The sequence below is a fragment of the Serratia sp. CY27727 genome, assembly GCF_052169275.1.
GTDB classification, from domain to species: Bacteria; Pseudomonadota; Gammaproteobacteria; order Enterobacterales; family Enterobacteriaceae; genus Serratia; species Serratia sarumanii.
The window spans coordinates 563,212-674,130 of the sequence record NZ_JBJNLB010000002.1; the positions used below are offsets into that span (position 1 = coordinate 563,212).

At 60.4% G+C, this 110,919-nt stretch carries 115 protein-coding genes and 1 pseudogene (2 of these 116 cut by a window edge); 46 read left to right on the forward strand and 70 right to left on the reverse strand.

Annotation, left to right across the window (positions count from 1 at the left end; translation table 11 throughout):
* From ACJ8HB_RS07505 to umuC, 8 genes and pseudogenes are all read left to right on the forward strand, one after another.
* On the forward strand, positions 1-197 hold the 3' portion of the coding sequence (locus ACJ8HB_RS07505) for a hypothetical protein (RefSeq protein ID WP_126171699.1). The gene continues 175 nt to the left of window position 1, outside the view; 197 of the gene's 372 nt are visible here — the last part of the coding sequence; its start codon lies beyond the left edge, outside the window; its stop codon occupies positions 195-197.
* Between the two features lie 302 nt (positions 198-499).
* Positions 500-679, forward strand: a pseudogene (locus ACJ8HB_RS07510) (SOS response-associated peptidase family protein); the annotation flags it as partial.
* A gap of 188 nt (positions 680-867) precedes the next feature.
* The gene (gene umuD, locus ACJ8HB_RS07515) at positions 868-1,302 is read left to right on the forward strand and encodes a translesion error-prone DNA polymerase V autoproteolytic subunit (protein ID WP_033635060.1); all 435 of its coding nucleotides are present in this window, start codon (positions 868-870) and stop codon (positions 1,300-1,302) included.
* Positions 1,303-1,397: 95 nt separating this feature from the next.
* On the forward strand, positions 1,398-3,935 hold the full coding sequence (locus ACJ8HB_RS07520; protein WP_049234747.1) for a TonB-dependent receptor: 2,538 nt from the start codon (positions 1,398-1,400) through the stop codon (positions 3,933-3,935).
* Between the two features lie 167 nt (positions 3,936-4,102).
* Positions 4,103-4,615: a sigma-70 family RNA polymerase sigma factor gene (locus ACJ8HB_RS07525; RefSeq protein ID WP_025303329.1), complete on the forward strand. Its 513-nt coding sequence runs from the start codon at positions 4,103-4,105 to the stop codon at positions 4,613-4,615.
* 17 nt (positions 4,616-4,632) lie between these two features.
* Positions 4,633-5,550, forward strand: coding sequence for a FecR domain-containing protein (locus ACJ8HB_RS07530; protein ID WP_033647829.1), 918 nt, complete (start codon positions 4,633-4,635; stop codon positions 5,548-5,550).
* Between the two features lie 271 nt (positions 5,551-5,821).
* Positions 5,822-6,532, forward strand: a complete 711-nt coding sequence (locus ACJ8HB_RS07535; protein ID WP_160207992.1) for an energy transducer TonB — start codon at positions 5,822-5,824, stop codon at positions 6,530-6,532.
* 180 nt (positions 6,533-6,712) lie between these two features.
* Positions 6,713-7,999: a translesion error-prone DNA polymerase V subunit UmuC gene (gene umuC / locus ACJ8HB_RS07540; RefSeq protein ID WP_094859952.1), complete on the forward strand. Its 1,287-nt coding sequence runs from the start codon at positions 6,713-6,715 to the stop codon at positions 7,997-7,999.
* Positions 8,000-8,007: 8 nt separating this feature from the next.
* Here umuC and ACJ8HB_RS07545 read toward each other — a convergent pair whose 3' ends face one another.
* The 5 genes from ACJ8HB_RS07545 to ACJ8HB_RS07565 form a co-directional block, all read right to left on the reverse strand.
* Positions 8,008-8,424 carry an RbsD/FucU domain-containing protein gene (locus ACJ8HB_RS07545; RefSeq protein WP_047571523.1) on the reverse strand — a complete coding sequence of 139 codons (417 nt, stop codon included), beginning with the start codon at positions 8,422-8,424 and terminating at the stop codon, positions 8,008-8,010.
* A 48-nt stretch (positions 8,425-8,472) separates the two neighbouring features.
* A complete protein-coding gene (locus ACJ8HB_RS07550) occupies positions 8,473-9,234 on the reverse strand; it encodes an SDR family NAD(P)-dependent oxidoreductase (RefSeq protein WP_047571524.1) in 762 nt (253 codons plus the stop codon).
* A 21-nt stretch (positions 9,235-9,255) separates the two neighbouring features.
* Positions 9,256-10,491 (reverse strand): MFS transporter, encoded by a 1,236-nt coding sequence (locus tag ACJ8HB_RS07555; RefSeq protein ID WP_170943480.1) that lies wholly within the window; start codon positions 10,489-10,491, stop codon positions 9,256-9,258.
* Positions 10,492-10,762: 271 nt separating this feature from the next.
* Positions 10,763-11,800, reverse strand: coding sequence for a LacI family DNA-binding transcriptional regulator (locus tag ACJ8HB_RS07560; protein ID WP_047571525.1), 1,038 nt, complete (start codon positions 11,798-11,800; stop codon positions 10,763-10,765).
* Between the two features lie 159 nt (positions 11,801-11,959).
* Positions 11,960-12,835 carry a cupin domain-containing protein gene (locus tag ACJ8HB_RS07565; protein ID WP_049196304.1) on the reverse strand — a complete coding sequence of 292 codons (876 nt, stop codon included), beginning with the start codon at positions 12,833-12,835 and terminating at the stop codon, positions 11,960-11,962.
* Positions 12,836-12,972: 137 nt separating this feature from the next.
* On the opposite strand from ACJ8HB_RS07565, the gene rclC reads away from it, so the two are divergent.
* The 5 genes from rclC (at position 12,973) to sbmC (ending at position 16,852) form a co-directional block, all read left to right on the forward strand.
* Positions 12,973-13,545 (forward strand): reactive chlorine resistance membrane protein RclC, encoded by a 573-nt coding sequence (gene rclC, locus ACJ8HB_RS07570; protein ID WP_086556934.1) that lies wholly within the window; start codon positions 12,973-12,975, stop codon positions 13,543-13,545.
* 35 nt (positions 13,546-13,580) lie between these two features.
* A complete protein-coding gene (locus ACJ8HB_RS07575; protein ID WP_049211955.1) occupies positions 13,581-13,997 on the forward strand; it encodes a DUF302 domain-containing protein in 417 nt (138 codons plus the stop codon).
* A gap of 37 nt (positions 13,998-14,034) precedes the next feature.
* Complete coding sequence (gene rclA / locus ACJ8HB_RS07580) at positions 14,035-15,372, forward strand: reactive chlorine resistance oxidoreductase RclA (RefSeq protein ID WP_094859951.1); 1,338 nt, start codon at positions 14,035-14,037, stop codon at positions 15,370-15,372.
* 147 nt (positions 15,373-15,519) lie between these two features.
* Positions 15,520-16,362 (forward strand): tryptophan 2,3-dioxygenase, encoded by an 843-nt coding sequence (gene kynA / locus ACJ8HB_RS07585; protein WP_033635042.1) that lies wholly within the window; start codon positions 15,520-15,522, stop codon positions 16,360-16,362.
* Positions 16,363-16,384: 22 nt separating this feature from the next.
* A complete protein-coding gene (gene sbmC / locus ACJ8HB_RS07590; protein WP_047571526.1) occupies positions 16,385-16,852 on the forward strand; it encodes a DNA gyrase inhibitor SbmC in 468 nt (155 codons plus the stop codon).
* Positions 16,853-17,043: 191 nt separating this feature from the next.
* On the opposite strand, the gene ACJ8HB_RS07595 is transcribed toward sbmC, so the two are convergent.
* The 37 genes from ACJ8HB_RS07595 to ACJ8HB_RS07775 form a co-directional block, all read right to left on the reverse strand.
* A complete protein-coding gene (locus tag ACJ8HB_RS07595) occupies positions 17,044-18,972 on the reverse strand; it encodes a type VI secretion system Vgr family protein (protein WP_047571527.1) in 1,929 nt (642 codons plus the stop codon).
* Between the two features lie 142 nt (positions 18,973-19,114).
* Positions 19,115-20,560, reverse strand: coding sequence for a serine/threonine protein kinase (locus ACJ8HB_RS07600; protein WP_033653609.1), 1,446 nt, complete (start codon positions 20,558-20,560; stop codon positions 19,115-19,117).
* A 49-nt stretch (positions 20,561-20,609) separates the two neighbouring features.
* Positions 20,610-23,264 (reverse strand): type VI secretion system ATPase TssH, encoded by a 2,655-nt coding sequence (gene tssH / locus ACJ8HB_RS07605; protein ID WP_094859950.1) that lies wholly within the window; start codon positions 23,262-23,264, stop codon positions 20,610-20,612.
* A gap of 56 nt (positions 23,265-23,320) precedes the next feature.
* On the reverse strand, positions 23,321-24,391 hold the full coding sequence (gene tssG / locus ACJ8HB_RS07610; protein ID WP_094859949.1) for a type VI secretion system baseplate subunit TssG: 1,071 nt from the start codon (positions 24,389-24,391) through the stop codon (positions 23,321-23,323).
* Positions 24,388-26,274: a type VI secretion system baseplate subunit TssF gene (gene tssF / locus ACJ8HB_RS07615; protein WP_033647812.1), complete on the reverse strand. Its 1,887-nt coding sequence runs from the start codon at positions 26,272-26,274 to the stop codon at positions 24,388-24,390. Before tssF ends, tssG begins: the two co-directional genes overlap by 4 nt.
* Positions 26,275-26,278: 4 nt before the next feature.
* Positions 26,279-26,854, reverse strand: coding sequence for a type VI secretion system baseplate subunit TssE (locus tag ACJ8HB_RS07620; protein ID WP_047571529.1), 576 nt, complete (start codon positions 26,852-26,854; stop codon positions 26,279-26,281).
* Positions 26,855-26,856: 2 nt separating this feature from the next.
* Entirely contained in the window at positions 26,857-27,678 is an 822-nt protein-coding gene (locus ACJ8HB_RS07625; RefSeq protein WP_265342502.1) for a type VI secretion system accessory protein TagJ, read from the reverse strand.
* A gap of 15 nt (positions 27,679-27,693) precedes the next feature.
* Positions 27,694-28,680, reverse strand: a complete 987-nt coding sequence (locus tag ACJ8HB_RS07630; protein WP_047571531.1) for a hypothetical protein — start codon at positions 28,678-28,680, stop codon at positions 27,694-27,696.
* A gap of 28 nt (positions 28,681-28,708) precedes the next feature.
* Positions 28,709-29,482: a PP2C family protein-serine/threonine phosphatase gene (locus ACJ8HB_RS07635; protein WP_015378289.1), complete on the reverse strand. Its 774-nt coding sequence runs from the start codon at positions 29,480-29,482 to the stop codon at positions 28,709-28,711.
* Positions 29,482-31,224 (reverse strand): type VI secretion system-associated FHA domain protein TagH, encoded by a 1,743-nt coding sequence (tagH, locus tag ACJ8HB_RS07640; RefSeq protein WP_047571532.1) that lies wholly within the window; start codon positions 31,222-31,224, stop codon positions 29,482-29,484. Before tagH ends, ACJ8HB_RS07635 begins: the two co-directional genes overlap by 1 nt.
* Positions 31,225-31,457: 233 nt before the next feature.
* Complete coding sequence (locus ACJ8HB_RS07645; RefSeq protein WP_223181965.1) at positions 31,458-31,796, reverse strand: T6SS amidase immunity protein Tai4 family protein; 339 nt, start codon at positions 31,794-31,796, stop codon at positions 31,458-31,460.
* A 69-nt stretch (positions 31,797-31,865) separates the two neighbouring features.
* On the reverse strand, positions 31,866-32,219 hold the full coding sequence (locus ACJ8HB_RS07650; protein ID WP_223307189.1) for a T6SS amidase immunity protein Tai4 family protein: 354 nt from the start codon (positions 32,217-32,219) through the stop codon (positions 31,866-31,868).
* A 12-nt stretch (positions 32,220-32,231) separates the two neighbouring features.
* Complete coding sequence (locus tag ACJ8HB_RS07655) at positions 32,232-32,690, reverse strand: T6SS amidase immunity protein Tai4 family protein (RefSeq protein ID WP_033653617.1); 459 nt, start codon at positions 32,688-32,690, stop codon at positions 32,232-32,234.
* Entirely contained in the window at positions 32,687-33,190 is a 504-nt protein-coding gene (locus tag ACJ8HB_RS07660; protein WP_071883819.1) for a type VI secretion system amidase effector protein Tae4, read from the reverse strand. The genes ACJ8HB_RS07655 and ACJ8HB_RS07660 overlap by 4 nt, the downstream gene beginning before the upstream one ends.
* A gap of 49 nt (positions 33,191-33,239) precedes the next feature.
* Complete coding sequence (locus ACJ8HB_RS07665) at positions 33,240-33,722, reverse strand: Hcp family type VI secretion system effector (RefSeq protein WP_004961372.1); 483 nt, start codon at positions 33,720-33,722, stop codon at positions 33,240-33,242.
* 298 nt (positions 33,723-34,020) lie between these two features.
* Positions 34,021-34,512 (reverse strand): T6SS effector amidase Tae4 family protein, encoded by a 492-nt coding sequence (locus ACJ8HB_RS07670; RefSeq protein ID WP_047571534.1) that lies wholly within the window; start codon positions 34,510-34,512, stop codon positions 34,021-34,023.
* A complete protein-coding gene (locus ACJ8HB_RS07675; RefSeq protein ID WP_025303292.1) occupies positions 34,509-34,892 on the reverse strand; it encodes a Rap1a/Tai family immunity protein in 384 nt (127 codons plus the stop codon). The genes ACJ8HB_RS07670 and ACJ8HB_RS07675 overlap by 4 nt, the downstream gene beginning before the upstream one ends.
* 67 nt (positions 34,893-34,959) lie before the next feature.
* The gene (gene tssC, locus ACJ8HB_RS07680) at positions 34,960-36,465 is read right to left on the reverse strand and encodes a type VI secretion system contractile sheath large subunit (RefSeq protein WP_016927259.1); all 1,506 of its coding nucleotides are present in this window, start codon (positions 36,463-36,465) and stop codon (positions 34,960-34,962) included.
* A 3-nt stretch (positions 36,466-36,468) separates the two neighbouring features.
* Positions 36,469-37,005: a type VI secretion system contractile sheath small subunit gene (gene tssB / locus ACJ8HB_RS07685; RefSeq protein WP_033635026.1), complete on the reverse strand. Its 537-nt coding sequence runs from the start codon at positions 37,003-37,005 to the stop codon at positions 36,469-36,471.
* A 121-nt stretch (positions 37,006-37,126) separates the two neighbouring features.
* Positions 37,127-38,158, reverse strand: a complete 1,032-nt coding sequence (gene tssA, locus ACJ8HB_RS07690) for a type VI secretion system protein TssA (RefSeq protein WP_047571535.1) — start codon at positions 38,156-38,158, stop codon at positions 37,127-37,129.
* Positions 38,159-38,181: 23 nt separating this feature from the next.
* The gene (gene tagF, locus ACJ8HB_RS07695; protein ID WP_033647808.1) at positions 38,182-38,901 is read right to left on the reverse strand and encodes a type VI secretion system-associated protein TagF; all 720 of its coding nucleotides are present in this window, start codon (positions 38,899-38,901) and stop codon (positions 38,182-38,184) included.
* An 18-nt stretch (positions 38,902-38,919) separates the two neighbouring features.
* Complete coding sequence (gene tssM / locus ACJ8HB_RS07700) at positions 38,920-42,555, reverse strand: type VI secretion system membrane subunit TssM (protein ID WP_047571536.1); 3,636 nt, start codon at positions 42,553-42,555, stop codon at positions 38,920-38,922.
* On the reverse strand, positions 42,555-43,757 hold the full coding sequence (locus ACJ8HB_RS07705) for a DotU family type VI secretion system protein (protein ID WP_049272050.1): 1,203 nt from the start codon (positions 43,755-43,757) through the stop codon (positions 42,555-42,557). The genes tssM and ACJ8HB_RS07705 overlap by 1 nt, the downstream gene beginning before the upstream one ends.
* A 21-nt stretch (positions 43,758-43,778) precedes the next feature.
* Positions 43,779-45,125 carry a type VI secretion system baseplate subunit TssK gene (gene tssK / locus ACJ8HB_RS07710; RefSeq protein ID WP_033638522.1) on the reverse strand — a complete coding sequence of 449 codons (1,347 nt, stop codon included), beginning with the start codon at positions 45,123-45,125 and terminating at the stop codon, positions 43,779-43,781.
* Positions 45,126-45,165: 40 nt separating this feature from the next.
* On the reverse strand, positions 45,166-45,696 hold the full coding sequence (gene tssJ / locus ACJ8HB_RS07715; RefSeq protein WP_048321733.1) for a type VI secretion system lipoprotein TssJ: 531 nt from the start codon (positions 45,694-45,696) through the stop codon (positions 45,166-45,168).
* Positions 45,697-45,725: 29 nt separating this feature from the next.
* Complete coding sequence (gene tagV / locus ACJ8HB_RS07720) at positions 45,726-46,226, reverse strand: type VI secretion system accessory protein TagV (RefSeq protein ID WP_033638520.1); 501 nt, start codon at positions 46,224-46,226, stop codon at positions 45,726-45,728.
* Positions 46,227-46,270: 44 nt separating this feature from the next.
* Positions 46,271-46,663, reverse strand: a complete 393-nt coding sequence (locus ACJ8HB_RS07725) for a DUF4150 domain-containing protein (RefSeq protein WP_004934933.1) — start codon at positions 46,661-46,663, stop codon at positions 46,271-46,273.
* Positions 46,664-46,679: 16 nt separating this feature from the next.
* Complete coding sequence (locus tag ACJ8HB_RS07730; RefSeq protein WP_033635020.1) at positions 46,680-47,315, reverse strand: DUF3540 domain-containing protein; 636 nt, start codon at positions 47,313-47,315, stop codon at positions 46,680-46,682.
* A 30-nt stretch (positions 47,316-47,345) separates the two neighbouring features.
* Complete coding sequence (locus ACJ8HB_RS07735) at positions 47,346-48,413, reverse strand: pentapeptide repeat-containing protein (RefSeq protein WP_047571537.1); 1,068 nt, start codon at positions 48,411-48,413, stop codon at positions 47,346-47,348.
* Positions 48,410-50,962: a DUF2169 family type VI secretion system accessory protein gene (locus ACJ8HB_RS07740; RefSeq protein WP_094859946.1), complete on the reverse strand. Its 2,553-nt coding sequence runs from the start codon at positions 50,960-50,962 to the stop codon at positions 48,410-48,412. The genes ACJ8HB_RS07735 and ACJ8HB_RS07740 overlap by 4 nt, the downstream gene beginning before the upstream one ends.
* 170 nt (positions 50,963-51,132) lie before the next feature.
* Positions 51,133-51,633, reverse strand: coding sequence for a hypothetical protein (locus ACJ8HB_RS07745; RefSeq protein WP_047571538.1), 501 nt, complete (start codon positions 51,631-51,633; stop codon positions 51,133-51,135).
* Between the two features lie 101 nt (positions 51,634-51,734).
* Positions 51,735-52,124 (reverse strand): DUF3592 domain-containing protein, encoded by a 390-nt coding sequence (locus tag ACJ8HB_RS07750; protein WP_033647801.1) that lies wholly within the window; start codon positions 52,122-52,124, stop codon positions 51,735-51,737.
* A gap of 10 nt (positions 52,125-52,134) precedes the next feature.
* Positions 52,135-54,474, reverse strand: coding sequence for a type VI secretion system Vgr family protein (locus ACJ8HB_RS07755; protein ID WP_033647800.1), 2,340 nt, complete (start codon positions 54,472-54,474; stop codon positions 52,135-52,137).
* A gap of 809 nt (positions 54,475-55,283) precedes the next feature.
* Entirely contained in the window at positions 55,284-56,318 is a 1,035-nt protein-coding gene (locus ACJ8HB_RS07760) for an NADP-dependent oxidoreductase (RefSeq protein WP_047571539.1), read from the reverse strand.
* Between the two features lie 85 nt (positions 56,319-56,403).
* Positions 56,404-56,823 (reverse strand): universal stress protein UspC, encoded by a 420-nt coding sequence (uspC, locus tag ACJ8HB_RS07765; protein WP_033635011.1) that lies wholly within the window; start codon positions 56,821-56,823, stop codon positions 56,404-56,406.
* A gap of 197 nt (positions 56,824-57,020) precedes the next feature.
* On the reverse strand, positions 57,021-57,236 hold the full coding sequence (ydgT, locus tag ACJ8HB_RS07770) for a transcription modulator YdgT (RefSeq protein ID WP_033635010.1): 216 nt from the start codon (positions 57,234-57,236) through the stop codon (positions 57,021-57,023).
* 54 nt (positions 57,237-57,290) lie between these two features.
* A complete protein-coding gene (locus ACJ8HB_RS07775) occupies positions 57,291-57,653 on the reverse strand; it encodes a hypothetical protein (protein ID WP_047571540.1) in 363 nt (120 codons plus the stop codon).
* A gap of 928 nt (positions 57,654-58,581) precedes the next feature.
* Here ACJ8HB_RS07775 and flhD point away from each other — a divergent pair.
* From flhD to ACJ8HB_RS07865, 18 genes are all read left to right on the forward strand, one after another.
* Positions 58,582-58,932, forward strand: a complete 351-nt coding sequence (gene flhD, locus ACJ8HB_RS07780) for a flagellar transcriptional regulator FlhD (RefSeq protein WP_033647796.1) — start codon at positions 58,582-58,584, stop codon at positions 58,930-58,932.
* On the forward strand, positions 58,932-59,516 hold the full coding sequence (flhC, locus tag ACJ8HB_RS07785; protein WP_016927281.1) for a flagellar transcriptional regulator FlhC: 585 nt from the start codon (positions 58,932-58,934) through the stop codon (positions 59,514-59,516). Before flhD ends, flhC begins: the two co-directional genes overlap by 1 nt.
* Before the next feature lie 145 nt (positions 59,517-59,661).
* Positions 59,662-60,552: a flagellar motor stator protein MotA gene (gene motA, locus ACJ8HB_RS07790; protein ID WP_047025446.1), complete on the forward strand. Its 891-nt coding sequence runs from the start codon at positions 59,662-59,664 to the stop codon at positions 60,550-60,552.
* Positions 60,549-61,619, forward strand: a complete 1,071-nt coding sequence (gene motB, locus ACJ8HB_RS07795; protein WP_094859945.1) for a flagellar motor protein MotB — start codon at positions 60,549-60,551, stop codon at positions 61,617-61,619. The genes motA and motB overlap by 4 nt, the downstream gene beginning before the upstream one ends.
* Positions 61,616-63,637 carry a chemotaxis protein CheA gene (gene cheA, locus ACJ8HB_RS07800; protein WP_033653628.1) on the forward strand — a complete coding sequence of 674 codons (2,022 nt, stop codon included), beginning with the start codon at positions 61,616-61,618 and terminating at the stop codon, positions 63,635-63,637. The genes motB and cheA overlap by 4 nt, the downstream gene beginning before the upstream one ends.
* 32 nt (positions 63,638-63,669) lie before the next feature.
* Positions 63,670-64,170: a chemotaxis protein CheW gene (cheW, locus tag ACJ8HB_RS07805; protein ID WP_025303271.1), complete on the forward strand. Its 501-nt coding sequence runs from the start codon at positions 63,670-63,672 to the stop codon at positions 64,168-64,170.
* 195 nt (positions 64,171-64,365) lie between these two features.
* Positions 64,366-66,036, forward strand: coding sequence for a methyl-accepting chemotaxis protein (tsr, locus tag ACJ8HB_RS07810; protein ID WP_047571542.1), 1,671 nt, complete (start codon positions 64,366-64,368; stop codon positions 66,034-66,036).
* A gap of 76 nt (positions 66,037-66,112) precedes the next feature.
* On the forward strand, positions 66,113-67,729 hold the full coding sequence (locus tag ACJ8HB_RS07815; RefSeq protein WP_033653630.1) for a methyl-accepting chemotaxis protein: 1,617 nt from the start codon (positions 66,113-66,115) through the stop codon (positions 67,727-67,729).
* A 37-nt stretch (positions 67,730-67,766) separates the two neighbouring features.
* Positions 67,767-68,639 carry a protein-glutamate O-methyltransferase CheR gene (gene cheR / locus ACJ8HB_RS07820; protein WP_025159837.1) on the forward strand — a complete coding sequence of 291 codons (873 nt, stop codon included), beginning with the start codon at positions 67,767-67,769 and terminating at the stop codon, positions 68,637-68,639.
* Positions 68,639-69,688: a protein-glutamate methylesterase/protein-glutamine glutaminase gene (locus tag ACJ8HB_RS07825; RefSeq protein ID WP_033635003.1), complete on the forward strand. Its 1,050-nt coding sequence runs from the start codon at positions 68,639-68,641 to the stop codon at positions 69,686-69,688. Before cheR ends, ACJ8HB_RS07825 begins: the two co-directional genes overlap by 1 nt.
* Positions 69,689-69,790: 102 nt before the next feature.
* Positions 69,791-70,180: a chemotaxis response regulator CheY gene (cheY, locus tag ACJ8HB_RS07830; protein WP_004934862.1), complete on the forward strand. Its 390-nt coding sequence runs from the start codon at positions 69,791-69,793 to the stop codon at positions 70,178-70,180.
* A 10-nt stretch (positions 70,181-70,190) separates the two neighbouring features.
* Positions 70,191-70,835, forward strand: coding sequence for a protein phosphatase CheZ (gene cheZ / locus ACJ8HB_RS07835; RefSeq protein ID WP_004934858.1), 645 nt, complete (start codon positions 70,191-70,193; stop codon positions 70,833-70,835).
* Positions 70,836-70,960: 125 nt separating this feature from the next.
* Positions 70,961-71,194 carry a type II toxin-antitoxin system VapB family antitoxin gene (gene vapB, locus ACJ8HB_RS07840; protein WP_041035628.1) on the forward strand — a complete coding sequence of 78 codons (234 nt, stop codon included), beginning with the start codon at positions 70,961-70,963 and terminating at the stop codon, positions 71,192-71,194.
* The gene (gene vapC / locus ACJ8HB_RS07845; protein ID WP_033640020.1) at positions 71,194-71,592 is read left to right on the forward strand and encodes a type II toxin-antitoxin system tRNA(fMet)-specific endonuclease VapC; all 399 of its coding nucleotides are present in this window, start codon (positions 71,194-71,196) and stop codon (positions 71,590-71,592) included. The genes vapB and vapC overlap by 1 nt, the downstream gene beginning before the upstream one ends.
* 129 nt (positions 71,593-71,721) lie before the next feature.
* Positions 71,722-72,873: a flagellar biosynthesis protein FlhB gene (gene flhB, locus ACJ8HB_RS07850; protein ID WP_015378261.1), complete on the forward strand. Its 1,152-nt coding sequence runs from the start codon at positions 71,722-71,724 to the stop codon at positions 72,871-72,873.
* The gene (gene flhA / locus ACJ8HB_RS07855; protein ID WP_033635001.1) at positions 72,866-74,944 is read left to right on the forward strand and encodes a flagellar biosynthesis protein FlhA; all 2,079 of its coding nucleotides are present in this window, start codon (positions 72,866-72,868) and stop codon (positions 74,942-74,944) included. The genes flhB and flhA overlap by 8 nt, the downstream gene beginning before the upstream one ends.
* The gene (locus ACJ8HB_RS07860; protein ID WP_047571543.1) at positions 74,944-75,348 is read left to right on the forward strand and encodes a flagellar protein FlhE; all 405 of its coding nucleotides are present in this window, start codon (positions 74,944-74,946) and stop codon (positions 75,346-75,348) included. The genes flhA and ACJ8HB_RS07860 overlap by 1 nt, the downstream gene beginning before the upstream one ends.
* A 328-nt stretch (positions 75,349-75,676) precedes the next feature.
* Positions 75,677-76,492 (forward strand): 5'-nucleotidase, lipoprotein e(P4) family, encoded by an 816-nt coding sequence (locus ACJ8HB_RS07865; RefSeq protein ID WP_047571544.1) that lies wholly within the window; start codon positions 75,677-75,679, stop codon positions 76,490-76,492.
* Between the two features lie 244 nt (positions 76,493-76,736).
* On the opposite strand, the gene ACJ8HB_RS07870 is transcribed toward ACJ8HB_RS07865, so the two are convergent.
* The 5 genes from ACJ8HB_RS07870 to flgA form a co-directional block, all read right to left on the reverse strand.
* Complete coding sequence (locus tag ACJ8HB_RS07870; protein ID WP_047571545.1) at positions 76,737-77,039, reverse strand: helix-turn-helix domain-containing protein; 303 nt, start codon at positions 77,037-77,039, stop codon at positions 76,737-76,739.
* Positions 77,032-77,406, reverse strand: coding sequence for a type II toxin-antitoxin system RelE/ParE family toxin (locus tag ACJ8HB_RS07875; protein WP_047571546.1), 375 nt, complete (start codon positions 77,404-77,406; stop codon positions 77,032-77,034). The genes ACJ8HB_RS07870 and ACJ8HB_RS07875 overlap by 8 nt, the downstream gene beginning before the upstream one ends.
* A 230-nt stretch (positions 77,407-77,636) precedes the next feature.
* Complete coding sequence (locus ACJ8HB_RS07880; RefSeq protein ID WP_033634998.1) at positions 77,637-78,071, reverse strand: flagella synthesis protein FlgN; 435 nt, start codon at positions 78,069-78,071, stop codon at positions 77,637-77,639.
* Between the two features lie 40 nt (positions 78,072-78,111).
* Positions 78,112-78,423 carry a flagellar biosynthesis anti-sigma factor FlgM gene (gene flgM / locus ACJ8HB_RS07885; protein WP_033653635.1) on the reverse strand — a complete coding sequence of 104 codons (312 nt, stop codon included), beginning with the start codon at positions 78,421-78,423 and terminating at the stop codon, positions 78,112-78,114.
* Positions 78,424-78,552: 129 nt separating this feature from the next.
* A complete protein-coding gene (gene flgA, locus ACJ8HB_RS07890; RefSeq protein ID WP_033634996.1) occupies positions 78,553-79,206 on the reverse strand; it encodes a flagellar basal body P-ring formation chaperone FlgA in 654 nt (217 codons plus the stop codon).
* 160 nt (positions 79,207-79,366) lie between these two features.
* Between flgA and flgB the strand changes: the two genes are divergently transcribed.
* From flgB to flgJ, 9 genes are all read left to right on the forward strand, one after another.
* Positions 79,367-79,780 carry a flagellar basal body rod protein FlgB gene (flgB, locus tag ACJ8HB_RS07895; protein WP_033634995.1) on the forward strand — a complete coding sequence of 138 codons (414 nt, stop codon included), beginning with the start codon at positions 79,367-79,369 and terminating at the stop codon, positions 79,778-79,780.
* Positions 79,781-79,785: 5 nt separating this feature from the next.
* Positions 79,786-80,190, forward strand: coding sequence for a flagellar basal body rod protein FlgC (gene flgC, locus ACJ8HB_RS07900; protein WP_004934826.1), 405 nt, complete (start codon positions 79,786-79,788; stop codon positions 80,188-80,190).
* Between the two features lie 12 nt (positions 80,191-80,202).
* On the forward strand, positions 80,203-80,880 hold the full coding sequence (gene flgD / locus ACJ8HB_RS07905; RefSeq protein WP_033634994.1) for a flagellar hook assembly protein FlgD: 678 nt from the start codon (positions 80,203-80,205) through the stop codon (positions 80,878-80,880).
* 54 nt (positions 80,881-80,934) lie between these two features.
* Entirely contained in the window at positions 80,935-82,158 is a 1,224-nt protein-coding gene (flgE, locus tag ACJ8HB_RS07910; RefSeq protein WP_033634993.1) for a flagellar hook protein FlgE, read from the forward strand.
* A gap of 12 nt (positions 82,159-82,170) precedes the next feature.
* Positions 82,171-82,926 carry a flagellar basal body rod protein FlgF gene (locus ACJ8HB_RS07915; RefSeq protein WP_033647783.1) on the forward strand — a complete coding sequence of 252 codons (756 nt, stop codon included), beginning with the start codon at positions 82,171-82,173 and terminating at the stop codon, positions 82,924-82,926.
* An 18-nt stretch (positions 82,927-82,944) separates the two neighbouring features.
* Positions 82,945-83,727 carry a flagellar basal-body rod protein FlgG gene (gene flgG / locus ACJ8HB_RS07920; RefSeq protein WP_004934819.1) on the forward strand — a complete coding sequence of 261 codons (783 nt, stop codon included), beginning with the start codon at positions 82,945-82,947 and terminating at the stop codon, positions 83,725-83,727.
* An 83-nt stretch (positions 83,728-83,810) separates the two neighbouring features.
* Positions 83,811-84,512 (forward strand): flagellar basal body L-ring protein FlgH, encoded by a 702-nt coding sequence (gene flgH / locus ACJ8HB_RS07925; RefSeq protein ID WP_004934817.1) that lies wholly within the window; start codon positions 83,811-83,813, stop codon positions 84,510-84,512.
* Between the two features lie 10 nt (positions 84,513-84,522).
* Entirely contained in the window at positions 84,523-85,623 is a 1,101-nt protein-coding gene (locus tag ACJ8HB_RS07930) for a flagellar basal body P-ring protein FlgI (RefSeq protein WP_004934816.1), read from the forward strand.
* Entirely contained in the window at positions 85,623-86,567 is a 945-nt protein-coding gene (gene flgJ / locus ACJ8HB_RS07935) for a flagellar assembly peptidoglycan hydrolase FlgJ (RefSeq protein WP_033653638.1), read from the forward strand. The genes ACJ8HB_RS07930 and flgJ overlap by 1 nt, the downstream gene beginning before the upstream one ends.
* Here flgJ and ACJ8HB_RS07940 read toward each other — a convergent pair.
* Complete coding sequence (locus ACJ8HB_RS07940; RefSeq protein WP_033653639.1) at positions 86,564-86,782, reverse strand: hypothetical protein; 219 nt, start codon at positions 86,780-86,782, stop codon at positions 86,564-86,566. The two genes, flgJ and ACJ8HB_RS07940, sit on opposite strands and share 4 nt — an antisense overlap.
* Between ACJ8HB_RS07940 and flgK the strand changes: the two genes are divergently transcribed.
* On the forward strand, positions 86,775-88,424 hold the full coding sequence (flgK, locus tag ACJ8HB_RS07945) for a flagellar hook-associated protein FlgK (protein WP_033634988.1): 1,650 nt from the start codon (positions 86,775-86,777) through the stop codon (positions 88,422-88,424). The two genes, ACJ8HB_RS07940 and flgK, sit on opposite strands and share 8 nt — an antisense overlap.
* A 59-nt stretch (positions 88,425-88,483) precedes the next feature.
* Complete coding sequence (gene flgL, locus ACJ8HB_RS07950; protein ID WP_041035613.1) at positions 88,484-89,443, forward strand: flagellar hook-associated protein FlgL; 960 nt, start codon at positions 88,484-88,486, stop codon at positions 89,441-89,443.
* 326 nt (positions 89,444-89,769) lie between these two features.
* Here flgL and ACJ8HB_RS07955 read toward each other — a convergent pair whose 3' ends face one another.
* The 15 genes from ACJ8HB_RS07955 to fliF all read right to left on the reverse strand — a co-directional run bounded on the left by ACJ8HB_RS07955 (position 89,770) and on the right by fliF (position 101,659).
* Positions 89,770-90,036 carry a hypothetical protein gene (locus tag ACJ8HB_RS07955; protein WP_041038027.1) on the reverse strand — a complete coding sequence of 89 codons (267 nt, stop codon included), beginning with the start codon at positions 90,034-90,036 and terminating at the stop codon, positions 89,770-89,772.
* A 358-nt stretch (positions 90,037-90,394) separates the two neighbouring features.
* A complete protein-coding gene (gene sra / locus ACJ8HB_RS07960) occupies positions 90,395-90,529 on the reverse strand; it encodes a stationary-phase-induced ribosome-associated protein (protein ID WP_086556932.1) in 135 nt (44 codons plus the stop codon).
* 365 nt (positions 90,530-90,894) lie between these two features.
* Complete coding sequence (fliR, locus tag ACJ8HB_RS07965; RefSeq protein ID WP_094859942.1) at positions 90,895-91,677, reverse strand: flagellar biosynthetic protein FliR; 783 nt, start codon at positions 91,675-91,677, stop codon at positions 90,895-90,897.
* A gap of 2 nt (positions 91,678-91,679) precedes the next feature.
* Positions 91,680-91,949 (reverse strand): flagellar biosynthesis protein FliQ, encoded by a 270-nt coding sequence (fliQ, locus tag ACJ8HB_RS07970; protein WP_004934803.1) that lies wholly within the window; start codon positions 91,947-91,949, stop codon positions 91,680-91,682.
* A 21-nt stretch (positions 91,950-91,970) separates the two neighbouring features.
* A complete protein-coding gene (gene fliP / locus ACJ8HB_RS07975; RefSeq protein WP_025303257.1) occupies positions 91,971-92,732 on the reverse strand; it encodes a flagellar type III secretion system pore protein FliP in 762 nt (253 codons plus the stop codon).
* Positions 92,729-93,133 carry a flagellar biosynthetic protein FliO gene (gene fliO / locus ACJ8HB_RS07980; protein WP_033647771.1) on the reverse strand — a complete coding sequence of 135 codons (405 nt, stop codon included), beginning with the start codon at positions 93,131-93,133 and terminating at the stop codon, positions 92,729-92,731. The genes fliP and fliO overlap by 4 nt, the downstream gene beginning before the upstream one ends.
* The gene (gene fliN, locus ACJ8HB_RS07985) at positions 93,133-93,549 is read right to left on the reverse strand and encodes a flagellar motor switch protein FliN (RefSeq protein WP_004934799.1); all 417 of its coding nucleotides are present in this window, start codon (positions 93,547-93,549) and stop codon (positions 93,133-93,135) included. The genes fliO and fliN overlap by 1 nt, the downstream gene beginning before the upstream one ends.
* Positions 93,542-94,546, reverse strand: a complete 1,005-nt coding sequence (gene fliM / locus ACJ8HB_RS07990) for a flagellar motor switch protein FliM (RefSeq protein WP_033634981.1) — start codon at positions 94,544-94,546, stop codon at positions 93,542-93,544. Before fliM ends, fliN begins: the two co-directional genes overlap by 8 nt.
* A gap of 5 nt (positions 94,547-94,551) precedes the next feature.
* Complete coding sequence (gene fliL, locus ACJ8HB_RS07995; RefSeq protein ID WP_033634980.1) at positions 94,552-95,037, reverse strand: flagellar basal body-associated protein FliL; 486 nt, start codon at positions 95,035-95,037, stop codon at positions 94,552-94,554.
* Between the two features lie 165 nt (positions 95,038-95,202).
* Positions 95,203-96,447, reverse strand: coding sequence for a flagellar hook-length control protein FliK (locus ACJ8HB_RS08000; protein WP_047571549.1), 1,245 nt, complete (start codon positions 96,445-96,447; stop codon positions 95,203-95,205).
* Positions 96,444-96,890 (reverse strand): flagellar export protein FliJ, encoded by a 447-nt coding sequence (gene fliJ, locus ACJ8HB_RS08005; RefSeq protein ID WP_047571550.1) that lies wholly within the window; start codon positions 96,888-96,890, stop codon positions 96,444-96,446. Before fliJ ends, ACJ8HB_RS08000 begins: the two co-directional genes overlap by 4 nt.
* Positions 96,891-96,911: 21 nt before the next feature.
* Positions 96,912-98,273 (reverse strand): flagellar protein export ATPase FliI, encoded by a 1,362-nt coding sequence (gene fliI / locus ACJ8HB_RS08010; protein ID WP_033634977.1) that lies wholly within the window; start codon positions 98,271-98,273, stop codon positions 96,912-96,914.
* Positions 98,273-98,977 (reverse strand): flagellar assembly protein FliH, encoded by a 705-nt coding sequence (fliH, locus tag ACJ8HB_RS08015; RefSeq protein WP_033647766.1) that lies wholly within the window; start codon positions 98,975-98,977, stop codon positions 98,273-98,275. Before fliH ends, fliI begins: the two co-directional genes overlap by 1 nt.
* Positions 98,970-99,962, reverse strand: a complete 993-nt coding sequence (fliG, locus tag ACJ8HB_RS08020; protein WP_033634975.1) for a flagellar motor switch protein FliG — start codon at positions 99,960-99,962, stop codon at positions 98,970-98,972. Before fliG ends, fliH begins: the two co-directional genes overlap by 8 nt.
* Positions 99,959-101,659 carry a flagellar basal-body MS-ring/collar protein FliF gene (fliF, locus tag ACJ8HB_RS08025; RefSeq protein ID WP_047571551.1) on the reverse strand — a complete coding sequence of 567 codons (1,701 nt, stop codon included), beginning with the start codon at positions 101,657-101,659 and terminating at the stop codon, positions 99,959-99,961. Before fliF ends, fliG begins: the two co-directional genes overlap by 4 nt.
* Before the next feature lie 314 nt (positions 101,660-101,973).
* Between fliF and fliE the strand changes: the two genes are divergently transcribed.
* Positions 101,974-102,288 carry a flagellar hook-basal body complex protein FliE gene (gene fliE / locus ACJ8HB_RS08030; protein WP_025159836.1) on the forward strand — a complete coding sequence of 105 codons (315 nt, stop codon included), beginning with the start codon at positions 101,974-101,976 and terminating at the stop codon, positions 102,286-102,288.
* An 80-nt stretch (positions 102,289-102,368) separates the two neighbouring features.
* Positions 102,369-102,569, forward strand: coding sequence for a hypothetical protein (locus ACJ8HB_RS08035; protein ID WP_039565525.1), 201 nt, complete (start codon positions 102,369-102,371; stop codon positions 102,567-102,569).
* A 180-nt stretch (positions 102,570-102,749) separates the two neighbouring features.
* Here ACJ8HB_RS08035 and ACJ8HB_RS08040 read toward each other — a convergent pair whose 3' ends face one another.
* Positions 102,750-103,349: an FMN-dependent NADH-azoreductase gene (locus ACJ8HB_RS08040; RefSeq protein ID WP_047571552.1), complete on the reverse strand. Its 600-nt coding sequence runs from the start codon at positions 103,347-103,349 to the stop codon at positions 102,750-102,752.
* Between the two features lie 128 nt (positions 103,350-103,477).
* Between ACJ8HB_RS08040 and ACJ8HB_RS08045 the strand changes: the two genes are divergently transcribed.
* The gene (locus tag ACJ8HB_RS08045) at positions 103,478-104,398 is read left to right on the forward strand and encodes a LysR family transcriptional regulator (RefSeq protein ID WP_047571553.1); all 921 of its coding nucleotides are present in this window, start codon (positions 103,478-103,480) and stop codon (positions 104,396-104,398) included.
* A 481-nt stretch (positions 104,399-104,879) separates the two neighbouring features.
* Here the strand turns inward: ACJ8HB_RS08045 and ACJ8HB_RS08050 are convergent, their stop codons facing one another.
* From ACJ8HB_RS08050 to fliD, 4 genes are all read right to left on the reverse strand, one after another.
* On the reverse strand, positions 104,880-105,740 hold the full coding sequence (locus tag ACJ8HB_RS08050; RefSeq protein WP_033653647.1) for a helix-turn-helix transcriptional regulator: 861 nt from the start codon (positions 105,738-105,740) through the stop codon (positions 104,880-104,882).
* A gap of 308 nt (positions 105,741-106,048) precedes the next feature.
* Positions 106,049-106,417: a flagella biosynthesis regulatory protein FliT gene (gene fliT / locus ACJ8HB_RS08055; RefSeq protein ID WP_004934765.1), complete on the reverse strand. Its 369-nt coding sequence runs from the start codon at positions 106,415-106,417 to the stop codon at positions 106,049-106,051.
* Entirely contained in the window at positions 106,417-106,827 is a 411-nt protein-coding gene (gene fliS / locus ACJ8HB_RS08060) for a flagellar export chaperone FliS (RefSeq protein ID WP_033634970.1), read from the reverse strand. Before fliS ends, fliT begins: the two co-directional genes overlap by 1 nt.
* Before the next feature lie 33 nt (positions 106,828-106,860).
* A complete protein-coding gene (gene fliD, locus ACJ8HB_RS08065; protein ID WP_047571554.1) occupies positions 106,861-108,276 on the reverse strand; it encodes a flagellar filament capping protein FliD in 1,416 nt (471 codons plus the stop codon).
* Positions 108,277-108,556: 280 nt separating this feature from the next.
* Here fliD and ACJ8HB_RS08070 point away from each other — a divergent pair, with 280 nt between their 5' ends.
* A complete protein-coding gene (locus ACJ8HB_RS08070; RefSeq protein WP_047571555.1) occupies positions 108,557-109,792 on the forward strand; it encodes a flagellin FliC in 1,236 nt (411 codons plus the stop codon).
* Positions 109,793-109,977: 185 nt separating this feature from the next.
* Here the strand turns inward: ACJ8HB_RS08070 and ACJ8HB_RS08075 are convergent, their stop codons facing one another.
* Together ACJ8HB_RS08075 and ACJ8HB_RS08080 are read right to left on the reverse strand one after the other, a co-directional pair.
* Complete coding sequence (locus ACJ8HB_RS08075) at positions 109,978-110,226, reverse strand: ogr/Delta-like zinc finger family protein (RefSeq protein ID WP_094859941.1); 249 nt, start codon at positions 110,224-110,226, stop codon at positions 109,978-109,980.
* Positions 110,227-110,271: 45 nt separating this feature from the next.
* Positions 110,272-110,919, reverse strand: the 3' portion of a protein-coding gene (locus tag ACJ8HB_RS08080; protein WP_094859969.1) for a phage late control D family protein. Its footprint extends 507 nt past the window's final position; only the last 648 of its 1,155 coding nucleotides appear in the window; its start codon lies beyond the right edge, outside the window; its stop codon occupies positions 110,272-110,274.

Consider the following 110,919-nt stretch of genomic DNA (forward strand, 5'->3'; position numbering starts at 1 on the left):
TTGATAAATATAAAAAACAAATAAAAGACTCATTAACTAGAACATTAAAGTATGAACAGTCAGGATTCGATACGCATTGGGATAATGGTTGGAAAAATGCTGATTTTTTGGTTAAGTCATTAAGTAATGATGAAGCCTATAAAAAAGAATATTGCCGAGAGGTTTTAGATGGAATTAATAATCCTGAAATGAATTAAGGATTATTCCTTATTCGGGGTTCTACGCCGGAACCCCAGATTTTTCCGTCCGCTAAAATTATCCCCGGTTGAGCAGCTTTATACCGTCAGCTCGCAGTGGACCATCAGGGGAAATGTGGCGGTACAGCGTTTGTCGGGTTATCCCAAGCTCCTGGTATAACGTACAGACTTTCGTCTCTGGCCGTCCCATTGATGCCATTGCCAGTCGCAATTTTATTGGCGTCATTTTGTAAAGCCGTCCGCCGTTCCTCCCGTGAGGCAAGGCCTGCCGCTGTTATTTGCGGCGCTGTACGCAGCAGAGACCGACGGCCGCGCGCGACTGGCTCGACACCCGCTTAGTCCCGCCCTCTGGTCAAATGCAGGCTGACGTGTACAGCCTGCAGGCAGAGGATTTCGTCTGGCAACCGGTATCGCCCGCCGTCGGCGCCGTTCGCAATGACAATCCCTCACTCCTCCTGCCCATCGATACGCCAACGGTCTGAGTGCCGCATTATCCACAGTTTTGGTGGGTATCATGTGTGTAAACACACGCGAAGAACGCCAAAAGCTGCAGGAAAAATCACTCAGAAAATTATTATATTACGCGGGAAAGCGCGATCCGCAGGGGGATTGGGGGTTGCACGCGTTCGCGTTTTGTTTATGCTTTACTGTATAAATATACAGTTTGGTTATGATTATGCTGAGCAATTCAAGGTTGTATGCTTTTTCACCAGGTGAACCCCTAACGTTACCGCTGTTTGCCGATCGCGTGGCCTGCGGCTTTCCTTCCCCGGCGCAGGACTATGTCGAGAGCAGGCTGGACATCGGCAAGCTGCTGGTGCGGCACCCCAACGCCACTTACTTCGTGCGCGCCAGCGGCGAGTCGATGATCGACGGCAATATCCAGGATGGCGATCTGCTGATCGTCGACAGCGCCCTGACGCCGGAGCACGGCAATATCGTGATCGCCGCGGTGGACGGCGAATTCACCGTCAAAAAGCTGCAGCGCCACCCCGACGTGCGGCTGTTGCCGATGAATCCCGCCTATGCGCCGATCGTGTTCGACGACGAGGCGCAGCTGGAGATCTTCGGCGTGGTGACCTTTATCGTCTACGCGGCGCGGTAACTTCGGCCCTTTTTTTCATTTTTTTCTGCCCGATCTTTTCGTTGGCGTGACCTCTCTACTGAGTTTCCAGTTCAATACACTCAGGGGAATCCTTCATGGCCATAAAAAACAAGAACGGCGCAGGGCGTACGTTCACATCAGCCAAACGCATTACCGGGAAGCGCGTCGCTATCGGGATAGGATGCGCACTATCGGGCATGCTTACCTCCGCGATGGCGGCACCCGGTGCGTCGGCATCACCCTCGGCGGTCGAACAGCCCGCTATCCTTTCTTTCGCCATTCCCGCCGGTGATCTGGCGCCCGCCTTGCAGACGGCGGCCGCTAAGGCCGGCGTGATAGTGATTTTCACGCCCGAACAGACGCGTGGAAAAAGCACCGCGGGCCTGCAGGGACATTATCGCCTCACCGACGCGTTCAATACGCTGTTGGCGGGCAGCGGATTGCGCGCTCAGCAAACCGCACAGGGATATCGGTTGGTCGACGCCGGGCCGGTTCAGCCGTTGACGATACCGGAGCTGTCGGTGGTCGGCGGTTTGTCCGACAGCGTCGCCGCCGGCCGTTCGGTGCTGGATAAAGAAGACATCGAACGCGTGCAGGCAGACAATATCGCCAGTTTGCTTGATCGCTTGCCCGGCGTAGGGATGGCGGGATCGCCGCGCCCGGGCGGCCAAAGCCTGAATATCTGGGGCATGGGCGACATGGAAGATGTGAAGGTGGTGCTGGACGGGGCGCCGAAGGGATTTGAGAAATATCGGCAGGGTTCGGTATTCATTGAACCCGAATTGCTGAAAAAGGTTGAGGTCGATAAGGGGCCGCACAATCTGTTGAACGGCAATGGCGGCTTTGGCGGAACCATTACGCTGGAGACCAAAGATGCCGGGGATATGCTGCTGCCGGGCGAAGATTTTGGCGGCTTGCTGAAATACAGCTACCACACCAACGATCGCCAGGGCATTTACAGCGGTGCGTTGTACGGCCGTACGCCGGAAGGATTTGCCGACGGTTTGATCTACATGAGCAAGCGTGACGGCGGCAACCTGAAGCGGCCGGACGGCACGCGCTTTGCCTATTCCGCCAACGATCAGGCTTCCTACCTGTTAAAAACCAATATTTATCTGAGCGAGGCGCAAACGCTGACGCTATCGGCGATGCGCTCCGATTCCGATGGCTGGCAGCCTTTTGCCGCCAAGCGGGACGATATCGCCGCGCCCAGCCAGGCGGATATCGATAAATATGGCCGGGAAGAAGCGTGGCGCCGCATTCTGGTGTATCGCGACCAGACGGACACCAATTACTCGGTGAAATGGAATCTGGCGCCGGAAGCGCAGCCGTTGCTGAATCTGACGCTGTCTTATGCCTATTCGAAGACAGAACAGCATGACAAGCGGCCGGATTCCGCGTCAAAGTTCAGCTATCTCGGTACGTTGGGCAATGAAAGCTGGGTGAACTATACCGATCGGCAGTTTGACGTCAGCAATGAAAGCCGTTTCGCCAGCGGGCCGCTGGAACACAAGCTGTTGCTCGGCGCGCGTTGGCATAAACACCAGCGCGATACCCTGATGTATTACCCCTCGCAGGTGAAAAACGCCAGTTACAACTACGGCTATTTCCAGCCGTATTACATGCCGGCGGGCGAACAGGAAACCCGCAGCGTTTATCTACAGGATGCGGTCAGCTTCGGCAGCCTGACCGTGACGCCGGGCGTGCGTTACGATCATGTGACCAATACCGGGCAACCGAACCGGGCGCCGCGCTATAACGACAGCGATCCGCTCGTGGGCCATGATTACAGCAGCGTGACCTATACCGGCTGGTCGCCGCATTTGGGCGTGATGTGGAAAGCGACGTCGAATCTGTCCCTGTTTGCCGACGTTAGCCGCACCTGGCGCGCCCCGGTGATCGACGAACAGTACGAAGTGCAATACGCCGCTTCCAGCGTGCCCGGCACCAGCCGCGGCCTGCAGGTGGAACGCATGACGGGCGTGCGCCTTGGCGCGGTGCTGGACTTCAACGATGTGTTGATGGCGCGAGACAGCCTGCAGATCCGCACTACGCTGTTCCGCAATCGCGGCAAGGACGAGATTTTCTATCGTCGCGGCGTAGTGTGCGACGCCGCACGGCATGGGGGCCAATGTGGGCAACCGTTGTCGAACTATCGCAACTTGCCGGGCTATACCATTGAGGGCGTGGAGCTCGAATCGTTTTATGACAGCGAAAGCCTGTTCGGCAGCCTGTCGTTCTCCTCGATTCGCGGCAAACGCGACGCTTCACCGCGCGATCCGTGGGGCAACGAAACCTGGATTGCCGAAATTCCACCCGTTACGGCACACGCGATGCTGGGCATGAAAGTACCGCAGTGGGACATGGCCTTCGGCTGGACCGGCGATTTTGTGCGTAAACAGGATCGTTCACCGGCCGACGGCGATCCGATGGCCGTTGTCTGGGCGCTGCCGAAAACGTCGGGTTATGCATTGCACGGCCTGTTCGCCTCGTGGCAGCCCAGCGGTTTGCAGGGCTTCGAAGCTCGCGTCGCGGTGGACAACCTGTTCAACCGCGATTATTACCCTTACCTGGGCGAATCGGTGTCCGGCGTAGGGCGCAACATCAAGTTTAGCGTTAGCCAACGTTTCTGAATATCCTGCTAACAGGGGCCATTTTGGCCCCTTTTCACGTTTTCTCTCCCGTATTTCCCTACTTTTTCGCCGTTTATAAATCATCAGCAATCGCTTGACACAGAAGTTACAATTTTAAAATAATAATAATTATCATTTTCAATCTCATTATCAATTGGTGTCACCGAATGGCAAGGAAAGAGGCCGCGGCAGCCAACGGGTTTGCTCAACAGCTTTACCTTGAGCACCACAGTTGGCTATGCCATTGGCTGAGACAGAAGGTCGGGTGCGCGCATCACGCCGAAGACCTGGCGCAGGATACGTTCATCAGTATTTTACTGAGTCCGCAGTTGCTTGCCATTCGGCAACCACGCCCCTTCCTGGCGACCGTGGCGCGCCGGCTGGTGGCGAATTATTACCGACGTAAAACAATCGAAGAGAGCTATCTGCAGGCCTTGAGCGAGCTGCCGGCGATCGAGGCGCCCTCGCCGGAGGTCCGTCAACAAACCCTCGAAATGCTCGAACAGTTGGATCAGGCGTTGGACGGATTGCCGGCGCACGTTCGCGAGGCTTTCCTGTTGGCGCACCTGCAGGGCATGCGTTATTGCGACATCGCTGAACGTTTGCGGGTGTCGACCAGTTCGGTGAAACAATATCTGCAGCGCGCCAATTTGCACTGTTTCTTTGCATTGGCGGCGTAACGGCAGGTGCGGAACCCATGATGGAATCGGATATCGATCGGCAGAGCGCGCGTGAGGCCGCCGCCTGGTTAACCCAGCTGATGTCGGAAGAGGCAAGCGACGCGGATAGGGAAAACTGGCGGCGTTGGTATCAGGCGAAACCGGAAAATGAACGCGCCTGGCGGCATATCGCCGCGTTTTCATCCCGTTTTTCTCTGCTTAACGGGGCGGCGGCGCAGCGTAGTCTGTCGCAGTTGCCAAACCCGCAACGTCGCCGGTTGCTGAGAAGCCTGGCGGCCATCGGCGTGGTAGGGTCGGTTGGGATCGGTTCTGGCGCGCTGCCATGGCGCCCCTGGCTGGCGGATTACCGCACGGCGGTGGGGGAGCAGCAAACCGTCGCGTTGGCGGATGGCGCGCAGTTGATGCTGAACACGCAAACGGCGGTCAACGTCAGCCTTCAGCAGGCCGCATTGCTGGAAGGTGAAATGATGGTGAATCTGCCGCCGGAAAGCGGCGCGTTGACGGTGAGGCTGCCGCAGGGCGAGATCGTGGCGCAGGCTGCTCGCTTCAGCGTTCGCCTGTGGGAAACCTACAGTGATATCGCCGTTTATCTTGGCCGGGTCACAATCCTTTCGCCGGCGCATCGGAACGCGGTGCTCAACGCCGGTCAGGGCGGCAGATTAAGCCGGCAAGGCATTGGCGATCCGTACCGCGTGACGCAAGAGCCCGGTTGGCGGCAAGGCATGCTGTTGGCCGACAACATGCGGCTGGACGACTTCCTGATGGAGCTGGGGCGTTATCGTCAGGGCGTTATTCGCTGCCGGCCGGAGGTCGCCGGCCTGCGGCTATCCGGTGCGTTCCCGCTGGCTGACCCCGAGCGCGTCATTGCGGCTTTGCCCGGTGCGCTGCCGGTTAGGGTAAATATGCTGTCAAAATACTTCATTACCGTGTCCTAAAGTTTTTTACTCTGCCATTAGGGTATTTCCTTTTCGTTTGGCCTGTTCTTTCTCGTTCCCTGCCCGGTGCCGCGTGCCTAAACGACCTTTCTGACATACCCCGACCGCCGTTGACCGCTGCGTACGTTGGTCTGTTTCACGCTTAACCTGAGTATCGTTTTCCATGTTGAATCACAACGTATTACCTGCCGATTTATCTTTACCGCCTACAGGCGGGCGATTGCGCTGGGCTACCGCCAATGTGTTGGCGTTGGGTCTGCATGGTGCGTTGTTGTTTGGCCTTGGTTATCACCTGGTGCCACCGTTGCTGCCCGCGGCGCAACCTATGGTGTTGATGATGGTTGCCGAGCAGGCGGAATCGATCCCCAACGCAGAGCCGATGCCAACCGGTGTGCGCCAGGTGCAGGCGGTGGCGCAACGGCAGGCCAACCGGGAACCGGAGGCGGCGATGCCTCCGCTGATTCATGCGCCGCGTGCGACGGAGCAGCAGAGCAAGGCCAAAGGGCAACGGAACGACCCCATCAGACCGAAGACGGAACCGCCGCGCCCAAGGCAAAAGGAACAGGAAAAAATAGCGTCTGCAAGCTCAATAGCATCAAGCACCAGCGCGCCGCCGTCTCTGGATGGAAAGCGTGTTGCCGCGCCGCAAACCAGCGTGGCGTCGCAGCCGAGCCAGGATGCCTCGGTCTGGAGCGGCCTGCTGTTGGCGCATTTGAGCCGTTTCAAACGCTACCCGGCCCTGGCGGTACGCCAGCAGCGCCAGGGTATTGTTCAGGTTGCCGTGACGCTGGATCGGCAGGGGAACGTGCTGGGTGTGAAGCTATTGCGATCGAGTGGGGTTGCTTCGCTCGACCGGGAAGCGCTTCAGTTACCGCAGCGCGCTTCTCCACTGCCCGCGCCCGGCAACGAGATCGCAGCGGGGCAGGCGGAATTCAGCGTGACCATTCCGATTCGTTTCGATCTGCGGGAAGTTCGCCGTTAATGAAAAACTCGGCTCCAGGTAAACGGAGGCTGAGTTAAAAGCCAATGCGCATCAAACGGATAGCAGCGATGGGGTGGTTTCTACTTGATCGTCGCCAGAAAAATACAAATACTGTATGCATGAACAGTAATCTGGTGCCGTTATGAATAACAACCCACTGACGATGAAAGGTCGGTAACCATGTTCGCCCTGGTAGACGTCAACAGCTTCTATGCCTCCTGCGAGACCATCTTTCGGCCCGATCTGCGCGGGCGGCCGGTGATCGTGCTGTCCAACAACGACGGCTGCGTGATCGCCCGCAGCGCCGAGGCGAAGGCGCTGGGCGTGCCGATGGGCGCGCCTTATTTCAAGATCAAAGAGGAGATGCGCCGCCGCAACGTCGCGGTGTTCTCCTCTAACTACGCGTTGTACGCCGATATGTCCCGCCGGGTGATGGACACGCTGGAAGAGATGGCGCCGGCGGTGGAGATCTACTCGCTGGACGAAGCCTTTCTGCGGCTGGACGGCGTGGCGCACTGCGAAGCGCTGGAGCAGTTCGGCCAGCGGGTGCGCGATCGCATCCGGCGCGAGCTGCATTTAACGGTCGGGGTCGGCATTGCGCCGAGCAAAACGCTGGCCAAACTGGCCAATTTCGCCGCCAAGAAATGGCGCGGCACCGGCGGCGTGGTGGATTTATCCGATCCGGCGCGCCAGCGCAAGCTGCTGGCGCTGATCCCGGTGGAAGAGGTATGGGGCGTGGGGCGCCGCCTGACTCGCCAGCTGCAGGCGATGGGTATTCACACAGCGCTGCAGCTGGCGGACTGCGATACCCGACTGGCGCGTAAAACCTTCAGCGTGGTGCTGGAGCGCACGATACGCGAGCTGCGCGGCGAATCGTGCCTGCGGTGGGAAGATGAGGTGGCCGCCAAAGAGCAGATCATCTGCTCCCGCTCGTTCGGCCAGCGGTTGACGCACTACCCGCACATGCGCGAGGCCATCTGCAGCTACGCCGAACGCGCCGCCGAAAAGCTGCGGCAGGAAAAGCGCTATTGCCGCAACGTGTCGGTGTTTATCAAAACCAGCCCGCATTCGGCGGGCGAGGGGTATTACAGCAATATGGGCACCGCCCGGCTGCAAACGCCGAGCAACGACAGCCGCGACATCATCGCCATGGCGGTGCGCGCGCTGGAAAGCATCTGGCAGGAAGGGCGGCGTTATCTGAAGGGCGGCGTGGTGCTGGGGGATTTCAGCGCCGCCGCCATGGCGCAGATCGATCTGTTCGACGACTGCCCGCCGCGTCGCAACAGCGAGCGGCTGATGGCGACCCTCGATCGCCTGAATCAGGAGGGGCGCGGGCGCGTGTGGTTCGCCGGGCAGGGGATCGTCAAGCCGTGGCAAATGAAGCGCGAAATGCTGTCGCCGGCCTACACCACCCGGCTGGCAGACATACCGGTGGTGCGGCTGGGGACGTTTTCAGATGTAAAATAATTCGCGTGTCACCCCCCCGGCGCCACCGTCAGCAGCAGGTTGGCGAAGCGGCGCTGTTCGCCGGAGGCGATCACCAGCAGCGTCCGATCCGATTTGACCGCGGCGTAAAACGCCTCGCGCGGCAGATGTTCGACCGGGCACTGCGCCGGCAGCAGCTGCCGGTATTCGGCTTCGATGGTGTTGGTGAAGTCCGGCGGGCAGGCCATCATCGTGGCGCTTTCCACGTTGATGCAGGCCAGCAGCTTTTCCAGGACCGGCGGGGCGGCGAGCGTGCCGGGCGCCAGGTTCAGATAGACCACGGTGGCGTCTTTCGGCGCGTGGGTCACGCAGGCATAGTTGCCGTCGGCGATCAGCACCTGGGTCTTATGCCCGCATTGCGCCAGCGCGGCGAGCAGCGGCGGGTGGGTGATGGCGGATTTAATCATAAAGCGATACCTGAATAGGGGGCGGCAGCCTTGCCGCCCGCGGTTGAACTACATGCGGTAGATGCCGCCGTTGATGTCGAGGGTAGCGCCGGAGATGAAGCCATCGTATTCCGCCGCCAGGAAGGCGATGGCGCGCGCCACGTCGTCCGGCGTGCCTGCACGGCCCAGCGGGATGGCGCGAACGGTTTCCTCCGCCGATTCTTGGGTGGTGTGGCGATTATGGAAGCGGGTGCCGAGGATCAGGCCGGGCGCCACCGCGTTCACTCGGATGCCGTATTCGCCCAGCTCTGCCGCCAGCGAGCGCGTCCAGGTGAGCACCGCGCCCTTGGTGGCGGAATAGACCAGCGAGCCGGAGTGCCCGCCGGCGCGGCCGGCCTGCGAGGCCAGGTTGACGATGCTGGCGCCGTTTGCCGCCTTCAGGAACGGCAGTGCGCTCTGGGTCACGTTCAGCATGGTGGTCATGTTCACGTCGATCACGGTTTGCCAGAAGGCGCGATCGATCTCGCCCAGCCATTTTCGCCCGACGATGCCGCCGACGTTATTGACCAGAATATCGATGCCGCCGAGAAACTCGGCGCCGGCCGAGACGCAGCGCCGCGTTTCGTCGCTATCGATGAGATCGGCGTAGCCGTAAGCGGCCTTTTGCCCCAATGAATGGGCCAGCGCCACCAGCGCTTTGGGGCCGCTTTCGTCGCTGTGATAGTGAAAATAGATGTCGCAACCGGCCTTGATCAGCCGCTCTGCGGTGGCGCGGCCGATGCCCTGTTCCGCCCCGGTGATAAACACCTTTTTGCCCGCAAGATCGCCCATGATTGACTCCTTATTGGTTCGTTAAGTATTGATGACGCCTTCACGCTGTTTCGCGCAGTAGCAAATGCAGATCAACCCGGTGGCCAACAGGCACGAGGCCAGGAAAAACAGCCCCGGCGCGCTGCTGCCGGTCAGATCGTTCAACACGCCCACCGCATAAGGCGCGACGAAGCCGCCGATATTGCCGATGCAGCTGACCACCGCCAGCCCGGCTGCCGCGGCCGCGCCGGTGGAAATATTGGCGGGCATGGATAAAAACGGCGGTACGGCGGTGTAGATGCCGATGGCGGCGATGCACAGGAACGACAGCGCGACGAGCGGATCGTATTTAAAAAATGTCACCGCCCCCATCAGGCCGATAGCGGCGACCACCATGCTGAGGCCGGCGAATACGCCGAGCTTTTTGGTTTTGCTGGCCCACAGGCTCCACGGGTACACCAGCAGCGCAGCCAGGCCGTAGGGAATGAGCGCCAGCAGGCTGACGCGGAAGATATCGCTGCCGGAGAGGGCGGTAATGATCGACGGCAGCCAGGTGCCGAAGCCGTAAATGCCGCACACCATGCCGAAGTTGAGCAGCGCGTAGAGCAGGTATTTCTTGTTTTTCATCCCTTTCAGGAAGTCGCCCAGCGTGATTTTAGAGCCGGATTTGGAGCGGCCGGCGTTGCTCATCAGCCAGGCCTTTTCCTCCACGTTCAGATAGCCGACGTCCTTGGGCGAGTTCTTGATCAGGAACGGGATCAGCAGGCCGATGACGATCGGCGGCAACCCTTCGAGGATAAACAACAGCTGCCAGGGAGCGAACCCGAACCAGTCATGCTGAATATTGAGAATAAAGCCGGAAATCGGCGAGCCGACGGCGTTGGACAGCGGCTGGACGATGATGAACATGCCGAGGATTTTGGTGCGGTATTTTTCCGGGAAGAACACCGTAAAGTAATACACCACCGAGGGAAAGAATCCGGCTTCGCACACGCCCAGCATAAAACGGCAGATATACAGCTCCAGCGGCGTGCGCACAAAGCCGAGCAGGGTCGCGAAGATGCCCCAGGAAATTAATATTCTGGCGAACCAGATGCGCGGGCCGAATTTAATGGTGCCGGCGTTGCTGGGTATTTCAAACAGGAAATAGCCGATAAAGAAAATCCCGGAGGCGAAGCCGAAGGCCGAGGCGGTCAGGCCCAGGTTATCTTCCAGCGCTTTGGCGGCGTAGGCCATGTTATTGCGATCGAGAAACGCCAGGAAATACAATAAAATCATGAGGGGGACAATATGCAGCGTCAATTTCCTGATAGCGCTGCGTTCAATATCCTGCGGCTTGCTTATTTTCATTTTGATATTTCCAATGTGGTTAATCGGAATAATAGAGGCCCGGCCCATAATCCTGAGCTGAACGTTAAATAACGGCATGACGCTGATTCATTGAGGCGCGGGCATCCCTTAAGCGCGACGGCCTTTTCCTTTGTTTTTGGCTGACACCGATCCGGACGATGCCGCGGCGCATCGCCTGGGGAAGACGCTGTTATTTCAGTTAGCCGGCGGCTTTGACCGAGCGCCGGCTGATGACCGTCGGCGGGAAGAGAAACTCGCCGGGCGGTTGTGCATCATCGTTGATGCGGCCGATCAGGCGCTCGACCATCAGCTGCGCCATCTCCGCCAGCGGCGGCCTGACGGACGTCAGCCCCGGTTCGGCCAGGCCGGCCAGCGCGATATTGTCGATGCCGATCACCGAGATGTCTGCGGGCACCTGGACGCCGGCGGCGCGCAGCCCCACCATCAGCCCGATGCCCAGCGCATCGTTAATCGCCACGATGCCGTCCGGGCGCGGCGTCAGCGCGAGCACGCGCGGCGCCAGCGTCAGCCCTAATTCGAACATTTCCGTGTCGCCGTAGGCGCTGTTGGCTTTGCCTTCGATCACCCGTTGGCGTTCGCTCAGGCTGTGCCCCAGCGCACTTAGAAAACCGTCGATCTTGTGGCTGCGCCCGACGGTCAGCGTCGCTTCGGTGGCGAACACAATGTGTCGGCAGCCGCGTTCGAGCAGGTGCTGCGCGGCCAGGCGCCCGGCGGCGATATTGTCCATCGATACGCTGTCGAACAGCCGGGCATCGGTGGCCATCGGCTCGGCGAACGGGCTGTCGTAGCTGACGATCTTCATGCCTCTCTCGGCCGCCCGGACAAAATGGGTCTGGCGAATGTCGCTCGCCGCCACGATGATGCCGCGCACGCCGTGCAGGAACATATCGTCGATAAACGCGGCCTCTTCCTGTTCCTGGCGGTAGGCGTTGCCGAGCAAGACGCGGTAACGGTGAGCCCGCGCCGCACCGTCGACCGCATGCGCCAGCGCCGAAAAGCTCGGGTTGACGATCGACGGCAGCAGCAGACCGATGATCTTCGCCTGCGGCGCGGGTGCCGCCGCCGTTCGGGCCGGCCGGTATCCCAGGGTCGCCATCGCTTGTTCGATGCGCTCACGGGTCTGCGCGCTCATCTGGTGGCTGCGGTTATTCAGCAGGTTCGACACGCTGCTGATGGACACGCCGGCCAACCGCGCGACGTCTCGAATATTTGCCATTTGCCGATACCTTGCTGCCTGCCGTTAGCCTGCAATCTATAAGGGAAGACAGGCGCAGGCAAGCCGCAACCGGGGCGAAACCCGCATGGGATCGCGCATTTGTGAGAGTTGTCAGGCGGCGGCCGAGTTGTTTACTAAACAGTAAGGCGGGGTGGGAGGTTACGCCGGGATCGGGCAAGCGTCCGGCGGCGCATCGGCGGCCTGCTGGCGGAATTTTCCCGGCGTCAGGCCGAAGTGACGGGTGAAGGCTTTGTGCAGCGCCACCTCCGACGAATAGCCGACCTGTTCGGCGATACGGCTCAGCGGCAACGCCTGGCGCGCCAGCAGCCGGGCCGCCAGCTGCATGCGGATGGCGGTAAGGGCCTGCAGCGGCGTTTGCTGCGTGACCTGACGAAAGACGCGGGCGAAGTTGGCGCGCGACATATGGGCCTGTTTGCTCAGTTCAACCAGCGTCCAGGGATGTTGCGGGCGGCGCAGCATCTGTTCAACCACGTTGCCCAACTGCGGATGCAGCAACGCGGCGACCAGATTGCCGCTCTGATTTGGCTGGGCCAGCCAGGCGCGGATCGCCAGCGCGAACAGCAGCGCCATGGTCTGGCTGACAATGGCGTTGTGCCCCTGGCCCTGTTGGCTGAACTCATCGCTCAGCAGCTGGCCGGTCGCCTGCAGCAGCGCCAGCCGCCCCTGTTGGCGGCTGTTGAACAGCAAACATTCCGGCAGGCTCGCCAGCAGCGGCGACGCGCTGTGCGGCAAGATTTGCACGCCGCACAGCAGGTGCGTGGCGCTGTCGGCCCTCTCCGGCAGCAGGCGGTGGGCGGAGTTGTGCGGCAGGAACAGCAGGCTGCCTTGCTCCAGCGGTACCGGCCGGCCGCCGGGGATCTCCAGCCGACAGCTGCCCGCTAGCACCATGTGCCAGCGGATCTGACTCCACTCCCCGGCGGCATGCGGCGAGCGCCACTCGCCGCTGAAATGGCAATCGCGCGCCACATAACCGCGCATGTCGTTAAGCATCAACAGTTGGCTGAGCGGATCCATTTTGAGACTCCTGGCTAAGAAGCTGATTGTTTCGGCAATGGGCCGGCGTAATACGAAGCACTAAGATCGGTTCGATAGTGCAGCGATGCGGAGGGCGCCGCTGCGATGCATGAGTTATCAATGACATGGAGCCGGTAATGAAAATACTATTCTTTCTGAGCAAGGGCGACAAGCTGGGATTAACGCTGATTCGCCTCAGCATCGCCATCGTTTTCTTATGGATTGGCCTGCTCAAATTCATCCCTTACGAAGCGGACAGCATCACGCCGTTCGTCGCCAACAGCCCGCTGATGTCGTTTTTCTATGACATGCCGCAGGACTATCAGGCGCATCTGACGCACGAAGGCGAACTGAACCTCGCCGCCCGCGCCTGGCAGCAGGCCAACAATACCTATGGCTTCTCCAACGGCCTGGGCGTGGTGGAGGTGGCGATCGCGCTGCTGGTGCTGGCCAACCCGTTCTCCAAATGGCTGGGGCTATTGGGCGGCATACTCTCCTTTTGCACGCCGCTGGTGACGCTGACCTTTTTGATCACCACCCCGGAGGCCTGGGTGCCCGCGCTGGGCGATGCGCATCACGGTTTCCCTTATCTCTCCGGCGCCGGGCGCCTGGTGCTGAAGGACACCCTGATGTTGGCGGGCGCGGTGATGATCATGGCGGATTCGGCGCGCAGTTTGCTCGAGAAACAGTGGCGGGGGAAGGTCGCATGAGCGTCATGAACCGGGCCGTGGCCGGCAGCCTGATGATGCTGGCCTGTTCTGCCGTGGCGGAGGGGACGATGGGGCAAGAAACCCGAACGGTAGAGAGCGCCTACGCTTATCAGCAAACGCGTCAGCGCATTATCAGCACGGCCGAGCAGAAGGGCGTGACGCTGTTCGCCGAGTTCGATCACGCGAAAGCGGCGCGTGAGCATCATCTGACGATGCCGCCCACCACGGTGCTGGTGCTGGGCAACCCGCTGGCGGGCACGCCGCTGATGCTGGCGCGGCCGGCGTTGGCGCTGGATCTGCCGTTCAGGGTGCTGATTGCGCAAGACGAACGGGGCAAAACGCAGGTCAGCTACCACCCGGCGGAAAGTCTGAAGCGGAGCGCCGGGGCCGACGAACGACAGATCGCGGCGCTGAGGCCGCTGGAGCGGTTAGTTGAGGCCGCAATACGCTGATTGACCGGTGATGAACATCATGAGACGAGGCGACACAATGTACGATTATCAGGCGATTATCATCGGTTTTGGCAAGGCCGGCAAAACGCTGGCGGCCTTTCTGGCCGGGCAGGGATGGCGCGTGGCGATGGTGGAGGCGTCGGCGCAGATGTATGGCGGCACCTGCATCAACATCGGCTGCATCCCGACCAAAACGCTGGTGCACGATGCCGAGCTTCACGGGCCGGGCGAACAGGCGTTCAGCCAGGCGATGGCGCGCAAGCGGCAGGTGACCGGCCTGCTGCGGGAGAAAAACTATCAAAACCTGGCGGGGCTTGAACAGGTTACGGTGATCGACGGACGGGCGGAGTTTATCGATCCGCATCGCATCAGCGTGCAGGGCGCGGCGGGAACGCAGGTGCTGAGCGGCGAGCGCATCTTCATCAACACCGGGGCCGTCAGCCGCTGGCCGGCGATCGACGGGTTGGATCGCTCGCAGCGGAGTTACGACAGCACCGGCCTGCTGCAGTTGACGCAGCGGCCCGCGCGGTTGGGCATTATTGGCGGCGGTTATATCGGGCTGGAGTTCGCTTCGATGTTCGCGCAGTTCGGCTGCGCCGTGACGGTATTCGAAGAGGCGGATGCGTTGCTCGGCCGGGAAGACCGCGATATGGCGCAGGCGATACAGCAAATCCTGAGCGACGCCGGGGTCAGCTTCACGTTTAACGCCGGCGTGAAGCAGGTGCGCGATGTGGAAGGGGGCGTTGAGGTAGTGCATCAGGGCGGCGTGCAGTCGTTCGATGCGCTGCTGGTGGCGGCCGGGCGCGCGCCGAACACCGCAGGTTTGCAGCTGGCGCGCGCCGGCGTTGAGACGGATGAGCGCGGCGCCGTGCGGGTGGACGCGCAGCTGCGCAGCAGCGTGCCGCATATTTGGGCGCTGGGGGACGTCAACGGCGGGCCGCAGTTTACCTATATCTCGCTGGACGATTTCCGCATTGTGCGCGACAGCCTGTTCGGCGCGGGTAAACGCAGCACGGCCGATCGCGGCGCGGTGCCTTACTCGGTGTTCATCACCCCCAGCTTCTCGCGCATCGGCCTCAGCGAAGATCAGGCCCGGCAGCAGGGGCGCGACATTAAGGTCGCCACGCTGCCGGCGGCGGCGATCCCGCGCGCCCGCGTGCTGGGCGACACGCGCGGCCTGCTGAAGGCGGTGGTCGATACGCAGACCGGCCAGATCCTCGGCGTGGCGCTGCTGTGCCGCGATGCCCACGAGATAATCAACATCGTCAAAACGGCGATGGACGCCGGGCTGCCCTATACCCGGCTGCGCGATCAGCTGTTCACCCATCCGACCATGAGCGAGTCGCTCAACGACCTGTTTGGGCTGATAGGGTAAAGCGGGGCGAGAGGGGCGGCGCAGATGAGTGAGATCTGCGAAGCACCTCTCGTTTATCGCCCTTCGGGGCGGCGGGTTCTGTACTATTGTTTTCTCTTTGCGGCACGTTCCAGGCCGATGGGGCGCTGGGCGCAACGGAGATCACAGATGAACAAACGGGAATTAGAAAGCGCGATTGTCACCGATTTTTCCAAACGCATGAGCTACGGCGACTACCTGTGCCTGGACCAACTGCTGGACTGCCAGCACCCGCTCTCCAACCCGCCGCATCATGATGAAATGCTGTTCGTGATACAGCACCAAACCTCCGAGCTGTGGATGAAGTTGATGCTGCACGAGCTGCAGGCGGCGCTGCGGCTGGTGCAGCAGGACAAACTCAGCCACTGTTTCAAAATCCTGGCGCGCGTCAAACAGATCCAGCGGCTGTTGTTCGAACAGTGGGCGGTGTTGGAAACGCTGACGCCGTCGGAGTACGTCGAGTTTCGCGACGTGCTGGGCAGCTCGTCGGGCTTCCAGTCGCACCAATATCGCTCGATCGAGTTCCTGCTCGGCAACAAGAATGCGGCGATGCTGGCGGTGTTCAGCAGCGACGCGGAAAAACACGCGGCGCTGAAGGCGATCCTCGAAGCGCCGAGCCTGTACGACGAATACTTGCTGTACCTGGCGCGCCACGGCTTGCCGATCCCGCAGGAGTGCCTCGAGCGCGACTGGACGCAGCCCTACCAGCGCAACCCGGATCTGCTGCCGGCGTTCAAAGTGATCTACGACAACCCGCAAACCTACTGGGAAGCTTATGAAATGGCGGAGAAGCTGGTGGATATCGAAGAGAGCTTCCATCTGTGGCGCTTCCGCCATATGAAAACGGTGGAGCGGATTATCGGCTTTAAGTCGGGCACCGGCGGTTCCAGCGGCGTCAGCTTCCTGAAAAAGGCGTTGGATCTGACCTTTTTCCCCGAGCTGCTGGACGTGCGCACCGAAATCGGCGCCTGAGACAATGTGAGGGGGAAGGGCGATGAGCGTGAGGATTATCGATAAGGCGGCGGAGAAGGTGGTGGGGGTGAGAGTCGTGGGGCCGTATCCGCAGACGATCCCACAGGGCTCGCAGCAACTGCTGGCATGGCGGCAGCGCCACGGCGTGCCGTTCGGCAAATGGCTGGTGCTGTATTGGGACGATCCGGCGGAAGTGGCGCCGGAAAAGCTGCGCGCCGACGTGGTGATGAGCGTGGCGGACGATTTCGCGCTGCCGGCGGGCAGCGAGGCCGTTACCGTGCAGACGCTGCCCGCCGGGCAGTACGCGGTTTATCGCGTACGCATCAGCGATGGCGACTTCGAGCGGGTGTGGGGCGAGTTCTACCAGAAGCTGTTGCCGGCCAGCGGCTATCAGCCGGTTGAGGGGGTAAGCTATGAGCACTATCTCAACGACTGCGAAGCCGACGGCTATTTCGACCTCGATATTTACCAGACGGTGAAGAAGTGGTGAGGGGGCGTTGATGATAAGGAAGACTGAAGCGATGAACGGGACAGCTTCAGCCCGTTGTTTTGGCTAAACGTCGGTGACCTTGCCGCCAGCGCATTCACCTCCTTGCCAAAAGGGGTTACAGCGGCAGCCGGTTTTGCCGGCGCCGCCGCCCGAAAGCCGGCGTTAACCGGCTTTCCCTGCGTGCCACTTGGCTACTCTTTAGGGAACAGCTGATCGACGGCGCTCTGGATCGCCGCCTGATGGCCGCCGCCCGGCGCGGCGGTGCGCGCGGCGCCGCCGGGCTGGTTGAGATCCAGCTGGCCGCCGGTATTGATCTCCCCGTCCTCTTTCACCGTGATATTGAAGCTGGTGCCGGTGATGTTGATTTGGCCGTTCGCCAGCAGCTCGATCACGCTTTCGCCGCACTCCAGCCGCAGCGATTCGCCGGAGCCGAGGGTAAAGGCGTTGACCACGGCGTCGCTGCGCGTTTTGCCGGTCAGCGCGGAGGCCTCGCCTTTGACGCCGCTGGCCTGATTGAGCACCACCCGTTTGATCTGGTTGCCGCCCACCAGGTGGGTGTGGTCGTTAGCGATGCTGTGGCTCTCATCGTTTTTGACCTGGGTGTCCATGTTGCGTTCCGCCTGGATCCACACCTGTTCGGCGCCGGCCTTGTCTTCGAAACGCAGGGCGTTGGCGTTGTCGGCGGTGCCATCCTTGGAACGGCTCATAAAGCCCATTTGGGTGGCGGCGGCCGGCAGCGCCCACGGCGGCATGCTGGCTTCGTTATAAACGCGCCCGGTGACGATCGGCCGATCCGGATCGCCGTTGATAAAGTCCACCACCACTTCGTCGTTGACGCGCGGGATCTGCACGCCGCCGTAGCCCTGGCCGGCCCAGGCGCTGGAGACGCGCACCCAGCAGGAGCTGCCGTCGTCCTTCGGCCCGAAGCGGTCCCAGTGGAATTTCACCTTGATGCGGCCGTATTTGTCGGTCCAGATTGATTCGCCGGCCGGGCCGACCACCCGGGCGGTCTGCGGCCCGTGGGTTTTCGGCCAGGTGGCCTGCTGCGGCGGGTGCCAGGGCACGTCCGCCGGCAGCACGGTGAAGTCGATACGGTGTTCGCTGCTCTGATCGTCGCCGCTGGCGTAGCGGTTCTCTTTCAGATGGTAGTTGGCCTGCAGCGTCAGGTACTCGCGGTTGTCGTCGGCGTGCGGGGCGTTATACAGCGTAAAGGTGCTGCCGGGAGCGATGCCCATCGCGGTGGCGGTGCCCCGGATCTGCTGATGCTCGGCCTGCCAGGCCTCCTGGCGCACGCGGGCGTAGAACTCCCCCTGCTGATGCTCGGTGTAGCGGCCCGGCCAGTCGTAGACATCGATCTGCCCCGGCGTCGGCGAGACCGGGTTTTGCCGCGCCTGGAACAGCCAGGCGTTCGGCTTGCGGAAATCGTAGTCGTCCAGGCTGTAGATGCCCGGTGTGACGCGATCGGACAACGTCCACTGGCTGATGCCTTCCTCGCTGGTGCTGCCGCCGGACGGCGTCAGGTGGTAGGGGATCATCTCGTAGCCGGGATAGGGCTGGTGGTGGTGGGGCGCATCCCCGAGCACCAGCGTGTGTTTGCCCATCTCGTGTTTGAAATAGTAATAGATGCCCTCCAACTCCATCAGGCGGCTGATGAAGTTGAAGCTGCTTTCGTTGTACTGCACGCAGTAGCCCCACAGGCGATAGTCGCCGGTCAGCTGATCTTCCAACTGCACGTTGTGCTCCGCCAGCAGAGTCTTGACGATCTGCGGCACCGTTTTTTCCTGGAAGATGCGGAAGTTGCGATCCTTGGTCATCGGCCACAGATCCGGCTGTACGTGCAGGTTATACACCGCGTAGCGCGTGCCGCCGATCTCTTCGCTGCTGACGGCGATGGCGGTGATCTTGCCATTCAGGTAGCGCGGGGCGCTGAGAAAGCCCTGAGTCGGGATCTCCAGCGTCAGCGGTTGGCCGAGCAGCGCTTTGCGATCGAGCCGCGCGTCGGTGCTCAGCAATTCAATAGAGAAGTCGAAAGGGGTGGAAAGCGCCTCGATACCGTCCAGCGAGCGGAACAGCAGCTGCTCCTGGCCCAGCGGCGTGTGCGCAATAATGCGATCCAACATGAGAACATCCTCTGTGATTGACGTCGTGCCCTGCATACCCCGACCTTGCAGCGGCCTTGCCGCGCGGCCAATGATGGTGGGCAGTGGTGCGTCAGTCTCATGAAAAAGGGGAACCCCCGCGGCGGCGGGGGGCAGAACGGGATTAACCGGCGGTGGCCGGATTGACCAGCCAGGTGCCGGCGTTGTCGATGCTGAGTTGCTGCTGGCGGAGCCGATCGTTGTGGCGGATCTCCAGCTGATAACGGCCCGGCGCCAGATTCAGGCTGGCGAAGCCGTTTTCGCCCGGCGTCACCTGTTGCGGCTTGCCGTCGAGGCTGACCTGTTCGCCCGGCTGCAGTTTGAAGTACACCAGCGCTACCGGCTGCGGTGGCGGCGCCGCCTTTTGCGGTTCCACCGGCGCAGATGGCGCGATTTGCGGCGCGCTCGGCTGCTCCGTCAGGGTTTTCTGCGCCGGTGACGTCTCGGTGTTTTGCGCTACGGCCGGGGTATCATCCTGGCCGCCGCTCAGCCAGGCGACGGCGCCGATCGCCAGCAGCGCCGCGACGCCGGCGCCGGCCATCATCGGCCGCGAGAATTGGGTGCTGCGCGCGGTAACGGCGCCGGCGGCTGCGGCGGCGGCAGCCGGGTTGGCGGCCACCAGCAGGTTCTCCGGCGCGGCGGCCGGGGTGCTGATGATTTCGTTCTCATCGGCGATCGGCAGATGCAACAGCTCGGCCATTTCATCGATGGTCTGCGGGCGGTCTTCCGGTTTCAGCGCCAGCGCGCGGTCGACGGTGCGCAGCAGCTCCGGCGAGTAACCGGCGGGGCGGCGCTCGGCCAGCGGCTGATAGCTGTCTTCGATGCTGCGCACCACGCTGACCGGCGGCGGCGAACCGACGATCAGCGTGTGCAGCACGGCGCCCAGCGCATAAATATCGGTCCAGGGCCCCTGTTCGCCGTCGCTGTTCTCGGTGTACTGCTCGATCGGCGCGAAACCCGGTTTCAGCATGATCTCCGTTTCGTCCGACAGGTTGCCGATCTCTTTGCGCGCCGACCCGAAGTCCAGCAGTACCGGCAGCTGGCTCTCCTGGATTTGGATGTTATCCAGTGAGATGTCGCGGTGCAGGTAGCCTTCCTGATGGATGGTGTTGATGGCGCTGAACAGCGGCGGCAGCAGCCGCCGGATCCACGCCTCGTCGATCTTCTCCGGCTGCTGCGCCTGCAGGTTCTTCAGCGTGGTGCCGCTGTAAAACTGGGTGCCCATGTAGGCGGTGCCGTTCTCTTCCCAGAAGCGCAGCACGTGCAGCAGGCCGGGGTGCGAGAAGCGCGCCAGCAGGCGCGCCTCCTGAATAAAGCTGTTCAGCCCGGCCTGGAAGGTTTTGCCGAAGCGCTCGCCGCGCAGCCCGATGCTGAGATCGTCGTTGCGTTTCGCCAGCGAGGTCGGCATGTACTCCTTGATGGCGATGGTGCGTTCCAGCTGGTGATCGTAGGCGCGGTAGACGATGCCGAAGCCGCCTTCGCCGATCGCTTCCTGGATCTCGAATTCGTTGAATCGATAGCCGCTCGGCAGGCTGTTCGAATTCGGTTTGGTTATCCCGGTTCCCGACATAGTGATGACTCTCTGTGTTCAAAGGGCCGCCGCCTCGGCGGCCGTGGCGTTATGCCTGAAATTGACAAATGAATTCGTTGTTCTGCAGCGCGATATGCAGCTGGCGATAGCGCTGGTCGTTGGCGCTGCCGGTCAGCAGGGTGTGGCTGATCTGCGGCAGCAGGGTGTTGGTCAGGATGGCGTCGACCATGCGGCCGCCGGACTCCACCTCGGTGCAGCGGCTGACGATCTGCTCGATGACCGCGTCGTCGAAGGTGCAGACGATGTCGTGATTCTCCGCCAGGCGACGCTGGATGCGGCCCAGCTGCAGGCGCACGATGTTGCCCAGCGTAGCGTCGGTCAGCGGGTAATACGGCACCACCAGCAGGCGGCCGAGCAAGGCGGCCGGGAACACCGACAGCAGCGGCTGGCGCAGCGCGCCGCTCAGCGCCTCTGGCTCCGGCAGCAGCTCCGGATCGCTGCACAGTCCGGCGATCAGATCGGTGCCGACGTTGGAGGTCAGGATGATGATGGTGTTGCGGAAATCGATATGGCGGCCTTCGCCGTCCTCCATCCAGCCCTTGTCGAACACCTGGAAGAAGATTTCATGCACGTCCGGGTGCGCCTTCTCGATTTCGTCCAGCAGCACCACGCTGTAAGGACGGCGGCGCACCGCCTCGGTCAGCACGCCGCCTTCGCCGTAGCCGACATAGCCCGGGGGCGCGCCTTTCAGCGTCGAAACGGTGTGCGACTCCTGGAATTCGCTCATGTTGATGGTGATGACGTTCTGCTCGCCGCCGTACAGGGTTTCCGCCAGCGCCAGCGCGGTTTCGGTCTTGCCGACGCCGGACGGCCCGGCCAGCAGGAACACCCCGACCGGCTTGTTCGGATCGTCCAGCCGCGCCCGCGAAGTGCGCACCCGGCGGGCGATCAGATCCAGCGCATGGCGTTGGCCGATCACGCGCTGGTTCAGGGTGTCGGAGAGCTGCAGCACCGCCTCAATCTCGTTTTTCACCATGCGGCCCAGCGGGATGCCGGTCCAGTCGGCCACTACCGCCGCCACGATGTTGGCGTCGACGGCGGCGAAGATCAGCGGCGCTTCGCCCTGCAGCGCGCTCAACTGCTGCTGCAGTTCGCCCAACTGGGCACGCAGCGCGTCGGCGTCAGGGCCAGCCTGCGTCTCTTCGTCGGCAGGCTCCGCTTCCTGTTGGTGCAGCTGAGCGCGCAGTGTGATGATCTCTTGGATCAGCGCCAGCTCCTGTTGCCAGCGCTCGGTCAGCTGTTCCAATTCCTGGCGCAGCGCGGTCAGCTGGGCTTCAATCTCCTGCGGGCGCAGGGGATCGCCGATGCCGACCTTGGCCTCGCGGCGGGCGATATCCAACTCTATCTGCAGCGCATCGATGCGGTGGCGGCAGTCTTCGACCTGAGCAGGCTCGGCATGTTGGCTGACCGCCACGCGCGCGCAGGCGGTATCCAGCAGCGCCACCGCCTTGTCCGGCAACTGGCGGGCAGGAATATAGCGATGCGAAAGCCGCACCGCGGCGTCCACCGCTTCATCCAGCAGCAGCACGCGGTGGTGTTGCTCCAGCGGGCTGACGGTGCTGCGCAGCATCAGCAGCGCTTTGTCTTCGCTCGGTTCATGCACCTGCACCACCTGGAAACGGCGGGTGAGCGCCGGATCCTTCTCGATGTATTTCTTGTATTCCGACCAGGTGGTGGCGCCGAGGGTGCGCAGCTGGCCGCGCGCCAGCGCCGGTTTCAGCAGGTTGGCGGCGTCGCCGGTACCCTGGGCGCCGCCGGCGCCGATCAGGGTGTGAATTTCGTCGATAAACAGGATGATCGGCGTCGGGCTGGACTGCACTTCGTCGATCACCGCCTGCAGCCGTTTTTCAAACTCGCCTTTGACACCGGCGCCGGCCTGCAGCATGCCGATGTCCAGCAGGCACAGTTTCACGTCGCGCAGCTGCGGCGGCACGTCGCCGGCCACGATGCGCAGCGCCAGGCCTTCCACCACCGCGGTTTTCCCGACGCCGGCCTCGCCGGTCAGCAGCGGGTTGTTCTGGCGGCGGCGCATCAGGATATCGATGATTTGCCGGATCTCCTCATCGCGGCCGGCCACCGGGTCAATCTCGCCGTTGCGCGCTCTGGCGGTCAGATCCTGGGCATACTGCGCCAGCACGCTTTCACCGCTGCGCGCCGCGCCGGATACGTTCTCGGCGCCGCTTTCCGCCGGCGCATCCTGGGCGTTTTCCGCCGAGTGAGCGGTGATGGCGGCGAACTGCTCCATCAACAGATCGGCGTTGATGCGCTCGAACTGCGGGGAAATGGCCTTCAGCAGATGGCGCAGGCTGTAGGTTTTCAGGATGCCGAGCAGCAGGTGGCCGCCGCGGATGCGCGCCGCGCCGAATTTCAATGAGCCATAGACCCAGGCGCGTTCCACCGCGCTGTCGATGTGCTCGGACAGATCGGAAATGGCGCTGGCGCCGCGGGGCAGGCGATCGAGCGCCTCGACGATATCGCGCGCCAGCTGCGCCTCGTCCAGCGCGAAGTGGCGGACGATCTGCTGCAGATCGCCGTCCGGCGATTGCATCAGCTGATGCAGCCAGTGCGCCAGTTCGACGTAGGGGTTACCGCGCAGCTTGCAAAACGCCGTCGCACTTTCCAGAGAGGTGAATAACAGGCTATCCAGTTTGCCAAATAATACCGAGCGGCTGATTTCAGACATGGTTTTCCTCAGGTCTCAGAGTGGCCTGGCGCCGCAGGGCGCCGGCCGAAATAGGGTCAGAACGGATTTTCCAGCGGTTCAGGGCTGAAGATCAGATCGTCGAGATCGCGTTGCCGCCGATCGTCGGCCAGCCAGCTGCTCAGGCCCAGTCGCTGCGCGCCGCCGAGCTGGATGCCGTGCGCCTGTTCCTTCGCCAGGATCAGGCGCACTTCCCAGACGAACTCGATGCCCAGATATTGGCGCACCCAGTCGCGCAGCTGCCAGCACAGGTCGGCGCCGGGCAGGAAGCGGTCATAGTCTTGCTGCGGCATCGGCCCCAGCTCGATGCGGAATTTGTGTTGAATATCGCGCACCGCGATGCCGAGAAAGGCCGATTCGCCGAGCCGCGGCGCGCCGCGCCCGGCCTTGAGCCGAGCTTGCTCGCGCGGTTCCACCCGCAGCCAGTGCGGCACGTTTTCGACGATGCGCACCGGCACCTTGAAATACTGCTGCAAAATCTTGCTCAGGCCTTCCGGATCGCGGCTGTGGCGAATCAGATGACCGGCCATAAAATGTTTGGCGTGGGCGTTGATGCTGTCGCGTTCCTGCTGCGCCGGCTGGCCGATGCCGATCAGGCTCGACAGGTATTCGTCGAAGCGCCGGTTGTCCGGGCGATCCAGCGACACCGTCGGCTGCGCGTCGGCCCAGGCGCGGTAAAACAGCAGCGTCAGCCGGTGATGGAACAGGTTGGTGAACGCCAGCAGGGTGGTGTCCTGGTGGTGGTACACCCGTTCGCGCACGTATTCGGTCAGGTGCAGCGGCAGCGGCCCGTTGGGGCCGAACAGACCGAAGCTGAAGATCGAGACGTCGTGCAGCGGGCTGTTGGCGCGCGGCGCCACCTGCGCCAGCGTGGAGGGCGCGAACGACAGCGACGGCTCCTGGCCCAGACGCAGCATCTCATGGCGCGGCAGCGGCGCGCGCCCCAGCAGGTAAGGCTGGCCGCCCTGGGCGTCGATGCGGCGCAGCAGCTGAAACAGATCGTGCTTGTAAGGCGCGCTGCGCAGCCGCGGCCAGAAGTCGTCCGGCAGGCGATACAGCGCGTTGATCTGCGGCGGCGCCAGTTCGGTGGCAATCATCTCCGCGCTCATATCAGCGTCCTTTTGCCCATGCGCGCCTGCCAGTGGGCGATTTCGCCGCGCTGCTGGCTGGAGAGTGTCATCTCGGTGAAGGTGTTCATCGCCACCAGGCGCGAGAACAGGCGCTCCAGCACGCTGCCGAGCAGATAAGGGCTGTTGCCGGAGAACGCTTGCTCATCGACCGTCAGATCGATGGCGATGCCGCGCGCGAACACGATGGGGCCCGGCTCCGGCACTCGCCGATAAACCGGCCGCAGGTTGCAATGGCGCACGCCCTGGATCTGTTTGGCGATCGCCGGCTCGCTCAGGTTGCCGTACAGCCCCAGCAGCTGGCGCAGGCTGGCGGCGCCCTGTTCCGGATCGCCGTCCATCATGCTGAGGTAGTTCAGCTGCAGTTGGCTGATCAGCCGCCAGGTGATCATGCCTTCGGCCAGCGCCGGGCGCGGCGGGGTGGGGCCTTTGCGCAGCGAGACCTGCTTGATCGGGATCGAATCGGGCATCACGAAGTTGCCCTGATCCTGTTGCAGCAACATCAACGGCAGGTCGCGGCTGGTGCACAGCACGTCGGCGGTGAGGTATTTCAGATCGCTGTGCCACGGCGATTGCCGCTCGTCCACCAGCGACACGAACACTTCCGAACCGGCATAGCCGGTGCGGGTGCCGTAGCGGCGGGCGTGCTCCGACAGCGTGCGCTGTTCGCGCCGCAGCGAGAAGTAGGCGCCATAGTTGCCGTCGTCCGCGCTCAGGGTGCTGTAAAACGGCCGAAACTCTTGCTCGTAGCGTTTTTCGCTGGCGCTGCCGCCGAGCCGCTGCACCGAGAACACTTCGTAATCCAGCGGCCGGATATTGTCGACCACCAGATGGTATTCGTGGTTTTTTTCGTTGATCGCGATGCGTTCGGCGACCTTCGGAAACAGGTTGATCACCGGCGTGCAGTGCAGCGCCAAATGGGCGGCGTCGACCACCCGCTCCAGCGCGGCGTCGTGCCGATCCAGCAGCACCACGATTTCGAACTGGCGCAGCGCCTTTTTCCCTTCGCGCACGCTCTGCAGCAGCGGGCGCAGGCCGTTGACGCTGAAGAACTGGAAGCGCGCCGGGAAGGCGAAGTACTCCTGCAGCAGCCGGTAGCCTTCGAAGTTGCGCAGGTCGTTGGGCAGCAGCGCCTGTTCGGCGGCGAAGCCCTCCTGCCGCAGCCCGTCCAGCGCCAGCGCCCGCCGCTGCGGCTGCGCCTCCACCGTTTGGCAGACAAGCCCGACGCTGTGTTGCATCAGCAGTTCCAGCAGCTGCTGCGCCTGCATGTCCGGCCCGGCCAGGTAAAACATCAGCTGATCCAGCTGCAGGTTGTTGAGCGTCACGCTTTCGTAGCACTCGAGACGAATGCGCAGCGCGCTGACGCAGCCGCTGTGCTGCAGCCCCAGCGAGGCCAACGGGATATCGGCCGGAATGCCGCCCAGCTCGACGGCGGCGATGCGCACCGGCTGCAGCGTGACGTCATGGGCGGTGGCGTAGCTGCAGGTGATGCCGCTTTTCTTCAGCGTCTGGCTGTCCATCATGGTGCCGCGCGGCACCACGAAGCCGTTGCTGATATCGCCTTTGCTGCTGTCCGGCTGCAGTTCGGCGATCGCCATCGACGGCGTCGGCGACAGGTAGTTGGGGTAGATGATCTCCAGCAAGCGCTGAGAAAAGCGCGGGAACTCGGCGTCCATTTTCAGCTGCACGCGCGAGGTGAGGAAGGCGAAGCCCTCCATCAGGCGCTCGATATAAGGATCCGCCACGTCGATGCCGCGCATGCCAAGACGGCCCGCGACCTTCGGGTACTGTTCGGCGAACTCGGCGCCCATCTCGCGCAGATAGGCCAGCTCGCGGTTGTAATAGTCTAAAAGTTTACTGTCCATCGCCTTACCCTATGTCTTTCAGATCGAAGTGGCCGTTTTCCAGATCCACATCGGTACGGAACAGAAACTCCAGCGGATAGGGCACGCACCACAGGCGGCCCTTGATTTCGATCGACAACACGTTGTGCAGCTCCAGTGAGCCGGTGTCCGAGATGCAGCGCACCTGCAGCCCCTCAGGTAAAATGCGCGGCTCGAAATGGAGAATGGACTCGGTCAGCGCGCGCTGAATGTCGAGCCATTCGATGTCCGACATGCGCTTGCCCGCCAGCGAGGCGATGCCGTAATTCAGGGTGGAGCGCCGCACCTGCGGAAAATCGCCGAGATCCAGATTGGATTCGCTGTTGACGCAGTTGAACAGCCACTGCAGATCGCGCAGCACCCGGCGGCGCAGTTCGCTGTGCGACACCAGGTTGCGCACCTGCGCCTCCTGTTTTTTCTGCGGCTCGTCGTCGGTCAGCATGTCGAGCAGCACCGGCTGCATTTTGTCGCGTGACGTCAGGCGTTCGCTGTCCTGACGATAGCGATAGCCCTGGCGGTGCAGATCGCCGCCGTCGTAGTGGGGGGGGCGCTTGTCGTTCATGGTCAGGCGCTCGCGTCGAAGCTCAGCTGCCGCAGGCTGTGCAGCGGGAATTCGTCGCTTTCGCTGAGCCAGGTCTTCAGGCCCAGCCCCGCATAGTGGGTGCCGTCGCCCAGCGGTTGCCATTCGGTGCGTTTGCCCAGCAGCAGCGCGTCGTCGCTGTCTTCGGCCAGCGGGTAGCGGGCGGGCAGTTGGCACACCTGTTCGCGGCCGTCGGTCAGGCGCACCAGCGCATGGCTCCACACCAGATCGATGGCGCTCTGCGGCGCCTGGAACTGGATCGCGGCGATGTCGGCGAACGGCAGCCAGTAGTAAACGCCGTTCAGCGCCAGCTCGCACACCGGGCCGAGGCGGCCGTCACCGTCGGTCAGCCAGTCGAAACGCAGCTGCCGTTCTTGGTCGCCTTCGGCCAGCGTTAACCGCCCGGCGCCGGCCGGGGCGGCCTCCAGCGCTTCATCGCGCAGCGCCTGGGCCTGTTCGGTCGCCCCTTGCGCATCCTGATGCAGCGCCTGCACCATCAGTTTCAGCCAGGGCTGATCCTGCCGCAGCAGCGCCGGCGCGGCCGTGCCGGCGAACACCGCCTGGCGTTGCAGCTCGGCGTTGACCGACTGCATCAGCAGCAGCGTGGTCGGTTGAGCTATCGGTTTCAGCGCCTGCCAGGATTTCAGCTGCGCGTTGGCGCGCGTCCAGTTGCCGCTCAGGCACAGCAGTTGCACCAGCGCGGCGCGCAGGTCGGCATCCGCCGGTTTCGCCTTGATATCGTTTTCGACGGCGGTGATGGCCGCGCCGATCGACTGACCTTGCAGCATGCTTGCTAATGATTTCACAGGCTTTCCTTATAATCAGTGAGTGGCGCCGTTAACCGACAGGTAGCTGCCGCTAGCGGGATCGACCCGGTCTGCGGCCAGCTTTTCCACCAGCTTGAAGGTCAGCGGAGCGGGGGCGCTCAGCAGCGGTTGCCAGGCGGTTTGCGCCTGCTGCAGGCGCTGTTTGATCTTGTTCTCGTCTGCGGCGTCGACGCGCGGCATTTCAACGATCGCTTCGCCGTTGAACGCCCACGCGTGCAGCTTCGGTTCAAAGCTCAGCAGCAGGAAGCTGCCCGGTGCCTGCGGGTTGCCGCCCAGAACCAGCCGCTGGGCGTTGGCGCTGACGACGGTCAGCGCGCGATCGCCGCCGTTGATCTGCGCCAGCGGATAGCCTTGCAGGAACCACAGCGTCGGCGAGAGGGTTTGGCCGCCCTGTTGCAGCGTGACCGCGCCGCTGCCCTGCAGCCAGCCGTCCTCGCCGCAGCGCAGCGCGTCGCCGGCGGGAATGAACAGCGCGCCGCCGTTGGCTTCGTCACGCCAGAAGGTGCGGAAGTGGCAGCCCTGCGGCAGGTTGAAACGCTGAGCCGGCGCGGTGTCCGCTTGCGGGGAGGTCACGGCTACCGCCGCAGGGATCGCCGGCTGCGGTGGGGTCTGCGGCTGCTCGACGGCCTCCTGTTTGACCACCGGTTTCCAGCCGCGCGCTTTGGCGGCCTCGCCGCTGGCCAGCTTCTCACCGCGCTTGTCGGTCAGCGTCCAGGGCAGGTGGCCGGTTTTCGGGCACTGCTTTTCCAGCAGATTGCCGACGCGCGGCAGGAAGTCGTTCAGCACCGCCGGATCCTGGCTTTGCGCCGAGACGATGCGCAGCGGGATGCTTTTGCCGCACCAGCTTGCCGGATTGCTGTTTTTGACGTCATCGATAAACACTTCCAGCTTCTGGCTGGGGGAGTAAACCAGGCGATAGTTCATCGCCTGCGCGGTCGGCACCGCCATCAGGGCGACGAGCCCCGGCATCCAATATTTCATAGTGAACCTTGCTGTGAATGTGCGCTGCTCAGTCGCGACTCAGAAACCGCTCCGCATCCGCCAGCGAATGCAGCAGGGTGGTTTCCTGCGGTGAGCCAATCCAGACGGCGATAGCGCTGTAGTTATCGCTGTTATTGTTTTTCTTCCATGCCTGCTGCATCAGGGCGATCCACTCGCTGGGGGAGTTGACCATGTGCAGCGACTGTTCCAGTTCGGCCTGGCTGAAGCTGTGCCAGAAGCCGTCGGTGCACAGCAGGAAAACGTCGCCGTCTTCCAGCTGCAGCACGTCGCTGTAGGTGGCGTCGCGCTCTTCATTGAGCCCCAGCGCGAAATACAGCAGGTTGCTGTTGATGCCGTTGGTCTGATAACCGGCGTCCTGCATCTGCTGGATCAGGCTATGGTCGGTGGTAACGGCATGCAGGTAGCCGCGGCGGAAGAGATACAGGCGGCTGTCGCCGGCGTGCGCCCAGTAGGCCAGCTGATAATCGCGATCGATAAACAGGCTGACCAGCGTGGTGCCCATCTTGCTGTATTCGTCCGACTGTCGCTGCTGCTGGTGGATGGCGGCGTTGGCGCGCGTAATGTGCTGGCGAATGCTCTGGGCGTTCAGGTGCTTTTCGCCGTCGAAGTTTTGCAAAATGGTGTCGCGCGCCAGTTTGGCGGCGATATCGCCGCCCGGAAAGCCGGCGATGCCGTCGCACACCACGAAGCAGGCGGCGCGGTTGCCGAGCACCTCGCCGGTCTGATCCTGGTTGGAGGCGCGGCCGCCCTGGTTGGAGGTAGAGGCTATGGTGATATTCATTACGCGTCCGGTTTGGTCTGTGAGTCTTTGTATTGATTCACTTCAACGTCATAGGCGTGCAGGAAGGCTTCGCCGAACAGGGTGTGGAAATCGTCCTCGATCTCGCCGGCGGTTTGCTGATAGTTCTTCACGAAGTAGTCCCACAGCGCAGCCTTGCGGTTGGCGGGCAGCGACAGGCGCGGCGCCACGCCTTCCTTGCGGGCTTCCTCTTCGAGACGCTCCGGGTTGAACGACTGCAGCATGGCGGCGATGATGGCGCGAATACCGGCGATCATCCCCAGCTGGTGCGCCTGCAGGTCGATCAGCGCGTCGCGCACCGCCTGCTCCGGCGGCATAAAGCCCGGCATCTGGCTGCCGAACATCTGCATCAGCACCGTTTTGCCCGAAGGGAGCAGCTTGAACGGGTTGTTGGCTTCGTCGAGGATCATGGTCATTTCGGCCTTCACGCCGCGCTTGAGGATAGAGCGGGATGAGAGCAGGGCGACGGTGCCTTGCGAGAACAGGCTCAGCAGGCGGCCGGCCTGGCGGATCTGTTGTTCGTCGAAGTGCGGCTGCGGCTGCAGATCGTCGAGACCGATGCCTTGCAGCAGCGCCGCCAGCAACGGCCCTTCCAATGTGTCGCCATTCGGCGCGGCGGCGTGTTGCCGCTGGGCGGACTGGTAGGCGACCGGATCGATGCCCAGGCGGTTGCCCTGGCGCGGGCGCGGCGGCTGCACGGGTGGTTCCTGCTGGCTGAACTGCGGCGTGGGTTGGGGCTGTGGCTCGGGGATTTGCACAGGTGGCGGCGTCGGCTGTGGGCGCGGCGCTTGCGGTTGTGCGGCGATCGGCGGCGGAGACGGCGGCGCGGGCGGCTGTACCGGTTCCTCCGGCTGGGCCAGCGGCACGGCGCCGCCCATCAGCAGCCCCAGCGGATCGTTGCTGTTCAACGCTTCTGGCGAAGCGGGCGCGGATGAACCGCCGAACAGCGCCAGCGGATCCAGCTCTTGCTCCGGTTGCTGCGTTTTTTGGGTGGGAGCCGCCGGGCGCGGCGGCGCAGCCTGCTCCGCCAGCAGCGCGCTGGGGGTGGTATCGGCCAGGATGTGTTCGCGCTCAAAGGTGGTGTCGGTGTTGAACAGCGCTGCCGGATCGGTTTGCTGCTGCTGCAGCTGGCGCAGATCGACATCGCCCGCCAGCTGCGCCAGCGGATCGGCCGGGTTCAGCTCGCGAGTGGGGGTATCCAGCAGCGGGTGGTTGCCTGGATTGGCGACCGGCGGCGGTGTGACTGTGGCGGCGGCCGGCGCATTCGGCGTGAATTCTTCCACCAGGCTGTCCCAGATTTCGTTGGGGATTGGCGCGGCGGATTTTTCTTTGGCGGCGGCTGCAGGGGCCGCAGCAGCGGCAACGGCGGCGGCCTTGGCCACCGGTTGAGCCTGTGGCGCGGCGTGCTGTTGCAGCGCGCTGACTTCAATCTGGTAATCGTCGATGCCGAGCACGTCGCCGTCCTGCAGTTCAACCTGGCGGCCACGTTCCAGCGGAATGTCGTTCAGCAGCACGCGGGTAACGTTGCCGCGGTTGGTGATGCGGCATTCGCCGTCAGCGGAAATATGCACGATCGCCTGCAGGCGAGAAATGGCGCGCTCTTCGTCCGGCAGCACCAGGTTGTTGTCCACGCTGCGGCCGATGGTGCCGCCCGGCGGCAGAAAATCGCAACTGCTCTGCGGCGGAACCTGGCCGCTTTTATTTTTTACAATGGAAAATCGCATAAGGCATTCCTGCTGATTAGGAGGTAGTGCAATAATTAATGATTCGATCTGTGGCTTGCCAAAATTGGCGGGTATTTTGGCAAGCCGTTAAGTTGTTTCTTAACTCGTTCACTAAGGCTTGTTGTGGTCTTAATTTTACGAAATGCTTTTGTTATTAATTGAAGGCTTGTTGATTAGAGAATTGAAATTAGATTTCTTGATTATCCCAAGGTAACTACCCTCTTATAACTAATTTACTGATTAGAGTAGCGAGAAAAGATGACGTTAGCTTCACTGGCGCTCTGCAGTGAAAGACAATCTAAAGTATGGTAAGTCCCTTGAACTGAGCCTTGGCTATTTTTATTTGCGTACTGTTCAGCCAGTTTTTCACCTTGTTCAAATGCATCCATCGGCAGTTTACTCAATTCTAAATAGGCGGAAGCGGAACGGAAGGCGTCTTGTTTGGTTCTTTCTGAGTCAGTGGATTTCCCAATGCAGCGGCTGGTTAACCAATTTTTATATAGTGCCTCTTGCGATAAAGCATTGAGCGAGTTTTCAGCAAGGACTACATGGCTTCCGAGCAGCAGAGACATTAAAAAGTACGTGTATCTTCTCATCCGAGATAACCTTTGATATGAGCCGTCGTTTGAGCAACTCTGATATCAGTTGTCGTCTTTCCCTTGGTACTTCTTGATGATGGCTTGCAACGCTTGGCTATGTACAAGATCGATGCACTTTGCCATCGTCATCGTCTCCCCAGACATGCTGTCATAGGGCTTTGCCAGAAATTCTTTTGCTAGCGCCCTGACAGCGGTATGCGCTTCCAGAGAATAATCGCCGAACTCCATGTAACCCCTGGCGGCAGCGGCGGCATCGTTTTTGACTTCTTTTGCTGAGTACCCCTCGGCAATACAAACGCTAAGCGCGTAGTTTTTGAGGTACTCGGCAGGGGAGTAGTCAATTTTTGTCGCTGCATTAGCGTTCAACGTTGCGGCGATGGCCACAGTCAGTAAGATTCTTTTCACTGATTATTTCCGAGGAGGATTTTCATTTATTCTATCCGGATTGTCTTTCACCCAATTATCATTAGGGCGCTGTACATAGTCTTTCGCAAGTTTGTCAAGATCTTTACTATGGTACATATCCATGCACTTCATTAAGTCTAAGCGACTTTTCCCATCCTTAGCATTGTAATTCTTTTGCAAGTACTGCTTTGTCAGCGCAATTATAGGGGATTCTTCATCACGAATTGCATAGTATGACCACGCATCGATTCCATTCGATGAGGCAATTGCATCTTTGCTGGCTTCTGGTGATGTCTTATAAGCGACTGAAATGCAGTAGGTTAGAGCGATATCTTTATAGTTTTGCAAATAGTTTCTGTATGCTGCCTGCGGTGGCCACTTTTCAATAGGTTCTTCTTGATTTTTCTGTGCTATAGCACAAGTGGCATATAGACAAAAAAAGGAGATAAGGATTTTTTTCATCTCAATACCCAAAAGTTAGCGTAATTTGTTGTATAGCGAGCTTCTGGTTCATTGAAATAACAATGATCATAACAATCGCCGTTCCCATTCCAGAGCGTGGCATGTCCTCCGGCATCGCTCCAACCTGCAATTTCAAACAATATGATCCCCTTCTTTCCTGCTAATTCACCACCACCTGGAGGAGGGAACTTGACTCGAAGGTCGGGTTTGCCCCAGATCTTTGTCAAATAAGCGATAAGATCTTTAACTCTAAAAAAATACCATTGACGATCGGCACCTGATACGGTCTGATCTTTTACATAAGGAATGGGAAAGCCAGATTTATTCAAGATGTAGCTCATGCGTACAGCGCAGGTGTTTTCCCACTTTCCATTAGGCGCAATATTCATGGCTACACGCCCACCGATAATCTCGGCAACATTCTGAGCTGAATATTGCGCGTTATATATTTTAGTGCTTGCAGCCCATGCGGCTGAAAAAATGGGGCGGTTATTATTCATTGTTATTTCCCTATATTAGACCCCCGGCCGTAACCGGGGGGCATACAAATTAAGCTTCGCGGTTTTCCTTGATGTTCCAACCTGCGCTGCTTTCGGCGCCTTTGCCGCCTTTGTCGCTCTGCTCCCAGTATTGCTGTTTCACTTTCGCCGCCTGGAAGGAGTAGGTGACGCCCACGGTGTCTTCGCCGCCTGCGCCGGTGTACTGCACTGCAGTGACCAGCACGTCGTCCAGGGTGATTTTAACGTACTCAACCTGAGTACCGCCCGCCTTGCAGACAGACAACTCAACCTTGGTCAGGTGCTTACCGCTGGAGCAGTGCTTCAGCAGCGCCGGGGTTGACTTGTCGACCAGCGCGTTAACGTGCAGATCGTTGAAGCACACTTTGCCAGCGCCACCGCCGCCGCCAACGCCCATATTGCCCGGTTGAGAAGCGCCCCAGGAGAAAGAAGTAATGTCGGTCCAGCCTTTGTGATTCGAATCTTTAGATTCGCCGCTGGCACCTTCAACTTTCAGGAACATATCAATAGCCATAGTTTCTTCACTCTTTATTAAGGGTTAACAGTAGTATTAACGTTACGTTGAAAAACTCAGGTAATAGCAGCAGGAATTGCAAGTGTGGTAATGCATTACCAATTTATATCCTTGTGCCATGCACCTTATTAAATACCGAAAACTATCGGTACGGGTTACCGAGCCACTATTAAGTGCTAATGGCTCAATGCTTAATTATTTCGCGTTATCTTGGTCCATGTGCGTTCTGGATTGCCTGCTATGAGCAAGCATGCAGTTAAACCAAACCTCATGCTTTTACTGGTCAGCTGATGGAACACTAGCTTAATTCCCAAAACCAGACTTCTTTGCAGTTAAAATAGCAATGGGAATGGCAGGTCAATAGCGAGTTTTCTGGTTCAATAAGATCAATGTGTCCGCCATCATAGTTGGTTATTTTATTGAAGAACACGACGCCTTTTTTATTGCCGATACCCTTCTCTGCATCTGGAGCTTTAAAGAAAATGTTGGCTTTGCCAAAACTACTGGAGCGATGCAACTGATCGGCCAGCAGTTTGGCTCCAGGTTCAATCGTTTTACCCTTATAGGCGCCTTTTTTGATTGGCAGGCGGCCTTTGAAGCTGATGCCGGCTTTCAACAGCGCCAGGCTCATGCGGACGGCACAGGTATTGGCATAACCAGGATTTTGCTTTAGAAGCGTATCAAGCTCATAACCAATCTCAGCGTAAACGGCTTCTGCTGCCAAATATCCCGGGCTAGAGTAATCAGAGGAGTAATGGCTGCTTTTTAGCTGACGATATAAAGGTTTCATGCTTTGCCTCCTTTGCACGGGAAGCGAGTTGCAAGAGCCTCTTCAATCAGGGGGGCAGCCCTTTCGTGCAGGCGCGCAGCGGGAAGTTTATTAAAGAATTCGAACACAAACTCCTGCAGAGTGACGGTTTGTAGCTGGCTGTATTGGCACCAGCTTTTGCCTTCCGTCGCGTCCAACACGCCCAGCAAATAAATCCGCGCTTTCTCTTTTTCCTGTTTATCTGCACTGCGATAGAAACGGAAAAAGTCACTGCCCGGCAGATTGACATCATCGGACGTCAAATGTGCTATCGATGTCTGCTCTGCGAAAGCTGGCGGCGCGGCGGAGAGCGAGCAGACGACCGCCAACAGCGATGCCAGATAAAACCGTTTTGTCTTCATCTTTCTTTCCCTGTGATGAGGTTGATGTATCAGCCAGGCCGCACTATCGCGGCCTGACTTCAGCCCATCAGGACGCGTCGTTTTGCTTCAGCGAAGGCAGCTTCGACACCAGGCGCAGGGAGACGGTCAGGCCTTCCAGCTGGTAGTGCGGGCGCAGGAAGAACTTGGCGCTGTAATAGCCCGGGTTGTCTTCGATCTCTTCCACCTGCACTTCCGCCGCGGCCAGCGGTTTGCGCGACTTGGTTTCCTGCGAGGAGTTGGCCGGATCGCCGTCCACGTAGTTCATGATCCAGTCGTTCAGCCAGCGTTCCATGTCGTCGCGCTCGCGGAAGGAGCCAATTTTGTCGCGCACGATGCACTTCAGGTAATGCGCGAAGCGGCAGCAGGCGAACAGGTACGGTAGGCGCGCGGAAAGCTGGGCATTGGCGGAGGCGTCGGCATCGTAGTATTCCGCCGGCTTCTGCAGCGACTGCGCGCCGATAAAGGCGGCGAAGTCGGAGTTTTTGCGGTGCACCAGCGGCATAAAGCCGTTTTTGGCCAGCTCGGCTTCGCGGCGATCGCTGATGGCGATCTCAGTCGGGCACTTCATGTCCACGCCGCCGTCGTCGCTCGGGAAGGTGTGGCACGGCAGGTTTTCCACCGCGCCGCCGGATTCCACCCCGCGAATGGCGGTGCACCAGCCGAACTCTTTGAACGAACGGTTGATGTTGGCGGCCATGGCGTAGGCGGCGTTGGTCCAGGTGTAGTTGCCGTGGGTCGCGCCGTCGGTGTCTTCTTCGAAGTCAAACTCGTCCACCGGGTTGGTGCGGATGCCGTACGGCAGGCGCGCCAGGAAGCGCGGCATCACCAGGCCCAGGTAGCGCGCGTCTTCCGACTCGCGCAGGCTGCGCCAGGCGGCGTACTCGGTGTTCTGGAAAATCTTGGTCAGATCGCGCGGGTTGGAGAGCTCCTGCCAGGACTCCATCTGCATCACGCTTGGCGCGGTGCCGGCGATGAACGGGCAGTGCGAGGCGGCGCCGATCTTGGCCATTTCGCCCAGCAGCTCCACGTCCTGCGGGCTGTGATCGAAGTAGTAGTCGCCCACCAGGCAGCCGAACGGTTCGCCGCCGAACTGGCCATACTCTTCTTCGTAGACTTTCTTGAAGATCGGGCTCTGGTCCCAGCCCACGCCTTTATAACGCTTCAGCGTGCGGCCCAGCTCCTGCTTGGAAATGCTCATGAAGCGGATCTTCAGCATCTCGTCGGTTTCGGAGTTGTTGACCAGATAATGCAGGCCGTGCCAGGCGCCTTCCAGCTTCTGGAAGTCGTCGTGGTGAATGATCTGGTTGATCTGCTGCGACAGCTTTTCGTCAATTTCCGCAATCAGCGCCTGAATGGTACGGTAGGCGTCGGAAGAAACGGTGACGGTGTTTTCCAGCGCCTGCTGCGCCAAGGTTTTCACCGCGTTCTCGACCGCTTCTTTGGCCTGATCGGTCTTCGGCCGGAACTCTTTGTTCAGCAGCGCGCTGAATTCATCGCTGGAAAAAGTCTCGGTGGTCTGCAACGCATTTTGTTGCTGAGGCGAGTTGCTCATCGATTAATCCTCACGCTCGTTGTTTTCGTCGTTAACCGCCGGCTTCGGCGCGTCGGTCAGGGATTGCAGCAGCGCCGGATTTTGCAGGATCTTGGAGATCAGCTCTTCGGCGCCGTTCTTGCCGTCCATGTAGGACAGCAGGTTGGAAAGCTGGGTGCGGGCGTCCAGCAGATTGTCCAGCGCGTCGACCTTGCGGGCAATGGCGGCGGGGGAGAAGTCTTCCATGCTTTCGAAGGTCAGATCGATGTTCAGCTTGCCTTCGCCGGTCAGGGTGTTGTCGACCTGATAAGCGACGCGCGGCTTCAGCGATTTCATGCGCTCGTCGAAGTTGTCGACGTCGATCTCCATGAACTTGCGCTCTTCCACGCTGGCTTGCGGATCGACCGCTTTCCCCACCAGATCCGCCATCACGCCCATCACGAACGGCAGCTGGATTTTGCGCTCTGCGCCATAAATTTCGACATCGTATTCAATCTGTACGCGCGGCGCGCGGTTGCGGGCGATGAATTTCTGCCCGCTGCGGGATTTCGAGTTTGACATGATTTACTCCATCTAATGGCGATTGGGAACGCGCCTCGTCCGGCTGGGAGAGTCAGGTTCTGATTCGGGTCTGCGCAGGGGCAGACGGTATCGGATGCGTCAAGAGAACAAAGGTCGGCGGCTAGCTGTTCTCCTCGTTGTCGGGGCGACCGAGAATGGTCTCCAGTTGGTTAAGCCCATCGGGCGCCAAATCGCGGACGATTTGCATAAAGTCCAGCGTAATCAACCGCTGGACCCGATCGATCATCAGCGGCGCCGGGTGGCTCGGCTCATGAAGACGAAAATAGTTTTTCACCTTGTCCAGCATCAGTTGGGCGTCGTCGCGCGACTGGATCTGCGCGCTGCGCCAGTTGAGCGGGGCGGTGGCGCTCTGCACGGCGGCCGGTGGCTGCACGGCGGCGGCTTCCGGCAAAGCGTCCGGTTCAGCGGCGGCCGGGGCCTCGCTCTGGCCGGCGAGCGCCACCAGCGAAAAGACCTTGGTGAGCGCGCTCATTTCCGGCAGCGCGCTTTCCCCCAGATGACGGGTCACTTCGCCGCGAATGGCGCTCAGGGTGTTGGCGATGCGCGCCACCAGGGCGCCTTCGGGGCGATCCTGCTGCGCCAGCTCATCCTGCAGCCGTGCGCGGCCGCCGGGAAAATTGGGGCACTCCTGCTTGCTGCCGTCGAGCAGGGCGCCGGCATCGCGCAGCGAGATTTCACCGGCGGCGCTTTTCAGCAGCGGCGCGGCGCGCACGCTGGCGGCCAGCGCGGCTTTGTCGCCAAGGTCGGCCAGCGCGTTGATGCGAAACAGCGGGTCGGCCTCGCCGTCGAACTCCAGCGGCGGCTGCAGGGCGTCCCAGTAACGGGCCATCGACTGGTGGATCAGCGTCAGCCCGTCGGCGTAGCCCGGCAACCCGCGCAGCTGGGTCCAGGCGCGGGTGAGATACAACATGACGCGCAGGTCTTTGGTGCGCGCCAGCAGCGAGGTCGCGAGGCGTTCGACCTGCACCCAATCCGGCGCTTCTTCCGGGATGATGGTGCTGCCGAACTGTTGTTCGGCCTTGCCGGTGGCGGCTTGTTCCATTGCCAGAAAGTCGGCGTCGTATTCCAGGTTGTCGCCGCAGGGATTGTCCGCGTCGACCGGTGCCAGCAGGGTATCGGTGTCGATAGCCATAAAATTTCCTTCAACGAGCGATGTTAATCAAACATTTGCGGGTACTGGCCGCCGCGGCCGGGGCGCGCCCAGCCGTTGGGCTCGAACAGCAGTGAAAACAGCTGCACGGTGAGGTTGCCGCTGTGCACGTGGGTGTAGAGCGGGTGTCCGTCGGCCTGATTGGTCCACCAGAAACTGGTGTACTGCGCCGGGTCGAAACAGTCGGCGGCCTGTTGCCAGCCGAGGCCCGGCACGTCCGGATGCTGGAAACCGATAATTGACAATATCTCGGAATCCGCTTCCGCCGGCGGGCTGGGCAGCGCCGGGATCGCCTGCAACGTGCGGTCGATCTGCTCGGCGGAGAAACCGTTGCGCACGCCGTTCAGCAGGGTATAACCGAGCTGTTGGTACCAGCTCGCCGCCATGTTCAGCTGTTGCGGCCGCCAATCCTGTTGGCTGAACAGGCGCAGCGCGCAGATCGGGTAGCGTCGCCCGACGCGATCGCGCGCCGGCAACAGGCAACCCATCTGCACGTACGGGCTGCCGAGCGTGGCGGGGATCACGAAGTTCCACACCGGTGCGTTGCTGAACGGGTGGCCGTTCGGCCCCTGCGCATCGCGCTGCAAATTCACCAGCCCGTTATGGAACCAGTGGGCCCAGTTGTTGACCACCGGATCGGGCAGGCGGCGTTGCAGGAAGTCGCCGGCGGAAGGGAGTTTGCCGTACCAGCCGATGCTCGTCGGGGCGCTTGAATCAGTGCTCATGGTCATGTCCTTTCGGGGCTACGGGCACGAGAAGGCCGGCAGTTGGAACGGATTGCGAATGCTGTTGGGCGTGAACTCCAGCGTGACGCGGTGGCCGTCGAGATTGAAGGTCGCCTGGCGGCCGAGGCCGCCGGTACCCGAAGATTGCGCCATATCCACCAGGCGGTTCAGCGCCCACGGCCCGCTGGTCACCAGGCTGGCGGTGGTGCCGTTGGCCAGCGCCAGCTGCAGATGCACCTGGTTGGTATTGCGGGTGCCCGGCCAGCTGACCACCAGCGGCACCTGCGGGCCGTGGCTGTATTTGAACAGCTGCCCGTCGATATCCAGCGTCAGGTTGAGGATGTCGTTATCCATCCGCACCGGCCGCACGGTCACGCGGTACGAGGGCGTCGCGGTGCCGTTGGCGAAGAAGGCGTCGCGGATGCGCTGCGCCTGCTGGAACGAACGCAGGATGCCTTCGCCGCCGGGCAGCGTCTTGCCGTCCACGCCGGGGGTAAAGCGCCAGTTGGCGCGGGTGGTGTCGACCTTGCCCTGCAGGTTGTCGCGGAAGAAGCTGTCCATCAGCCCGCTGTTCGGCGCGAACATGCGCGCCAGATCGTCCGGCGTCACTTCCTGGCGCGCCCGGGCCACCAGCGGATAACGGCCGGCGATCGCCTGGCGGCAGAAACTGCCGACCTCGAAGCTGATGCGCTTTTTCACGTTCTCCATCTCTTTGCGCTGGGTGTCGCTGCTGGCGCCGATCGCCAGCGACAGCAGCATCTGTTTGAACGGCACCGGCAAGCGGCCGGATTCGGCCTGCAGACGCGGGATGATGTCGCTCGGCGGCGCCGACATGCCGCTGTTGGCCGCGCCCTGAACCGCCGTCAGATAGCTGTACAGCTCATCGACCTGCTTGAGCACGCTGTCGAAAGGGATCGCCTTATTGCCTTCGCCCTGGCTTTGCGCCAGCTCCAGCAGCGGCGCGAAGTGCGCCATCACCAGCTGTTCCGGCTGGGCGGATACGTCACCGTCGGCGTTGGCCGGCCGGTTGGTGAACAGCGCTTCCAGCGTGCGATTGGCGTTTTGATTCAGTCTGTCTTCGGTTTTGGCCAGCAGCGAACGGGAATCGGCGTCGCTTTTCTCGTCGCGCAGGGTGACGTTTTTGCTGACGTTGACCAGCAGGTTACGCATCGGCGACGGGTTGCCGGACAACAGACGCGCGCTGCTGATGCGCTGGGTCAGGTTGCCGATGTTGGCCAGTTGGATATCCCCCAGCAGCTCATCCCAGGCGCTGATGAAATCCTGCATGTACAGCTGGCGGATGGTCTTGGTCAGGTCGGCGCTCTTCTGCTCCGGCGTCTGGCTGTTCAACACCCAGACGTCTTCCTTGCGCAGGGTGTCGGTCACCGGATCGATGTTGTCGTTGAACGCTTTCCAATACCCCTGCGAGGTAAACAGGCCCGGCACGCCGTCGGTCACCGGTTTGCCGCTTTTGCGGCTGAATGCCAGCTCGGTCTGCGGGCCGGCCAAATCGACCAGGCTGACCGGCTTGATGTCGGTCTGCTTCAGCAGCAGGCGCTTGAGGCGGCCGTAGACGCGCTGCGACAGCGGCGCCCGGTTGATGGCGGCCTGCGCCTGCGCCACCAGCGGGTCGTCTTTGGCGTAAGGCGAGGCCTGGATCTGCGCATCCAGCAGCTGGCCCAGATGCCATTCGATCTGCTGCAGCTGTTTCTGGGTGCTGCCCTGCGGCAGGTTGCGCTGCAGGTTGAGCATCACCCAGGCGCGCAGGAATTTGCCGTCGTACTGCTTCGGCAGATACAGCATCTGGTAGGCCTTCAGCGCTTCGTAGCTGAAGTCCGCATCGCCGTGGTTGTCGTTACGCAGCGTGGCGGCGATCTGTTGCGCCACCTGCGGCAGCAGCAGCTCTTTCAGCGCTTTTTGGTACAGCGCATTGCCGGCGTCGCTCACCTGATCGCCGCGGAACAGCCCCATGCGGTAGGTGAACGGCGGATCGTCCAACGAAAAGTTTTGGCTGTCCGGCAGGTGCAGCAGGCTGTTGAGGAACGGCAGTAGCGAGAACATGTCGCCGTTGCCCAACTGCGTCAGGTTTTGCCCCTGGCGCTCGACGCCGGGCACTTTGGCGGCCACTTCCGCCAGATAGGCCTTGTTGTTGCCGTAGCTGGTGAACCAGAGCATCGCCAGCACCGCCAGGATCGCCGCCAGCGCGATGTAACCCGCCCAGTGCAGGGCGCGGTTGCGGTATTCCCACCAGCGGTTGCTGCCCGCCAGCCCGGATTCCTGGAAGACCACCGATTCCAACGTCTCTTTCAGGAAGAAGCTTTGGCCCTTGGCCGCCGGGATTGGCGCTTCCTGGCCCACGCTGTCCCAGGCCGCGTTGGCCTGCGCCCCTGAGTTTGCCGTCGGCAGCTGCAGATAGCGGTTCAGCTCGCCCATCACCCGGTCGAACGGCAGGCCTTCCTGCGTGCCGCTGGTGAAATAGATGCCGCGCGGGGTAAAGCGGGTTTCAAAACTGGAGGTGGCGAACACCTGTTCCAGGTATTGGCTCAGCAGCGGGCGCAGGGCAGCGAACTCCTGCGGGAACAGATAACTTTCAGCGCGCTGGCGCGCGTCGTGCTCCATCAGCAGCGTATCCGGCAGCGCCGCGTCCAGCCGCTGTTGCAGCAGGGCGTATTGCTGTTCGAAAGCGGCATTCAGGTTGAAGTCCGGCTGCCGCGAGCGCTCGTAAGGGAAGGTGAACCCCCAGATCTGGTCGCGCTGTGCTTTGTCGAAGCTGCCGAAGTAGGCCATAAAGCCGTTGAGCAGGTCGGTTTTGGTGACCAGCACATAGACCGGGAAATGAATGCCCAGCTGCTCGTGCAGTTCGATCAGGCGTTTGCGCAGCGCGCTGGCCTGGGCGGCGCGCGCTTCGGCGCTGTCGCTCAGCAGATCGGCGACGCTGATGGTCACCATCACGCCGTTGATCGGCTGACGGGTGCGGTATTTTTTCAACAGCGCGACGAAGCTTTGCCACTCGCCGGCGTCTTCTTCGCGCTGGCTTTCCTGCGTGGTGTAGCGGCCGGCGGTGTCGAGCAGCACGGCGTCGTTGGTAAACCACCAGTCGCAGTTGCGGGTGCCGCCCACGCCGCGCAGCGCGGATTTGCCGAAGCGATCCGCCAGCGGGAAGTGCAGGCCGGAGTTGACCAGCGCGGTGGTCTTGCCGGCGCCGGGCGCGCCGATGATCACATACCACGGCAGCTGGTACAGGTATTGGCGGCTGAAACGGGTCATCCAGCGGTGTTTGCCGTCGCCCTGGCCCGGTGTGAAGCGCGCCTTTTTCAGCAGCTGCGCCGCTTCGTCGAAGCGCTGCGCCAACTGATCGTCTTGTTTGACCTCGGGCTTGCCGTCTTCCGCCGGCACCGCTTCGGCGGCGCGCAGGTTGCTCAGCAGGCGGCTGTTGAACCAGGCGCTGTAGAGGCGCGGGATCAGGCGGCACAGGAACCAGATCAGGTAGATAACGCCGATGGCGATCTGGCGGTTGAGTTCCGGCTCCAGCGGGCGATAGTCGCCGATGGCCACCAGCGGGCCGATCATCCAGATGATGAACGCCAGCGCGGTGATGCCGACAAAGCCCCACAGCAGGCGGCTGGTGATGATGGAGAATAACGTACTGAGCATTACTTTCCGGTTCCTTGCGGCAAGCCGTTGATTTCCGCCTGGGTATTTTCCGGGGCGACCAACAGCGTAATTTCTACCCGGCGGTTCAACGCGCGGTTCACTTTGTTATCGTTCGGCGCGACGGGATTGCTCTCGCCGCGGCCCTCGGCCTTGACTCGCTGCGGGTTGGCGAGGTGCTTTTGCAACCGGGCGCTGACCGCTTCGGCGCGCGCCAGCGACAGCTCCCAGTTGGAGGCGAAACGGGCGCTGCGGATCGGCACGTTGTCGCTGTAGCCGGTGACCAGGATTTTGCCGCTGACGCCGTTCATGGCGGCGGCGATGCGGTCGATAACCGGAATATAGTTGGCGCGCACCGTGGTGGCGGCGGAGTCGAACAGCCCGTCGCCTTTGAGGATCACCACGCTTTGCTGCGCTTCGTCGCGCACCACCACCAGCCCTTCGGCGATCTCTTTGCGCAGGAAGCTTTTCAGGCTCAGCGTCGGCGGCGCGGCCGGCGCCGGGTTACCGATCGCCACCTGCGGCAGATTGGTTTGGTAAATCGCCGCCAGCACCGGACTGGTGTTGTCGCCCAGCCGCCAGTTGAGGGCGATGAACAGCAGCGAAGCCAGGAAGCCGGTCAGCGCCACGCAGGCCCACAGCGGCACCAGCGGGCGCCACAGTTTCTGCTGTACCGGCAGATCCAGCGCATGGGGCGACAGCGGCGGGGCATAGCCGCCGCGCACCGACCGGATCAGCTGCAGCAGGCGCTGCTTCATGGTTTCCAGCTGCGAGCGGCCGTTTTCCATCACCCGGTAGCGGCCTTCAAAGCCCAGCAGCAGGCAATAATTGATCAGCTCCAGCAGGTTGATGTGCTCGCGCGGACTTTGCGACAGCTTGGCCAGCAGCTGGAAGAATTTCTCGCCGCCCCAGGTTTCGTTATGGAAGGTCACCAGCAGCCCGCTGCCGGACCACACGCTGTTGCTGCCCCACGGGGTCAGGGCCGCCGCTTCATCCAGCGCGGTGCACAGGCAATAACGCGCGCCGATGATCACCTCGTACGGCAGGTTGGCGCGTTGGCCGCGGATCTCGAAGCGGCGCATTTCGTCGATCAGCTGTTGGCGCAGCTGCGCCGGGTTGGCGTGCGTGGCCGACTGGCGGATCTGCGAAATGGCGTTCAACAGCGGGTTGGCGGCGTCCACCAGCGGGTTGGCCGCCGGCGCCATGCTATTTTCCTGAGTCATAGGTTACCGGTCCGTATGGCTGCGAATCGCCCAAAATTCCATGTCCAGCCCTGGGAATTCGCCCGCCAGGTGCAGGGCGAAGGCGCTGGATTTTTCCATCTGTTTCCACAGGTCGCCGCCTTTTTCCAGCTCGAAGTAGGTGTAGCCGGCGTGATAGGGGATCTGGCGCGGCGCGGCGGGCATGGTGCGCAAACCGATGCCCGGCAGCTGCAGCTGCACCAAATCGCGGATGCGCGTGACCGGGGCGATCTTCATCTGCGCCGGGAAATGGGTCAGCAACACCTCGGCGGCCACGTCGGCGCGCACCGCCAGCACGAAGCCGAAGTCGCGCATCATTTTGGCGTCCTGCACGGTGGCGACGTTCAGCCCGTGGGAGCGTTCGACCAGCGTCAGCTGAATGGCGTTGTCTTCCAGCACCACCGACAGCCCCTGGCGCAGCAACAGCATCAGCTTGCCGAAGCACAGCGCCAGGTTGTCGTGGTCATACACCGGCAGACGGCCTTCCGGGGTGCGCTGCGCCGAGAAGCTGGCGAGCTCGGTGGCGAACTGCAGCCAATCGGCGAACAGGCGCTCCGGGTGCAGATGGTCGAGGTGGTAGGCGTGGCTCACCTGGCCGAGGTGGCGGTTGATCAGCTGCAGCAGCATGAAATCGACCATTTCGGAACTGCCGCCGCGGCCCGGCTGCAGCAGGCGCTGGCTCATCTGCTGGCTGCGCTGTTGCAGCAGGCCCTGCAGATCGTTGATGAAGGTTTTCAGTACCGGGTTGCCCTGGCAGTTCAGCATCGGCGGGATCTGCGCGGTATCGAGACGCAGGCTGTTGTCGCCGCGTTTTTCCAGCACGCGGGTCACGCCGAGCGCCGTCCATTCGGCGTTGAGCTCGCTCTCCAGCATCAGCCGCAGGCGCAGGCGGCCAAACTGCAGCGCCGCGCTGCCCACCGAGACGGCGTTGAGATCGTCGACTTCATTCTCGTAAGCCAGATAGCGCGCCAGCGCCTCCGGGCTTTCCTGAAAGATCACGTCTTCACGCCCCGCGCGGTAGGTCGGCAGGGCCAGCACCACGTTTTCGCCGGTCTTGTTTTCGGCGATGGTCAGCGGCGCGGGCGCCTGCTGGGCGCCGGCGAAGCGAAACGGCGTGCCGTCCGGCATGATGCCGCTGGCGGCGTTGAGGGCAATCTTGCCCTGGCGCAGCAGCGTTTGGTCCAGATCCAGGGTGAGGAAACCCCAGAAACAGCCGCTGTGGGCCTGGCCCCAGTTGCGCATATAGCCTTCGAGATAGTTTTCCGCCTGCTGGAAATGGTGGGGGCGCAAAAACATCCCCTCCGTCCAGACAACCTTATGAGCATCTTTCATCATCACACCTATAGTTACTTCGCTTCAGCGCAGCGGTAGGTCAGTCGACCTTTTTTACGGGGCGCAGGCCACTCACGCCCGCGACGATATGCGCTTCCAGCTCATCCGGCGAGAATTGCCATACCTTATAGAAATTGGTTTCGGTGGGTTCCGGCAGCGGCAGTGAAAGGCGCCAGGTTTTGCCGTCCAGATTTTGATATTCGGCGATCACGCCGATGTAGCGCGCATCCAACGCGCTTTGCCCACCGAGTTTTTTGCCGGTCTGGCCCGGCGTCAGGAAGAACTGATCGCTGTCCAGCAGGCTGTTGCCGAGCACGCTTTTGGCGTCGTTTTGCAGACTGAAGAAGTCGGCATCCATGAATTCCGCATCCGAACGCAGCAGCAGCACGCGAATTTTTATCGGCGCCGGTTGCGCGCCGGCGGCGGCGTTGACCTGGCGATCGGCATCGAACACCAGGCTGTATCGCGACGGCACGCTTTTGGCGGAAGACATGCAGCCGCCGAGCGCCAGTGCGCCCAGCAGTAGAAAAAGCATCCCGCACCAGCGGGAAGCGATAGGAGTCGTCATCATGGGAATCTCGTCGCCCGCAGGCGTGCTGACTACTGGAGGATCCAGGTGGCTGAGCCGGCGTTTTTACACGCCTTGCTGTCGCCGCCGACTTTGACGCAGTCCTGTTTGGCGGCGCGCGCGCGGCGCGGCAGATCTTTGCGCAGCGTCGATTTGTAGCGCGCTTCCGGTACGCCGGCGTTGGCCTGGATGTAACCCACCAGGTCGCCCCCGCGGATGGCGGAGATCGCCAGCCAGTTGTTTTCCACTTCGCCCAGCGCGTAGAACGCGGCGGCGTTGTCCAGGCTGCCGACGGCGGTGCCGGTATAATTCGGGCTGCTCATGATGCTGGCGGCGTACAGGCTGCGGTACTCCTCACCGATCGGCTTGAACTGTTGCGGCGCGCTTACCGCGGCGCGGTGCTTTAGCGTGACGCCGTTGACCTCACTGCTGACGATGGCGTCGTTATTGAGCGCCGGCGGCGGTGGCGGCGGCGTGGAACAACCGGCAAGCGTCAGGGCGGTCAGCAGCGTCAGGGTAATCCGTGTTTTCACAATATCCTCTTCTTGTTTAATGGCTGTGTAATAGGGCGCCGTCATCAGGGCGCAAGCAGCAACACTTTTAATTGGCTCGGCACGATGCGCATGCCGAGCGCGTTGGTGGAATTCTGCAGGCTGAGGCTGGTCAGCCGGGTGGCCGGGGTGCCTTTGAGCAGCACGGTAAAGGCGCCGGTCAGGTGGCGGGACGGCCCCATCACCGTCCCGGAAGCGACGCCGGTGGCCACGCCGGGGTTGTCGCCGTTGGTCAGCGGCGTCACCGTCGCCATGTTGTGCGCCGGGGTGCCGACGAACAGAATGTTGAACGCGTTCGGAATGGCGGTCGGCGCCAGGGCGATATCCGGGTAGGGCACGGGTACCGGCGCCGGGCTTGGCGTCAGACAGACGTCGGGAAACGCCAGGTCCACGCCGATCATTTGGCTGTTGGCAAACATAAAAGGCCTCCGCAGGTTATCCGACGTGGATTTGTTCCGAATCCAGCTTGGTGATGTCTTTTGAAGTAATGAGCGTGTTGCGGGCATGAATGCGGGCGTAATCTTCCGCCTGGTAATCCAGTTGCCCGGCGCGCACGTGCTCGGTCTGGCGCACTTTGCGGAACAGCGAATGGCTGATCTGGCTGACCGAATGCCACAGCGACTCGCAGCGTTTGCCGACCAGGCGGCTGATGCTGACGAAGGCCGACAGCTCTTCGCCGCTGTATTTCATCTTGTCGACCTGGCAGTCGCCGCTGTTGGCCTGCAGCGTCATGGCGTCGCCGCTCAGTTTCAGCGCCTGCGCGCCGTGCAGCGACAGCGAGCCGCTCGGCGTTTCAATGTGCAGATCGCCTGCAACGCTCAGCCGCGCCGCGCTTTGCGGTTCCGCGCGCTCAAGGACGGCGATCGCCCACAGCTGGTGGCCGCAGCCGGCGACCAGCACGCTATCGCCGAGTGCCGGCGTCAGCAGGCAGCTCGCCGCCCGGCGGCAATGCCAGCCGCGGCCTTCGCACTCCACCACCAGACTGCCGTCCGGCAACAGGTTGACGACCTGGCCGGCGGCCTGCTGGGGCGGTGCGATGTTGACGGCGCGGGTTGTGTTGGCAACGCTCATGGTGATCCCCTCGTGAAGTGGTCAATGCATTCAGATTCGGCTCTGGCGCTGTGCGCTCCAGGTTTCGGCGGCGTACAGCTCTTCGTCGCGCTCGAGAATTCCGCTGCGATCGCCCCAGCGCGTTTGCTGCTGATGGGCGCGGTGCATGCGGGTGCGCATAAAGCGCGCGCGGCGGAAATCGGCGGCGCCGATGTCGGCATAACAAAAGTCGGCGTAGGTCAGGTCGCTGTCGCTGAAATCACAGCGCGCCGCGCGGCTGTGCTGGAATACGCATTGATACAGGCGCGCCTGGATGAAGTTGGCGGCGTCCAACGTCGCCTCGCTGAAGATCGCCTGATCGAACTGCCCGCCGCGGCACTGCGCGTGGGTCAGATTGGCCTCCAGCCACAGTGACTGCTGCGCCTGCACGCTCGTCAGGTTGGCGCGCCGCAGCGAAGCGCCCTTAAAGTTGCTTTGACGCAGCGTCGCCTGGCTGAAATCGACGTCGTCCAGTTGGTTATCGGTAAACTGGCAGGCGATCAGGCGCTGCCCGGCGTAACTTTTGCCGCGGTGGTCACATTCGAAAAACGTGACGCGGTCGAAATCTGCCCCTTCAAACCGCGTGTCACGGAGGTTTAATCGGAAGAACGTGACAAGAGATAACCGCGCCTGATTCAACGCAGCGCCGTCGAGCGGGCTTTCGTAAAAGGTGGTGCGATCGTGCTGAGTGGCGGAAAAATTCGCGCCGGCCAATTGGCATGACATCCAGTGGCTTTGGTTGAGCGCCAGCCGGCTGAAGTCGCCCTGTTCAAGCCGGCAGTCGTTGAACATCGTCAGTTCGATATGGCTCTCGCTGAAGCGGCCGCCCGACATGGCGCACTGGTTGAAGGCCGTTTGCTTCAGGTTCGCCCGTGCAAATTGCGCCTGTTCGAGCCGGCAATTGCTGAAGACGCTGTCGCGCAGATCGCAATCGGAGAAGTTCACGCCGTTCAGGTTCAGTTCGTTGAACATGCCGCCGGCCAAATCCATACCGGCGAATGACAGGCCGTGCAAATCCTCACCGACAATCAGCTCGCCGCGTTTCACGCGCTGGCGTATTTGCTCTGGCTTTGAGGTCATACTTCCTTCCCGTTGTGGCGAGGCAATGTTTTCACCCTGGCGGTATAGGCGCCCTCGAGCCGGGTCGCCTGATCCACTTGCGACTGCGACAGGTCGGCCCGGAACAGATTGGCGCCCTGCAGGTCGGCGCCCGACAGCACGCATTTTTGCAGGATCGCCGCAATGAAATTGGCGTCGCGCAGGTTGGCGCGAGACAGATCGCTGCGAATGAACAGGCTGCCGCTGCCGTTGGCCTGACGGAAATCAGCCTCGTTCAACCGGCTTTCCGACAGGTCGCAATTATTGAGACGCGCACGGCTGAAATTGGCCCGCTGCAACGGCATCTGGCGTAAATTGCACTGGTTTAGCGTCGCGTCGCTGAAATCCGCCTGCGGCAGCAGCGTCTTTGCCGCGAAGGCGCAGGCCGTGAGGCGTGCGGCGCGGAAACTGAGGTTTTGCGTCTCGGTATCAACCCAGGCGCAGCTTTCCAGCCGCGCCCGATCGAAGTTCACCGCCTGCAAGCGGCATTTGACGAAGCTGACTTTGTCTAGCCGGGCGTGGCTGAATGTCAGCTGCTCCAGTTGCAACTCCATCAGCGTAATGTTGGCCAGCGTGGCGCGGCTGAAATCACACTGCCCGAGCAAGGTTTCGTATCCCAGCAAATCGCGTAATGAGGCCCTCGTGAAATCGCAGCGTTGAAACAACGTTTGCTGAATGTTGGTTTCGTGCAGCTGCGCGCCGCCGAAATCCGTCGCTTCGCATTTCGCCAGGGCCAAAGAGGCGTGGCTCAGATCGGCCTGCTGCAAGACGGCGCCGCTGAGATCGGCGCGCGCCAGCATCGCCTCGCGAAGGTCGCAACCCACCAGTCGGGTTTGGCGCAGATTGGCGTTTTCCAGCAAAGCGCCGCGCAAGTTAGCCTGGCAGAGATCCATGCCGGACAGATCGGCGCCGGTGAGATCAAGACCGCTGAGATCCTTATCGCGCAGCATGGCGGCGGTGACGCGTTGGCGAATGATTTGCGCCAGATCGCCGCTTAAACGCAGCGCAGGGCTTTGCGCCTGTGCCGACATTAAATACATTTGGTGCAGCGCGCGCTCGCTTTCCCCCAGCTGTTTTTCGCTGAACGCGTCGGGATGCCGGCGCGCCTCCTGGAACAGTAGATCGCGCTGCTGCTGGTAGCTTTCCGCACCGGATGGCGGCACGTGATCCCCACCGGGATTGCGCGGATCGATACCCTCGGCTTGCGCCAGCTTGAGCATGTCCTGATACTGCGCCTCGGCCTGGCTTTCCAGACGCTCGACGAATTCGGCAAGCTCGTCCAGCTTCGGCGGCGCGTCTTGCGACGGCAGCGGGAACAGTTCATCGATGTCCTGGCCTTCACGCAGCAGGCGCTGGCGGTGCTCTTCGCGCTGCCGGTGCTCGTAGGCGGCGATATTTTCCGCCATCGGGCTTTGCTGCGTCGGCGTTTCCGTATCCAGCCAGGCGCCGATGCACGCTTCCGGCAACAACTCTTGCTCACGAAACGCGTGCAGAGCACCCCGTTCCTTATCCAGCCGCTGGGTCAACACCTGCCGATAATGCACGGTGGAGCGGGACTCGCCTTCGATTTCCAAAGCCGGCATCAGCTGCATCACGTCGGCGGCATCGTCTTCATTGATGCGTGTGCTGCCCTGATAAATCAACAGCATCTGTTCCCGATGGGGGAAGAACCAGACGGTGGTGTGGCGCATCGCGATTTCTTCGAAATGCGTTTCGTCGCCGCGCAGCCGGTTGATGAAACAGCGTGTGCGCCACGGCGGCAAATGACCTTGCTGCACCGGTTCTGAAGGGTGCATGTTCCAAATTCGATAGGCGGCGCGGGGCGGCAAGCTGTCGCGTTGAGGAAACTGCTGATCGCTTTCCGCCATGTTGAACAGGCGCCAGTCGATATCGTTGGCGAAGCCGGGAAAGCCGTTTTTCAACCAGTCGGCGTCGTAGTTTTTACCGATGCGGGAGAAGCGGCGCGGCCAGGTGATATCCAACGCGTCAAAGCTTGCCGGTTGCGCGCTTTGCCGAGGAGACGCGAGGCGCCCCTGCAGCGGTTCAACATTGGGTAGGCGATGGATGCGGCCCTGCGGAAATGTTTCTGGAGTGGCGCCGATGCCGTGCGGATTATCGGCGAACTGGGTGCCGCCGTAAGCCCGGCGCCAGTCCAGACGCATTTCTGCAAAAGGGAGGGGAGTGGAGGGACGATCGTTGATCCAATGGCGATCGCCGAAAACCACCAGCGTTTTTTCCAGCGAATCCAGCTGGATCTTTACGGCGCAAGCGGTTTTGTCTTGTTGATGGTGGGTGTAGGCGTTGCCGGTAGCGAGAAACTCCGCGCAGGCTTTGGGGATAGCCAAATCGAGCACGCCGCCGCTCAGCGTGAGTTCTTCGGCGGCCAACTGCCACAGCTCCGGTTCGGGGCGCAGGCGCGGGGAAGCCCCCATATCGGCCAAGGCCAAAACGGAAACGCCCAGATGGTTTTGCCCTTGCCAAGAGAAGGGGCGATGAAGCGCGCTGAGGCGCAGAGGTTTTACGACTTTCATTGTGTGTGTAAAGCTTCCTGTGGATATCAGCTGGCAGCCAGGCTGCTGCTCAAAAACAATCCGTTTTTCGGTTTAATAGATATCAGGCTATGTCACAACAGATGAAGAAAACGATGCGGCGTTCAGCGCCGATCGTTAATGCGGGGAGGGCCCCGCTTCGAAAGGGATGATCAAGAGGACAGTGCGCCGTCCTTCCCGTTTATTCCGCGAGCCAACAGCACGACGGCGACGGACAATGCCGCGGCGATCGCCTTGGCGATAAATTGGCCGGCGCTCTCCAGGTGATAGGGGGCAAAAAACTCGACGTCGGCGGTGCCCAGAATCAGCAGCGCGGCGAGCGCCGCAAAACAGGGCAGCTCTATCGCCAGCGCCAGTCTGCCGGTGGGCGCCGCACCCAGGTAACCCATCAAAAAGCCGGGCAAAATCAGGAACCCGATCAATTCTGCGGGGGCATTCACCGCAGACATCACTTGCTGGTTGTATTTCAGCAGCGCCAGCATCAGCGCGACAAAGATCAGCAACCGCGCAGGCAACGCGGCCGCTCGGCTGGCCGACAAAAAGGTTTTGCCGATCGCGGCGAGCAAGACGCAGCCAACCAGGATGCCAAAGAAGGTAAACAGGATTTGTCCCCAGAGGCTGTCCTGCGTCGAAAAGGCAATGAACGCGCCCATCGTGACACTTCCTTATGCAAGGTGAGTTAGCGAACCGATGAACGATAAGCCGTTGGCAGAGCGTTGCAATCGGATCGCGTGAGTGAAAGGAGCCTTTTCGCTCAAAGCCGGGAAAGTTCTTCGATCACCGCTTTTTTGGGGTTCTTCGGGTCGTATTTGATCGCGGTGAAATGGCCCGGCTGATAACGCGGCAGATCCACGACGCTGATCGGGCCTTTCGCCACGGCCGTATGGTTTTTTCCGTCTTGGGCGATGTATTTGACTTCGACTTCGCAGACCGGCCGATTCCCGTCCCACAGGTTGGTCTGGCGAATGCTGACGATTTGCCCGGAGGCGGAAATACCGTTCTCCATCACGCTGAGGGAAGAACCGATATGTTTGAAATAACCCCAGATATCGACCGTGATGAATTTGAAAAAACCCACCAGGCTGAGGATAGGAGCCAATAAAATCAACCCGATAACGGTGAGAACATTTTTGGCCTTCGACATGGGAGTCCCTTTATAAAAAGATCGCCAGCGCCTTGGTGCTCAACCGTAAGGCGCCGTTGGTCACCAGCGCGCCAAGCTGAGTGAACGTCATGGGATCGTTACTGAGCTTGAAATTGGTTTTGCTGATCGCCAGCGGATTGTGCGAGATATCCAGCATCGTGTGTTTCAGGCTGGCTCCTGTCAACGCAAGATTGGAGCCGTAGAAGGCGAAGTTGGCCCCGGTCGCCACCCATTTCCAACCGTGGCAGTTATCTTTCCAGCTCGGTGTCTGCACCGACACGCCGTCCGCGCTGGTGATGTTGATCGTTTTCGCTTTGATGGTCAGCGTACCGGTGATCGTCGTGCTCTGATCGTTTTTGTAGGTCTCGGTGACATTCCCAGTGACGGTAGCGGTTTGGCCGCCGCCTTTAACCGTCAATTCCTGCCCGCCGGCGGTGATGGTGGTGTGCTGCCCGCCGGAGGTGATGTTGACCGTTTGCCCTTGCTTGATGGTGCTGGTTTGTTGCCCTTCGGTAATGTCGAGGGTCTGATTGCCCTTCACCGTGACGTGTTGGGTTTGCGTAATGTTTTGCGTCTGCGCGCCGTCAAGCTTGAAGGACTGATTGCCGGTGATGTCGATTTTATCGCCGCCGTCGATAATCGTCAGGTCGCGGCCGCCTTTGATGTTCACCGTCTGGTGGGCGTTCAGGTTGGCGGTTTCCAGCCCATCGACGGTGGTGGTGCGTTTCGCTTTGTACAGGAACGTGGCGTCGCCGGTGACGGTGTCGTCCTGCTTGCGGCCGATGGTGGTGGTGCGGCTGCCGTCAATATTGACGTTCTTGTCGTTTTCCACCGTCATGTTCATGTTGCGTTCGGCGTGCATGTCGAAAGATTCGTTGCCGGGCGAGTCTTCCAGGAACAGGAAGCTGGCGTTGTCGGCGCCGCCGCCTTTGCTGCGGCTCATAAAGCCCATTTTGGTGGCGTCGCCGGGCAGATCCCACGGCGGCATGCTGTCTTCGTTGTAAACGCGGCCGGTGATGATAGGGCGATCCGGATCGCCGTTGATAAAGTCGACCACCACTTCTTCGCCCACGCGCGGGATCTGGATCCCGCCGTATTTCCAGCCGGCCCAGGCGCTGGAGACGCGCACCCAGCAGGAACTGGTTTCATTGCCGCTGCCGTGGCGATCCCAACGGAATTTGAGTTTCACCCGGCCATATTTATCGGTCCAGATGCTTTCGCCTTCCGGCCCCACCACTTCGGCAGTTTGCGGGCCGTGAGTTTTCGGCCAGGGCGTGATGCGCGCCGGGCGCCAATTGATGTCCGCCGGAACGACCTGAAATTCGGTACGCTGCTCGCCGACGTCGTTATCATTGCTGGCGTAGCTGTTTTCCTGCATGAAGTAATGCGCGCTGACCACCAGGTAGGCGCGGTTGTCCTCCATACGCGGCGCCTGGATCAGTTGAAAACGGTAGCCGGGCGCAATGCCCTGCGAACTGCCTTCGCCGCTCATCTGCTCGTGCTGCGCTTCGAACTCCTGCTGGCGAACCTTGACGTAAAACTGGCCGTGGGCGTGATCGGTATAACGCCCGGGCCAGTCGAACACCTCGGCTTTGTCCTGCGCGAACGAGGCGGGATTCTGCCGCGCCTCCAGCAACCGCGCGCGCGGCTTGCGAAAATCGTAGTCATCCAGGCTATACAGGCTGGGCGTGATGGCGTCCGAAACGCTCCAGCTGTTGATGCTGTCTTTGTTTTCCACCAGGCCGCCTTCCGCGAGCTGATAGGGAATGCTGGCGTAGCCGGCGAGTTCCTGATGCGCCGACGGCGCGTCAGCCAGCACCAGCGTATGGCCGTCTTGCTGGTGCGTGAAATAGTAATAGATGCCTTCGTGCTCCATCAGGCGACTGATGAAATCGAAATCGCTCTCCTGGTACTGCACGCAGTACCCCCAGATGCGGTAGTCGTAACTCAGGCGGTTATCGATTTTCACCTGATACTGCCCCAGCACCTGAGTCAGGATGTCGGGAACGGTCTTTTCCTGGTAGATGCGAAAATCGCGGTTTTGCGTCAGATACCACAGCGTGGGGCGCAGCACGGCGCGGTAGATATAGTAACGGTTGCCGCCGGCTTCCCTTCCGGAGAGGGTCATACGCGTGATATTGCCGTTGAGATAGCGCGGCGCCAGCGGATTGCCCCGCAGCTCCAACGTGATTTTTTGTCCCAGCAGCGCTTTCAGATCGAGCCGATTGTCGGGGCTGAGCAGCTCGACGTCGAACTCGAACAATCCGGCCAGTTTTTCCTCACCGGAAAGGCTTCTGAACAACAGCTGATGGGAGGGCAAAGGCGTGTGCGCAATGATAAGGCGATCCATACTATTCCTCGCTTTAGGCATAGCTACCGCACGAGAATTGACGCGCGATCCCGATGGCGTATCTGTCACGAATGGAGACAGGAACTGACGAAAGATTTAACAAAGTTTACACAAAGGCACGATTTGTGCAGTCTACAATAGAGCTCTGCATTTGCAAAATAGCCTTGTGGATCAATGCTCAATTCGTTAACTTGCTCACGATCTTGGTTTTAATCATCTAAAACATATACATGCGAGTAGATCATTTTTTATCTCAAATTATTGGATAATTGGTAATACCAAAAAATAAATCTGTAACACTTAAGTCAACATGCTTATAAAACAACTCTTTTTTTACGTAAAAAAAGTCACTGACTGTTTTTTATCCTTACCATTTGCCACTTAAAGATGATCAAATATATAAATTTTACGAATGTTAATTCGGATGATTCCTATTTGGTGGGCGTGGAAAGCCCCCTCTGCAGGCCGTTGGTCGAGGGGTTGAACGATTGATAATGCAGCAATTATTAATGTGGACAGGGAGCGAAGGCGATTTGGCTTATCAGGCCGCAGAGCCAGATTAAGACCGAGTCGCGCTGCGCCTGCCGGCCGGCGATCGGCTCAATGGGGAAAGACGTGATGGCCAATTCGTCAGGCAGCGGGAGAATGAGTACGCGTTGCGCGTTTGCCGGTGGCAGCGCATCCGGGCAAGCCGCTGGCGGCGAGGGTGGAAGCGGTGCGCACTATCGTGCAGGTGACGCTGACGGTAGAGGAGGATGTGCGATTCGGCGACTAAAAGCAGGGCGTGGTGTACCACGCCCTGCTAGAGGTTATTCGTCGGCGACGCGGATCACCAATTTGCCGAAGTTTTTACCCTGCAGCAGGCCGATAAACGCCTGCGGCGCCTGCTCCAGCCCGTCGACGATGTCCTCGCGGAACTTGATTTTCCCCTGTTCGACCCAACTGCTCATTTGTTGCAAGAACTCGTCAAAGCGTGAGCCGTAGTCGTCGAAGATAATAAAGCCCTGCATACGGATGCGTTTGCGCAGGATCAGCCCCTCCAGCAGCGGCAAGCGGTCCGGCCCCGCAGGCAACCCGGTGGCATTGTAATGGGCGATGATGCCGCACACCGGAATGCGCGCTTTGGTGTTCAACAGCGGCAGTACGGCGTCGAACACCGCCCCGCCGACGTTTTCGTAATAGATGTCGATGCCTTTAGGGCAGGCGGCCGCCAGCTGTTCGGCAAAGTCAGGGGCGCGGTGATCGATGCAGGCGTCGAAACCCAACTCTTCCACCACATAGCGGCATTTTTCCGCCCCGCCGGCGACGCCGACGACGCGACAGCCTTTCAGCTTACCGATTTGGCCGACCACCGAACCGACCGCCCCGCTGGCGGCGGCCACCACCAGCGTTTCCCCCGCCTGCGGTTGGCCGATGTCGAGCAGCCCCATGTAAGCGGTAAATCCCGGCATGCCCAGCACGCCCAGCAGGCGGGAAGGATGCGGCAGGTGCGGGCCGAGGTTGCGCAGGCCGCTGCCGTCAGACAGGGCGTAATCCTGCCAGCCGTCATAACCCAACACCCAATCGCCGACGTTGAAATCGGGATGCTGTGAAGCCGCTACGCGCGATACCGTGCCGCCCACCATCACCTGACCGATCTCCACCGGCGGCGCGTAGGAGGGGGCATCGCTCATGCGCCCGCGCATATAAGGATCCAGCGACAGATAAACGGTGCGCAGCACCAGCTGTCCGGCGCCGGGCTGCGGTGCGGGGACGGTATCGAGTCGGAAGTTGGCCGCCGTCGGTTCACCGTGCGGACGCGAGGCCAGCAGGAAGCGGCGGTTCTGTTGAGAAGAAGGGGACATCGAAAGCTCCTTTGCGTTGCGACAAACAAGATGCGTTAAGCCTAGTCCAGGGGCGGCAAGGCAACGTTACCGAATGTGCTTAGCCTTAGAGCGGAACGATCAGCACGTCGATATGGCTGATATTGATAAAGCGGGCGGCGGAACAGGAGACCTTATTCATCATGCCGTCGCGATGATTGCCGCAGATCAGCAGGTCGAACGGCTGACGGCGGCTGGCGTATTCCAGGCTGTCACCCAGCTCGCCGTGCACGATCAGCGCATCGGCGATCGGGTAGCCGGCGCGTTGACGCAGTTCCTCCATAAACAGCCGGGTTTCCTCCTCCATCAACGAGCGCAAATCCCCCAGCATCGGCCCGGCGAAATTATTGTACATTTCCGGGTTGGCGAGGGTGCTTAACAAGGTGATGCTGCCGCCGTAAGGGCGGACGATGGAGACGGCTTTTTCCACCAGGCGGTGGCTGTCAGGGGCAACGGCGACGGTGACCAGAACGTTTTGATACCCCATATCCCACTCCTTGTTGTATCCATCGCATTTCAGGCTGCCGCATCGGCGGCCTTGGCGGAGGTACTGCGTCGGATAAAGGGTAGAGCCTGGCGGGGGGAATAAATGTGTTTCGCATCACGCGCGGCAATAAAAGCCGAATTTACCCCGGTTATATAGCAATAAAAGATAAAACCGTTGCCGCACGTAATTTCACTGAATTAAAGCACCTGCGCCCACAGCGTTTTCGGCACCTTGCCCAGATCGAACAATTTACCGGCTACCAGCTCGGCGCGACGGTGGTCGGCGGCGCGGTACATGTTGCTCATTTCTTTATCATTTTCAATGGAGTAGTTCAGTTTGTCGTACACCTTCTCCAGGCTGTCCAAAGAGGAGCATTTACGGAATGTCAGCAGATATTCGAGCGTATCGGTCATGATTAAAATATAGCCTGTTAATAGTTAAAGCCGGGTGAATAACACATCGGCGGCTCACGGCGACGCCGTCGAGGCAGCGATGTACGACCTGACAAAAATCATTTCAAGTAGATAAATTGCACCGGGTAATGATGTCACGCCGCACGTAGCGGCGCTTTGATAAATCATAATATGCCAGTGCGCCGTCAGCAATCTCATCCTGCTGATAAACGGATAAATAGGGAAAGTCTCAGGGCGGCTGACGGCCGACGCGTCGTCGTTCTTGCCGTGCACAAGCTCGCGGCGCCGCGCCAGGCCATCTTTTGCGGTGATTTTTTCACCGTCCGTGGTGCCGCTGCGGCATTGGGCGGTGTTTGTCGTCGTCGCTTGCGCTGAAAAGCCGTTTTTCTCGATGGGGAAATATGAAGAGTAAAACAAAACTGCGTTTTATTTTATGACAATGAAGTGATGAAAACGTAAGCCATGTAAATAATCTCTGGGGGAGAGAGAATTATCACGGCGACAGAAAAAGAAATAAAAGGCATTAAAGTTTTATGGATTGCTGCCGATATGTCGTTTTGGGGAACTCTAATGTAGAAAAAGCATTCTTGCATCGCGCTAATACGGAAACATATCGTTACGTCTGTTAGCTTGTTCACTACGCCTGCGAATCATTGATAAGTCATAATCACCTGATGCGGAAAATTAGAACAGCTTCAGGCTGAGGGCTTAAGTCAAATCCGATAGCTAATAACCTTATAGTTTACACAGGTTATTTTTCGGCTTGGATATTTTTTAGTAACTCAAATGGTTATTTATACTGAGTTTGTCGCCTATATACAGATTTTTGTTCTGTTATTTTGGTTTGGTGATGCTTTTGTTCGAATTGATCTAAAAAAGATAATTTTTTGGCGGATAAACATTGTTTTTAAGACGTTTTTTTACCTATGGCTATTTTGTGAACAAAATGACGGTTAATAAGTGAGCGTATTTGGGTGTATTTGGCTTAATTATTTTTTATTTTTGTGATCTATGTCACATTGTATTTAAAATTGCCTCTCACTTACATTGTGTGTGCTAATGGTTCGGGGGTAGAGTTGCGCTGCTTTAGGAATAATCTTATTAAATTTGTAAAAATAGTTTCATGGTGACTAAACACTATCGAAGCAGAATGCTGTACATCCATACACGTTGGTTTACGCTCGTAGCAAATACTGAACAGTGGTCAAATTTAGCGATTGTTGAAAATTATAGCAGTCGTTTTTGAGAGATTAATTTGCCAGCTTTGGGAAACAACCCAGGTCACGGGCGATAAAATTTATCACCCAGCGTATGTTTTTAAACATAGTCTGTCGGGATGGGGAATATGGGTACGTCTGAATTACTTAAGCATATTTATGACATCAATCTGTCATATTTACTTTTAGCACAGCGTTTGATCAACGATGAAAAAGCCTCCGCGATGTTCCGTCTTGGTATTGATGAAGCCATGGCCGATGCGCTGGCGCAGCTGACTTTGCCGCAAATGGTGAAACTGGCCGAGACCAACCAGCTGGTTTGCCACTTCCGCTTTAACGAAAGCCAGACCATCGAACGCCTGACCAAAGAGTCGCGCGTCGACGATCTGCAACAAATCCATACCGGCATTTTGCTATCAAGCCATTTACTGCAAGAGCTATCGAGTAAAGACGCTAGCCCGACGAAGAAAAGAGCCTGATGATGGTTGAGAAAAGTATCGTTCAAGAAGCCAAGGACATTCAGCTCGCCATGGAGCTGATTTCGCTGGGAGCCCGATTGCAAATGCTGGAGAGCGAAACCCAGCTCAGCCGCGGGCGCTTGATTAAACTTTACAAGGAGTTACGCGGCAGCCCGCCGCCAAAAGGAATGTTACCGTTCTCAACCGACTGGTTTATGACCTGGGAACAAAATATTCACTCGTCGATGTTTTACAACGCCTACCTGTTTCTGATGAAAAGCGGGCAGTGCAGCGGAGTGGAGGCGGTGATCAAAGCCTATCGCCTCTACCTGGAGCAGTGTCCTCAGCAGGCCGGCGAGGCGCCGTTGCTGGCGCTGACCCGTGCCTGGACGCTGGTGCGTTTCGTCGACAGCGGCATGCTGCAGCTCTCTGCCTGCAGCTGCTGCGGCGGCGCATTTATCACCCACGCGCACCAGCCGCTGAACGGTTTCATCTGCAGTTTATGCCAACCCCCATCCCGCGCCGTAAAAAGACGTAAACTTTCGCCGCAACTGGCCGATATTATTCCTCAACTGCTGGACGAGCAGGTCAAACGCGCCATTTGAGCCGCCACATTGCCGGCTCTCGGCAATGAATACCGACGTGTGATACGCAGGGGCGGCATGCCGCCCCCAGACATGCAGCCTGGTCTGTCGCGCCAGGGCGCGTTTGCCCCACCTTCCATCCACTTTGTTAATTTAAGGAATGCGTGTGCTAGTTATTTTGGGTTATCTGGTGGTATTGGGTGCGGTGTTTGGCGGCTACCTGATCGTGGGCGGCCATCTCGGTGCGTTGTATCAGCCGGCGGAGTTTCTGATTATCGGCGGGGCGGGGGTCGGCGCTTTCATCGTCGGCAACAACGGCAAGGCAATCAAAGCCACGCTGCGCGCGCTGCCGCGGCTGATGCGCCGTTCCAAATACAACAAAGATCTGTACATGGATCTGATGGCGCTGCTGTTCCGCCTGCTGGCCAAATCGCGCCAGCAGGGCATGCTGTCGCTCGAGTTCGATATCGATAATCCGCAAGAAAGTGAAATTTTTTCTAATTATCCGCGCATCCTTGCCGATAACACCCTGGTGGAGTTCATTACCGACTATTTACGGCTGATGGTGAGCGGCAATATGAATGCGTTCGAGATCGAAGCGCTGATGGACGAAGAGATCGAAACCTACGAGCAGGAAAGCGAAGTGCCCGCCGGCAGCCTGGCGATGGTGGGCGACTCCTTGCCGGCGTTCGGTATCGTCGCGGCGGTGATGGGGGTGGTGCACGCCTTGGCTTCGGCCGATCGGCCGGCCGCGGAACTGGGCGCGCTGATCGCCAACGCCATGGTCGGTACTTTCCTCGGCATTCTGCTGGCCTACGGCTTCATCTCGCCGCTGGCCACGTTGCTGCGCCAGAAGAGCGCCGAAAACGTCAAGATGATGCAGTGCATCAAGGTCACGCTGCTGTCGAGCCTGAACGGCTACGCGCCGCAGATCGCCGTCGAGTTTGGCCGCAAAACGCTGTATACCACCGAACGTCCTTCTTTCGTTGAGCTGGAAGAACACGTGCGCCGCGTGAAAGCGCCAGCGCAGCAGGTGACGGAAGAAGAAGAAGCATGAAACAGAATCATCCGGTCGTTCTGGTCAGAAAGCGCAAGTCGCATCATGCCGCCCATCACGGCGGCTCCTGGAAGATCGCCTATGCCGACTTTATGACGGCGATGATGGCGTTCTTCCTGGTGATGTGGCTGCTGGCGATCGCCAGCCCGCAGGAGCTGACGCAAATCGCCGAATATTTCCGCACGCCGCTCAAGGTGGCCCTGACCAGTGGCGACAAGAGCAGCTCCGAAAGCAGCCCGATCCCGGGCGGCGGCGACGATCCTACGCAGCAGCACGGCCTGGTGAGAAAGCAGGTCGATTCGCCGGACAAGCGCGCCGAAGAGCTGCGCCTGAACAAGCTGCGCGAAAAGCTGGATGAATTGATTGAGTCCGATCCGCGCCTGAAGGCGCTGCGCCCGCATCTGCTGATCAACATGATGGACGAAGGGCTGCGCATCCAGATTATCGATAGCCAAAACCGGCCGATGTTCAAAACCGGCAGCGCGCAGGTCGAGAGCTACATGCGCGATATTCTGCGGGCGATAGCGCCGATCCTCAACGATTTGCCCAACAAGATCAGCCTGTCCGGCCACACCGATGATATCCCTTATGCCACCGGCGAGCGCGGCTACAGCAACTGGGAACTGTCGGCCGATCGCGCCAACGCCTCCCGACGCGAGCTGATCGCCGGCGGCCTGGCGGAAGGCAAGGTGCTGCGGGTGGTGGGCATGGCGGCCACCATGAGCCTGAAACAGCACGGCGCCGATGACGCGATTAACCGTCGCATCACCGTGCTGGTGCTGAATAAGCAAACGCAAGAAGGCATCGAACATGAAAATGCCGAAAGCAACGCGATGGATATCGCCCAGCCGGGCAGCCTGAAACAGCTGGCGCCGTCGGCGACTGCGCCGGCCAGCCAAACGCCGGAGCCCTCGGCGGCAGCCGCGGAGCCGGCGGCGTCAACGCCAGCGCCGAGCGTCACAGCGCAGGCATCCCCGGCGATAGCCCCGGCCGATCAGGCGCCGGAACAACCGGCGGCCGCACCCGCACCGACTAACCGCGACTCACAGCCAGAGGTGACCCCGTGAGCATGGACATTAGCGATTTTTATCAGACCTTCTTTGATGAGGCGGACGAGTTGCTGGCCGACATGGAGCAACATCTGCTGGAGCTGGATCCGCTGGCCCCCGATATCGAGCCGTTGAACGCCATCTTCCGCGCGGCGCACTCGATCAAGGGCGGCGCGGCGACCTTTGGCTTTTCGGTGCTGCAGGAAACCACCCACCTGCTGGAGAACCTGCTGGACGGTGCAAGACGCCAGGAAATGAGCCTGAGCACCGAGATTATCAACCTGTTTCTGGAAACCAAAGACATTATGCAGGAGCAACTGGACGCCTATAAAACCTCGCAACAGCCTGACGCCGAAAGCTTTGAATACATTTGCCAGGCGCTGCGCCAGCTGGCGTTGGAAGCGCAACAGCAGCAGGCGGCGCCCGCGGCTCAACCGGCCGTTCAGCAGCCTGTCGTGAAGCCGGCGGCCGCGCCGGCGGCGATCGAAGGCGGCATGCGCATCAGCCTGAACGGGCTGAAAGCCAGTGAAATCCCCTTGATGTTGGAAGAGCTGGGCAACCTCGGTGAGGTTAAAGACCCTCATCAGACGGAACACAGTCTGGACGTGACGTTGCTCACCTCCGCCAGCGAAGACGACATCAGCGCCGTGCTGTGCTTCGTGCTGGAACCGGAACAAATCAGCTTCTCGACGCCGACGCCGAGCGAACCGGCCGTCGCAGAAGCTAGCTTACCGGCAGCGGTCGCCGTGCCGGAACCTGCGCCAGCGCCGGTCGCCAGCGCCGCGCCGCCTGCCGCTAAACCGGCCGCCGCAGCGGCGGAAGCGCCGAAAGCGCGCGCCAAGGCGAGCGAGTCCACCAGCATTCGTGTGGCGGTGGAAAAGGTGGATCAGCTGATCAACCTGGTGGGCGAGCTGGTGATCACCCAGTCGATGCTGGCGCAGCGCTCCGGCACGCTCGATCCGGTCAACCACGGCGATCTGCTGAACAGCATGAGCCAGCTGGAGCGTAACGCGCGCGATCTGCAGGAGTCGGTGATGTCGATCCGCATGATGCCGATGGAATACGTCTTCAGCCGCTACCCGCGCCTGGTGCGCGATCTGGCCGGCAAGCTGAACAAGCAGGTGGAGCTGACGCTGCAGGGCAGCTCGACCGAACTGGACAAGAGCCTGATCGAACGCATCATCGATCCGTTGACGCACCTGGTGCGCAACAGCCTCGATCACGGTATCGAAGAGCCGGCCACCCGCATCGCCGCCGGCAAATCGGCGGTGGGCAATCTGGTGCTGTCGGCCGAACATCAGGGCGGCAACATCTGTATTGAGGTTATCGACGACGGCGCCGGCCTGAACCGCGAAAAAATTCTCGCCAAGGCCGCGTCGCAAGGGCTGGCGGTGAGCGAAAGCATGAGCGACGAAGAAGTCGGCATGCTGATCTTCGCGCCGGGCTTCTCCACCGCCGAGCAGGTGACCGACGTTTCCGGCCGCGGCGTCGGCATGGACGTGGTGAAACGGAATATTCAGGAGATGGGCGGCCACGTCGAGATCCGTTCGCAGGCCGGCAAAGGCACCACCATCCGCATCCTGCTGCCGCTGACGCTGGCGATCCTCGACGGCATGTCGGTCAAGGTGAACGACGAAGTCTTTATCCTGCCGCTGAACGCGGTGATGGAGTCGCTGCAGCCGCAGGCGGAAGATCTGCATCCGCTGGCCGGGGGCGAACGCGTGCTGCAGGTGCGCGGCGAATACCTGCCGCTGGTGGAGCTGTATCGGGTATTCGAAGTGGACGGCGCCAAAACCGACGCCACGCAGGGCATCGTCGTTATCCTGCAAAGCGCCGGCCGCCGCTATGCGTTGCTGGTGGATCAACTGATCGGCCAGCACCAGGTGGTGGTGAAGAATCTGGAAAGCAACTACCGCAAAGTGCCGGGCATCTCCGCCGCGACCATTTTGGGCGACGGCAGCGTGGCCTTGATCGTCGATGTCTCGGCGTTGCAAACCTTGAACCGTGAAAAGCGTCTGACGGACGCCGCCGCATAATAATGAGTTTATTGATTTAAAAGGTGAATGATATGGCAGGATTGGCAGCCGTCAGCAAATTGGCTGGCGAAACGGTAGGGCAAGAGTTTCTGATTTTCACCCTGGGCAATGAGGAGTACGGCATCGATATCCTCAAGGTGCAGGAAATTCGCGGCTACGATCAGGTGACCCGCATCGCCAACACGCCGGCGTTCATCAAGGGCGTCACCAACCTGCGCGGCGTGATTGTCCCGATCATCGATCTGCGGGTGAAATTCTCGCAGCAAAGCGTGTCTTACGATGAAAACACCGTGGTGATCGTGCTGAACTTTGGTCAGCGCGTGGTGGGCATCGTGGTCGACGGCGTTTCCGACGTGCTGTCGCTGACCGCCGAGCAGATCCGCCCGGCGCCGGAGTTCGCGGTGACGCTGGCGACCGAATACCTCACCGGTCTCGGTTCGCTGGGCGAGCGCATGCTGATCCTGGTGGATATCGAAAAGCTGCTGAGCAGCGAAGAGATGTCGCTGGTCGACAGCGTGGCGAAAAGCGTCTGATTCATGACCCCAGGGGGCAGGGCGCTGCCCCCTTCATCCATCACTCTTCCTGACCTGTCGCGGCGCCGCAGACCGCGCCCGGAACCCCCACTAAAAATAGTTACTTTCCCGCATAAAGTTTTGCCGCACGGCGCCGATAACTCTCACATTCAACGTCATCAGAGCCTGTCTGCGCGGGCTTCAACAAGGGAAATCATGTTAAATCGTATGAAGGTGGTCACCAGCCTGTTGCTGGTGTTGGTGCTGTTTGGCGCCTTGCAGTTGATTTCGGGCGGACTCTTTTTCTCCTCGCTGAAAAGCGATAAGGAAAACTTTACCGTCCTGCAAACGATCCGCCAGCAGCAGTCTGAATTGAACGAAAGCTGGGTCAACCTGCTGCAGACTCGTAATACCCTGAACCGAGCGGGTATTCGTTACATGATGGATACCAACAAAATCGGCAGCGGTGCCACCGTCACCGATCTGTTGACTTCGGCGAAGAGCATGCTGACGGTCGCGGAACAGCATTACGCCGCCTATGAAAAAATTCCTCTCGATCCGCGTCAGGACGTGCAGTCCGCGGAAAAACTCAAGCAACAGTATGACATCCTGCACGGTGCTTTGACCGAACTGATTCAGCTGTTGGGCGAAGGCAAAATCAATGCCTTCTTCGATCAACCGACACAAAGCTATCAGGACGGTTTCGAGCAGATCTACAACACCTACCTGGCACAAAACGACAAGCTGTACCAAGGCGCGGTAGAAGACAGCAACAAGTCGTTCTCCTCGGCCATTTGGACGCTGGTGATCGTGTTGCTGGTCGTGTTGGCCGTGATCGTGCTCGTTTGGACCGGCATCCATCATATCCTGGTGCGCCCGCTGAACCGCATGATTGACCACATCAAACAGATCGCCGCCGGCGACCTGACTCAGCAGATCGTCGTCACCAGCCGCAACGAAATGGGCGTGCTGGCGGCCAGCCTGAAACACATGCAAAGCGAACTGATCGAAACCGTCAGCGGCGTGCGTCAGGGCGCGGACGCCATCTACAGCGGCGCGTCTGAAATCGCCGCGGGCAACAACGATCTCTCCTCCCGCACCGAGCAGCAGGCCGCTTCGCTGGAAGAGACCGCCGCCAGCATGGAACAGCTGACCGCGACGGTGAAACAGAACGCCGAAAACGCCCGTCAGGCTTCACAGCTGGCGCTGAGCGCCTCCGAAACCGCGCAGAAGGGCGGCAAGGTGGTGGCCAACGTGGTGCAGACCATGCACGACATCGCCGGCAGCTCGCAGAAAATCGCCGATATCACCGGCGTGATCGACGGCATCGCCTTCCAGACCAACATCCTGGCGTTGAACGCCGCGGTGGAAGCGGCGCGCGCCGGCGAGCAGGGCCGCGGCTTCGCGGTGGTGGCCGGTGAAGTGCGCAACCTGGCGCAGCGCAGCGCACAGGCGGCCAAAGAGATCAAAGGCCTGATCGAAGACTCGGTCAGCCGCGTCGATATGGGTTCCGTATTGGTCGAGAGCGCCGGCGAAACCATGGGCGACATCGTCAACGCCGTTACCCGCGTGACCGACATCATGGGCGAAATCGCCTCGGCTTCGGACGAACAGAGCCGCGGGATCGATCAGGTTGGCCAGGCGGTAGCGGAAATGGACCGCGTGACCCAGCAGAACGCCTCGTTGGTGGAAGAATCCGCCTCGGCGGCGGCGGCGCTGGAAGAACAGGCCAGCATGCTGACCCAATCGGTGGCGGTATTCCGCCTGAGGCCGGAAGGCCAGGAAGAGTTTAAAGCGCCTGTCACCAGCAAGGCGACGGTAACACCGGTAATCAATCATAAGAAAATGAACGCCAGCGATCTGCAGGATAACTGGGAAACGTTCTGACCGGTATCGGGCCTCTCTCGCAGCGGCCCTTTTCCCTACGTAGGCCGGTCGCCGGCCGGCTGCAAGGAGGTTCACAGTGTTTAACCGAATCCGTATCTCTACCAGCTTGTTCCTGTTGTTGATGACCTTCTGCGTTCTGCAGCTGGCCAGCAGCGGCCTGTCGTATTCCGCGTTTCGTTCCGATAACCACAACCTCGACATCATCACCCTCGGCAGCCAGCAGCGCGATTCGCTCAGCCTGAGCTGGGTGTCGCTGTTGCAGGCGCGCAATACGCTGAACCGCGCCGGCACCCGTGCGGCGCTGAAACTGCCGCAGGAGCAGGTGAACGAATTGATGAGCAGCGCCCGCAGTTCGCTGCAGAAGGCCGATCTCTATTTCAATCAGTTCATGGCGGTTGAGCGCAGCAGTGAGCAACAGAGTCAGCAGACGGCAACCACCAAGGCCAGCTACGAGCGGCTGCGCGGCGCGCTGCGCGAGCTGATCGGCTTTCTGGAGAAAGGGGAGCTGCAGGCGTTTATGGACCAGCCGACGCAGAAAACCCAGGACTTGTTCGAAGCCGACTTCGTGCAGTACCTGCAGTTGGTCAACGGCGACATCAGCGAAGCCAGAGACGCCAACCAGTTCTCCTTCACGCTGGCGGGCCTGATGCTGGCGGGGGCGGTCTTGATGCTGATCGTGGTGACCGGCAGCGCCATGTGGTGGTTACGCACCATGCTGGTACAGCCGCTGAACCAGATCCGCAGCCACTTTGAACGCATCGCCGCCGGCGATTTGGCGACGCCGATTCAGGTGTATGGCCGCAATGAAATCAGCATGCTGTTCGCCAGCCTGCAACGCACGCAGCAGTCGCTGATCGGCACCGTCGGCGCGGTGCGCGACGGGGCGGAGTCGATTCTGATCGGCCTGCAGGAGATCGCCGAAGGCAACAACGATCTCTCTTCCCGCACCGAGCAGCAGGCCGCGTCGCTGGAAGAAACCGCCGCCAGCATGGAACAGCTGACCGCCACGGTGAAACAGAACGCCGATAATGCGCGGCAGGCTTCTCAGCTGGCGCGCGACGCCTCGGCTACCGCGGCCAAGGGCGGCGAACTGGCCGGCGACGTGGTGACCACCATGCACGATATCGCCAACAGTTCGCAGAAAATCGGCGCCATCACCAGCGTGATTGACGGCATCGCCTTCCAGACCAACATTCTGGCGCTCAATGCGGCGGTGGAAGCGGCGCGCGCCGGTGAACAGGGGCGCGGTTTCGCCGTGGTCGCCGGCGAAGTGCGCAACCTGGCGAGCCGCAGCGCGCAGGCGGCGAAAGAGATCAAGGTGCTGATCGACGAATCGGTCAGCCGCGTCAAACACGGCTCGGTGCTGGTGGAAAACTCCGGCGCCACCATGCAGGACATCGTGCGTTCGGTGACCCGCGTGACCGACATCATGGGCGAGATCGCGTCGGCTTCGGATGAACAGAGCCGCGGCATCGAGCAGGTGACGCAGGCGGTGACTCAGATGGATCAGGTCACCCAGCAGAACGCCGCGCTGGTGGAAGAGTCCGCTTCTGCCGCCACCGCGCTGGAAGAGCAGGCCATTACCCTGGCTGATGCGGTCGCAGTATTCCGTCTGGCGGACGATAACTTCGTCGCGCCAGGTAACAGCAACAACGCAGTTTCACCCGTGGTAAAGGAAGCCCAAGATTGTTAAACCGCATAAGCAGCACGTGTTTCCCCGGTGAGGTGGCATGAAACAGGCGCCGTCAACTTCTAACCGGGATACTGCGTCGATGTTGACGCAAATGGTGCAGCGCCTGCCGCTGTCGGACGTGCATTTTCGCCGTATCAGCCAGTTGATTTATCAACGCGCCGGCATCGTGCTGGCGGAGCATAAGCGCGAGATGGTTTACAACCGTCTGGTGCGCCGGCTGCGGCTGTTGGGATTGCACGATTTCGGCGACTACCTGGCGCTGCTGGAAAGCGATCCGAACAGCGCGGAGTGGCAGGCGTTTATCAACGCGCTGACCACCAACCTGACGGCCTTTTTCCGCGAGGCGCACCATTTCCCGATCCTGGCGGAACACGCGCGCTCGCGGCCGAACGGCTACAGCGTCTGGAGCACCGCGGCCTCGACCGGCGAAGAGCCGTATTCGATCGCCATCACGTTGAGCGATGCATTGGGCCAGCGGGCCGGCAGTTGCCAGGTCTGGGCCAGCGACATCGATACGCAGGTGCTGGAAAAAGCGGAAGCAGGCGTTTACCGCCAGGAAGATCTGCGCACCCTGACGCCGACCCAAATGCAGCGCTATTTCCTGCGCGGCACCGGGCCGCATCAGGGGCTGGTGCGCGTGCGGCCGGAGCTGGCGGCGCGGGTGAACTTTCAGCCGCTGAACCTGCTGGCGCCGGAGTGGGCGCTGCCGGGGCAATTCGACGCCATTTTTTGCCGCAACGTCATGATCTATTTCGATAAGGCGACGCAGGAGCGCATCCTGCGCCGCTTCGTTCCCTTGCTTAAGCCGGGGGGGCTGATGTTCGCCGGCCACTCCGAGAATTTCAGCCAGATCAGCCGGGATTTCTACTTGCGTGGGCAGACCGTGTATGGGCTGACCAAGGAGAGGTAATGAGTAAAATCAGAGTGTTATGCGTAGACGATTCGGCACTGATGCGCCAGCTGATGACGGAAATCGTGAACGGCCACGCCGACATGGAAATGGTGGCGACCGCGCCGGATCCGCTGGTGGCGCGCGATCTGATCAAAAAATTTAATCCCCAGGTGCTGACGCTGGACGTCGAGATGCCGCGCATGGACGGGCTGGATTTCCTCGAGAAGCTGATGCGCCTGCGGCCGATGCCGGTGGTGATGGTCTCTTCGCTGACCGGCAAAGGCTCGGAAATCACGCTGCGCGCGCTGGAGCTGGGCGCGGTGGACTTCGTGACCAAACCGCAGCTCGGCATTCGCGAAGGCATGTTGGCCTACAGCGAGCTGATTGCCGAGAAGATCCGCACCGCCGCCAGGGCGCGCCTGCCGCAGCGTTCCAACAGCCCGGCGCCGGCGATCCTCAGCCACGCGCCGCTGCTGAGCAGTGAAAAACTGATCGCCATCGGCGCTTCCACCGGCGGCACCGAAGCGATCCGCCAGGTGCTGCAGCCGCTGCCTGCCACCAGTCCGGCGCTGCTGATCACCCAGCACATGCCGCCCGGTTTCACCCGTTCGTTCGCCGAGCGGCTGAACAAGCTGTGCCAGATCACGGTGAAAGAAGCGGAAGACGGCGAGCGCGTGCTGCCGGGCCATGCCTACATCGCGCCGGGGGACCGCCACCTGGAGCTGGCGCGCAGCGGCGCCAACTATCAGGTGAAGCTGCATGACGGCCCGGCGGTCAACCGCCATCGTCCGTCGGTCGACGTGCTGTTCCGCTCGGTGGCGCAATATGCCGGCCGCAATGCGGTGGGCGTGATCCTCACCGGCATGGGCAACGACGGGGCGGCGGGGATGCTGGAGATGCACCGCGCCGGGGCCTATACCCTGGCGCAAAACGAGGCGAGCTGCGTGGTGTTCGGCATGCCGCGCGAGGCGATCGCCGGCGGCGGCGTCAGCGAAGTGGTCGAGCTGGACAGGATGAGCCAGCGCATGTTGGCGCAGATCGCCGGCGGCCAGGCATTGCGCATTTGATTTTAGTCCGCAGGGTCTACCCGGCGGCGATATGACCCAGGTTTGCCGCGCGGCGGTCTGCGGTTTTGCATCATTAAACGGTTAACTATTTCAGGAGTAACAATGGCAGACAAGAACCTCAGATTTCTGGTTGTGGACGATTTTTCCACCATGCGTCGCATCGTCAGAAATCTGCTCAAAGAGCTGGGCTTCAACAACGTCGAAGAAGCTGAAGACGGCGCGGATGCGCTGAACAAGCTGCGCGCCGGCGGTTTCGACTTCGTGGTGTCCGACTGGAACATGCCGAACATGGACGGGCTGGAGCTGCTGCAAACCATCCGCGCCGATAGCGCGCTGGCCGCGATGCCGGTATTGATGGTGACGGCGGAAGCCAAGAAAGAAAATATCATCGCGGCGGCGCAGGCCGGCGCCAGCGGTTATGTAGTGAAACCATTTACGGCGGCGACGCTGGAAGAAAAGCTCAACAAGATTTTTGAAAAATTGGGCATGTAAGGAGAGGGCGATGAGAGACATTCCAATGCCTGCCAGCGATGCAGCGACCGCGGGAGAGATCATCTCCCGCATCGGCCAACTGACCCGAATGCTGCGCGACAGCATGCGCGAACTGGGGCTCGATCAGGCGATCGCCCAGGCGGCAGAGGCGATCCCGGATGCGCGCGACCGTCTTGACTATGTCGTAACCATGACGGCGCAGGCGGCGGAACGGGCGTTGAACTGCGTGGAGGCGGCGCAACCGCGCCAGGCGGAGCTGGAATCCGGCGCCAACGCGTTGAAGGGGCGCTGGGACGAGTGGTTCGCCAATCCTATCGAACTGGACGACGCGCGTTCTCTGGTCAACGACACGCGCCAGTATCTGGATCAGGTGCCGGGCCATACGGCCTTCACCAACGCCCAGCTGCTGGAGATCATGATGGCGCAGGACTTCCAGGATCTGACCGGTCAGGTGATCAAGCGCATGATGGACGTGGTGCAGGAGATCGAAAAGCAGCTGCTGATGGTGCTGATGGAAAACATGCCGGAGCAGCCGGTGAAGGAAAAACGGCCGAACGACAGCCTGCTGAACGGCCCGCAGCTCGATCAGAACGGCGTCGGCGTGATCGCCAACCAGGCGCAGGTCGACGATCTGCTCGACAGCCTCGGTTTCTGAGGCTTATCGGGGCGCGCAGCGGCGCGCCCCGAAAGTTGCGCTGTGCCCCGCAAAGATTGATGTATATAGCGTTGCTATATACATCATGGCGGTTATAATTTGTACTCCAGTTAAAGGAGGTTGCCATGACGTTAGGTTCTGTCTTTACCAATAATCGGACACAGGCTGTACGCTTGCCTGCAGAGGTGCGTTTCCCTGATACCGTTTCTAAAGTGACCGTCCGCGTAGTGGGCAAAGAGCGCATTCTTGCCCCCCTGGAGAATACCTGGGACAGTTTCTTCTGTGCGGAAAATGAGGTGAGCGATGATTTCCTCAATGAACGTGCCGGGCAGCACCAGCGCGAGCGGGAAGATTTTTGATGTTCAGTCATATGCTGGACACCAACATTGTTATCTATGTCATTAAGCGCCGGCCGCTGGAAGTGCTGGAGGCATTCAATCGCTATGCAGGTAAAATGGTCATTTCGTCAATCACCTATGGCGAATTGGTTCACGGGGTGGAGAAAAGCGCTCGCCCAGCGGTGAACGCCAGAGTGGTTGAGGATTTTGTCTCCCGATTGGACATTCTCGATTACAGCGCCAAAGCGGCATCGCACTACGGCAACATCCGGGCTGCGCTGGAACGCCAGGGAACGCCTATTGGCGTAAACGATCTACATATCGCCGGGCATGCGCGCAGCGAAGGATTGATCCTGGTGACCAATAATCGACGCGAATTTGAGCGCGTTGAGGGTTTGCGGCTGGAAAATTGGTTGTAATGTCTCCCCCTTGATTGTCTCATCCCCTAAATAACCCGCCTTTTCCCCCGTTGTTCCGTCAATGACATCGCCAATTTTTTGGCATGCTGACCGCCATTCTTTACCCTCCCGACACAGGAACGGCGTTTCGTGGCTGAAGACAGCGATCTGGAAAAAAGCGAGGCCCCCACGCCCCACAGGCTGGAGAAGGCGCGTGAAGACGGCCAGATCCCGCGTTCCCGCGAACTGACCTCGGTACTGATGCTGCTCTCGGGCCTGGCGATCATCCTGATGTCCGGCAGCAACATGGCGCAACAGTTGGCGGCGATGCTCACGCAGGGCTTGAACTTCGACCACGGCATGGTCAGCAATGATAAACAGATGCTGCGCCAGCTGGGCATGTTGCTGCGCCAGGCGGTGCTGGCGCTGTTGCCGATCATGGCGGGGCTGGTGCTGGTGGCGCTCGCCGCGCCGATGCTGTTGGGGGGCATCCTGTTCAGCGGCAAGTCGATCAAGTTCGACTTGAAACGGCTGAACCCGTTGTCCGGGTTGAAACGCATCTTTTCCAGCCAGGTGCTGGCCGAGCTGCTGAAAGGGATCCTGAAAGCGACGCTGGTCGGCTGGGTGACCGGCCTCTATCTGTGGCACAACTGGGCGGCGATGTTGCATCTGATGACCCAGCAGCCGCTCGACGCGTTGGGCAATGCGCTGCAGATGATTCTGTTCTGCGGTTTTCTGGTGGTGCTGGGATTGACGCCGATGGTGGCGTTCGACGTGTTCTACCAGCTGTGGAGCCACTTCAAAAAGCTGAAGATGACCAAGCAGGATATTCGCGACGAATTCAAGGATCAGGAGGGGGATCCGCACGTCAAGGGGCGCATTCGTCAGCAGCAGCGGGCGATCGCCCGGCGCCGCATGATGGCCGATGTGCCCAAGGCGGACGTGATCGTCACCAACCCGACGCACTACGCCGTCGCGTTGCAGTACAACGATAAGAAAATGAGTGCGCCGAAAGTGCTGGCCAAGGGCGCCGGTGAAATCGCCTTGCGCATCCGCGAGCTCGGCGCGGAACACCGCATCCCGATGCTGGAAGCGCCGCCGCTGGCGCGTGCGCTGTATCGACACAGCGAGATTGGGCAACATATTCCGGCCACCCTGTATGCCGCGGTCGCCGAAGTGCTGGCCTGGGTGTACCAGCTACGCCGCTGGCGGCGCGAGGGCGGCCTGATCCCGAAAAAACCTGAACGTTTACCGGTGCCGGAAGCACTGGATTTTGCAAAAGAGAGTGACTCTGATGGCTAATTTGGCCTCCCTGCTTCGTTTGCCGGGCAATTTTAAAGATACGCAGTGGCAGGTGTTGGCCGGCCCGGTGTTGATCCTGCTGATCCTGTCGATGATGGTGCTGCCGTTGCCGGCGTTTATCCTCGACCTGCTGTTTACCTTCAACATCGCGCTGTCGATCATGGTGCTGCTGGTGGCGATGTTCACCCAGCGCACGCTCGAATTCGCCGCCTTCCCGACCATTCTGCTGTTCTCAACGTTGCTGCGTTTGTCGCTCAACGTCGCGTCGACGCGCATCATCTTGCTGGAAGGGCACACCGGTTCCGCCGCCGCCGGCCGCGTGGTGGAGGCCTTCGGCCATTTCCTGGTGGGCGGCAACTTCGCCATCGGTATCGTGGTGTTCATCATCCTGGTGTTGATCAACTTCATGGTGATCACCAAGGGGGCGGGGCGTATCGCCGAAGTGGGCGCGCGCTTTGTGCTGGACGGCATGCCGGGTAAGCAGATGGCGATCGACGCAGACCTGAACGCCGGGTTGATCGGCGAGGACGAAGCGAAGAAACGCCGCGCCGAAGTCACCCAGGAGGCCGATTTCTACGGCTCGATGGACGGCGCCAGTAAATTCGTGCGCGGCGACGCCATCGCCGGCCTGATGATCATGGTGCTGAACGTGGTCGGCGGCCTGTTGGTCGGCGTGGTGCAACACGGCATGGAGCTGGGGGCGGCGGCGGAAAGCTATACGCTGCTGACCATCGGCGACGGCCTGGTGGCGCAGATCCCGGCGCTGGTGATCTCCACCGCCGCCGGTGTTATCGTCACCCGCGTCGCGACCGATCAGGACGTCGGCGAGCAGATGGTGGGCCAGCTGTTCAACAATCCGCGCGTGATGCTGTTGAGCGCCGGGGTGCTCGGGCTATTGGGCCTGGTACCGGGCATGCCGAACCTGGTGTTCCTGCTGTTTACCGCCGCTTTGCTGGGCCTGGCCTGGTGGCTGCGCGGCCGTGAACAACAGGCGCCGAGAGCGGTTGAAGAGCCAGTGATGCCGGACAACCCGCAGGCCGCCGAGGCCAGCTGGGCCGACGTGCAGTTGGAAGATCCGCTGGGGATGGAGGTGGGCTATCGGTTGATTCCGATGGTCGATTTTCAACAGAACGGCGAGCTGCTGGGCCGTATTCGCGGTATCCGCAAGAAATTCGCGCAGGACATGGGCTATCTGCCGCCGGTGGTACACATTCGCGACAACCTGGAACTGCCGCCAGCCAGCTACCGCATCCTGATGAAAGGCGTCGAAATCGGCAGCGGTGAAGCGCAGCCGGGCCGCTGGCTGGCGATCAACCCCGGCAATGCCGTGGGCGAGCTGGCGGGAGACAAAACCGTCGATCCGGCCTTTGGGCTCGAGGCGGTGTGGATCGACAGTGCCTTGCGCGAGCAGGCGCAGATCCAGGGCTTTACCGTGGTGGAAGCCAGCACCGTGGTGGCGACACACCTCAACCACCTGATCGGCCAGTTCGCCAGCGAGCTGTTTGGCCGCCAGGAAACCCAACAGTTGCTGGATCGCGTGTCGCAGGAAATGCCGAAGCTGACCGAAGACTTCGTGCCGGGCGTGGTATCACTGACCACGCTGCACAAGGTGCTGCAAAACCTGCTGGCCGAGCGCGTCTCCATCCGCGATATGCGCACCATTGTCGAAACGTTGGCGGAGCACGCTCCGGCGCAGAGCGATCCTTATGAACTGACCACCGTGGTGCGAGTGGCGCTGGGCCGGGCGATCACGCAGCAGTGGTTCCCGGGCAACGGCGAGATTCAGGTCATCGGTCTGGATACCCAACTGGAGCGTCTGTTGCTGCAGGCGTTGCAGGGCGGCGGCGGTCTGGAGCCGGGGCTGGCCGATCGCCTGCTGGAGCAGGCGCGCCAGGCGCTGCAGCGGCAAGAGATGCTCAGCGCGCCGCCGGTGCTGTTGGTTAACCATGCGCTGCGGCCTTTACTGGCGCGCTTCCTGCGTCGCAGCCTGCCGCAGCTCGTGGTGCTGTCCAACCTCGAGATCAACGACGATCGCCAGATTCGCATGACCTCGACCATCGGAGCCGCTTGATGAAACGCTGTCTGTTCGTGCTGTGTTTGCTGGCCCCGTTGACTGCCGGCGCGGTGTCCGGCTCTTGGGTGGCCGAAGGGGCGGGCGTGACGTTGGAACAGGGCGGCATGCGCGATGAGTCCGCCGCTTTGCGGCCGCCGAACGCGCTGCCGGACGCCAATGCGCGCATCACCCGCGTCAGCTGGCGCTACCGTTTGCTGGGGCAGGAGCCGGCCGGGCTGCAGGCCCAGCTCTGCACGGTAAACCGCTGCATTCCGCTCGGCGGCGGCAGCGGCAGCAGCAACGGTCTGCAGGGCGAACCGGCCAATGCGGAATTGCGCTTTGTCTATTACGTGCAGTCGCAAGGCGGGCTGAACCCGCCGCTGCGGGTGATTGGCAATCAGGTGATCGTCAATTACGAATAGATCGCCGCCCGGTTCGGTGGGGTAGTTTGGCGCCGGCCGGCGTTATGCTTAAGCGATAAAATGAGCCTGGAAATTCAAGACTCACGGCCGCCTTTGTCGCGCGGCACAATCTGGAGCCTGTTTGTGTGACAACAGTCATAATCCTATTTTTATACGTTGTTTCTCTCTTTGTTTTATTGTAATTTCCGCTTAATCTTCAAATTTATGAAGATTAAACGTGCGTGAAGCGCATTAATTTACCCGTCCCTCAGTAAATTATGCGCAATGTATTAACTATATAAATAATCCTCGCCGTACTCTCATAAAATTAAACTTATATGGAGTATCTATGAAAATTTTAAAATCATACATGCCATTATTACTTTTATGCGTGGCTTTCACCGCTTCGTCAAATAATCACTGCGATCCTTCCCGGACTGAACTGCCCGCCAGTTGCCTCACGGAACAATTCGCCATGTCGGTATTGTGGTATCAGAATGCGGCAGAGGCACGGGCGGCTTTTTATCAAGGGTATCAGTTGGGCAAGCTCCGACTTGAGCAGGAATTAAAGAATAAATCGGAGAAGCCGCGTGCCGTCGTGCTGGATCTTGATGAGACCGTGCTGGATGACAGCCCGCACCAGGCCTGGTTGATAAAGAACCAGTCGTTTTTGCTTGACGGTTGGGACGAATGGGTCGACATGGCAGCGGCGGAAGCCGTGCCCGGCGCTATCGATTTCCTGAGGTTTGCCGATGAAAACGGCGTTACCATTTTCTACCTGAGTGACAGAAAGCAGTCGCAGATTGACGTGACGCTAAAAAATTTACGCCGCATTAATTTGCCTCAGGCGAAAAAAGAAAATCTGTTGTTAAAAACACCGGAGATGCAGGGTAAACAGAGTCGTCGCGACGCGTTGGAAAGCCAGTATGACGTCGTGCTGTATTTTGGCGACAATCTGGCTGACTTTATTGATTCAAAAGGTAAAAGCCAGGCTGAAAGGAATAAAATGATGGAGGATGTGCAGCAAGAATTTGGCCAGCGTTTTATTATCTTCCCGAATCCGATGTATGGCGATTGGTATGGCGGTATTATCGATGGGCAGTTTAAAGCGAAAAACAATGAGCTTTATAAGCTGCGAGCGTCTAAATTGACGCCGTTTAAGTAACAAAAACAGGTAAGGTAAATGTAAGCTACGGGCATTTATGGTATGAATATAAATACCCTGAAGCGTTTTATTCAATAGGCCGATTCGCTGGCTCTCGATATGAAGCAATTAATAGAATCGATAATATACATCGGATAGTTCCTTGTTGTATCGAGGGCTGTTTAATGTGTTCTGATTTCAACATCGATTTTCTGGCCGACGGCTGCCGACCTCATCCGGTGAGCGAAGTGGCGGGAGGGGCGCCTCAGGCCAGGATCGCCAGGCCGTTGCGTTCCACCAGCGTCAACAGTTTCATCGCGGCGGAGTTCGGTTGCGCTTCGCCGCGCTCCCATTTCTGCACCGCCTTTTTGCTGACGTTGAGATACAGCGCAAACACCGGCTGACTGACGTTTTCGCGTTCGCGCAATGCGCGGATCTCGGCCGGCCCGAACTGTTTCACCGGCCGCAGGCACAGCATGTCGAAGGTGCGCATGGTCACGTCGTCGACGAAACCGGCGCGGTGCAGGCCCTGAACTTCCTGGTGGATCTCGGCAAGAATTTTACTCATCGCTTAGCCTCCGTAATTCCTTGTTGTTGACCAGCTGGTAAAGTCTGAATGGCGAATAATCCAGATACAGCGCAGCCAGATGTTTCAATCCTTGTAACTCATCCGTACTGATGTTTTCTCTCTCGCTTTTGGCAAAGCCGCGCATAAAAAACAGGCGTTCTTCATCGCGAAAAACGATCAGTACCCGGTAGCCGCCCCGTTTGCCCGCACCCGTCCGAGCGATGCGCTTTTTGTATACGCAACCGCCAAGATTGGCGTCGTACAGCTGACGTTGCATCTCTCGCGCCGCTTTCACTATCGTGGCGTCGCTGATGCGCTCGCGCGCGGCAAAACCCAGAAAGGTTTTGGTGAGATAAATATCGGCCATTCGCTCTCCCTGCGAATCTATACCCGTTAAGGGTATATTTCAAGTGGTTTAAAAATAACCACAGGGTGACAAGCGGCCAAAGGGAAAGAAACAGCCAAATTCACGGCATGCGCAGCCTGGCGCATAGCGTTAAGGGAATTCAGAAAGCGGTAAGAAGAAAATGCGAGAGGCTGCGCATAACCGGGGAAACCCGCGCCCGGCGGTGCGTTCACCGGGCGAAATGAGTCAGGTCAGACGCCGATTTTTCTGCCGAGCAGGCTGCCGGCGTGCGACTGGCCGTCCGGGCCATACAGCGATTTATTGTTCTTGCTCAGGATCGCCAGCGCCTGAGCGTTATGGTCGATCTGCTGATTGAGCAGCAGGCCATTGTGCTGATTCTTTTCGCGCAGCGTTTGGCTCAGCAGTTGAACGCGTTGCCAGCGATCGGCCAGGGGCGCATGGCTGGCGTAGGGCGCGCGTTGCCCGCAGGCTTTTTCCTGCCCCAGGCGCTGTTGCTCGAGGTAGGCGACCGTCGCCAGCAGCTGGCTTTTGGCATCGGTTACGCGCTGCAGCGCGACGCCGGGCAACTGGCCGGAACACAGCAAGTCGTGCTCTTCTTCCAGCACGCCATTGAGCGCCTGCAGCGTTTCCAACAGTTTATCCAGCAGTTGTGCCAGGTTTTCCATAGTGATGACTTATCCTTTACCGCTACTCGCCGCCGCGCCGTCAGTCGCGCCCGGCGATCCATTGAATGTCGCTCTGCGCGTCTTGCAGCAGCGCGTCGGCGATTTTGCCGGCGTCCATCTTCAGTTCGCCGCTGCGGATCGCCTGCTTGATGGCCTCGACCCGGCCCATATCGATATCCTGGGTGCCCGGCTGCATCAGGCGCGCCTGCGCCTCGCTCAGCTTGACCTGCGTGCCGCTGACGGCCGTTTCGGCCACGGCGGCCTTACGCGGTTGGAGCGGGTTGTCGGCCGGGGTTTCACGCGGTTGCACAGTGGAAACCGGCTGTAACCGCTGGGTGCGATCGATACTCATGGTCCATCTCCGTTTACGCCGTGACCGCTCGGGGGCGACGACGCTGCAATGAAAGTGTTGCGGCCCTGCTGGCCAATAAAATGCTGCTTGATTTGTCTTATCGGCAAGGTTTGCGGAACCTTTACTTTTTTATAACGTAATGCGGATCGCGCCGTCGTCCCCGACCACGCCGCTGACGATCTGCCCGGACGCCATGCGCACCCGCACGCTGTCTTCGGCGGCGGCGTTGTTCATCGCCTTACCCGAACCGCTGATGTTGAATCCTTCGCCCTGCGCGTTGACCTGTACCGATTGCCCGGCCTTGATAATCCAGGCCCGGCGCAGCATGGCGAGGGTCAGCGGTTGGCCGGGGCTGATGTTGCGCAGGCTGACGGCGCCCAACGCTTTGCCCGCTTCGGTCAGCGCGCGCGGCGGCAGGGTATCGAGCCGGCCTTCTTTCAACGTCAGATCCGCCGCGGTCAACCGGCTGCCGGCGCTGATGCCGCGCGCCGAAACCAGATAGCGGCCGAACACCTGCACCTGCGTTTGGATAAAACGCCGCTCCTGGCCACAGCGCGCCGAAATGCTGACGTTGCCGCCGATCCGCGCGTTGGGCGGCAGCGATAGCTGCGGCAGTTCGCAGGCGGGCCACTGGGCCGGCGGCGTGCGCACCCGCACTTTCACCTGCACCGGCTCGCCGCTGAACTTGCCTTGGATGAAGCTTTCGATTTGCGTCGCCAGATCGTCGGCGCGCGCGTTCAGACTGCACAGCAGGCCGATAAGCAGCAGCATTTTACCTTTCATCGTCATCTTCTCAAGCCTCATCGGGATACGCGTAAGTGTACCCGCAGCGCGCGCAGGCTAAGCAGATAAATAGCGCCCCATTTTGCGTTTATTCCCGCGATAGGGTGGCGCAGCGGGCGTTTATGCTGTCGACTCCAAATTCTAACCTCGCGGAGGGAGCATGCTCGACAAACTGGACGCGGCTCTGCGCTTTGGCCAAGAGGCGCTGAACTTGCGCGCCCAGCGGCAGGAAATTCTGGCCGCCAACATCGCCAACGCAGACACACCGGGTTATCAGGCGCGGGATATCGATTTCGCCAGCCAATTGAACAAAGTGCTGGAACAAGGGCGCGTCAACGGCAACGGCATGTCGCTGAACCTGACGGCGGCGCGCCACATCCCGGCGCAGACCCTGCAGCCGCCGCAGCTCGATCTGTTGTACCGGGTGCCGGACCAGCCATCGATGGACGGCAACACGGTGGACATGGATCGCGAACGCACCAACTTTGCCGATAACAGCCTGAAATATCAGACCGACCTGACGCTGCTCAACGGGCAGATCAAAGGGATGATGTCCGTGCTGCAACAAGGATAAGGCGCATGTCTTTACTGAACATTTTTGATATCTCCGGCTCGGCGCTATCGGCGCAATCCCAGCGCATGAACGTCAGCGCCAGCAACATGGCCAACGCCGACAGCGTGACCGGCCCGGACGGCGAGCCTTACCGCGCCAAGCAGGTGGTGTTCCAGGTCGCGGCGGCGCCCGGGCAGCCGACCGGCGGCGTGCGCGTCGCCCAGGTGGTGGACGATCCGGCACCCGAGCGTCTGGTGTACCAGCCGGGCAACCCACTGGCGGACGCCAAGGGTTACGTGCGCATGCCGAACGTCGACGTGGTGGGCGAAATGGTCAACACCATCTCCGCTTCCCGCAGCTACCAGGCCAACGTCGAGGTGCTCAACACCACCAAGTCGATGATGATGAAAACCCTGACGCTGGGTCAGTAACCGGAGGTTCCCATGGCTATCGCCGCAACCACCAACGAGTCGTTGGACAACACCGTCATCGGTAACAACAGCAAAAATACCAACAGCCAAGATCTGCACAACAGCTTCCTGACGCTGCTGGTGGCGCAGTTGAAAAACCAGGATCCGACCAATCCGATGCAGAACAACGAACTGACTTCGCAGCTGGCGCAGATCAACACCGTTCAGGGCATCGAAAAGCTCAACACCACGCTGGGGTCGATCTCCGGCCAGATCAACAGCAATCAGTCGCTGCAGGCGACTGCGCTGATCGGTCACGGCGTAATGGTGCCGGGCAACAACATTCTGGTCGGCAGCAAGGACGGCAAGGTCAGCACCACGCCGTTCGGCGTGGAACTGGAGCGCGCCGCCGATCAGGTGACCGCCACCATCACCAACGCCAGCGGGCAGGTGGTGCGCACCATCGAAATCGGCGGCCTGACCGCCGGCGTACACGCCTTCACCTGGGACGGTTCGCTGGATGACGGCACCACCGCGCCTGACGGCGCCTACAAAGTGGCGGTTAACGCCAAAGGCAACGGCGAGCAGCTGGTGGCGCGCAGCCTGCACTTCGGGCTGGTCAACGGCGTGATCCGCGACGGCAACGGCGCCAAATTGGATCTCGGCCTGGCCGGCAACGCCACCCTGGAAGACGTGCGACAGATCTTATAACCCTAAGCATCAGGCTCAATCGGACGATAGCCTGACCACTATTCGGAGAATAACATGGCCTTTTCTCAGGCAGTCAGCGGCTTGAACGCGGCAGCAACCAATCTGGACGTGATCGGTAACAACATCGCCAACTCCGCGACCGCGGGCTTCAAATCCGGCAGCGTCTCCTTCGCCGACATGTTCGCCGGTTCGCAGGTTGGGCTGGGCGTCAAGGTGTCCGGCATCACCCAGAACTTCAAGGGCGGCACCACCACCGGCACCAGCCGTGCGCTGGATATCGCCATCAACGGCAACGGCTTCTTCCGCATGCAGGATAAAGACGGCGGCATCTTCTATACCCGCAACGGCCAGTTCAAGCTGGACGAGAACCGTAACCTGACCAACATGCAGGGCCTGCAGCTGACCGGTTATCCGGCGGCCGGTTCCCCGCCGACCATCCAGCAGGGCGCAAACCCGGTGCCGCTGAGCATTCCTGAAGGCATGATGAACGCCAAGGCGTCCACTTCCGGCGAGATGGTGACCAACCTGAAGTCCACTCATAAGGTGCCGGAGAACAAGACCTTCGATCCGACCAAGCAGGACAGCTACAACTACGTCAACACCATCACCGCTTACGACTCGCTGGGCAACGCGCACAACATCAACGCCTACTTCGTCAAGACCGACGACAACAAGTGGCAGGTCTATACCCAGGACGGCAGCGCCGCGCCAGTGAACGCCGGCACCATGGAGTTCAGCACCAGCGGCAACCTGGTGAAAACCACCAGCACCAACGGCGCGCCGGGCGAGTTCAGCATGGTGATCCCGATGACTGCCAAAGACGGCGCGCCGGCGCAAAACTTCACCCTGAGCTTCGCCGGCAGCATGCAGCAGAACGTGGGCAGCGACTCGGTGAGCAAAGTGGCGCAAGACGGCTATGCCGCCGGTGAATACACCAACTTCCAAATCAACAACGACGGCACCGTCGTGGGCATCTACTCCAACCAGCAGACCCAGGTGCTGGGCCAGATCGTCATGGCCAACTTCTCCAACCCGGAAGGGCTGGCGTCGCAGGGCGATAACGTTTGGCAGGAAACCGGCGCGTCCGGTCAGCCGCGCGTCGGTCTGTCGGGCGGTGGCGGCTTCGGTAAGCTGACCAGCGGCGCGCTGGAATCTTCCAACGTCGATCTGAGCCAGGAACTGGTGAACATGATCGTCGCGCAGCGTAACTACCAGTCCAACGCCCAGACCATCAAGACGCAGGACTCCATCCTGCAGACGCTGGTTAGCCTGCGCTAATAGGGCCGAGTTATGGATCACGCGATTTATACCGCGATGGGCGCGGCGCGCCAAACGCTGGAGCAGCAGTCCATCACCGCCAACAACCTGGCCAACGCGTCGACGCCGGGCTTTCGCGCCCAGCTCGCCGCATTGCGCGCGGTGCCGGTCGACGGGCCAAGCCTGGCCACGCGCACCTTGGTGACCGCGTCGACGCCGGGCGCCGACATGAGCCAGGGGGCGCTGAACTACACCGCGCGTCCGCTGGACGTGGCGCTGCAGCAGGACGGTTTCCTGGCGGTGAGCCTGCCGGGCGGCGGTGAGGCCTATACCCGCAACGGCAACATTCAGATCTCCTCCACCGGGCAGTTGACGGTGCAGGGGCTGCCGGTGATGGGTGACGGCGGCCCGATCGAGGTGCCGCCGTCGGCGGAGATCACCATCGCGGCCGACGGCACCATTTCGGCGCTGAACGCCGGCGATCCGCCGAATACCATCGCGCAGATCGGCCGCCTGAAGCTGGTGAAGGCCGATGCGCGCGAAGTGATGCGCGGTGACGACGGGCTGTTCCGCCTGACGCCGGAAACCCAACAGCAGCGCGGCAATCAGTTGCAAAACGATCCGCAGGTGCGGGTGATGCCGGGCGTGCTGGAGGGCAGCAATGTCAAGCCGATGGAGACCATGGTCGACATGATCGCCAACGCCCGCCGTTTTGAAATGCAAATGAAGGTCATCCACAGCGTGGATGAAAACGAACAGCGTGCCAACTCACTGCTCTCATTGAGTTAAGCAGCAAGGAAATAACCGATGATTCCATCCTTATGGATTGCCAAAACCGGTCTGGACGCGCAGCAGACCAACATGGACGTGATCGCCAACAACCTGGCGAACGTCAGCACCAACGGCTTCAAACGCCAGCGTGCGGTATTTGAAGATCTGCTGTACCAGACCATGCGTCAGCCGGGGGCGCAGTCCTCCGAGCAGACCACGCTGCCTTCCGGCCTGCAGATCGGCACCGGCGTCCGTCCGGTGGCGACCGAGCGTTTGCACAGCCAGGGCAACCTGTCGCAGACCAACAACAGTAAAGACGTCGCCATTAAGGGGCAGGGTTTCTTCCAGGTGATGCTGCCGGACGGCACCCAGGCCTATACCCGCGACGGGTCGTTCCAGATCGATCAGAACGGCCAACTGGTGACCTCCAGCGGTTTCCAGGTGCAGCCGGCGATCACCATTCCGGCTAACGCGCTGTCCATCACCGTCGGCCGCGACGGCATCGTCAGCGTCACCCAGCAGGGGCAAACCGCCGCCCAGCAGGTGGGCCAACTGACGCTGACCACGTTCGTCAACGACAGTGGTCTGGAGAGCGTGGGCGAGAACCTGTACCAGGAAACCGAAAGCTCGGGTGCGCCGAACGAGAGCACCCCGGGGCTGAACGGCGCCGGTTTGCTGTATCAGGGTTACGTGGAAACCTCCAACGTCAACGTGGCGGAAGAGCTGGTCAACATGATCCAGACTCAGCGCGCTTACGAGATCAACAGCAAAGCGGTATCGACCTCCGATCAGATGCTGCAAAAGCTGACGCAACTGTAATCTGTCATTGACGGGCCCGGCTTGCCGCGCCCGTCATTCTCTTTCGTGAAACAAAGGCGATACCCGTGGTAACCACATATTCGATGGCAATCCTGCCGCGGCAGGGACAACGCTGGCTGGCGGGCATGGTGATGCTGACGCTGAGCGGCTGCGCCTATATCCCGCACAAACCGCTGGTGGACGGCGCGACCACGGCGCAACCGGCGCCGGCCAGCGCGCCGATGCCGAACGGCTCGATCTTCCAGACGGTGCAGCCGATGAACTACGGCTACCAGCCGCTGTTCGAAGACCGCCGTCCGCGCAACGTCGGCGACACCCTGACCATCGTGCTGCAGGAAAACGTCAGCGCCAGCAAAAGCTCCTCCGCCAACGCCAGCCGCAACGGCGCCAGCAAGTTCGGCGTCGCCACCTCGCCGCGTTACCTCGACGGCCTGTTGGGCAATGCGCGCGCCGATATGGACATTTCCGGCGACAGCACCTTCGGCGGCAAGGGCGGCGCCAACGCCAACAACACCTTCAACGGCACCATTACGGTGACGGTCAACCAGGTGCTGGCCAACGGCAACCTGCACGTGGTGGGGGAAAAGCAGATCGCCATCAACCAGGGCACCGAATTCATCCGCTTCTCCGGCGTCGTCAATCCGCGCACCATCAGCGGCAACAACTCGGTGACCTCGACGCAGGTGGCGGACGCGCGTATCGAATACGTCGGCAATGGCTATATCAACGAAGCGCAGACCATGGGCTGGCTGCAGCGCTTCTTCTTAAATGTTTCACCGTTCTAAGGATTGACTGATGCTGAAAAAATGGTTTATCGCGCTGTGCGTCGGGCTGGTGTGCTTGCCGGCGGCGGCGGAGCGCATCCGCGATCTGGTGACGGTGCAGGGCGTGCGAGACAACGCCCTGATCGGCTACGGCCTGGTGGTGGGGCTGGACGGCTCCGGCGACCAAACCATGCAGACGCCGTTCACCACCCAAAGCCTGAGCAACATGCTGTCGCAGCTGGGCATCACCGTGCCGCCGGGCACCAACATGCAGCTGAAAAACGTGGCGGCGGTGATGGTGACCGCCAAACTGCCGCCGTTCTCGCGCGCCGGGCAGAACATCGACGTGGTGGTTTCTTCGATGGGCAACGCCAAGAGCCTGCGTGGCGGCACCCTGCTGATGACGCCGCTCAAAGGCGTGGATAACCAGGTTTATGCGCTGGCGCAGGGCAACGTGCTGGTCGGTGGCGCGGGCGCGGCGGCCGGCGGCAGCAGCGTGCAGGTCAACCAGCTGGCGGGCGGGCGCATCAGCAACGGCGCCACCATCGAGCGTGAGCTGCCGACCACCTTCGGCAGCGGCGGCGTTCTCAACCTGCAGCTGAACGACGAAGATTTCACGCTGGCGCAGCAGATCAGCGACGCCATCAACCGCCAACGCGGCGGCGGCACCGCGACGCCGCTCGACGCCCGCACGATCCAGGTGCTGGTGCCGCAGGGCAACAGCTCTCAGGTGCGCTTCCTGGCGGAGATTCAAAACATTACCGTCAACGTCGGCGCGATGGACGCCAAAGTGATCATCAACTCGCGCACCGGTTCGGTGGTGATGAACCGCGATGTGATCCTCGACTCTTGCGCCGTCGCCCAGGGCAACCTGTCGGTGGTGGTCGATCGGCAGAACACCGTCAGCCAACCGACGACGCCGTTCGGCGGCGGCCAGACGGTGGTGACGCCAAACACCCAGATCTCGGTGCAACAACAGGGTGGATCGCTGCAGAAGGTGAACGCCAGCGCCAACCTGAACAACGTGATCCGCGCGCTGAACGCGCTGGGTGCCACGCCGATCGACCTGATGTCGATCCTGCAGGCGATGCAGAGCGCCGGCTGCCTGCGCGCCAAGCTGGAAATCATCTGATGGCCGGCGATCTGATGGCGATGTCGGGCGCGGCCTATGACGCCCAGGCGCTGAACGGCCTCAAGCGTGATGCGGCGGCCGACCCGCAGGGCAACCTCAAGCAGGTGGCCCAGCAGGTGGAAGGCATGTTCGTGCAGATGATGCTGAAAAGCATGCGTTCCGCCTTGCCGCAGGACGGGGTATTGAGCAGCGATCAAACGCGGCTCTATACCTCGATGTACGACCAGCAAATCGCCCAGCAGATGTCGCAAAAAGGGCTGGGGCTGGCGGACATGATGGTCAAGCAGATGAGCAACGCCAACACGGTGCCGAGCGAAACGGCGGGCCTGTCGCCGATGGCGCTGGACAACGAGGTGCTGCAAACGCTGCCGAACCAGGCGCTGGAGCAGATGGTGCGCCGCGCGATGCCGAAAGCCCCGCCGGCCGCCGCGCCGCTGTCGCTCAACAACGGCAACTTCGTCGCTCGCCTGTCGATACCGGCGAAGGTCGCCAGCCAGCAGAGCGGCATTCCGCATCAGCTGATCGTCGCGCAGGCGGCGCTGGAGTCCGGCTGGGGGCAGCGCGAGATCCCGACCTCAGACGGCACGCCGAGCTACAACCTGTTCGGCATCAAGGCCGGCGGCAGCTGGAACGGGCCGGTGACGGAGATCACCACCACCGAGTTCGAACAGGGCGCGGCGAAGAAGGTGAAGGCGAAGTTCCGCGTTTACGGTTCGTATGTCGAAGCGATCGCTGATTACGTCAAACTGCTGACCAACAACCCGCGCTACGCCGACGTGGCCGCCGCGCGCAGCCCGGAGCAGGCGGCGCATGCGTTGCAGCGCGCCGGATACGCCACCGACCCGCAGTACGCCAGCAAACTGGTCAGCGTGATCCAGCAGATGAAGAGCGCGGGGGAACAGGCGATCAAAGCCTATACCCACGATCTGAACGAGTTGTTCTAAATCCCCGTCATGCTTGTCGCCTTGCTGCGCCGCCAATTATTGAGGGGATAGGCGGTAATGAAGGCTGGCCGGAGGCTGACCGCATTGCCGCTTTTTTTCCTCAAGTTCTTCTCATTTTTGCCGATAACCGAGACAGGCTGAGCGAACAGGCTCAGCAGCTCAATTTGAACCCTGTGGGCCACCGGCGCCGCAGCATAAGGAATTCCGATGTCCAATAGCTTAATCAATACCGCGATGAGCGGGCTGAATGCGGCTCAGGTGGCGCTCAGTACCGTCAGCAACAACATCTCCAACTACAACGTGGCGGGCTACAACCGCCAGACCGCGATCCTGGCGCAGAACGGCGGCATGGCCACCATGAGCGGCTTTATCGGCAACGGCGTCACCGTCACCAGCGTCAACCGCGAGTACAACCAGTTCATCACCAACCAGCTGCGCGGCGCACAGAGTTCGTTCGGGGCGCAAAACGCCTATTACGAGAAGATTTCGCAGATCGACAACCTGTTGGCGAGCAAAACCAACCCGCTGTCGACCAACATGCAGGATTTCTTCACCAATCTGCAGAACCTGGTGAGCAACGCCGGTGACGACGCCGCGCGCCAGACGGTGCTGGGCAAGGCCAACGGCCTGGTGAACCAGTTCAACAACACCGACAAATTCCTGCGCGACATGGACAGCGGCGTCAATCAGCAGATCAGCGATACGGCGCAGCAGATCAACAGCTACAGCCAACAGATCGCCAAGCTGAACGACGAGATCACCCGTTTGCGCGGCAGCGCCGGCGGCGAGCCGAATGCGTTGCTGGATCAGCGCGATCAGCTGGTTACCGAGTTGAACCAACTGGTGGGCGTACAGGTCACGCAGCAGGACGGCGACGCCTATACCGTCTCCTTCGCCAACGGTTTGACCCTGGTGCAGGGCAGCAACACCTATCAGGTGGAAGCCGTGCCTTCCAGCAGCGATCCTTCCCGTCTGACCATCGGCTATAACCGCGGCAACGGCGCCAGCGAAGTGCCGGAAGGCCAGATCACCAGCGGCACGCTGAGCGGCGTGCTGAAATTCCGCAGCGAGACGCTGGACGGCGTGCGCAATCAGCTGGGCCAGTTGGCGTTGGCGATGGCGGACAGCTTCAACCAGCAGCATCGCGCCGGTTTCGACCTGAACGGCGACGCGGGCGGCGACTTCTTCAGCTTCAGCGGCGGCCGGGTGGTGGATAACACCCGCAACACCGGCGATGCGTCGCTGTCGGTCGCTTACACCGACACCGGCAAGGTGAAGGCCAACGATTATCGCGTCGAGTTCGACGGCAGCAACTGGCAGGTCAGCCGCCTGCCGGACAACGTGAAAGTCAACGCCACGCCGGGCACCAGCGCCGACGGCAAACCGACGCTGAACTTCGACGGGCTGGAAGTGAGCATCGACGGCAATGCGCAGGCCAAAGACAGCTTCACCGTGAAGCCGGTCAGCGACGTGGCGGGCAATCTGAAAGTGGCCATCACCGATTCATCCAAGATCGCCGCCGCCGGTAAAGACGACAGCGGCCGCGGCGATAACGAAAACGCCAAGAAGCTGCTGGATCTGCAGACCAAAAACCTGGTGGACGGCAAGGCGACCCTGAGCGGCGCTTACGCCGGCATCGTCAGCGGCGTCGGCAACCAGACCGCTGCCGCCAAGGCCATCGCCACGTCGCAGGCCAAGATCGTGACGCAGCTGGGCGCGCAACAGCAGTCGATGTCCGGCGTCAACCTCGACGAAGAGTACGGTGAGCTGCTGCGTTTCCAGCAGTACTACATGGCCAACGCGCAGGTGATCCAGACCGCCAGCTCGCTGTTCGACGCGCTGCTGAATATTCGTTGATTTTATTGTTAACCGGCGCCGATAACGGCGCCGGCCGCTCAGAGTAAGGAACCCACAGCATGCGCATGAGCACCAGCATGATGTACCAACAGAACATGAACGGCATCACGGGCAACCAGTCGCTGTTCATGAAGGCCGCCGAGCAGCTTTCCTCGGGCAAGCGGGTGATCAACCCGTCCGACGATCCGCTGGCGGCGTCGCGCGCGGTGATGTTGTCGCAGTCGCAGGCGGAAAACAGCCAATACACGCTGGCGCGCACTTTCGCTCGCCAAAGCGTGTCGATGGAAGAAACGGTCTTGGCCGGCGCAACGTCCACCATCGCGGACATGAAGGCGCTGATCGTCAGCGCCGGCGGCACCGAAAGCGATAACGACCGTCAGTCGCTGGCCACCCAGCTGCAGGGGCTGAAAGATCAGCTGCTGAACCAGGCCAATAGCACCGACGGCAACGGCCGCTATATGTTCGGCGGATACGTGAACGACAAGGCGCCGTTCGTCGACAACGGCGGCACCGTCAGCTATCAGGGCGGCGACAAGACGGTTCAGCAGAAAGTGGACGCCAACCGCACCATGACCATCGGCCATACCGGCAACGCGGTGTTCATGTCGTTGACCAGCAATCCCAAGCCCGAGCCTGACGGCAGCGCGCCGGTCAGCAATGTGTTCGAGAGTATCGATATCGCGCTGAACGCGCTGAAAACCCCGCTGCAGGGCGCCGATGAGGCCACCAGGCAGCAGGTGAACGATGCGCTGGCGAAAGCCAACCGCGGCCTGGACAACTCTTACAACAACGTGCTGAGCGTGCGCGCCGAGCTGGGCAGCCAGCTGCAGGAAATGGATCAGCTGGACAGCATCGGCAAAGAGCGCGATATGACCAACCAGGTCCAGATGAGCGCGTTGACGGATGCCGATCTGGCCGAGTCTATTTCGTCTTACTTTATGCAGCAGGCGGCGCTGCAGGCGTCGTATAAAACCTTCAGCGATATGCAGGGCATGTCGCTGTTCCAGATGAATCGTTAAGAGCAATACCCCGTTGCCTGACCGCGACGGGTTTCCCTTTAGTGCGCTTAGAAAATACCCTCTCCGCCCCGCGGGGAGGGAGGCTTCTTGAAACCGGGCGCACTCGTTTGGCGCGTCGCTTGTTCTCCCACTACTGACTGAGCGACGCGCCTTTTTTTGTCTGCGTGTTCCCATTCACCTTAAGCGTCAGCGGAAAGGCACGCCGCGATCGTTGCCGGACCCTTTAGTGCATTGACTGCCTATGTTGACAAAGGCTGAGGCCGCCGCCGTGCCAATCGCCCTGCCGTTACGGCTGGTCAGTTCTCTCAACATAGGTCGATCTCCTGTTAACGCGACTTCGCGTTATTTTTAGGGGTGTTGTTTTTGATTTGAGGCTTGCGGCTTGCATTGAGCAGCCACCGTATGGGTTTGCAGATATACTCGGCCAGTTTTAATGACCCGAACAAAGTAAACAGGATGATGACAAACCTATCGACGCCAGGCGGCAGAACAAACAAACCCCATGAAAAGCCCAACGTGTTTAAAATGGTGCTCATGATCAAGAGGGCAATGCCGGAGATAAATAAATCACTCAGCTGAAATTTTATCTTCATATTTACACCGATTATATTTTGGTGAGGTTTGCAGCGTGCTGTCTGCAAGGTCGTTCTCAATATAACGCTGGGGGAATAAGGGGCAAAATCGATTTTTCTTGTCAGCGGATAAATAAGAGGTGTGAGTAAATCAAATTATTAATGCATTATCTCTAAATTTAGCGTGGCAGCGAAGGCGACGTGCTGCATTATTTCATTCCTGACAATGAAATGCACAGGATGTCGACATGGCTTGCCGACGGGTGATCAATGCCGGTTACGGCAGGAGCCGGGTTGCCGTCCCGGTGCAGCGTCGAATGGCGCAGCAGAGGCCGGATACGGGCGCAACCCGGAGTGTTTTGCTAAAAACCGTACGGTATTATTTCTTTTTCTTCACCACTTTCCATTTCCCGCCGTCGGCCGTCTCGGTAAAAGAAACTCTAAATTTGTTGCTTTTCCAGTGGGTCAAACCGAATAACCGGCGTGCCTTGCGGTTGCTTTTCGCTTTAATCATGATCTCGCTCCTGTGGTTAGCAAAGGTCGATGCTGCGCCCTGCAGCCGGCAGGCGCCGGACGCATTTATTCAGGGGGTCAGTTATTTGCCGCGCATTTAACAATGCGTGACGGGGTTGTTTTTATTTTTTTTCACTCGAGATAAACGTATTTTATCGCCGCGGAAAATCAAGGTGATGCAAGGCGATATTTTTTTTGTTACCGGGTCTATTCTAGGTCGGGGTTTTATTTATTCAAGCCGCCGGAGACATTTGAACCTTAATCCGGATAAAAGACGTTTCTCAGGCTTTTGTTCCAGGAAAGCGTTTTTATTGCCATTTTGTCTCAGAGGGAAGCGGGAGGGGAAAGAAGGGGCGGAGCAGGGATTCAGAAGGTCATGCCGCCGATCACCGCCGCCAGCCGATCGAAGATTTCACCGAACAGATGTTCGCAGAACGGCGCCAGCATCGGCATCATCATGCCCAGCGTCATGATGCCGAAGGTCATGGTGACCGGGAAACCGATCACGAAGACCGACAGCTGCGGCGTCATGCGGTTGAGCAAGCCGAGCGCCATGTTCAGCGTCAACAGCAGGCAGATCAGCGGCAGCGCCAGCATCATGCCGTTGATGAAGATCAGCGAGCCGACCTGGGTCAGCACCAGGAAGCCGTTGCCGTTCAGCGGCTGCGTTTGGACAGGCAGGGTGTGGAAGCTGTCCGCCAGCAGCGAAATCAGCCACAGATGGCCGTCGAAGCTGAGGAACAGCAGCATCGCCAGCAGGTTGAGCAGGCGCGCCAGCACCGGCATGTTCGGGCCGCCGCTGGGATCGAAGAAGGTGGCGAACGACAGGCCCATCTGCATGCCGATCACTTCGCCCGCCAGGCGCACCGCCGCGAAGGCGAACTGCATGGTCAATCCCAGCGCCACGCCGATCAGAATCTGTTGAATCGCCAGCCACAGGCCGGCGGCGGAGAAGATCGGGATATTGCTGGCGGGCAGCGTCGGCGCGATCAGGATGACGATCAGCCCGCCAAGGCCGATTTTGACCTTTTTGCTGATTTGCTTTTCGCTGAATACCGGCGCGGTGCTGATCAGCGCCAGAATGCGCAGCAGCGGCCAAAAATAGTGGCTGAGCCAGACGGTGAGCTGGGTGCTGTCGAAGGTGAGCACGGTTAGCCGATCAGGGTGGGCAGGTTGCTGAACAGGGTGCGCATGTAGTCCAGCAGCAGGTTCAACATCCAGGGGCCGGCGATGATGATGGTGGCCACCACCGCCAGAATTTTGGGGATGAACGACAGCGTCATTTCGTTGATCTGGGTGGCGGCCTGCAGCAGGCTGACCACCAGGCCGCTGATCAGCGCCGCCAGCAGCAGCGGGGCGGCCAGCGCCAGCGCCACTTTCATCGCTTCGGTGCCGAGCGCCATAACCGATTCAGGTGTCATCTCGCGTTCTCCGGTCGGGGGTTACGAATAGAAACTCTGCGCCAGCGAGCCGAGCAGCAGCTGCCAGCCATCGACCAGCACGAACAGCATCAGCTTGAACGGCAGCGAGATGGTGGCCGGCGGCACCATCATCATCCCCAGCGCCATCAGCACGCTGGCGACCACCAGGTCGATAATCAGGAACGGAATGAACACCGTAAAACCGATCTGGAAGGCGGTTTTCAGTTCGCTGGTGACGTAGGCGGGCAGCAGGATGCGCATCGGCACCGCTTCCGGGCCGGCCAGCGGCGGCTGATTGGCCAGCCTGGCGTACAGCGCCAGATCGGTTTCGCGCGTTTGGCGCAGCATGAATTCGCGCAGCGGCTGCGCGCCTTTATCCAGCGCGACCTCCAGCCCGATCTTGTCCTGGCTGAACGGCAGGTAGGCGTCCTGATAGACCTTATCGAACACCGGCGACATGATGAAGAAGGTCAGGAACAGCGCCAGCCCCAGCATCACCTGGTTCGGCGGCGCCGACGGGGTGCCCAGCGCGTTGCGCAGCAGCCCGAGCACGATGATGATGCGGGTGAAACTGGTCATCATCAGCAGCATGGCGGGCAGGAAAGTCAGCGAGGTCAACAGCACCAGCGTCTGCACCGGCAGCGACCAGCTTTGGCCGCCGTTGGCCAGCGGCTGGCTGATCAGCCCCGGCAGTTGCGCCAAAGCCGCCGGGCTGATGAACAGCAGGGCGGCAGGGAGCCAAACCGCCGGACGGCGGACGAGGGTATGAAGAGTCGAGGTCATGCCGATTTTTCCGGGCGTTTCAGAACTTTTTGCATCAGTTGGCGGAAGTCCGCCGGCGTCGCCGCGTCGGCCGCGCCCTCGTCTTTCGGCGGGGCGGGCAGGGTGTGCAGCGGGGTGATCTGCTGGGCGGTGACGCCCAATACCAGCAAGGTATCGTCGACTTCCACCACCACCACGCGCTCGCGCTGCCCGACCTGGCAACTGGCGCGCAGGTTGAGCAGCTTGTTGTTGCGCGCCTGCGGGGCGAAGCCCAGCCGGCGGAACAGCCAACCGGCCAGCAGGATCAGCAGCAGAATGCCGCCGAGCGCGCTGCTGACCTGCATCAACACCGAACCGGCCGGCAAGGCCGGCGCGGCGGGTGGTTGGCTGCTTTGGACGGTAACGGGCGCCGCGACGGTCATCAGCGGCTCAGTCGACGCATGCGTTCGGACGGGGTGATGATGTCGGTGATGCGCACGCCGAACTTGTCGGCCACCACCACCACTTCACCTTGTGCGATCAGGTAACCGTTGATCAGGATGTCCAGCGGCTCGCCGGCCAGGCCGTCCAGCGCTACCACCGAGCCTTGCGACAGGCGCAGCAGCTCTTTGATGGTCATCTTGGTGCGCCCCAGTTCCACGGTCAGCTTGACCGGAATATCCAGGATCAGGTCGATATCCTGCAGGCTGCCGAGCGCATCCTGAGCTTCCAGCGACTTGAACACCCCTTCGGTGCTCGCGCCGGACTTCTCTGAGGACTGCTGCTCGTTAAACGCATCAGCCCACAGATCGTCTACGGATTCCTTTCCTTCGCCAGACGGTTGCTTAGGATCACTCATTGGGCTGTTCCTCACTCAGAGCATTCAAAATAGGGTTAATCAAATGTTCAACACGCAGGGCATATTGCCCGTTCAACGTGCCGTATTGGCTGGTCAGTACCGGCACGCCGTCCACATGGGCAATCAGGCGTTCCGGCTTGTCTATCGGTAATACATCGCCCGGCTGCAGCTTCAGGACTTTCGACAGCCGCATCGGGATATCGACGAAGTTGGCGATAAGCTCCAGTTCGGAGTGTTGCACCTGCTTCACCAGGGTTTCGCGCCAATGGCTGTCTTCCTGCCGCGAGTTTTCCAGCGGCGGGTTGGTCAACAGCTCGCGCAGCGGCTCAATCATGGCGAACGGAATGCAGATGTTGAACTCGCCGGTCAGCGCGCCGATCTCCACCTGGAACGGCGTGGTGACCACGATATCGTTCGGCGAAGTGGTGATGTTGGTGAACTTCACCTGCATTTCGGCGCGCACGTACTCCACGTCGATCTTGTAGATGGCGCTCCAGGCATCGCCGTAGGCGTCCAGCGCCAGGCGCAGCATGCGCTTGATCACCCGCTGTTCGGTCGGGGTGAACTCGCGGCCTTCGACCTTGGTCGGGAAGCGGCCGTCGCCGCCGAACAGGTTATCGACGGCGATGAACACCAGGCTCGGCGCGAACACGAACAGGGCGGTGCCGCGCAGCGGGTTCAGATGCACCAGGTTCAGGTTGGTCGGCACCGGCAGGTTGCGGGCGAACTCGTGATACGGCTGGATTTTGATCGGGCCGACGGTAATGTCCGGGCTGCGGCGCAGCAGGTTGAACAACCCCATGCGGAACTGCCGGGCAAAACGTTCATTGATGATTTCCAGCGCGTGCAGACGCTCGCGCACCACGCGGCGCTGGGTGGTCGGATCGTAAGGCTTGACCTCGCTCTCTTTGCCGACTATCGCTTCGGGTTCATCACCCGCGCTGTCGCCGTTGAGCAAGGCGTCGATCTCTGCCTGTGAAAGAATGCTGTCGCCCATAGTGATTACCGCAGTATGAAGGCGGTGAACAGCACATCGCTGACCACCTGCTTCGGTTGTCCCTTAACCAGCGGCGGGCTGAGCACGTCTTTAATCTGCGCCACCAACCGTTGCTTCCCTTGTTCATTGGCCAGCTGGCTCGCTTCCTGACGGGAGAGCAGCATCAGCAGACGGCTGCGCACTTCCGGCAGAAAATCGTTCAGCTGACGGCGGGTACTTTCGTCCGGCAGACGCAGCGTGAGGCCGATGTACAGCACGCGATCCGGGTTGTTGTCCGGCGTCACCAGGTTGACGGTAAAGGTGTCGAGCGGCATGAACACCGGCGCGGCCGGCGGTTGCTGTTTGGCGGCGGCCGGTTCGGCGCCGTTTTTATGCTGTTGCAGCAGCCACCAGCTGTAACCCGCGGCGCCACAGGCGACGACGCTGATCAACACCAGCAGGATGACCAGAAGGGAGCGTTTCGGTGCTGCGGGAAGGGTGTTCTGAGACATAGCCAAATCTAATTCCTGTTGTTCCACCCGCGGCCGGCGAGGCGGCGGGCATAGCGCGCGGCAAAGCCGCACGCATGACATGTAAAGGTATTATCGCGTCTATTGCGGCGTGCAATAGCCTGAATAGACGCGCAAATGGGTGCCAGCTTGGGCGTTTGCGGCGGCTCAGGCGAAAATATCGACGCCGTTGACCGCATTGGCCATGCGCTGCAGCGCCACCGGTGCGCTGACGCCCTCGGCGGCCGCAGCGTCACCGCCATGATGTTCCGCATAGCTGGCACGCCCCTGGCCGTTGGAAGCCTGCTGCTGCGCCTGCTGCTGCGCCTGTTGCTGCCATTGCGGCGTGGACTCGCCGCCCACGCTGCTTTGCCCCAGGTTGATGCCGCTCTCCGCCAGCGCGTGACGCAGCTGCGGCATCGCCGCTTCCACCGCCGCACGCACCTGGCCGTGAGCGGAGGCGATGTGCAGCTGCGCCTGCTGATCGTCCAGCTTCAGCGTGATCTGCAGGGCGCCCAGTTCCTGCGGGTGCAGGCGCAGCTCGGCGCTCTGCTGGCCGTTGCGGTGGAACATCAGCACCTGTTGGCTCAACGCCTGCTGCCACTCCGGGCTGCCCAGCTGCGCGTTGAGCTGCGGCGCAGGCGGCGCGGTCACCAGTGCGCTGGCCGGGGCGGCGGTTTGCGTCGGGCTGGCGGCGGCCAGGGCGACGGCGTGATTGAGCGGCGGCTGCTGTGGCGTATCGCCCGCCTGTAGCGGTTGTGCGGTGCTTGCGCGTTCGCCGTTGGCTGGTTGCGGGAGCGCCGCCGTGGCATTGTCGCCGTCGGCGGCAGGCGTTTTCGCGCCCGTCGGCGACGGAGCAGGGGATGCCGATGAATGTGTGGCGGTTTTATCACCGGCCGCCGCGATGTTCAGCTGGCCGTTGCCGGGCTGCAGCGCAGTTGCTTCGTCAGCGCTATCCACCGGCAGCGAGCGTTGGCCTTCGGCTGGCTGAGTCTGGGCGATGATCGCGGCCGGCAGCATGGCGTACAGCGCCTGCAGCGTAGCGGCATCCAGCTCTTTGGCGGCGGCGATCGGCGGCTGCGCCGGTTTGTCGCCGGCGGCGGGCGCTTCGCCCTCGGCGCCCTCAGGCGAAAGCGCGTTGGCTACGGTTGTCGGGTTCTGCAGCAGGCCGCCGCGCTCGCCGAAGGTGGCCAGCAGCTGATTGAGCGGGTTGCGGCTCAGGGCCGGGGCGCGTTCATCGTCCGTGCTCAGCGCGACCGGCGGCTGTTTGCCGTCGGCGGCGGGTGCGAAACGGGCGCCGAGCAGCTGGGCGAAAGCGGACGACAGCTGGCTTTCATCCAGCGCCGAGGTCAGTTCGGCCAGGCCGCCGGCGTCGCCGGGTAAGGCCAGGCCGGGCAGGGCGTTCAGATTCATGGGTTGATATTCCTTTGTGCACTGCGTTGAGCGAACTCATCCATCAGTTTTTGATCCCGTTTGTTCTCCTGCTGCTGCTCCGCCGTTATGGCGCGGGTATGCAGGGTCTCGAAAGCGTTCAACCGCTGTTGTTTGTCTTGCCATTGCTTCACCGCATGATCCACTTTCTGCCCCCACTGCAGCAGTTGCTGGCGGTGCTGGTCGATGGCCTGTTCCAGCGTGCCGATAAACTGCTGGTAGTTTTGCCAGCGTGAGCTGTCCATGCCGTCGCAGAGCGTATGATTCAGCTTCTGGCGGTATTCGTCCTGATAGTTGAGCAGCATCGACAGCTGTTGCTCCGCCGCCTGCTGCGCCTGCCGTACCTGGCCCAGCTGTTGCGCGGCCTGTTCCACCGCATCCTGCGCCAGATCGCGCAGGGTAATCAGGGGGGATTGTGATTTCATCGCTGTGCGCCTCTGGTGACGTTAAACAATCAACTGCTGCAGCTGTTGGCAGGCTTCATCGTAGCCGCTGCGTTCAAAGATGCCCTGTTGCAGGTAAGCTTCCATTTGCGGATACAGCGTCATCGCTTTGTCCAGCAACGGATCGCTGCCCGCCGCGTAGGCGCCGACGCTGATCAGATCGCGGTTGCGCTGATAGCTGGCCAGCATCTGTTTGAAGGTGCGCACCCGGCGGTAATGCTCTTCGTCGATCAGCGACGTCATGGCGCGGCTGATTGACGCTTCGATGTCGATTGCCGGGTAGTGACCGGCCTCCGCCAGGCGCCGGGACAGCACCACGTGACCATCGAGGATGGCGCGCGCCGAGTCGGCGATCGGGTCTTGCTGATCGTCCCCTTCGGTCAACACGGTGTAGAAGGCGGTGATGGAACCGCCGCCGCTGATGCCGTTGCCCGCGCGTTCCACCAGCGCAGGCAGCTTGGCGAAGACCGAAGGCGGGTAGCCTTTGGTGGCCGGCGGCTCGCCGATGGCCAGGGCGATCTCACGCTGCGCCATGGCGTAGCGGGTGAGGGAGTCCATGATCAGCAACACATGCTGCCCGCGATCGCGGAAATCCTCGGCGATGCGGGTGGCGTAGGCCGCCCCCTGCATGCGCAGCAGCGGCGAGACGTCCGCCGGCGCGGCGATCACCACCGATCGCGCCCGGCCTTCGGCGCCGAGAATGTTCTCGATAAAGTCTTTGACCTCGCGGCCACGCTCGCCGATCAGGCCAACGACGATCACATCCGCCTGGGTATAACGGGCCATCATGCCGAGCAGCACGCTCTTGCCAACGCCGGAGCCGGCGAACAGGCCCATGCGCTGGCCGCGGCCGACGGTCAGCAGGCCGTTGATGGTGCGCACCCCCACGTCCAGCACCTGTTCGATCGGCGTGCGCTGCAAGGGGTTGAACGGCGCGGTGATCAGCGGCGCGCGGTAACCGGTTTCCGGTGAAGGCAGGCCGTCGAGCGGTTTGGCGCTGCCGTCCAGCACTCGCCCCAACAGGGCCGGGCCGAGCGGCAGCTGTTTGCCGGCGCTTTGGCCTTCCGGCGCGATGCGGGCGTAAACCCGCGCGCCCGGCACGATGCCTTCCACCTCTTCCAGCGGCATCAGGAACAGCCGCTGGCCGTTGAAGCCGACCACTTCGCTTTCCACTTCCTGCACCTCACCGGCGTCGTGCCGTTCGATAAGGCAGGTCGCGCCGAGCGGCAGTTGCAGGCCGGTGGCTTCCAACACCAATCCGGTGGCGCGGGTCAGGCGGCCGTAGCGGCGCACCATCGGCGCGCGCGCGATGCGTTTTTCCAGCGTATCCAGAGAGCTCAGCCAGCGGCCGAGACGCGCGGTCATCAGACTTCTCCCGGTGCCGCCAGGCGGCACAATTCATGCCAGCGCGTCGCCAGGCTGGCGTCGAGATCGCCTTCCTCGGCGCTGACCTTGCAGCCGCCCGGATGCAGCTCGCCGTCCGCCAGCAGGCGCCAGCCGTGCAGGCTGAGGGTGACCCCCAACTGCTGCTCGACGCGCGAGTAGTCGTCCGGGTGTACCCGCAGCTGCGGCTTGCCGTTGAACATCGGTTCCTGCTGGATCAGCTGTTGGATCTGCGCCAGCAGGGCGGTGCCGTCGCACACCGGCGGCTGGCCCAGCACCTGCTTGGCGGCGGTCAGCGCCAGCTGCATCAGCCGCGAAGCGATCACGCTGTCGAGCGCGTCCAGCGTGTGCTGGAATTCGGTGACCAGCTGCTGCCAGTGGGCGGTCAGCGGCTGTTGCTGCTGTTGCGCTTCCAGCAGCCCTTGCTGGCGGCCTTCCTCCAGTCCGGACTGAAAACCGGCCTCATAGCCTTTTTGCTGGCCGTCGGCATAGCCCAACTGCTGGCCCTGTTGCTCGGCCTGCAGGCGCAGCGTCGCCAACTGCTGCTGCAATTCGGCCTGTGCGTCCGGCGACGGATCGTCAAGTTCGAGATCCGGCAACTGCGGCAGTTCGATCGCCGGTTTCTGTTCGCCCAGATCGTTGAGCGACCAGGGCTGCCAGGGCAGGGTGTTAATGCGATCAGACATAGGTGTCCTCGCCGCCGCCGATGATCATTTCGCCGCTTTCCGCCAGGCGTCTCACCACCAGCAGGATGGCTTTCTGCTCGTTTTCCACCTGCGACATGCGCACCGGCCCACGGTTGGCCAGATCGTCGCGCAGGATGTCGGCGGCGCGTTGCGACATGTTCTTGAGGAACTTCTCGCGCAGCGGCTGTTCGGCGCCTTTCAAGGCGATCAGCAGCGACTCGCCTTCCACTTCCTGCAGCAGGCGTTGGATACTGCGATCGTCGACTTCCACCAGGTTTTCGAACAGGAACATCTCGTCGATGATCTTCTGCGCCAGCTCGCCGTCGTATTCGCGCATCGCGTCGATGACCGCTTCTTCCTGCTGGGTTTTCATCAGGTTGATGATCTCGGCGGCGGTGCGCACCCCGCCCATTTTGCTGCGTTTGAGGTTCTGGCCGTCGAGCAGGTTGTTCAGCACTTCGGTCAGCTCCGCCAGCGCCGCCGGCTGCACGCCGCCGAAGGTGGCGATACGCAGCATGACGTCGTTGCGCAGGCGTTCGTCGAACAGGGCCAGGATATCCGCCGCCTGGCCGCGTTTGAGGTGCACCAGGATGGTGGCGATGATCTGCGGGTGTTCGTCGCGGATCAGATCGGCGGCGCTCTGCGGCTCCATAAAGTTGAGCGTTTCCATGCCGGTGGTGGTCTCGCGCGATTCGAGAATGTCTTCCAGCAGGCTGGCGGCACGCTCTTCGCCCAGCGCCTTGACCAGCACCGAACGCAGGTAGTCGCTGGCGTTGACGCTCAGCGCCGCGTATTGCTCGGCGTCGTCTTCAAACTCGGTCAGTATTTCGCCGAGCTGTTTGTGTGAAACCTGGCTCATGCCGGCCATGGTGCCGCTCAGCAGCTGTACTTCGCGCGAGGAGAGGTGCTTGAACACCTCCGCCGCGCGATCTTCACCCAGCGTCATCAGCAGGATGGCGCTTTTGTCGGTTCCGGTCAGGCTCATATCTCGTTACTCATCCATTGGCGGATTACCAGAGCGACCACGCGTGGGTCTTTGTCAGCCAGATCGCGGATCCGCTGGCTCTGGACTTCTGCGCTGACGCGCTGCTGCGATTTACGACGCTGCGCCAGCTCCTCGTTGCTCGGTTTGCTGCTGTCGACCGCTTTGGCGGCAGGGGCGTTGGCGGCGGCGACGGCGGCCTGTTGCGCCGCCTGGCGCTGTTGCAGCTGCGGCCGCACCAGTTTGCGCCACAGCAGCCAGGCCACCAGCAGCACCAGCAGATAGCGGCCCGCGTCGATCAGGCGATCGATAAACGACTGGCTTTGCCAGAACGGCAGTTCGCCCCCGGTCACCTGAGTGTCGGTAAACGGCGTGTTGACCACGTTCAGGGTGTCGCCACGGCTGCTGGAGTAGCCCATCGCTTCACGCACCAGCGCTTCGATCTGCGCCAGCTGCTCTTTGCTCATCGGCTGCGGTTTGCCGTCTTTATCGGTGCCCAGATAGTTGACCACCACGGCGACCGACAGACGCTGCACGGTGCCGGCTTTTTGCTGGGTGTGACGAATGGTGCGGTCGAGCTCGTAGTTGGTGGTCGCGTCGCGACGGGTATTTTGCGGCACGCCGTTGGCCGCCGCGCTGCGGGTGGTCGCGGCGTTTTGTGCGGTCGCGTTGGCATTGTTGCCTGCGGCGGTGGCCGGCTTGGCGGTCTCAATTGGCGCGGTGGCCGGCGCGCTCGGCTGATTGGACAGCGCGCCCGGCACGCCGCCCACCTGTGGCCCGCCGATCTGCTCGCTCAGGCTGGTTTGCTGCGAGCGGATAGCGGCTTTGTCCGGCTGCTGGTTCGGCTGGTACTGCTCATCGGTTTGTTCGCGAGTGGCGAAATCGATCTGTGCCGTGACCTGCGCACGCACGTTGGCGCTGCCGACCACCGGGGCGAGGATCGCTTCGATGCGGCGCTGGAAGCCGTTTTCCACTTCGTTGGCGTATTTCAGCTGCGAGGCGTTGAGATCGCGCCCGGTGCCGTCGGACTGCGTCAGCAGGCGCCCGGCCTGATCGACCACGGTCACGTTGCCCGGCGGCAGGCCGGCGACGCTGCTCGACACCATATAAACGATGGCGTTGATCTGGCCGTCGTCCAGCGCACGGCCGGGTTGCAGGGTCAGCGTCACCGAGGCGGAAGGGGATTTCTGTTCGCGCACGAACAGCGAAGGTTTAGGCAGCGCCAGGTGAACGCGGGCGTTTTGCACCGGCCCCAGCGACTCGATAGTGCGCGACAGCTCGCCCTCAAGGGCGCGCTGATAGTTGATCTGTTCGCTGAATTGGCTGATGCCGAATTTTTCCTGATCCAGCAGTTCGAAGCCGACGGCGCCGCCCTTCGGCAGCCCTTGCTGCGCGAGGCGCAGGCGGGTTTCATGCACCTTTTCCGCCGGGATCAGCAGCGCCGCGCCATTCTCGGCGAAGCGGTAAGGGATATTCATCTGCGTCAGCTGGGTGACGATGGCGCCACCGTCGCGGTCGTTCAGATTGCTGTACAGCACGCGGTAGTCAGGGCTTTTCACCCACAACAGCAGCGCGACAACGATGGCGATCGCGGCGGAGGCGGCGACCAGCAACGGAATTTTCGGGTTGGCGCGCAGACGATTCCAGGTGGCCTGCAGGCCGTTGTCGCGGCTTTCGCCGGCGGTTATCGAAGCACTCATTTTAGGTCTCGTCCTTCAATGGCGCTCACGATCCCGTATGGGCCGCTGAGCAGCTCCCTGCCAGGCTGATGAACGGTATGGTTAGCGTTGTGTGACAAAACAGACTCCCTGATACACATATCTTCTAAATAGCGGCGCTCCCATTTCTGGGCAGGCCATTATTCGCCTTATCAGACGATTCCGATTGCCCGATAAGCCGGGTTTTTTGCAGTTAATTAGCCGCTTTAGGTCTGAAAACGCTGTGCTAGGGTGTGCATCATTGGAGAAGTGCAGGGTGAAACGTCACCCGGCGAGACGAGATGATTGAGGACCAGATGGCGATTCAGGGCATTGAAGGGGTGCTGCAGCAGATGCAGACCATGGCGGTTCAGGCCGGCAAGATGGGGCAAAATGCGGCGCCGCAGGGCGTCAGCTTCGCCAGCGAACTGACCGCGGCGCTCGGCAAGATCAGCGAGACCCAGCAAACGGCGCGCAAGCAGGCGCAGGATTTCGAACTGGGCGTGCCGGGCATCAGCCTGAATGATGTGATGGTCGATCTGCAGAAATCATCGGTCTCGCTGCAGCTGGGCGTGCAGGTGCGCAACAAGCTGGTCGCGGCCTACCAGGACATCATGAATATGCCGGTGTGATGAACGTGCCGGTCATTTTGCAGTGACATTGGGGTCGGCGCTGTTACCCTATAGCGACGGTTAATTATCAGGATAGGATGATGTGCAAATCGCTGTATCTTGCTGTGGGCATCATGGCGCTGTCAGGATGTGCCGGGCAAAACGATGACTATTCATCGGCCCAAAAAAACGCGGCTCATCAGGAAGCCGGCAAGGAATGGAAAGCGTTTGTCGCGCCGCTGTCCGTCAAAACGCAGTCGCCCGGCGAGCGAGAAATGAAACGCGCTGCCCGCCACGATTGAACCCGCGGCTCCGGTAGCATTTCATTATCGCAGGCAAAAAAAACCAGCTATCGGAATAGCTGGCTCAAAGTGCGATAAAACTTTATGTGATGTAGGAGCGTCGACACCTCATCGAGGTGGCGTCGACGTGGTCATCATATTTGTTATGTTATAACAAATCAATGCTACCGTGCGTTTGCTTCAGCCCACCAACGCCACGATCCGCTGGTGGGCATTCGCCAGCCCCTGAGTGAGGCCGTGCGGTTTCATATCCAGCCCTTCGGCATAGATAAACTGCACCTCACCGATCCCCATCAGCCCCAGTACCGAGCGCAGGTAGGGCGTCACGGCGTCGGTCGGCTGGCCGGCGTGTACGCCGCCGCGTGAACTGAACACCACTGCATTGACGCCTTCCACCAGCCCGACCGGGTAGGTGGTGGTATAGTTGAACGTCAGCCGGGCGCGGGCCACCAGATCGAACCAGTTTTTCAGCTGGGTCGGGACGTTGAGGTTGTACATCGGCGCGCCGATCAGCAGCAGATCGCTCCCTTTCAGTTCGGCGATCAACCGATCGGAAAGCGCCACCGCCGCTTTGGCGCGTGGGCTGATGTTATCTGCGCCGCGCAGCGCACTGAACAGCTCGCCATCCAATACCGGCAGATCCAACGCCGTCAGATCGTGTTCGACGATCTGATCTTCATATCCTTTGGCCCGACGTTCCGCCAGATAGCGGTCAATCAGGCTGTTGGTCTGCGAGTCGTTTCCCATAATGCTGGATTTGAGCACCAGTATTTTTTTCATGCTGTTGTCCTCAGACGGTAATTGGCGGTTTCACCGGGCATTCCGGAATGACTGCAGGTTATCATTGCTCGATCTTCACCAGTGGTGATAGGTTTTCACTTCATTGATTCCAATTTGGAAGCATTAAGATGAAAAGCGATCTCAGCGCGCTGCCGGCCTTTGTCGCCGTGGCGGAAGGCGGCAGTTTTGCCGCCGCCGCAGAAAAACTGCATCTGACGCGCTCCGCGGTCAGCAAAATCGTGTCGCGGCTCGAGGCGCGGCTTGGCGTGATGTTGTTTATGCGCACTACCCGCAGCCTGAGCCTGACGGATGAAGGGGCGCTGTACTATGAGCACTGTCGGCAGGCGTTGGCGAACGTTCAGGCGGCGGAAAACCAGCTGGACAGCGGCAAGATGCAGGTCAGCGGCCGGCTCAGGATCTCGATGCCGGTGTTGTTCGGCCATCTGTGCATTGCGCCCTTGATGACGGCGCTGGCGAATGAGCATCCGTTACTGTCGTTGGAAATTTCGTTCAGCGACCGCAGGATCGATCTGATCGACGAGGGGTTCGATCTGGCGGTTCGCATCGGCGAACTGGCGGACAGCGGCAGTCTGGTTGCCCGACGCCTGGGTGAACACGGCATGCTGCTGTGCGCTTCGCCCGACTACGTGCAGCGCTGCGGCGCACCGAATTCGGTGGAGGCGCTAAGCCGGCATCAGGCGGTGGGGTATCTGCACGCCGGCGCCGTGTTGCCCTGGCAGCTTCGCGGTGAAAACGGCGAGCTGCGGCCGTTCAGGCCACCGGCCAAGATGATGATGGATGACATGCAGGGGATCGTCGATGCCGTTTCCGCCGGCGCCGGTATTGCCTGGCTGCCGGAGTGGCTGGTACGCGAACGGCTGATGGCCGGGACGCTGGTGGAGATCATGCGCGGTGAGTCCAGCCTCAGTTTTCCGGTGAATGCAGTGTGGCCCTATATGCCTTACCAACCGCTCAAAGTGCGGCTGGCGGTGGACAAACTGGTGGCGGAGCTGCCGGGAAAATTGGCGCTTGCTGCGCCGCTCCGGTAATGGCCGGCGCGACAGCCGACAGGAAATGGGCGTTAATGTACCGAATAGAGGGACGAAAACGGCGCTGTCAGGCTTATTGGGTGCGCAGCCAGCCGTTTATTATGGCCCGATTAGTAGGGTTATTATTCGAGGCAGGTCAATGAGCACTAAAAGCGAATCCAGATGGCGTCTGATCAGTATTTTAATGCTGACGGTACTCGTCGTGTTAATTGGCGTTCTGGTTAAACTGGACTGAAGTCTGGCCAGGCGATAAAAAGCCTGGCCGTTTTATTGTGCGGTAAGCAAACGCACCCTCTCTTCTTCATACGGCAATACCAACAGCCACAGCACCAACAAACGTGATTGGCAGAGAAAAATAATCGCTTTTCATTACGCATCATTTAATTCGCTCTTCGGCGGATCGACGTTGCGTTGCATGTCGCAGCATTGTGACAATCGTTAGGGACCTGTGCCAAATAAAACCATTTTGTTACGCGTCTATTTAGGTTTCTCCGGTGGCCATCGTTTCGACTCCCTGGGAGGTTGGCTCCATAATCCTTTGGTGACCGCGAATGGCGGTCGGGGCGAAACCGAAGCGTTTGCGAAAACGTTCGGCGAAACGTGATGCGCTTTCATAGCCGACATGTTGCGCGATGGCGGAAATCGGCCAGTCGGTCGACTGCAGCAGGGCCAGTGCGCTACTCATGCGCACGTCGATCATCAGGTTGCGCAACGCGGTATTTTCCATCGACAGTTTGCGGCGCAACATCACTTCGCTCATCGACAGGCTTTCCGCCACTTTCGCCGCCGTCCAAATGCTGTGCGGGTCGGTCGCCAGGCAGCGGCGCACGCGCTGCGTCAGGTCTTTGGCTTCGTTGTGGATGAAGCGAATGCCAAACTGGGCCAGCCACAGCAGAATTTCCAGCATCTTGTGCCGCACGATGATGGTGGGAAAGCGCTGCCGGAGCGCCAGCGCCAGGCTGGTGGTCTCGAAACTGTGCTTCAGGGCGCAGGGCAGGCTGCGCAGCGCCAGGACGGCATCAAACGGCATCGGCGCCGGCGCGTCCTCGGCCGGAGGCTGAACGGTGAGCAGCAGTGGGTCGCAGGTCAGCAACTGGCAACTGAAAACGCCTTCTTCGGATGGGCCGTTAATAATATCCACCGTTTGCCCCCCGTCGATTATCAACAGCTCGCCGGCATGAGCCACCACCTCGCGTTGTTGCCAGCGTACGCGCTTATGGCCCTGTTGTATCAGATACAGATGTGGTTGCTCAAAATAGACTGAAGGGAATAATAATTCAGTATGCTGAATGATGTGCGCTGAGGCGCCAATTCCTGGACAGAGATTAATTGTACGTTCCATCGATATTCATTTCGCAGCCATTATCTGAGAATATCTTTACGCTTTGATCCGCGTTGGAGCAACATTTTTCCATGGGCCGTGAAACACAGCGGCGTGTTTTATCTATCAAAAATCAATTTCCTGCTGAACAGAAAACGTCCGTGTCGGGATAATGTTTATCCATTAAAGTGAGAGCCAGGCTCGAAGCGCGCATTTTACCAATTACCCATAAACTGAATAATTCAAATGCCATAGATTAATATCCTAACGTAACCCGAGAGTAATAGCGCATAGTGCTATTTAATCCATTTTCGTCAGTATTGTCGATCTTATCGGACCTGTGGCTCCCCCAGCAACAGCGCACGGTCATGAAACTGGCCGTAGGTATTGTTGACCACGTTCTGGCGCGTGGACTGTTCGATCAGCATTTTCAGCTCATCCATGCGCTGCTGTAACAGACGTTTGAGCTCGGTTTCGTTGTCGAGGATCTGTTGCAGCTTATTGCGCAGCATCTCCTGCAACGCCATTGACGGGCCGGCTTGCCCGGTAAAGGCGGCGGTTTTTTCCACCGCCGTTACGTAAGCGAATTCGAGCTCGACGAGCTCCTCCCAGCGCCCGGTTTGCGCCAGCGCGATCATCTGGCTGCTCAGGCTGTAAATTTGTTGATAAGCGGCTAACAGCTGCTGTTGACGTTCCATTACACGGCGTCCTGCGAAGGTTGGTAGTTGGGGCCGATCTGGCGCCAGGCATCGGCGATGTTTTCCAGCAGTTTGACCACTTCGGCGATCGCCGCTTCGTCGTTGTTCAGGTTGGCCTGCATCAGGCGCCGCTTCATATAGTCGTACAACGCCGCCAGGTTTTCGGCGATTTCGCCGCCCTGTTGAGGGTCCAGGCCGCCTTTCAGGCCGTTGTCGATGATGTTGATGGCTTTGGACAGCGCCATACCTTTGCCGGCGATATCGCCCTGGTTCATCAGGATGCGTGCGCGAAGCAGGGCGCTGAGCGCCCCGTCGAACAACATCACGATTAACTGGTGCGGGCTGGCGCTCATGGCGCCGCTTTCCAGACTGACCTGTGCATAGGCCTGAGTGCCGCTTCTGTTATACATGTTGTTTCTTTTACCTGTTACCTGGTTAAGGGATCACTTTGTCGAGAATTGCTGTTGTAAATAGTTACCCGTGCTGCTCAATTTGGACATCATGGTATCCAACTGAACGAACTGCTGCTTATAGCGGTCGATGGTGTTCTGAATGCTGGCCGTGACCGTGGTGATCTGAATGTTCAGGCGATCGAGGTTGGTGTTGATGCTCTTGGTCGAGTTCTCGATGATGCCGCCGGATTTGACGTAGTTCTGGATCTCGTTGTGGATTTCGGTGGCCATGCCGGTGTCTTTACCGTTGCCGGCGAAGAAGTTGGCAACCTGATCCGGTTTCTCGTCGATGGCTTTGTTCAGCTTGGTGCTGTCGATTTCCAGCTTACCGGTTTTGACGTTGGTGGTGATGCCGAGGTTGCCCAGGCCTTTCAACTCCGGGTTGTCCTGTGCCGAACTGAGGGCGCTCTTGATCGAAGACTGGATGCCGCGCAGGGTGTTGTCGCCCAGCAGCGCGCCGTTTTTGGCATTCTGCGCTTCACCGCTTTTAACCGGCGTGTATTTGGTCAGCGAATTGAAGGTGTCCAGCAGCGAGTTGTAGTTATCTACCCACTCTTTAATCTTGTCGGCGCTGCCGCTCTTGTCGATGCCGATCACCAGGTTTTGCGGTTCGCCGGGCTTGGTGGTGGTTTTCAGATCGAGCGTTACGCCCTGCAGAGCATCGGCGATCGAGTTGGTGCTGCGCTTGATTTTCGTGCCGTTGACGACGATTTCCGCATCCTGGCCGGGCACGGTTTGCTTTATCGCGGCGCTGCCATCTTTAGGCGGATTTTTAGGATCGTAGTTGAGGATGGCGCCGAGCTTGTCGTCGTTATTGACCTGCACCGAAATGGTGTTTTTTTCGCCTGGCGTGGTGGAGCTTAATGCCAGTTGATAGTCATTGTCGCCGACGCGCATGATGCTGGCGGTGACGCCGGATTTCGATTTATTGATGGCGTCGCGCATCTCGACCAGTGAGGTCTGATCGTCGCCGAGCGGGATCTTGGTCTCTTTCGGCGGGTTGCCTGCCGTAATAGAGATGGAACGATCGCTGCTGCCCGGCGTGCCCAGTTTGGCCTGCTGGTCGGCAATCGGCGTCTGAGTGGTCAGCGTTTGCGGCTGTGCCAGTTTTAGCACCTCGATCGAGTAGTTGCCCGGCACCGATTTGTCGGTGGTGGTCACGGTAAACTGATCGTGCTTGGTGGCGGTAGTGTTGTTGAAGAACTCTGGCTTGGCCAGGTCTTTGCTCAGATTGTCAAACTTCTCCAGCGAGCTTTTCAGCGTACCGTAAGCGGTCAACTGGGCGTTATAGCTGGTCTGCTGGGTGGTATACGGCGTCAGACGCTGTTGTTCCGCTTTGGTCAGCTTGTCCAGCAAACCGTTAAGGTCGAGTCCTGAGCCGATGCCTAATGAACTGATCGATGCCATTCGTGCTTCTCCTTGATAATGACTTTATTCGCTTTACGCGTTATCGGCCCAGCGGTGAAAAAGTTTACTGAAAAAAACAAAAAAACGATGGCGCAATGAAGAGGGAAAAACCGCGTTATTTCTGCCATTGCCGGCGGCGCAAAAAATTTTAAAAAATTGCTAAAGGTTGTTAGGGGAGGGCCGATACCTGAGGGGACGGTGGTTGACGCCGTGGGCAAACAAGCCCGAACCTTTTAACTGTGTTGCGAAGAACGCAACTGACTCGTAAGGAAAGCAAACAATGGCACAAGTAATCAACACTAACAGCCTGTCGCTGATGGCGCAGAACAACCTGAACAAATCTCAGTCTTCTCTGGGCACTGCGATTGAGCGTCTGTCTTCCGGTCTGCGTATCAACAGCGCGAAAGACGATGCTGCGGGTCAGGCTATCTCCAACCGTTTCACTGCAAACATCAAAGGCCTGACTCAGGCTTCTCGCAACGCCAACGACGGTATCTCTCTGGCGCAGACCACTGAAGGCGCACTGAACGAAGTTAACGACAACCTGCAGAACATCCGTCGTCTGACCGTACAGTCTCAGAACGGTTCCAACTCTGCCAGCGACCTGCAGTCCATCCAGGACGAGATCTCTCAGCGTCTGTCTGAAATCAACCGCATCTCCGAGCAGACCGATTTCAACGGCGTGAAAGTGCTGAGCTCAGATCAGAAACTGACCATCCAGGTTGGCGCGAACGACGGCGAAACCATCGATATCGAACTGAAAGACATCAACGCTAAAACGCTGGGTCTGGAAAAGTTCAGCGTGGCTGATGGCATTGATAAATCCAAAGTAGCTGCAACCGCACCTGCTACCGTGAAAACCGGCACCAGCGTGGCTATCAACACCGGCACCGTTAAGGCTGATACTAAAGACATCACCGGCTACGAAAAAGTGGGTGACGATGTATTCGCTATCAACACGGATGGTGACTACTACAAAGCAACTTTCGATAAAGCGACCGGCGACCTGAAATCTGTTGCCACCAAAGAAGCCACTAAACCAACTGGCGGCACTGCGGTAACCAGCATTGAGAAAGAAGTGGCTCCTACTGGCCCTGATGCGGCTAACCTGCGCTCTTACGACAGCGGTAAATCTTACGTGATCCAGGAAGGTACCGGTGCCGATGCCAAATATTTCAAGGCGACCGTAGACGCTTCCGGTAAAGTGACCAAGGGCGCTGAGCAGTCCACCGAGCCAAAAACTGCCGACCCGCTGGCAACCCTGGACAAAGCGCTGTCTCAGGTTGACTCCCTGCGTTCTTCCCTGGGTGCGGTACAGAACCGTTTCGATTCTGTTATCAACAACCTGAACAGCACCGTTAACAACCTGTCCGCTTCTCAGTCCCGTATCCAGGATGCCGACTACGCGACCGAAGTGTCCAACATGAGCCGCGCCAACATCCTGCAACAGGCTGGCACCTCTGTTCTGGCACAGGCTAACCAGTCTACTCAGAACGTTCTGTCCCTGCTGCGTTAATCGTCTCTCCCGATTAACTGTCGCAAAGAAACCCCGCTTCGGCGGGGTTTTTTTAGGTTATAATAAACTGAATTTTAAAGGATTATTTTTCAGTCCATCCACGTAGCATCCACGTTCTGTAAAGACCGTAAGTAAAGTAAAAAAGCCTCGCTTAATGCGAGGCTTTTCATTTTCTCGGTACTTTTTTACAAAATCAGGTTGAGTTGGTCACGCCCATAGTGGGACGTGGGGAAGGCGTCTTGCGGGATAAAGTCGGGCGGTAGCTCTTCGCGCGGGCCGCGCTTTGTTACCAGCTTTTCAACGCTGTTTAGCGTCGTGAACGTGGTACTGCATTCGAAATTCTGACACTGATGATATTGGCGTATCGTCATTTCACTGAGACGGCGACTGGTGCGGGTGCGGGCCATAGCACCGCAGATCGGGCAAACAAACATGATGGCCTCCCATGGCGGGAGTTGAACTCCCCGTTATTATGGCCGTCACTTCTCACTTTCTGCAATCCATTCAGGTATTTTAGCCTCCAGTTCTAGCCGCGTGGTAAAGCCGTTCCCGTCGATCGAATGGCTCGCCCTGGCGATTACCCAATCCTGATTATCAATATCCGTTTTAAATCCCGATACCGTGCCGTGCTGCTCCGGGTATAAATCGGCGCGGCCGTAGGCCAGGGTAAGGGTAAATTCAGCCGCGCCGCGTTTCAGCTGCTGCCATTTTGCGGCCGCGGCCCGTTTGGCGGCCGTTTCGTTATTGTAAGTTTTGCGCAGGACATAGACGTTACCGTCGGCCCCCTCGATGTAATCACCCTCGCGGCTGCTGCTGCGCTGCACTTTCTTTTTCGCCGGCTTGCGGGCCTTCACCGTGACCTTTTTCTTTTTCCCGAATTCCAGATCGAGCCAGTACGCGCGCACGCCGGTATAGGCATCACGATCGGCAATGCGGAAGGCGTGACGATCACCGCTGCTGCGGGTGATGGTGAAGGAGGGGAGAGCCTTGCCGTTGGCGCTGACGCCGCCACCGGGCAGGATAAACAGCAGACTGCCATTTTTCACCGTGGCAATGGCGCCCAGCATTTCGGCCATGCGCGTCAGGAATGACATATCGCTTTCCTGCGTCTGGTCGGCGTGGTCGAT

What these genes read in the sequence shown, in the direction of transcription:
- ACJ8HB_RS08045 (WP_047571553.1), top strand. Translation starts at nt 103,478, where the DNA reads ATGAAAAGCGATCTCAGCGCGCTGCCGGCCTTTGTCGCCGTGGCGGAA.
- ACJ8HB_RS07760 (WP_047571539.1), bottom strand. Translation starts at nt 56,318, where the DNA reads ATGTCCCCTTCTTCTCAACAGAACCGCCGCTTCCTGCTGGCCTCGCGT.
- ACJ8HB_RS07520 (WP_049234747.1), top strand. Translation starts at nt 1,398, where the DNA reads ATGGCCATAAAAAACAAGAACGGCGCAGGGCGTACGTTCACATCAGCC.
- ACJ8HB_RS07630 (WP_047571531.1), bottom strand. Translation starts at nt 28,680, where the DNA reads ATGAAATATTGGATGCCGGGGCTCGTCGCCCTGATGGCGGTGCCGACC.
- kynA (WP_033635042.1), top strand. Translation starts at nt 15,520, where the DNA reads ATGAACAAACGGGAATTAGAAAGCGCGATTGTCACCGATTTTTCCAAA.
- ACJ8HB_RS08075 (WP_094859941.1), bottom strand. Translation starts at nt 110,226, where the DNA reads ATGTTTGTTTGCCCGATCTGCGGTGCTATGGCCCGCACCCGCACCAGT.
- cheR (WP_025159837.1), top strand. Translation starts at nt 67,767, where the DNA reads ATGAAACAGGCGCCGTCAACTTCTAACCGGGATACTGCGTCGATGTTG.
- tssC (WP_016927259.1), bottom strand. Translation starts at nt 36,465, where the DNA reads ATGAGCAACTCGCCTCAGCAACAAAATGCGTTGCAGACCACCGAGACT.
- sra (WP_086556932.1), bottom strand. Translation starts at nt 90,529, where the DNA reads ATGATTAAAGCGAAAAGCAACCGCAAGGCACGCCGGTTATTCGGTTTG.
- cheY (WP_004934862.1), top strand. Translation starts at nt 69,791, where the DNA reads ATGGCAGACAAGAACCTCAGATTTCTGGTTGTGGACGATTTTTCCACC.
- ACJ8HB_RS07875 (WP_047571546.1), bottom strand. Translation starts at nt 77,406, where the DNA reads ATGGCCGATATTTATCTCACCAAAACCTTTCTGGGTTTTGCCGCGCGC.
- ACJ8HB_RS07705 (WP_049272050.1), bottom strand. Translation starts at nt 43,757, where the DNA reads ATGGCGCCGGCGGCCAACCCGCTGGTGGACGCCGCCAACCCGCTGTTG.
- flgB (WP_033634995.1), top strand. Translation starts at nt 79,367, where the DNA reads ATGCTCGACAAACTGGACGCGGCTCTGCGCTTTGGCCAAGAGGCGCTG.
- flgH (WP_004934817.1), top strand. Translation starts at nt 83,811, where the DNA reads ATGGCAATCCTGCCGCGGCAGGGACAACGCTGGCTGGCGGGCATGGTG.
- ACJ8HB_RS07735 (WP_047571537.1), bottom strand. Translation starts at nt 48,413, where the DNA reads ATGACCTCAAAGCCAGAGCAAATACGCCAGCGCGTGAAACGCGGCGAG.
- flgE (WP_033634993.1), top strand. Translation starts at nt 80,935, where the DNA reads ATGGCCTTTTCTCAGGCAGTCAGCGGCTTGAACGCGGCAGCAACCAAT.
- ACJ8HB_RS07755 (WP_033647800.1), bottom strand. Translation starts at nt 54,474, where the DNA reads ATGGATCGCCTTATCATTGCGCACACGCCTTTGCCCTCCCATCAGCTG.
- fliG (WP_033634975.1), bottom strand. Translation starts at nt 99,962, where the DNA reads ATGAGCCTGACCGGAACCGACAAAAGCGCCATCCTGCTGATGACGCTG.
- fliP (WP_025303257.1), bottom strand. Translation starts at nt 92,732, where the DNA reads ATGACCTCGACTCTTCATACCCTCGTCCGCCGTCCGGCGGTTTGGCTC.
- vapC (WP_033640020.1), top strand. Translation starts at nt 71,194, where the DNA reads ATGTTCAGTCATATGCTGGACACCAACATTGTTATCTATGTCATTAAG.
- fliH (WP_033647766.1), bottom strand. Translation starts at nt 98,977, where the DNA reads ATGTCTGATCGCATTAACACCCTGCCCTGGCAGCCCTGGTCGCTCAAC.
- ACJ8HB_RS07555 (WP_170943480.1), bottom strand. Translation starts at nt 10,491, where the DNA reads ATGATTTTATTGTATTTCCTGGCGTTTCTCGATCGCAATAACATGGCC.
- motB (WP_094859945.1), top strand. Translation starts at nt 60,549, where the DNA reads ATGAAACAGAATCATCCGGTCGTTCTGGTCAGAAAGCGCAAGTCGCAT.
- fliO (WP_033647771.1), bottom strand. Translation starts at nt 93,133, where the DNA reads ATGACCGTCGCGGCGCCCGTTACCGTCCAAAGCAGCCAACCACCCGCC.
- fliS (WP_033634970.1), bottom strand. Translation starts at nt 106,827, where the DNA reads ATGTATAACAGAAGCGGCACTCAGGCCTATGCACAGGTCAGTCTGGAA.
- flgG (WP_004934819.1), top strand. Translation starts at nt 82,945, where the DNA reads ATGATTCCATCCTTATGGATTGCCAAAACCGGTCTGGACGCGCAGCAG.
- tssH (WP_094859950.1), bottom strand. Translation starts at nt 23,264, where the DNA reads ATGTCTGAAATCAGCCGCTCGGTATTATTTGGCAAACTGGATAGCCTG.
- ACJ8HB_RS07675 (WP_025303292.1), bottom strand. Translation starts at nt 34,892, where the DNA reads ATGAAGACAAAACGGTTTTATCTGGCATCGCTGTTGGCGGTCGTCTGC.
- ydgT (WP_033635010.1), bottom strand. Translation starts at nt 57,236, where the DNA reads ATGACCGATACGCTCGAATATCTGCTGACATTCCGTAAATGCTCCTCT.
- uspC (WP_033635011.1), bottom strand. Translation starts at nt 56,823, where the DNA reads ATGGGGTATCAAAACGTTCTGGTCACCGTCGCCGTTGCCCCTGACAGC.
- ACJ8HB_RS07825 (WP_033635003.1), top strand. Translation starts at nt 68,639, where the DNA reads ATGAGTAAAATCAGAGTGTTATGCGTAGACGATTCGGCACTGATGCGC.
- tsr (WP_047571542.1), top strand. Translation starts at nt 64,366, where the DNA reads ATGTTAAATCGTATGAAGGTGGTCACCAGCCTGTTGCTGGTGTTGGTG.
- ACJ8HB_RS07595 (WP_047571527.1), bottom strand. Translation starts at nt 18,972, where the DNA reads ATGTTGGATCGCATTATTGCGCACACGCCGCTGGGCCAGGAGCAGCTG.
- ACJ8HB_RS07740 (WP_094859946.1), bottom strand. Translation starts at nt 50,962, where the DNA reads ATGAAAGTCGTAAAACCTCTGCGCCTCAGCGCGCTTCATCGCCCCTTC.
- umuC (WP_094859952.1), top strand. Translation starts at nt 6,713, where the DNA reads ATGTTCGCCCTGGTAGACGTCAACAGCTTCTATGCCTCCTGCGAGACC.
- ACJ8HB_RS07655 (WP_033653617.1), bottom strand. Translation starts at nt 32,690, where the DNA reads ATGAAAAAAATCCTTATCTCCTTTTTTTGTCTATATGCCACTTGTGCT.
- tagF (WP_033647808.1), bottom strand. Translation starts at nt 38,901, where the DNA reads ATGAGCACTGATTCAAGCGCCCCGACGAGCATCGGCTGGTACGGCAAA.
- cheZ (WP_004934858.1), top strand. Translation starts at nt 70,191, where the DNA reads ATGAGAGACATTCCAATGCCTGCCAGCGATGCAGCGACCGCGGGAGAG.
- ACJ8HB_RS07575 (WP_049211955.1), top strand. Translation starts at nt 13,581, where the DNA reads ATGCTGGCCTGTTCTGCCGTGGCGGAGGGGACGATGGGGCAAGAAACC.
- ACJ8HB_RS07635 (WP_015378289.1), bottom strand. Translation starts at nt 29,482, where the DNA reads ATGAATATCACCATAGCCTCTACCTCCAACCAGGGCGGCCGCGCCTCC.
- cheW (WP_025303271.1), top strand. Translation starts at nt 63,670, where the DNA reads ATGGCAGGATTGGCAGCCGTCAGCAAATTGGCTGGCGAAACGGTAGGG.
- umuD (WP_033635060.1), top strand. Translation starts at nt 868, where the DNA reads ATGATTATGCTGAGCAATTCAAGGTTGTATGCTTTTTCACCAGGTGAA.
- fliF (WP_047571551.1), bottom strand. Translation starts at nt 101,659, where the DNA reads ATGAGTGCTTCGATAACCGCCGGCGAAAGCCGCGACAACGGCCTGCAG.
- ACJ8HB_RS07560 (WP_047571525.1), bottom strand. Translation starts at nt 11,800, where the DNA reads ATGGCAAATATTCGAGACGTCGCGCGGTTGGCCGGCGTGTCCATCAGC.
- ACJ8HB_RS08070 (WP_047571555.1), top strand. Translation starts at nt 108,557, where the DNA reads ATGGCACAAGTAATCAACACTAACAGCCTGTCGCTGATGGCGCAGAAC.
- ACJ8HB_RS07665 (WP_004961372.1), bottom strand. Translation starts at nt 33,722, where the DNA reads ATGGCTATTGATATGTTCCTGAAAGTTGAAGGTGCCAGCGGCGAATCT.
- tssA (WP_047571535.1), bottom strand. Translation starts at nt 38,158, where the DNA reads ATGGCTATCGACACCGATACCCTGCTGGCACCGGTCGACGCGGACAAT.
- ACJ8HB_RS07865 (WP_047571544.1), top strand. Translation starts at nt 75,677, where the DNA reads ATGAAAATTTTAAAATCATACATGCCATTATTACTTTTATGCGTGGCT.
- ACJ8HB_RS07660 (WP_071883819.1), bottom strand. Translation starts at nt 33,190, where the DNA reads ATGAATAATAACCGCCCCATTTTTTCAGCCGCATGGGCTGCAAGCACT.
- ACJ8HB_RS07880 (WP_033634998.1), bottom strand. Translation starts at nt 78,071, where the DNA reads ATGGAAAACCTGGCACAACTGCTGGATAAACTGTTGGAAACGCTGCAG.
- rclA (WP_094859951.1), top strand. Translation starts at nt 14,035, where the DNA reads ATGTACGATTATCAGGCGATTATCATCGGTTTTGGCAAGGCCGGCAAA.
- tssG (WP_094859949.1), bottom strand. Translation starts at nt 24,391, where the DNA reads ATGAGCGCGGAGATGATTGCCACCGAACTGGCGCCGCCGCAGATCAAC.
- tagH (WP_047571532.1), bottom strand. Translation starts at nt 31,224, where the DNA reads ATGCGATTTTCCATTGTAAAAAATAAAAGCGGCCAGGTTCCGCCGCAG.
- ACJ8HB_RS07600 (WP_033653609.1), bottom strand. Translation starts at nt 20,560, where the DNA reads ATGTCGGGAACCGGGATAACCAAACCGAATTCGAACAGCCTGCCGAGC.
- tssB (WP_033635026.1), bottom strand. Translation starts at nt 37,005, where the DNA reads ATGTCAAACTCGAAATCCCGCAGCGGGCAGAAATTCATCGCCCGCAAC.
- flhD (WP_033647796.1), top strand. Translation starts at nt 58,582, where the DNA reads ATGGGTACGTCTGAATTACTTAAGCATATTTATGACATCAATCTGTCA.
- tssM (WP_047571536.1), bottom strand. Translation starts at nt 42,555, where the DNA reads ATGCTCAGTACGTTATTCTCCATCATCACCAGCCGCCTGCTGTGGGGC.
- flgC (WP_004934826.1), top strand. Translation starts at nt 79,786, where the DNA reads ATGTCTTTACTGAACATTTTTGATATCTCCGGCTCGGCGCTATCGGCG.
- rclC (WP_086556934.1), top strand. Translation starts at nt 12,973, where the DNA reads ATGAAAATACTATTCTTTCTGAGCAAGGGCGACAAGCTGGGATTAACG.
- tssK (WP_033638522.1), bottom strand. Translation starts at nt 45,125, where the DNA reads ATGAAAGATGCTCATAAGGTTGTCTGGACGGAGGGGATGTTTTTGCGC.
- ACJ8HB_RS07530 (WP_033647829.1), top strand. Translation starts at nt 4,633, where the DNA reads ATGATGGAATCGGATATCGATCGGCAGAGCGCGCGTGAGGCCGCCGCC.
- flgM (WP_033653635.1), bottom strand. Translation starts at nt 78,423, where the DNA reads ATGAGTATCGATCGCACCCAGCGGTTACAGCCGGTTTCCACTGTGCAA.
- fliQ (WP_004934803.1), bottom strand. Translation starts at nt 91,949, where the DNA reads ATGACACCTGAATCGGTTATGGCGCTCGGCACCGAAGCGATGAAAGTG.
- fliT (WP_004934765.1), bottom strand. Translation starts at nt 106,417, where the DNA reads ATGGAACGTCAACAGCAGCTGTTAGCCGCTTATCAACAAATTTACAGC.
- vapB (WP_041035628.1), top strand. Translation starts at nt 70,961, where the DNA reads ATGACGTTAGGTTCTGTCTTTACCAATAATCGGACACAGGCTGTACGC.
- fliE (WP_025159836.1), top strand. Translation starts at nt 101,974, where the DNA reads ATGGCGATTCAGGGCATTGAAGGGGTGCTGCAGCAGATGCAGACCATG.
- ACJ8HB_RS07955 (WP_041038027.1), bottom strand. Translation starts at nt 90,036, where the DNA reads ATGAAGATAAAATTTCAGCTGAGTGATTTATTTATCTCCGGCATTGCC.
- ACJ8HB_RS07670 (WP_047571534.1), bottom strand. Translation starts at nt 34,512, where the DNA reads ATGAAACCTTTATATCGTCAGCTAAAAAGCAGCCATTACTCCTCTGAT.
- ACJ8HB_RS07745 (WP_047571538.1), bottom strand. Translation starts at nt 51,633, where the DNA reads ATGGGCGCGTTCATTGCCTTTTCGACGCAGGACAGCCTCTGGGGACAA.
- ACJ8HB_RS07725 (WP_004934933.1), bottom strand. Translation starts at nt 46,663, where the DNA reads ATGTTTGCCAACAGCCAAATGATCGGCGTGGACCTGGCGTTTCCCGAC.
- fliI (WP_033634977.1), bottom strand. Translation starts at nt 98,273, where the DNA reads ATGACCGCGCGTCTCGGCCGCTGGCTGAGCTCTCTGGATACGCTGGAA.
- flgA (WP_033634996.1), bottom strand. Translation starts at nt 79,206, where the DNA reads ATGAAAGGTAAAATGCTGCTGCTTATCGGCCTGCTGTGCAGTCTGAAC.
- ACJ8HB_RS07565 (WP_049196304.1), bottom strand. Translation starts at nt 12,835, where the DNA reads ATGGATCCGCTCAGCCAACTGTTGATGCTTAACGACATGCGCGGTTAT.
- tssF (WP_033647812.1), bottom strand. Translation starts at nt 26,274, where the DNA reads ATGGACAGTAAACTTTTAGACTATTACAACCGCGAGCTGGCCTATCTG.
- ACJ8HB_RS08000 (WP_047571549.1), bottom strand. Translation starts at nt 96,447, where the DNA reads ATGAATCTGAACGCCCTGCCCGGCCTGGCCTTACCCGGCGACGCCGGC.
- flgJ (WP_033653638.1), top strand. Translation starts at nt 85,623, where the DNA reads ATGGCCGGCGATCTGATGGCGATGTCGGGCGCGGCCTATGACGCCCAG.
- fliL (WP_033634980.1), bottom strand. Translation starts at nt 95,037, where the DNA reads ATGTCTCAGAACACCCTTCCCGCAGCACCGAAACGCTCCCTTCTGGTC.
- ACJ8HB_RS07545 (WP_047571523.1), bottom strand. Translation starts at nt 8,424, where the DNA reads ATGATTAAATCCGCCATCACCCACCCGCCGCTGCTCGCCGCGCTGGCG.
- ACJ8HB_RS08040 (WP_047571552.1), bottom strand. Translation starts at nt 103,349, where the DNA reads ATGAAAAAAATACTGGTGCTCAAATCCAGCATTATGGGAAACGACTCG.
- flhC (WP_016927281.1), top strand. Translation starts at nt 58,932, where the DNA reads ATGATGGTTGAGAAAAGTATCGTTCAAGAAGCCAAGGACATTCAGCTC.
- ACJ8HB_RS07730 (WP_033635020.1), bottom strand. Translation starts at nt 47,315, where the DNA reads ATGAGCGTTGCCAACACAACCCGCGCCGTCAACATCGCACCGCCCCAG.
- fliJ (WP_047571550.1), bottom strand. Translation starts at nt 96,890, where the DNA reads ATGAAATCACAATCCCCCCTGATTACCCTGCGCGATCTGGCGCAGGAT.
- ACJ8HB_RS07915 (WP_033647783.1), top strand. Translation starts at nt 82,171, where the DNA reads ATGGATCACGCGATTTATACCGCGATGGGCGCGGCGCGCCAAACGCTG.
- tssJ (WP_048321733.1), bottom strand. Translation starts at nt 45,696, where the DNA reads ATGATGACGACTCCTATCGCTTCCCGCTGGTGCGGGATGCTTTTTCTA.
- ACJ8HB_RS07620 (WP_047571529.1), bottom strand. Translation starts at nt 26,854, where the DNA reads ATGAACGACAAGCGCCCCCCCCACTACGACGGCGGCGATCTGCACCGC.
- ACJ8HB_RS07930 (WP_004934816.1), top strand. Translation starts at nt 84,523, where the DNA reads ATGCTGAAAAAATGGTTTATCGCGCTGTGCGTCGGGCTGGTGTGCTTG.
- ACJ8HB_RS07750 (WP_033647801.1), bottom strand. Translation starts at nt 52,124, where the DNA reads ATGTCGAAGGCCAAAAATGTTCTCACCGTTATCGGGTTGATTTTATTG.
- fliM (WP_033634981.1), bottom strand. Translation starts at nt 94,546, where the DNA reads ATGGGCGACAGCATTCTTTCACAGGCAGAGATCGACGCCTTGCTCAAC.
- ACJ8HB_RS08050 (WP_033653647.1), bottom strand. Translation starts at nt 105,740, where the DNA reads ATGGAACGTACAATTAATCTCTGTCCAGGAATTGGCGCCTCAGCGCAC.
- sbmC (WP_047571526.1), top strand. Translation starts at nt 16,385, where the DNA reads ATGAGCGTGAGGATTATCGATAAGGCGGCGGAGAAGGTGGTGGGGGTG.
- ACJ8HB_RS07645 (WP_223181965.1), bottom strand. Translation starts at nt 31,796, where the DNA reads ATGTCTCTGCTGCTCGGAAGCCATGTAGTCCTTGCTGAAAACTCGCTC.
- fliN (WP_004934799.1), bottom strand. Translation starts at nt 93,549, where the DNA reads ATGAGTGATCCTAAGCAACCGTCTGGCGAAGGAAAGGAATCCGTAGAC.
- ACJ8HB_RS08035 (WP_039565525.1), top strand. Translation starts at nt 102,369, where the DNA reads ATGTGCAAATCGCTGTATCTTGCTGTGGGCATCATGGCGCTGTCAGGA.
- ACJ8HB_RS07870 (WP_047571545.1), bottom strand. Translation starts at nt 77,039, where the DNA reads ATGAGTAAAATTCTTGCCGAGATCCACCAGGAAGTTCAGGGCCTGCAC.
- flgK (WP_033634988.1), top strand. Translation starts at nt 86,775, where the DNA reads ATGTCCAATAGCTTAATCAATACCGCGATGAGCGGGCTGAATGCGGCT.
- ACJ8HB_RS07525 (WP_025303329.1), top strand. Translation starts at nt 4,103, where the DNA reads ATGGCAAGGAAAGAGGCCGCGGCAGCCAACGGGTTTGCTCAACAGCTT.
- ACJ8HB_RS07550 (WP_047571524.1), bottom strand. Translation starts at nt 9,234, where the DNA reads ATGGGCGATCTTGCGGGCAAAAAGGTGTTTATCACCGGGGCGGAACAG.
- fliD (WP_047571554.1), bottom strand. Translation starts at nt 108,276, where the DNA reads ATGGCATCGATCAGTTCATTAGGCATCGGCTCAGGACTCGACCTTAAC.
- flhA (WP_033635001.1), top strand. Translation starts at nt 72,866, where the DNA reads ATGGCTAATTTGGCCTCCCTGCTTCGTTTGCCGGGCAATTTTAAAGAT.
- flgD (WP_033634994.1), top strand. Translation starts at nt 80,203, where the DNA reads ATGGCTATCGCCGCAACCACCAACGAGTCGTTGGACAACACCGTCATC.
- ACJ8HB_RS07860 (WP_047571543.1), top strand. Translation starts at nt 74,944, where the DNA reads ATGAAACGCTGTCTGTTCGTGCTGTGTTTGCTGGCCCCGTTGACTGCC.
- flgL (WP_041035613.1), top strand. Translation starts at nt 88,484, where the DNA reads ATGCGCATGAGCACCAGCATGATGTACCAACAGAACATGAACGGCATC.